Source organism: Xenorhabdus stockiae, from assembly GCF_002632825.1.
Taxonomy (GTDB): Bacteria; Pseudomonadota; Gammaproteobacteria; order Enterobacterales; family Enterobacteriaceae; genus Xenorhabdus; species Xenorhabdus stockiae.
On the sequence record NZ_NJAJ01000001.1, the window covers coordinates 1 to 115,343 of the forward strand.

Annotated in this window: 84 protein-coding genes, 2 tRNA genes and 3 pseudogenes (1 of these 89 running past the window's edge); 29 read left to right on the top strand and 60 right to left on the bottom strand. The window is 42.8% G+C overall.

Annotation, left to right across the window (positions count from 1 at the left end):
• Positions 1–190 (top strand): tail fiber assembly protein (locus Xsto_RS00005; RefSeq protein ID WP_211284273.1); only part of this gene is annotated, 190 nt, incomplete at its 5' end.
• Between the two features lie 249 nt (positions 191–439).
• Here Xsto_RS00005 and Xsto_RS00010 read toward each other — a convergent pair.
• The 3 genes and pseudogenes from Xsto_RS00010 to atoD all read right to left on the bottom strand — a co-directional run.
• Positions 440–1,300, bottom strand: a pseudogene (locus tag Xsto_RS00010) (TIGR00366 family protein); the annotation flags it as partial.
• Positions 1,297–1,962: a 3-oxoacid CoA-transferase subunit B gene (locus Xsto_RS00015; RefSeq protein WP_099123698.1), complete on the bottom strand. Its 666-nt coding sequence runs from the start codon at positions 1,960–1,962 to the stop codon at positions 1,297–1,299. The pseudogene Xsto_RS00010 and the gene Xsto_RS00015, both read right to left, overlap by 4 nt.
• Positions 1,963–1,976: 14 nt before the next feature.
• Positions 1,977–2,627: an acetate CoA-transferase subunit alpha gene (gene atoD / locus Xsto_RS00020; RefSeq protein ID WP_099108341.1), complete on the bottom strand. Its 651-nt coding sequence runs from the start codon at positions 2,625–2,627 to the stop codon at positions 1,977–1,979.
• 1,254 nt (positions 2,628–3,881) lie between these two features.
• Here atoD and Xsto_RS00025 point away from each other — a divergent pair.
• The gene (locus Xsto_RS00025; RefSeq protein ID WP_099123699.1) at positions 3,882–4,475 is read left to right on the top strand and encodes a lytic polysaccharide monooxygenase; all 594 of its coding nucleotides are present in this window, start codon (positions 3,882–3,884) and stop codon (positions 4,473–4,475) included.
• 16 nt (positions 4,476–4,491) lie between these two features.
• Here the strand turns inward: Xsto_RS00025 and Xsto_RS00030 are convergent, their stop codons facing one another.
• The 7 genes from Xsto_RS00030 to ubiG all read right to left on the bottom strand — a co-directional run bounded on the left by Xsto_RS00030 (position 4,492) and on the right by ubiG (position 12,726).
• Complete coding sequence (locus Xsto_RS00030) at positions 4,492–4,950, bottom strand: lysozyme (protein ID WP_099123700.1); 459 nt, start codon at positions 4,948–4,950, stop codon at positions 4,492–4,494.
• A gap of 668 nt (positions 4,951–5,618) precedes the next feature.
• Positions 5,619–6,074, bottom strand: coding sequence for a hypothetical protein (locus Xsto_RS00035; RefSeq protein WP_141554477.1), 456 nt, complete (start codon positions 6,072–6,074; stop codon positions 5,619–5,621).
• 710 nt (positions 6,075–6,784) lie between these two features.
• Positions 6,785–7,555, bottom strand: a complete 771-nt coding sequence (locus Xsto_RS00040) for an N-acetylmuramoyl-L-alanine amidase (RefSeq protein ID WP_099108345.1) — start codon at positions 7,553–7,555, stop codon at positions 6,785–6,787.
• A gap of 375 nt (positions 7,556–7,930) precedes the next feature.
• Entirely contained in the window at positions 7,931–8,197 is a 267-nt protein-coding gene (gene yfaE, locus Xsto_RS00045; protein WP_099108346.1) for a class I ribonucleotide reductase maintenance protein YfaE, read from the bottom strand.
• 1 nt (position 8,198) lies between these two features.
• A complete protein-coding gene (gene nrdB / locus Xsto_RS00050; protein WP_099108347.1) occupies positions 8,199–9,329 on the bottom strand; it encodes a class Ia ribonucleoside-diphosphate reductase subunit beta in 1,131 nt (376 codons plus the stop codon).
• A gap of 12 nt (positions 9,330–9,341) precedes the next feature.
• Positions 9,342–11,633 (bottom strand): class 1a ribonucleoside-diphosphate reductase subunit alpha, encoded by a 2,292-nt coding sequence (nrdA, locus tag Xsto_RS00055; RefSeq protein WP_099123702.1) that lies wholly within the window; start codon positions 11,631–11,633, stop codon positions 9,342–9,344.
• A 358-nt stretch (positions 11,634–11,991) separates the two neighbouring features.
• On the bottom strand, positions 11,992–12,726 hold the full coding sequence (gene ubiG / locus Xsto_RS00060) for a bifunctional 2-polyprenyl-6-hydroxyphenol methylase/3-demethylubiquinol 3-O-methyltransferase UbiG (protein WP_099123703.1): 735 nt from the start codon (positions 12,724–12,726) through the stop codon (positions 11,992–11,994).
• 209 nt (positions 12,727–12,935) lie between these two features.
• Here ubiG and gyrA point away from each other — a divergent pair, with 209 nt between their 5' ends.
• Positions 12,936–15,578, top strand: coding sequence for a DNA topoisomerase (ATP-hydrolyzing) subunit A (gyrA, locus tag Xsto_RS00065; RefSeq protein ID WP_099108350.1), 2,643 nt, complete (start codon positions 12,936–12,938; stop codon positions 15,576–15,578).
• A gap of 164 nt (positions 15,579–15,742) precedes the next feature.
• Complete coding sequence (gene rcsC, locus Xsto_RS00070; protein ID WP_099123704.1) at positions 15,743–18,595, top strand: two-component system sensor histidine kinase RcsC; 2,853 nt, start codon at positions 15,743–15,745, stop codon at positions 18,593–18,595.
• A gap of 36 nt (positions 18,596–18,631) precedes the next feature.
• Here the strand turns inward: rcsC and rcsB are convergent, their stop codons facing one another.
• Together rcsB and rcsD are read right to left on the bottom strand one after the other, a co-directional pair.
• Complete coding sequence (rcsB, locus tag Xsto_RS00075) at positions 18,632–19,282, bottom strand: response regulator transcription factor RcsB (RefSeq protein WP_099108352.1); 651 nt, start codon at positions 19,280–19,282, stop codon at positions 18,632–18,634.
• An 8-nt stretch (positions 19,283–19,290) separates the two neighbouring features.
• Positions 19,291–21,990, bottom strand: a complete 2,700-nt coding sequence (rcsD, locus tag Xsto_RS00080; protein WP_099123705.1) for a phosphotransferase RcsD — start codon at positions 21,988–21,990, stop codon at positions 19,291–19,293.
• Between the two features lie 212 nt (positions 21,991–22,202).
• On the opposite strand from rcsD, the gene Xsto_RS00085 reads away from it, so the two are divergent.
• Together Xsto_RS00085 and Xsto_RS00090 are read left to right on the top strand one after the other, a co-directional pair.
• Positions 22,203–22,290 (top strand) — tRNA-Ser (locus Xsto_RS00085).
• 6 nt (positions 22,291–22,296) lie between these two features.
• Positions 22,297–22,372: transfer RNA gene (locus Xsto_RS00090), tRNA-Thr, on the top strand.
• 15 nt (positions 22,373–22,387) lie between these two features.
• Here Xsto_RS00090 and Xsto_RS00095 read toward each other — a convergent pair.
• A pseudogene (locus tag Xsto_RS00095) lies at positions 22,388–22,648 on the bottom strand (tyrosine-type recombinase/integrase); the annotation flags it as partial.
• 22 nt (positions 22,649–22,670) lie between these two features.
• On the bottom strand, positions 22,671–23,822 hold the full coding sequence (locus Xsto_RS00100) for a type I restriction endonuclease (RefSeq protein ID WP_099123706.1): 1,152 nt from the start codon (positions 23,820–23,822) through the stop codon (positions 22,671–22,673).
• 1,380 nt (positions 23,823–25,202) lie between these two features.
• Here Xsto_RS00100 and Xsto_RS00110 point away from each other — a divergent pair.
• The 4 genes from Xsto_RS00110 to tyrP all read left to right on the top strand — a co-directional run bounded on the left by Xsto_RS00110 (position 25,203) and on the right by tyrP (position 30,810).
• On the top strand, positions 25,203–25,553 hold the full coding sequence (locus Xsto_RS00110) for a DUF6404 family protein (RefSeq protein ID WP_099123707.1): 351 nt from the start codon (positions 25,203–25,205) through the stop codon (positions 25,551–25,553).
• Between the two features lie 422 nt (positions 25,554–25,975).
• On the top strand, positions 25,976–26,299 hold the full coding sequence (locus Xsto_RS00115; protein ID WP_099123708.1) for a hypothetical protein: 324 nt from the start codon (positions 25,976–25,978) through the stop codon (positions 26,297–26,299).
• 1,636 nt (positions 26,300–27,935) lie between these two features.
• Positions 27,936–29,174, top strand: coding sequence for an MFS transporter (locus Xsto_RS00120; RefSeq protein ID WP_099123709.1), 1,239 nt, complete (start codon positions 27,936–27,938; stop codon positions 29,172–29,174).
• 430 nt (positions 29,175–29,604) lie between these two features.
• Positions 29,605–30,810, top strand: coding sequence for a tyrosine transporter TyrP (gene tyrP / locus Xsto_RS00125; protein ID WP_099123710.1), 1,206 nt, complete (start codon positions 29,605–29,607; stop codon positions 30,808–30,810).
• Positions 30,811–30,876: 66 nt separating this feature from the next.
• Here the strand turns inward: tyrP and Xsto_RS00130 are convergent, their stop codons facing one another.
• From Xsto_RS00130 to menF, 7 genes are all read right to left on the bottom strand, one after another.
• A complete protein-coding gene (locus Xsto_RS00130) occupies positions 30,877–31,419 on the bottom strand; it encodes a YfaZ family outer membrane protein (protein WP_099108356.1) in 543 nt (180 codons plus the stop codon).
• Between the two features lie 108 nt (positions 31,420–31,527).
• Positions 31,528–32,946, bottom strand: a complete 1,419-nt coding sequence (gene menE / locus Xsto_RS00135; RefSeq protein ID WP_099123711.1) for an o-succinylbenzoate--CoA ligase — start codon at positions 32,944–32,946, stop codon at positions 31,528–31,530.
• Positions 32,937–33,932, bottom strand: coding sequence for an o-succinylbenzoate synthase (menC, locus tag Xsto_RS00140; RefSeq protein ID WP_099123712.1), 996 nt, complete (start codon positions 33,930–33,932; stop codon positions 32,937–32,939). Before menC ends, menE begins: the two co-directional genes overlap by 10 nt.
• Positions 33,932–34,789: a 1,4-dihydroxy-2-naphthoyl-CoA synthase gene (gene menB, locus Xsto_RS00145; RefSeq protein WP_099108358.1), complete on the bottom strand. Its 858-nt coding sequence runs from the start codon at positions 34,787–34,789 to the stop codon at positions 33,932–33,934. The genes menC and menB overlap by 1 nt, the downstream gene beginning before the upstream one ends.
• Before the next feature lie 12 nt (positions 34,790–34,801).
• A complete protein-coding gene (gene menH / locus Xsto_RS00150) occupies positions 34,802–35,590 on the bottom strand; it encodes a 2-succinyl-6-hydroxy-2,4-cyclohexadiene-1-carboxylate synthase (RefSeq protein WP_169926564.1) in 789 nt (262 codons plus the stop codon).
• The gene (gene menD / locus Xsto_RS00155) at positions 35,587–37,296 is read right to left on the bottom strand and encodes a 2-succinyl-5-enolpyruvyl-6-hydroxy-3-cyclohexene-1-carboxylic-acid synthase (protein ID WP_099123714.1); all 1,710 of its coding nucleotides are present in this window, start codon (positions 37,294–37,296) and stop codon (positions 35,587–35,589) included. Before menD ends, menH begins: the two co-directional genes overlap by 4 nt.
• A 156-nt stretch (positions 37,297–37,452) precedes the next feature.
• Complete coding sequence (menF, locus tag Xsto_RS00160; protein ID WP_244590304.1) at positions 37,453–38,763, bottom strand: isochorismate synthase MenF; 1,311 nt, start codon at positions 38,761–38,763, stop codon at positions 37,453–37,455.
• A 758-nt stretch (positions 38,764–39,521) separates the two neighbouring features.
• Between menF and pgaA the strand changes: the two genes are divergently transcribed.
• The 8 genes from pgaA (at position 39,522) to Xsto_RS00200 (ending at position 49,753) form a co-directional block, all read left to right on the top strand.
• Entirely contained in the window at positions 39,522–42,023 is a 2,502-nt protein-coding gene (pgaA, locus tag Xsto_RS00165) for a poly-beta-1,6 N-acetyl-D-glucosamine export porin PgaA (protein ID WP_211284274.1), read from the top strand.
• 10 nt (positions 42,024–42,033) lie between these two features.
• Complete coding sequence (gene pgaB / locus Xsto_RS00170; protein ID WP_099123716.1) at positions 42,034–44,070, top strand: poly-beta-1,6-N-acetyl-D-glucosamine N-deacetylase PgaB; 2,037 nt, start codon at positions 42,034–42,036, stop codon at positions 44,068–44,070.
• Positions 44,063–45,388 (top strand): poly-beta-1,6-N-acetyl-D-glucosamine synthase, encoded by a 1,326-nt coding sequence (pgaC, locus tag Xsto_RS00175; protein WP_099123717.1) that lies wholly within the window; start codon positions 44,063–44,065, stop codon positions 45,386–45,388. The genes pgaB and pgaC overlap by 8 nt, the downstream gene beginning before the upstream one ends.
• Complete coding sequence (gene pgaD, locus Xsto_RS00180; protein WP_099123718.1) at positions 45,388–45,810, top strand: poly-beta-1,6-N-acetyl-D-glucosamine biosynthesis protein PgaD; 423 nt, start codon at positions 45,388–45,390, stop codon at positions 45,808–45,810. Before pgaC ends, pgaD begins: the two co-directional genes overlap by 1 nt.
• Before the next feature lie 287 nt (positions 45,811–46,097).
• A complete protein-coding gene (yfiR, locus tag Xsto_RS00185; protein ID WP_099123719.1) occupies positions 46,098–46,679 on the top strand; it encodes a regulatory sequestration protein YfiR in 582 nt (193 codons plus the stop codon).
• Between the two features lie 4 nt (positions 46,680–46,683).
• Complete coding sequence (gene dgcN, locus Xsto_RS00190; protein WP_099123720.1) at positions 46,684–47,931, top strand: diguanylate cyclase DgcN/YfiN; 1,248 nt, start codon at positions 46,684–46,686, stop codon at positions 47,929–47,931.
• An 11-nt stretch (positions 47,932–47,942) separates the two neighbouring features.
• Complete coding sequence (yfiB, locus tag Xsto_RS00195; RefSeq protein ID WP_099123721.1) at positions 47,943–48,428, top strand: outer membrane lipoprotein YfiB; 486 nt, start codon at positions 47,943–47,945, stop codon at positions 48,426–48,428.
• 317 nt (positions 48,429–48,745) lie between these two features.
• Positions 48,746–49,753: an EAL domain-containing protein gene (locus Xsto_RS00200; RefSeq protein WP_244590305.1), complete on the top strand. Its 1,008-nt coding sequence runs from the start codon at positions 48,746–48,748 to the stop codon at positions 49,751–49,753.
• A gap of 56 nt (positions 49,754–49,809) precedes the next feature.
• On the opposite strand, the gene Xsto_RS00205 is transcribed toward Xsto_RS00200, so the two are convergent.
• The 6 genes and pseudogenes from Xsto_RS00205 to Xsto_RS00230 all read right to left on the bottom strand — a co-directional run bounded on the left by Xsto_RS00205 (position 49,810) and on the right by Xsto_RS00230 (position 54,803).
• Positions 49,810–50,262, bottom strand: a complete 453-nt coding sequence (locus Xsto_RS00205; protein WP_141554478.1) for a hypothetical protein — start codon at positions 50,260–50,262, stop codon at positions 49,810–49,812.
• Positions 50,263–50,312: 50 nt separating this feature from the next.
• Positions 50,313–50,477 (bottom strand): annotated as a pseudogene (locus Xsto_RS00210) (CPCC family cysteine-rich protein); the annotation flags it as partial.
• Positions 50,478–50,492: 15 nt separating this feature from the next.
• Complete coding sequence (locus tag Xsto_RS00215) at positions 50,493–51,749, bottom strand: PTS ascorbate transporter subunit IIC (protein ID WP_099123725.1); 1,257 nt, start codon at positions 51,747–51,749, stop codon at positions 50,493–50,495.
• 12 nt (positions 51,750–51,761) lie between these two features.
• Entirely contained in the window at positions 51,762–52,049 is a 288-nt protein-coding gene (locus tag Xsto_RS00220; protein ID WP_099108372.1) for a PTS sugar transporter subunit IIB, read from the bottom strand.
• A gap of 29 nt (positions 52,050–52,078) precedes the next feature.
• Complete coding sequence (locus tag Xsto_RS00225) at positions 52,079–52,522, bottom strand: PTS sugar transporter subunit IIA (protein ID WP_099108373.1); 444 nt, start codon at positions 52,520–52,522, stop codon at positions 52,079–52,081.
• A gap of 286 nt (positions 52,523–52,808) precedes the next feature.
• The gene (locus Xsto_RS00230; protein ID WP_099123726.1) at positions 52,809–54,803 is read right to left on the bottom strand and encodes a BCCT family transporter; all 1,995 of its coding nucleotides are present in this window, start codon (positions 54,801–54,803) and stop codon (positions 52,809–52,811) included.
• 355 nt (positions 54,804–55,158) lie between these two features.
• On the opposite strand from Xsto_RS00230, the gene Xsto_RS00235 reads away from it, so the two are divergent.
• Positions 55,159–55,929 carry an SDR family oxidoreductase gene (locus Xsto_RS00235; RefSeq protein WP_099123727.1) on the top strand — a complete coding sequence of 257 codons (771 nt, stop codon included), beginning with the start codon at positions 55,159–55,161 and terminating at the stop codon, positions 55,927–55,929.
• 51 nt (positions 55,930–55,980) lie between these two features.
• Here the strand turns inward: Xsto_RS00235 and Xsto_RS00240 are convergent, their stop codons facing one another.
• Positions 55,981–57,144 carry a PrpF domain-containing protein gene (locus Xsto_RS00240; protein ID WP_169926561.1) on the bottom strand — a complete coding sequence of 388 codons (1,164 nt, stop codon included), beginning with the start codon at positions 57,142–57,144 and terminating at the stop codon, positions 55,981–55,983.
• A 531-nt stretch (positions 57,145–57,675) separates the two neighbouring features.
• Between Xsto_RS00240 and Xsto_RS00245 the strand changes: the two genes are divergently transcribed.
• Both Xsto_RS00245 and Xsto_RS00250 read left to right on the top strand, forming a co-directional pair.
• A complete protein-coding gene (locus Xsto_RS00245) occupies positions 57,676–59,178 on the top strand; it encodes an 8-oxoguanine deaminase (protein WP_099123729.1) in 1,503 nt (500 codons plus the stop codon).
• A gap of 622 nt (positions 59,179–59,800) precedes the next feature.
• On the top strand, positions 59,801–60,622 hold the full coding sequence (locus tag Xsto_RS00250; protein WP_099123730.1) for a hypothetical protein: 822 nt from the start codon (positions 59,801–59,803) through the stop codon (positions 60,620–60,622).
• A gap of 179 nt (positions 60,623–60,801) precedes the next feature.
• Here the strand turns inward: Xsto_RS00250 and nuoN are convergent, their stop codons facing one another.
• From nuoN to hexA, 14 genes are all read right to left on the bottom strand, one after another.
• Positions 60,802–62,259, bottom strand: coding sequence for an NADH-quinone oxidoreductase subunit NuoN (nuoN, locus tag Xsto_RS00255; RefSeq protein WP_099123731.1), 1,458 nt, complete (start codon positions 62,257–62,259; stop codon positions 60,802–60,804).
• Between the two features lie 6 nt (positions 62,260–62,265).
• Positions 62,266–63,786, bottom strand: coding sequence for an NADH-quinone oxidoreductase subunit M (gene nuoM / locus Xsto_RS00260; protein WP_099123732.1), 1,521 nt, complete (start codon positions 63,784–63,786; stop codon positions 62,266–62,268).
• A 19-nt stretch (positions 63,787–63,805) separates the two neighbouring features.
• Positions 63,806–65,653: an NADH-quinone oxidoreductase subunit L gene (nuoL, locus tag Xsto_RS00265; RefSeq protein WP_099123733.1), complete on the bottom strand. Its 1,848-nt coding sequence runs from the start codon at positions 65,651–65,653 to the stop codon at positions 63,806–63,808.
• Positions 65,650–65,952: an NADH-quinone oxidoreductase subunit NuoK gene (nuoK, locus tag Xsto_RS00270; protein WP_086956183.1), complete on the bottom strand. Its 303-nt coding sequence runs from the start codon at positions 65,950–65,952 to the stop codon at positions 65,650–65,652. The genes nuoL and nuoK overlap by 4 nt, the downstream gene beginning before the upstream one ends.
• Positions 65,952–66,479, bottom strand: coding sequence for an NADH-quinone oxidoreductase subunit J (gene nuoJ, locus Xsto_RS00275; RefSeq protein WP_099121155.1), 528 nt, complete (start codon positions 66,477–66,479; stop codon positions 65,952–65,954). Before nuoJ ends, nuoK begins: the two co-directional genes overlap by 1 nt.
• Before the next feature lie 12 nt (positions 66,480–66,491).
• Positions 66,492–67,034 (bottom strand): NADH-quinone oxidoreductase subunit NuoI, encoded by a 543-nt coding sequence (nuoI, locus tag Xsto_RS00280; RefSeq protein ID WP_099108384.1) that lies wholly within the window; start codon positions 67,032–67,034, stop codon positions 66,492–66,494.
• A gap of 15 nt (positions 67,035–67,049) precedes the next feature.
• Entirely contained in the window at positions 67,050–68,027 is a 978-nt protein-coding gene (gene nuoH / locus Xsto_RS00285) for an NADH-quinone oxidoreductase subunit NuoH (RefSeq protein ID WP_099108385.1), read from the bottom strand.
• Complete coding sequence (gene nuoG, locus Xsto_RS00290; RefSeq protein ID WP_099108470.1) at positions 68,027–70,750, bottom strand: NADH-quinone oxidoreductase subunit NuoG; 2,724 nt, start codon at positions 70,748–70,750, stop codon at positions 68,027–68,029. Before nuoG ends, nuoH begins: the two co-directional genes overlap by 1 nt.
• Positions 70,751–70,805: 55 nt before the next feature.
• The gene (gene nuoF / locus Xsto_RS00295) at positions 70,806–72,170 is read right to left on the bottom strand and encodes an NADH-quinone oxidoreductase subunit NuoF (protein WP_099123734.1); all 1,365 of its coding nucleotides are present in this window, start codon (positions 72,168–72,170) and stop codon (positions 70,806–70,808) included.
• Positions 72,167–72,712: an NADH-quinone oxidoreductase subunit NuoE gene (gene nuoE, locus Xsto_RS00300; RefSeq protein ID WP_099108387.1), complete on the bottom strand. Its 546-nt coding sequence runs from the start codon at positions 72,710–72,712 to the stop codon at positions 72,167–72,169. The genes nuoF and nuoE overlap by 4 nt, the downstream gene beginning before the upstream one ends.
• Before the next feature lie 2 nt (positions 72,713–72,714).
• Complete coding sequence (gene nuoC / locus Xsto_RS00305; RefSeq protein ID WP_193756838.1) at positions 72,715–74,514, bottom strand: NADH-quinone oxidoreductase subunit C/D; 1,800 nt, start codon at positions 74,512–74,514, stop codon at positions 72,715–72,717.
• A gap of 113 nt (positions 74,515–74,627) precedes the next feature.
• Positions 74,628–75,302 (bottom strand): NuoB/complex I 20 kDa subunit family protein, encoded by a 675-nt coding sequence (locus Xsto_RS00310; RefSeq protein ID WP_099108389.1) that lies wholly within the window; start codon positions 75,300–75,302, stop codon positions 74,628–74,630.
• Between the two features lie 15 nt (positions 75,303–75,317).
• Positions 75,318–75,806 carry an NADH-quinone oxidoreductase subunit A gene (locus tag Xsto_RS00315; protein ID WP_241537845.1) on the bottom strand — a complete coding sequence of 163 codons (489 nt, stop codon included), beginning with the start codon at positions 75,804–75,806 and terminating at the stop codon, positions 75,318–75,320.
• Between the two features lie 709 nt (positions 75,807–76,515).
• Entirely contained in the window at positions 76,516–77,490 is a 975-nt protein-coding gene (hexA, locus tag Xsto_RS00320; RefSeq protein ID WP_099108390.1) for a transcriptional regulator HexA, read from the bottom strand.
• Between the two features lie 800 nt (positions 77,491–78,290).
• Here hexA and Xsto_RS00325 point away from each other — a divergent pair.
• A complete protein-coding gene (locus Xsto_RS00325; protein ID WP_099123735.1) occupies positions 78,291–79,508 on the top strand; it encodes a pyridoxal phosphate-dependent aminotransferase in 1,218 nt (405 codons plus the stop codon).
• Between the two features lie 284 nt (positions 79,509–79,792).
• Complete coding sequence (gene yfbR / locus Xsto_RS00330; protein WP_099123736.1) at positions 79,793–80,374, top strand: 5'-deoxynucleotidase; 582 nt, start codon at positions 79,793–79,795, stop codon at positions 80,372–80,374.
• A 98-nt stretch (positions 80,375–80,472) separates the two neighbouring features.
• On the opposite strand, the gene Xsto_RS00335 is transcribed toward yfbR, so the two are convergent.
• The 4 genes from Xsto_RS00335 to yfbV form a co-directional block, all read right to left on the bottom strand.
• Positions 80,473–82,302 (bottom strand): SLC13 family permease, encoded by a 1,830-nt coding sequence (locus Xsto_RS00335; RefSeq protein ID WP_099123786.1) that lies wholly within the window; start codon positions 82,300–82,302, stop codon positions 80,473–80,475.
• A gap of 112 nt (positions 82,303–82,414) precedes the next feature.
• Complete coding sequence (locus Xsto_RS00340) at positions 82,415–83,089, bottom strand: sugar phosphatase (protein ID WP_280176236.1); 675 nt, start codon at positions 83,087–83,089, stop codon at positions 82,415–82,417.
• Between the two features lie 306 nt (positions 83,090–83,395).
• Positions 83,396–83,836: a hypothetical protein gene (locus Xsto_RS00345; RefSeq protein ID WP_099123738.1), complete on the bottom strand. Its 441-nt coding sequence runs from the start codon at positions 83,834–83,836 to the stop codon at positions 83,396–83,398.
• 695 nt (positions 83,837–84,531) lie between these two features.
• Positions 84,532–84,987, bottom strand: coding sequence for a terminus macrodomain insulation protein YfbV (gene yfbV, locus Xsto_RS00350; RefSeq protein ID WP_099121147.1), 456 nt, complete (start codon positions 84,985–84,987; stop codon positions 84,532–84,534).
• 264 nt (positions 84,988–85,251) lie between these two features.
• Between yfbV and ackA the strand changes: the two genes are divergently transcribed.
• The 3 genes from ackA (at position 85,252) to Xsto_RS00365 (ending at position 96,505) form a co-directional block, all read left to right on the top strand.
• Positions 85,252–86,454: an acetate kinase gene (gene ackA, locus Xsto_RS00355; RefSeq protein ID WP_099108396.1), complete on the top strand. Its 1,203-nt coding sequence runs from the start codon at positions 85,252–85,254 to the stop codon at positions 86,452–86,454.
• 76 nt (positions 86,455–86,530) lie between these two features.
• Entirely contained in the window at positions 86,531–88,675 is a 2,145-nt protein-coding gene (gene pta, locus Xsto_RS00360; protein ID WP_099108397.1) for a phosphate acetyltransferase, read from the top strand.
• Positions 88,676–89,083: 408 nt separating this feature from the next.
• Positions 89,084–96,505: an amino acid adenylation domain-containing protein gene (locus tag Xsto_RS00365; RefSeq protein WP_099123739.1), complete on the top strand. Its 7,422-nt coding sequence runs from the start codon at positions 89,084–89,086 to the stop codon at positions 96,503–96,505.
• A gap of 181 nt (positions 96,506–96,686) precedes the next feature.
• Here Xsto_RS00365 and Xsto_RS00370 read toward each other — a convergent pair whose 3' ends face one another.
• Positions 96,687–97,313, bottom strand: coding sequence for a beta/gamma crystallin domain-containing protein (locus Xsto_RS00370; RefSeq protein WP_099123740.1), 627 nt, complete (start codon positions 97,311–97,313; stop codon positions 96,687–96,689).
• Positions 97,314–97,711: 398 nt separating this feature from the next.
• Positions 97,712–99,115 carry an MFS transporter gene (locus Xsto_RS00375; RefSeq protein WP_099123741.1) on the bottom strand — a complete coding sequence of 468 codons (1,404 nt, stop codon included), beginning with the start codon at positions 99,113–99,115 and terminating at the stop codon, positions 97,712–97,714.
• A gap of 162 nt (positions 99,116–99,277) precedes the next feature.
• Here Xsto_RS00375 and Xsto_RS00380 point away from each other — a divergent pair, with 162 nt between their 5' ends.
• Positions 99,278–99,943, top strand: a complete 666-nt coding sequence (locus Xsto_RS00380; RefSeq protein ID WP_099123742.1) for an ArsR/SmtB family transcription factor — start codon at positions 99,278–99,280, stop codon at positions 99,941–99,943.
• A gap of 134 nt (positions 99,944–100,077) precedes the next feature.
• On the opposite strand, the gene Xsto_RS00385 is transcribed toward Xsto_RS00380, so the two are convergent.
• From Xsto_RS00385 to Xsto_RS00410, 6 genes are all read right to left on the bottom strand, one after another.
• Complete coding sequence (locus Xsto_RS00385) at positions 100,078–101,502, bottom strand: amino acid permease (protein WP_099123743.1); 1,425 nt, start codon at positions 101,500–101,502, stop codon at positions 100,078–100,080.
• Positions 101,503–101,545: 43 nt separating this feature from the next.
• A complete protein-coding gene (astE, locus tag Xsto_RS00390) occupies positions 101,546–102,520 on the bottom strand; it encodes a succinylglutamate desuccinylase (RefSeq protein WP_099123744.1) in 975 nt (324 codons plus the stop codon).
• A 12-nt stretch (positions 102,521–102,532) separates the two neighbouring features.
• Positions 102,533–103,876 carry an N-succinylarginine dihydrolase gene (gene astB, locus Xsto_RS00395; RefSeq protein WP_099123745.1) on the bottom strand — a complete coding sequence of 448 codons (1,344 nt, stop codon included), beginning with the start codon at positions 103,874–103,876 and terminating at the stop codon, positions 102,533–102,535.
• Positions 103,877–103,960: 84 nt separating this feature from the next.
• The gene (astD, locus tag Xsto_RS00400; RefSeq protein ID WP_099123746.1) at positions 103,961–105,439 is read right to left on the bottom strand and encodes a succinylglutamate-semialdehyde dehydrogenase; all 1,479 of its coding nucleotides are present in this window, start codon (positions 105,437–105,439) and stop codon (positions 103,961–103,963) included.
• On the bottom strand, positions 105,436–106,482 hold the full coding sequence (astA, locus tag Xsto_RS00405) for an arginine N-succinyltransferase (protein WP_099123747.1): 1,047 nt from the start codon (positions 106,480–106,482) through the stop codon (positions 105,436–105,438). Before astA ends, astD begins: the two co-directional genes overlap by 4 nt.
• A gap of 22 nt (positions 106,483–106,504) precedes the next feature.
• A complete protein-coding gene (locus Xsto_RS00410) occupies positions 106,505–107,716 on the bottom strand; it encodes an aspartate aminotransferase family protein (protein ID WP_099123748.1) in 1,212 nt (403 codons plus the stop codon).
• Positions 107,717–108,237: 521 nt separating this feature from the next.
• On the opposite strand from Xsto_RS00410, the gene Xsto_RS21305 reads away from it, so the two are divergent.
• The gene (locus Xsto_RS21305; RefSeq protein ID WP_169926562.1) at positions 108,238–108,375 is read left to right on the top strand and encodes a hypothetical protein; all 138 of its coding nucleotides are present in this window, start codon (positions 108,238–108,240) and stop codon (positions 108,373–108,375) included.
• Positions 108,376–108,395: 20 nt separating this feature from the next.
• On the opposite strand, the gene Xsto_RS00415 is transcribed toward Xsto_RS21305, so the two are convergent.
• On the bottom strand, positions 108,396–108,983 hold the full coding sequence (locus tag Xsto_RS00415; RefSeq protein WP_099123749.1) for a GNAT family N-acetyltransferase: 588 nt from the start codon (positions 108,981–108,983) through the stop codon (positions 108,396–108,398).
• Between the two features lie 595 nt (positions 108,984–109,578).
• On the opposite strand from Xsto_RS00415, the gene Xsto_RS00420 reads away from it, so the two are divergent.
• Positions 109,579–110,214 carry a hypothetical protein gene (locus Xsto_RS00420; protein WP_099123750.1) on the top strand — a complete coding sequence of 212 codons (636 nt, stop codon included), beginning with the start codon at positions 109,579–109,581 and terminating at the stop codon, positions 110,212–110,214.
• Positions 110,215–110,225: 11 nt separating this feature from the next.
• Here the strand turns inward: Xsto_RS00420 and Xsto_RS00425 are convergent, their stop codons facing one another.
• From Xsto_RS00425 to Xsto_RS00445, 5 genes are all read right to left on the bottom strand, one after another.
• Positions 110,226–111,080: a DMT family transporter gene (locus Xsto_RS00425; RefSeq protein WP_099123787.1), complete on the bottom strand. Its 855-nt coding sequence runs from the start codon at positions 111,078–111,080 to the stop codon at positions 110,226–110,228.
• Between the two features lie 82 nt (positions 111,081–111,162).
• Positions 111,163–112,353: a hypothetical protein gene (locus Xsto_RS00430; RefSeq protein WP_099123751.1), complete on the bottom strand. Its 1,191-nt coding sequence runs from the start codon at positions 112,351–112,353 to the stop codon at positions 111,163–111,165.
• Positions 112,354–112,500: 147 nt separating this feature from the next.
• On the bottom strand, positions 112,501–113,598 hold the full coding sequence (locus Xsto_RS00435) for an ABC transporter permease (RefSeq protein WP_099123752.1): 1,098 nt from the start codon (positions 113,596–113,598) through the stop codon (positions 112,501–112,503).
• A complete protein-coding gene (locus Xsto_RS00440) occupies positions 113,591–114,538 on the bottom strand; it encodes an ABC transporter ATP-binding protein (RefSeq protein WP_099123753.1) in 948 nt (315 codons plus the stop codon). Before Xsto_RS00440 ends, Xsto_RS00435 begins: the two co-directional genes overlap by 8 nt.
• Before the next feature lie 10 nt (positions 114,539–114,548).
• Positions 114,549–115,343: the 3' portion of a condensation domain-containing protein gene (locus Xsto_RS00445; protein ID WP_099123754.1), read on the bottom strand. 777 nt of this gene lie beyond the right edge of the window; the window shows 795 of its 1,572 coding nt (coding positions 778–1,572); its start codon lies beyond the right edge, outside the window; its stop codon occupies positions 114,549–114,551.

The window sequence follows — 115,343 nt, forward strand, 5'->3', positions numbered from 1 at the left end:
GTCTCGAAAACGGCAACTGCTAACGGAAGCCAAAGAAAAAATCGATATCTGGCAGGACGCCGTTGAGCTTGATATGGCAACGAAAGAAGAGAAAGCCGCCCTGCTCAAATGGAAAAAATACCGTGTCCTGCTCAACCGGGTGGATTGTTCCACTGCCCCCGATATCGTCTGGCCTGAACAGCCGGAGTGAGTCTGTCGCTTGAATGTCCGTGTCCAGATGCCGGTGGATTCGGTGCGGAATGTGAAGCAGAAGATGGTAGAGGTTAGGCTGAACGGATGGAACCAAGAATTTAATTGGTTCCGCCATTTTTGATATAATTAGATATGACGCGCAAATAGCCTATCCGGTATTTTACCAAAACAGGACAAGATACCGGACAATAATTTATTTATTTATTTATTTTTGTATTAATTTCAAATATATAAATTAAATAATTGCTTTATGTAGTAATAAACCGGTCAGCAGGAAAATCATGTTGACTGTGTTGATGGTAATATTAAAACCATTGCTGAAAAAATATATGCCGAGGTAGGTAAATCCCAGTATTCCGATGAGCCCTGCGATAATACGGCTTTCTTCCATACGTTCAGATAACGGGGCATTTTCTGGCAATTTTTTCTGATAATCAGGCTCTTCTTCCAGCAATGCTGGATCGATTATCACAATATCCTCTTTCTTTGGCATCATCATACGGGTGACAAACGGCATCACAACGATAAGGCTGAGAGTGATAAAGATATTGTAACGGGTAAATAGGGTCTGGCTAATGGGTATCAGGCCTGCAATATGTTCAACCGGATTACCGGGAGTTGCAGCCAACAGTGGCATTGAGCCGGAAAAACCACCTCCCCATGTCAGAAAACCGATGTAAGCACAAGCTATCAGTAACGGGTAATCTGAGCCGGGTATCCTACGTGCTACTTCACGGGCAAACATCGCGCCAACAACCAGACCAAATCCCCAATTAATCACACAGGCAATGGAGCCAAAAAAAGTCACCAACATCACTCCCTGAGCAGGATTTTTTGCCAGTGAAGCAGTCAGCCTCAGAAGGCGCTTAACCGGATCGGAACTTGCCAGTGCATGTCCCGTGACTATAATCAGCGCCATCTGCATTCCGAAGGCAAGTAAGTTCCAGAAACCATCCCCCCACATTTTTGCCAGATCCACAGAAGTGCTAGGCGTCAACGATAGCGCAATAATAAAGGTAAGTATGGTGAGTAACATGGCAAAGATGAGAGGGTCAGGCAGGTAACGGCTAACAATCCGTGTCATTATACGAGAAATGCGACCTATCATAGGCCATCTCCGATCACACCAGAAAACATCGGCTTTACATTAGGAGAGATGATAAATTCAGCCTCAGTTTTCACTTTGATAGTGTCAATGTCTATACCCGGTGCATACTCAGACAATATCATCTGATTATTTTCGAAACGGAATACTGCAAGTTCCGTGATCAATGTATCCACCGCATTTACTGCTGTCAGTGGCATAGTACACTCACGCAAAATTTTGGCTGAACCCTCTTTTGCACAATGTTCCATTGCAATAATCACCTTACGGGCTCCGGTGACCAAATCCATTGCACCACCCATACCTGTTATCCTTTTTCCCGGTATCAACCAATTAGCTAGGTTTGCATTCTGGTCAACCTGCAAGCCCCCCAGTACACTGACGTCAATATGACCACCTCGGATCAGCGCAAAAGAAAAAGCACTGTCAAACATAGAGGCTCCCGGCAATACACCACAAGGTTGCCCTCCTGCGTTCACCAAATCTTTATCAGCCTGTGTAACAGGCCCCAAACCAAGAAAACCGTTTTCAGACTGTAGGGTAATATGCACTCCCTCTGGCAAATAGTTCGCCACCTGAGTCGGAAGACCAATACCAAGATTAACAATATCTCCATCGTTCAATTCAAGGGCTACACGGCGAGCGATAAATTCTTTAACGTCCATAGTTAATTCCCTTTTTATTTAACAATGAGATAATCAATAATGGCTCCCGGCGTGACAATATGATCCGGATCGAGAGAACCGACAGGAACAATTTCATCCGGTTCAACAAATGTGGTATCTGCGGCCAGTGCAATAAGCGGGTTAAAATTACGGGCGCTGAGATGATAAGTCAGATTGCCGAAAGTATCGGCTTTATGAGCCTGAATCAGAGCCAGATCAGCATATAATGGCAGCTCCAGAAGATATTCACGGCCATTGATCATTTTCTTTTCTTTCCCTTCTTCCACCATGGTTCCCACACCTGTTGGAGTTAGAAAACCACCCAATCCCGCACCAGCACAACGGATCCGTTCAGCCAGTGTTCCTTGTGGTATCAGCTGCACTTCCATTTCACCGGAAATCATGCGGCGGCCTGTTTCCGGATTAGTTCCGATATGAGAAGCAATGACTTTTTTTACCCGCCCATTGACAATCAAAGGCCCCAGACCAATATTAACGAGCGCGGTATCATTGGTAATAAGGGTCAAATCTTTTACCCCTGAATCAAATAACGCTGTAACTAAATGTGGTGGAGTGCCAACTGCCATAAATCCGCCAACCATAACGGTCATTCCATCACAAAAGAATTCCTTTGCCTGCTCAATCGTTATTTGTTTATTTTTCATGTTACTTTCCTTATTAATAAAATCCTCTTCAACAATGAAATAATAAAGTGGATAAAAAAATATTAAATTTTAATTTTTCCACCCATAATAGAATAATTAAGACAACAAATTTTATTGAATCTATATAAATTGATAGAAATTAGCTTATTATGTGGTAATAAAATTTAAACACTGAGAAATTTATGACATGAAAATCCCAAACGAAAAAATAATTCTAAAAACAAATAATTGGATTGTTAATCATAGGATTGATTCATCCCTTCCTGGCTATGTGATACTACAATCCAGACATAACCATATGAATCTTTGTGATTTATCAAACAAATCCATACAGGAAATGGGAATTCTTATGGGATATATTGAAAAAACCTTAAAAAAATTTATTTTTCTAAAACACTTCTATATATACATAATGGATTTCAAGATGCATCGCGGCGGCAAGAGAGTGAATCCCCGGGAGCATAGATAACTATGTGACCGGGGTGAGCCAGCGCAGCCAACAAAGAAGCAACTTGAAAGACGAAGTGTATAGGAAGATATGGTCATACACCCAATACACCATTTCACTTTCATTTTATACCTGTATCAAAATGGATATTGAATTTATTCTGGAGTGATGAACGTTATCGGATATTAGGTAATTTTGGGAAATCATCAGAGTCACACCTTACTGATGGAGCTGAACTCACTTTTTTATTTGGCGTGAATTTTGCGAGAAAGAAATTTCACCGCCAGTGCAAGGAGTGTCTGTTGATGGAATTATTTCAGCACTAAAAATAGAACTGAAAAACGCAATAACCGTTTCATGAGAAAGAATCACCCAGAAAATTCAATTGATAATCAAAGCATTAACCACCCAAAGATCAATGTTATCATGATAGGATATGACACGTATTGTATTCAAATATATAAAAAAAGAGAGCTATTTATTATCTGTTTATTGTATGCTAGCTTCATGTAACATATATTACTATCAAAGTATGTTTTCACACACCCTCATTTGCTTCTTATTATTCCTTCACCCTCCTTGTTTTCTGGGAGGGTTCTTTGTTATATATACCCAAATTCTTTTAGAAATTCTCTCCTTCTATTACACCTGTAATATAAATTAAGTATTTATAACTTAATGATTTTGTTATAAACACTCATATGTATTACTGTATAAATCACATATATTTTATAATAGTGATTTAATATAACACATTAATAAATTTACTATTTTTACAGTCAAGCACGGAAAATAGGACTTTTATCATGAATATTAAAAAGCCATTATTGTTAGTAGGACTGACAGCTTTATTCTCTACTCCTCTATTTGCTAATGCTGAGTCTCAGAATCGCCATGGCTATATAGAAAACCCTCCAAGCAGAGCACTTCTATGTAAAAAAGGAATCAATAAAAATTGTGGCCCTGTCATGTATGAACCCCAATCTGTTGAAGGCCCGAAAGGATTTCCTGAAGCAGGGCCACCTGATGGCCAGATAGCCAGTGCGGGTGTTGGACAATTCAAACAGCTCAATGAACAAAGCGCAGATCGTTGGCATCACGTTCCGGTTAATAAAGGACAAAATACATTTAAATGGCATTTAACTGCCCGACACAGCACGACATCATGGCAGTTTTTTATAACTAAACCTGACTGGGATCCGAATAAACCTCTTGCTCGCGCGCAATTCGATCTTACGCCTTTCTGCTCACAGGAAGATCATGGAAAACGGCCACCACAGGAAGTGAATATTGACTGTGAGGTTCCTGAGCGCTCAGGCTACCACGTGATCCTTGGTGTCTGGACAATCGCTGATACGTCCAATGCTTTCTATCAGGTCATTGATGCTGATATAAAATAGTTATCTGGGGCATTAATTATGTGCTGGTGAAAGAGCCAGCACATGATAAAAACATTTTTTGTTCGGATTTTCGACGGGCCAGTAACGCGGGTAATTCGTGCCCGTTGGCCTGATCCCATTTCAGAAATTCCTGCGCAGCACCTTGATAATTACCCTCATTCAATTTCTTCAGTAACGTTGAACGAAGAAAATTACCAATGCCCACATTAAAAATGAACGAACATAACGCATCGAATTGTCCCTGTGTTAAAGCTACCTTAACGAATCGTTGTAATACGGCATAAATAGGGGTTAAATCTTCAAGCAAAAATGCTTCTGCTTGTTGGCAGGTAATCACCTGACCGGGAACAACTCCTTTCGTATGTCCATAACCTATTGTCCAAGGCTCAGCGCCTGTCGCAGGGTCTGGATAAGCTTTTAGTCTCAGACCCTCATAACTTTTTATTGCATTGATGCCATTTTCACTGATTTCCATAAGCGCCCTCCAATAGTTGAATTCACTATCAGGTTAAAACTTATTCTTCTGGATAAAGTATAGACAGATTAAAAAGTTATACGCATATGTCACAGTACAAATGGTGATAAATCAACAGGTTATATTTACACAACCAACCAATTAAAACTTTAATTTCAATTGGTTATATGAAGTTACAAAAATATTTTAAATTTTAAAAAAATAATTTAATAAATACCTTGACTCTTTTCTGTTTGTGCATAAAATGCCACTCAGAATTTAGATTTTCGTGAAGTAAATCACAATTTATAAACTCTGAAAGGAAACCATCATGAAATCTGTAAAATCTTTCTTCTCCAATGTACATTGTGTTGTTATTCGTCTGTCAACAAAACGTTTCATGTAAAAAACTATGCCAATGCTGAAAAAATAAGCCAGTTAAAATAAAAAACTGGCTTTTTATTATTCAATTTTCAAAATAGTCTGACTGATTCTCTAAAATGTATTAATCGCAATGTGATCTATCACATTAGATTAAAAGGCATGATTCAGATGAATGGCTATGAGGAGTGGCAGCATGAAGAATTACTCAGTAGTTCGTAACGTTTTATAATAAAAATCCATTAACAACATAGGCTAATTTAACTCAATAACCTGATTGATTTAGGTGAAATTTTATTTCGTATTACTCATCGTTTTTTGACACAGTACTCTAAAGAGAGAATATAAGCCCCCTTTAGGCTAGGAATATTTATTTTAGAAATAAAAAACTCATTTTTACCCGGTCTAAAATACCCCAATCCATAACCTTGTCCACCATATATTAAAGTGTTTTCACCTATCTCTAAGAGATCTTTTTTATTTAAGATGCCAAATTTAGTGATCAGAGTTAATTTAGGGCTGACAAATTCTTGAGGTTTTATTTCATGAATAATAAAACTCGCATTTTTATAAGAAACTGTAGCTGTATCCTGATTTGCAGAAAAAAAATACATCCCGCCACTCCTGAGAGTAGCATCATTCAATTCCTTATTTATTTTGCACAAATATTCGCCATCATAAGGTGATTTTGCCTCAGCGGTATTATATATGGTTGTAACTACCCCTACCGTCATGACAATCACAACTAACCGTACTCCCATCATAGGCTCCTGACAATCTTCGTAACGGTATATACTCGTCGTCTTTTAAGTTGCCTCGTTTTCTGGCCGCACCCTACCTCTGATGACTATCGTTAATTATAAACGCATAGTTATTTGTCTATGCTCCAGAAAATTTATTCTATTGCTACCACAACACAGTTTAAGATATTTTCAGTATAAAACACTTTATATAATCCATGGATTAAAAAAATCCATAAAGAAAACATTAAGATTAGATTAGCATTTACCAAAGAGCAAGGATGAAACAAAAAAGCATAACAATATATGCGATTAAAACAATAAATTTCACCTAAAATAGATATTACCTATAATTTATATTAATAATGGCATAGAGTTTCAAAAAGGCACGATATTAATAATTTTCCATTATTATCAATAGGTTAATTTATATAGCAAAGATATAAATGGAGTTATATTCAGTGAAACTTAGAATTGTATCCTAACAGTAAAGAAAAAATCTGCTCAGCCAATGGCTAATTTTCAGTGAGATTTTGATACATCTTTGGTCACCATATTTTTATAAATAAGATGACCGATGAGTGGATGCAGCCAAAAAGAAACAGCTTAAAAGATAAAGAGTGTAATTCGTTCTTATCATTTGCCGGGACTGTATTTAATACAAACAAACTCTAAGATAAGACATTAATGAAAATTTCATAAAATCATATTACGAATAATTGTTCTATTATTTTCTAGGCTTTGTGAAAATATTTTTCAACTAATGCATATATAATTGCGACAGTTTCTATATCAGAAATTCCATCATAATTTGACTGGCGAAAGTGCATTTGAAATGCTTTAATTAAATTTTTAAAACCGTCATTATCATTCAAGTTAGGGACATCATAACCATACTGACTAAATTTTTTCAAAATATCGGCTCTATCAGGAAGAGATTGATTAAACTCTTTAATATATTTTTGTTTTACCTCTTCGTCATACCACGCTCCTATTCCTGCATCATATAATTCTTTCCAAGGAAACGCAGGGCCTGGATCACTTTTCCTACCCACAGCAATATCAGAATGCCCGATAACATGAGTCGGGGTAATATCCGGGTATCGCTGTAGTATATTAACGACTAACTCCTTAATCGCATTAATCTGATCTGGATGATAAGGTGGAAAAGTTATAACACCACAATTATCGCTGGCTTCATTAATAATCTCTATGCCAATAGATGTATCATTCAGGTTATTTCTTCCTGACCAACTACTCATACCTGCGTGCCAGGCTCTTTCAGGCTCATCAACCAGATTAAATATACGAAGACAGTCAAATCCAGCTGCTTTATATGTTGGATCATCAGGGTTAGGCACTAAATAATGCGCACTGACTCCTTCCCCCGTCAATGCCTCGACTGATTTTTCGAAATTTAATGCAGTGTAATGCATCACTAAAAAACGGGGACGTCGATTAAAACTTTTGATTGAACGGTATGAGTTATAATCAATTTTATACATAGATATGCTCCTTACCTTTTACTTATCTTATCGATTAAATTGTTTTAAATGAATCACTCCGCCAAAAACAGCAGAGAATTAAATCCTAATAGATTAAAATTACATAAAATATCTATAATCACTGAATTAACTAAATTTATTTTTCTGGCACTGCCAATATTCAGTAAAGATTGGATAGTATTTATAAAGATAAGGGAATTAATAACAAGAAGCAATGGAGAAGAAAGGTCAACAACGAGAAAAAGTAAGCATATCAATTCATATCTCTAATATACTTACTATTAATAATGGCTTTAATATTGGACAGCAGTGAAAATTTACAATTTCTCTGCCTTATTTACTATCTACCGGATAGAAAATTTCCGTCAATATCAATCAAGGCTCAATTTCAATATCAGAAAGAGGATAACAGCTACAAGGTAAAATCTCGCCCTCATTAACGAATGCTAATGGCTTACAAGGATACCCTACCTTCCCTTTTAGCAATCGAACACGACAAGAACCACAGTATCCTTCACGACATTGATATTCAATCTGTACTTTGCCTTGTTCTAAAGCTTCCAACAGATTACTGTGAAGACGGGAAGAGTAATAGACAGATAATCCCTGCCTCAAAGGCAGGGTAACTTTGTAATCAGCCATATCAGAGTTCGAAACCGCTGAGATCCTCAGTATTGACTTCCGAATCAATCTGACCAACCAAATAAGAGCTGACTTCGACTTCCTGTGGAGCCACCTGAACATTGTCAGAAACCAACCACGAATTGATCCAAGGAATCGGGTTTGAGCGGATTTCAAATGGCAGCTTCAGACCTACAGCCTGCATGCGAATATTAGTAATATATTCAACATACTGACTCAGAATATCTTTATTCAGGCCAATCATCGAACCATCTTTAAACAGATACTCTGCCCATTCTTTTTCCTGTTCAGCTGCCTGTACAAACAGGTCATAACACTGCTGTTCACACTCTTGTGCAATTTCTGCCATTTCAGGATCATCCTGACCAGAGCGCAGCAGGTTCAGCATGTGTTGAGTGCCTGTTAAATGCAGGGCTTCATCACGAGCGATCAATTTGATGATTTTTGCATTGCCTTCCATCAATTCACGTTCAGCAAATGCAAATGAACAAGCAAAGCTGACATAGAAACGAATCGCTTCCAGCGCATTGACACTCATCAAGCATAAATAAAGCTGTTTTTTCAGTGCGCGTAAACTCACTGTGATTTCCTGACCCGCAACATTATACGTACCCTCACCCAACTGGTGATAGTAATTGGTCATTTCAATCAGATCGTCGTAATACTTCGAAATATCTTGCGCTCGTTTCAGGATCTGCTCATTTGTAACAATATCGTCAAATATAACAGCAGGATCATTCACGATATTACGGATAATATGTGTGTAAGAACGCGAATGAATTGTTTCTGAAAACGACCATGTTTCAACCCACGTTTCTAATTCTGGGATTGAAATCAGCGGCAGGAACGCTACGTTCGGGCTACGGCCCTGAATAGAATCCAGCAACGTCTGATATTTCAGATTACTAATAAAAATATGTTTTTCATGATCCGGCAGCGCGTTGTAATCGATGCGATCACGGGAAACATCAACTTCCTCAGGACGCCAGAAAAACGAGAGCTGTTTTTCAATCAGCTTTTCAAAAATAGGGTACTTCTGTTGATCATAACGCGCTACATTCACAGGTTGGCCGAAAAACATCGGCTCCTGTAACTGATCATTTTTTACTTGCGAAAAAGTAGTATAGGACATAGTTTCCTCAGATTAAATCTTACACGCGCCGCCTTCACAATCGGAATCAGCAGATTCGACAACTTCTTCCAAATCATCCTGAGCATCTTCCGCACCGTCTCGGGTGTTGTGGTAATACAGTGTCTTTACGCCATATTTGTAAGCGAGCAGTAAATCTTTCAGCAATTGGTTCATCGGAACTTTGCCGTTAGGGAAACGCGCTGGGTCATAGTTAGTGTTGGCAGAAATCGACTGATCGATAAATTTCTGCATGATCCCTACCAATTGCAGATAACCGTCAATGCTTGGCATTTGCCACAGCAATTCATAAGACCTTTTCAAACGATCATATTCCGGTACAACCTGGCGCAGAATGCCATCTTTTGATGCCTTAATGCTGACGTAACCTCTTGGTGGTTCAATACCATTCGTTGCATTGGAAATCTGTGAAGAAGTTTCCGATGGCATCAGCGCTGATAAGGTTGAGTTACGCAGACCATATTGCAGGATATCGCTACGCAGAGCTTCCCAATCCATATGCAATTGTTCACTGGTCAATGTATCCAGCGATTTTTTATAGGTATCAATCGGCAGAATGCCCTGTGAATAAGTTGTTTCACCAAACCACGGACATGCTCCCTGCTCTTTAGCCAGCTTATTGGAGGCCTTCAACAAATAGTACTGAATGGCTTCAAATGTTTTATGAGTCAAACTGTTCGCACTGCCATCAGAATAACGAACACCGTTTTTCGCCAGATAATAGGCAAAGTTAATGACACCAATACCCAGTGTACGACGCCCCATTGAACCCTGTTTAGCAGCAACAATCGGATAATCCTGATAATCCAATAAGGAATCCAGTGCGCGAACAGCCAAATCTGCCAGCTCTTCTAGCTCACTCAGATTCTCAATAGCTCCAAGGTTGAACGCAGACAGCGTACATAATGCGATCTCGCCATTTTCATCGTTAATGTTATCCAACGGTTTGGTCGGCAGAGCAATTTCCAGACACAGATTCGACTGACGAACAGGCGCAATAGCCGGATCAAACGGACTGTGTGTATTACAGTGGTCAACGTTCTGAATATAAATACGGCCGGTTGAAGCACGTTCCTGCATCATCAAAGAGAACAGTTCTACTGCTTTGATACGCTCTTTACGGATATTGCTGTCATTTTCATATTGCGTATACAGGCGTTCAAATTCATCCTGATCAGCAAAGAAAGCATCATATAACCCCGGTACATCGGACGGGCTGAACAGAGTAATGTCTTGCCCTTTGATCAAGCGCTCATACATCAGCTTGTTGATCTGCACACCATAGTCCATATGGCGAACACGGTTTCCTTCAACACCACGGTTGTTTTTCAGCACCAGCAGGCTTTCTACTTCCAGATGCCACATTGGGTAGAACAATGTCGCCGCACCACCACGAACACCCCCCTGAGAGCAGGATTTCACTGCTGTCTGGAAGTGTTTGTAAAATGGAATACAACCAGTATGGAAAGCCTCACCACCGCGGATCGGGCTGCCCAATGCACGGATACGGCCTGCATTCACCCCAATACCTGCACGCTGGGATACATATTTCACAATCGCACTGGATGTTGCATTGATAGAATCAAGGCTGTCACCACATTCAATCAGAACACAGGAGCTGAACTGACGGGTTGGAGTACGAACTCCCGCCATAATCGGCGTTGGTAATGAAATTTTAAAAGTAGAAACCGCATCGTAAAAACGACGGATATAATCCAGACGTGTTTCCTTCGGATAGGTGGAAAACAAGCATGCAGCTACCAGTACATACAAGAACTGGGCACTTTCATAAATTTCACCGGTAACACGGTTCTGTACCAGATATTTGCCTTCGAGCTGTTTAACAGCTGCGTAGGAAAAATCCATATCACGCAGATGGCTAATAAAACTGTCCATTTGCTCGAATTCTTCTTTGGAGTAGTCTTCCAGCAAATGTTTGTCATACTTACCTAAATCGACCATACGTACAACGTGGTCATATAACGCTGGCGGCTCAAATTGACCATAAGCCTTTTTGCGCAGGTTAAAAATGGCTAAACGCGCTGCCAGATACTGGTAATCCGGAGCATCACCTGAGATCAGGTCCGCAGCAGCCTTAATCATGGTTTCATGGATATCGGATGTTTTAATACCGTCATAAAATTGAATCTGGGAACGCAACTCTACTTGTGATACTGAGACATTTTTCAGCCCTTCGGCAGCCCAGGCAACAACCCGGTGAATTTTATCAAGATCAATTTGTTCTTTATGCCCATCACGCTTGGTTACTAGCAGACTCTGGTTCATGAGGAAATACACCTTCTTTTTCGTATCTCACCTTGAATTGTTTTTCCTGTCCGTTGACAGCACGATGCCCCCAAGAAGACTGAAAGTCAGTTGGGAACTAGTAGCAGTGAAACGTCCAGAAACACAATATATAGGGGGTAAATAAAACTGTAATAACAAGATAATGTTAATTTCGCATTTTATCAAGTGTACAAAATCGGGAAGTTTTGTGGATAACTTGAGGATTAATTTTGTCAAAAAGCCGATAACCTGCGTAGTTACTTGATGTTACTTTCGCAAACCTATCGGCAGAAACTCAAAAATAAAAACTTAAAAAAAGTATCTATTTGTTGTTTTATTAATCCTTTAATCGATCTTGTTAAGCGGATTGGGTATGAAGCATGTAATTCACATCCACATTGTGTCCAAGACGAAATTTATCTGTTAACGGATTGTAATGAAGACCAATAATATGTTGATCTTTCAGGGAAGTTTTATCCAGCCAGCCAATTAGCTCCGAAGGGCGGATAAATTTTTTCGCATCATGTGTTCCTTTTGGCACCATGTTCAAAATATATTCAGCGCCAATAACAGCGATTAGCCACGCTTTTCGATTACGGTTAATAGTGGAAAAAAATACATGGCCACCAGGTTTAACCAGTTTGGCACAAGCGCGAATAGCCGACCCCGGATCGGGGACGTGTTCCAGCATTTCCATACAGGTAACGACATCATAGGCGTGCGGATGCTGTTCGGCATGACTTTCCACGGTTTCCTGCACATAAGTCACCGACATACCGGATTCCAAGGCGTGCAGCCGGGCAACCTGCAATGGCTCAAAACCCATGTCCAGACCGGTCACATCTGCCCCTTCACGAGCCATACTCTCTGACAGTATTCCGCCACCACATCCGACATCCAGTACTTTTTTACCAAAAAGTCCTTCGGCTCGTTGCAAGATATAATTCAAGCGTAATGGATTAATACGGTGCAATGGCTTAAATTCGCCGTCAAGGTCCCACCATCGGGAAGCAACTGCTTCAAATTTTTCGATTTCCTGTTGATCCACGTTGGTATGTGATTGAGTGTGTGAATCGGGGGTTTTAGCGTTCATCAGCAATATCGCTCCTAGGAACTGCTTCACAGAAAACTGGTTCACAGAAAACTGATTCACAGAAAATGTAACAGTATTATGGGGATGTGTGATAAGAAACTATTATACACACCTTAATCTTGAAATACCCGCATCTGATTTTTATAAAACTGTCAATTTGTGGTATAATTCTAAGCCTTTGAATTCGGAGTATGAGGGACAGTGGCTCCATGAGCGACATTGCCAGAGAAATCACCCCGGTCAATATCGAAGAAGAGCTGAAAAGCTCATATCTGGATTATGCGATGTCCGTTATTGTTGGACGCGCACTGCCAGATGTTCGAGACGGACTGAAGCCCGTACATCGCCGTGTACTTTTTGCGATGAATGTACTGGGAAATGATTGGAATAAACCCTATAAAAAATCTGCCCGCGTTGTTGGGGATGTGATCGGTAAATACCATCCACACGGCGACACCGCTGTTTACGACACGATCGTTCGTCTGGCACAGCCATTCTCCATGCGTTATATGCTGGTTGACGGTCAGGGGAACTTTGGGTCAGTTGACGGCGACTCTGCGGCTGCGATGCGTTATACCGAAGTACGCATGTCAAAAATAGCCCATGAATTGCTGGCAGACCTGGAAAAAGAGACCGTCGATTTTGTGCCTAACTATGATGGCACTGAGCAAATTCCCGATGTAATGCCAACCCGTATCCCCAATCTACTGGTGAATGGTTCATCAGGGATTGCGGTCGGCATGGCAACTAACATACCGCCTCATAACCTGTCTGAGGTGATCGATGGCTGTCTGGCTTATATTGATGATGAAAATATCAGTATTGAAGGCCTGATGGAATATATTCCGGGGCCTGATTTCCCGACAGCAGCCATTATTAATGGTCGTCGTGGTATTCAGGAAGCCTACCGCACTGGTCGCGGTAAAGTTTATATCCGTGCCCGCGCAGAAGTTGAAACTGACGAGAAAAATGGCCGCGAAACCATTATCGTCAATGAAATCCCTTATCAGGTAAACAAAGCTCGCCTGATTGAGAAAATCGCTGAACTGGTGAAAGATAAGCGTATCGAAGGGATTAGTGCGTTACGTGACGAATCCGATAAAGATGGTATGCGCATCGTTATCGAAGTAAAACGTGATGCGGTCGGTGAAGTTGTTCTGAATAATCTGTACTCTCTCACCCAGTTGCAGGTTTCATTCGGTATCAACATGGTTGCTCTGCATCAGGGTCAACCTAAGCTGCTTAACCTGAAAGAAATTCTTTCTGCATTTGTCAGCCACCGCCGGGAAGTTGTCACCCGCAGAACGATTTTTGAACTACGCAAAGCCCGTGATCGTGCTCATATCCTTGAAGCACTGGCTATTGCGCTGGCAAATATCGATCCGGTTATCGAATTAATCCGCCGTGCTCCTACTCCTGCTGAAGCGAAAGCCAACCTCATTTCTCAGGCATGGGAATTAGGTAATGTTGCAGCAATGCTGGCTCAGGCCGGTGACGATGCCGCTCGTCCTGAGTGGCTGGAGCCAGAATTTGGTATTCGTGACGGCAAGTACTATCTGACCGAACAACAGGCTCAGGCTATTTTGGATCTGCGTTTGCAGAAACTGACCGGTCTGGAGCACGAAAAGCTGCTTGATGAATACCGCGAGCTGCTGAAAGTTATCGCTGAACTGATGTTCATTCTGGAAAGCCCTGAGCGTCTGCTGGAAGTCATCCGGGAAGAGTTACTTGCCATCAAAGAGCAGTATAACGATAAACGTCGTACTGAACTGACTGAAAACTCAGCAGATATCAACATTGAAGACCTGATCAATCAGGAAGATGTTGTGGTCACACTTTCCCATCAGGGATATGTAAAGTACCAGCCTCTGTCTGATTATGAAGCCCAGCGCCGTGGTGGTAAGGGTAAATCCGCAGCACGTATCAAAGAAGAAGATTTCATTGAGCGTCTTCTGGTAGCCAATACTCACGATACAATTCTTTGCTTCTCTAACAAAGGCAAAATGTACTGGCTCAAAGTCTATCAGTTGCCAGAAGCAAGTCGCGGAGCCCGTGGCCGCCCAATCGTCAACCTGTTGCCATTAGGTCAGGATGAACGCATTACCGCTATTCTGCCGGTACGTGAATATGAAGAAGGTCTGAATATCTTCATGGCAACTGCAAGCGGCGTTGTTAAGAAGACTAAACTCAGCGAATTCAGCCGTCCGCGTAGCGCCGGTATTATCGCCGTTAATCTGAATGAAGGCGATGAACTGATCGGTGTTGACCTGACTGATGGCAGTAATGAAGTCATGCTATTCTCTGCACAGGGTAAAGTTGTCCGCTTCCTTGAAGAAGAGGAAGAAACGCTGGAAGATGGTACGGTTCGCGTGAAAGGCGTCCGTGCAATGGGACGTACTGCAACCGGAGTCCGGGGTATTAAACTGGCTGAAGGAGATAAAGTCGTTTCCCTGATTATTCCTCGCGGAGAAGGACAGATCCTGACGGTGACAGAAAACGGTTATGGAAAACGAACCGCAGAGAAAGAGTACCCAACCAAATCCCGTGCAACTCAGGGCGTTATCTCGATCAAGGTCAGTGAACGTAACGGTAATGTGATTGGGGCAATTCAGGTTGAACCAACCGATCAAATCATGATGATTACTGATGCCGGAACATTAGTACGCACCAGAGTGTCTGAAGTCAGCACCGTCGGCCGTAATACTCAAGGAGTTACCTTGATCCGCACGGCAGAAGATGAAAAAGTGGTTGGCTTGCAGCGTGTAGCTGAACCTGATGATGACGAAGACGAAGACGGTAATATAGTCACGCCTTCTGATGAAGAAGGTAATGGAGCAGAAAATCAGGAGTAACAACCTCTTTTTCTGAACCACTGATACATTAAAAAAAGCAGGTATAAAAAATACCTGCTTTTTTATGTGATTTTTTTTAGTACCAAATGCTACTTTGTATTCCCTGCTACACTAGTATATGCTGTTAACAGTTATTATTGACCACATTTTTATCAGGCGACCTCTTGAGATATCTATCTTCATTTCATACATCACTAAAGATATCCCGCTACCTTTTTCGGGTACTTGGTTTTATGTTATGGGCATTAGGCGCTTTATTAACCACTTTCTATCTGGCTAATATTTTTAATAAGGGTAAATCAGATATTCGTCAGGACTATAATACTGTCTACGATATAATGTTCTCCTATATTCGGAATACGACTGCTACTCTGCATGATCTCCAATATATGACGGAAAAATATTTATCCCATAAAAATGAAAAAAAACTGACTATTAACCTGCCACATAATAACTCCCATTTTTTGTATACACCGCTGAGTATCCATTCTAATTGTGACTTTCTGAGTAATGAACAAGACCACTACTTAAAATCATTAAATGAGTTGTTCTTCTTCTGGAAAGATAATATTGTTATGCCACAGGGTATTAATCAGGTTTTTTTAGTCGATATTCAAAGTATGTGCATGATGAATTCTCCAATTCGCGGGACAATAACCGATCCTGACATACTAAAAAAAATGGTTTATGAAAACTACCGACGTCTGATATTTGACCAAGAGAAAGGAAAAAATCAAAATATCTATTGGGCAGCGCCAAATACAAGTTCCGATAGTGGTAGTTTTTATATCCTTTCCCCTATTTATAGCAATGGAAAAATGATTGCAATGATAGGCGTCGAACAATCTATCAGGCTGGATACTTTTATCCCCGATCATGACAGGAATATTACTCTTACACTACTAAATCATTATAACAAGCCTGAGTTATATTATCCTGCAAAGAATAGTAATAAATCCAACACGATTGGCTACAATACGCAGGTGCCTTATTTTGGTTATAGTGAAAGCTTTTCTCATTTATTATTAAAACGGCGTTTAGCACCCTCATCATTCAGTGTGGTATATTCAGAACCCTTAATGAATATTTTTAATGCATTCAAGCATAAAATCATTAACAGTATTATTCTTAATATCACCTCTGCGATTCTGATTATCTTTTTTGTTTGGTTATTTGAGAGAAAAATGTTCTCTCCTGCTGAAAATAATGCTCTTCGCCTTGAAGAAAATGAGCAGTTTAACCATAAGATTGTCGCCTCAGCTCCTGTCGGCATCAGTATCTTACGGATTAGTGATGGTGCTAATATATTAAGTAATGAACTTGCACACAACTATACTAGAATGCTGACGTTTGAGGATCAAAAACGCATTATCGATATCATTTGCGATAAAAGCAGCAGCTACATTGATGTTGTCACCAGCAATAATAATCATCTGCAAATTAGTTTTGTACATTCACGCTATCGCAATGAAGAAGTCGCAATCTGTGTTCTGATTGATATCAGTACCCGGGCAAAAATGGAGAAATCATTACAGGAAATGGCCTCAGCCGCAGAGCAGGCCAACCAGGCAAAATCAATGTTTCTGGCAACAGTGAGTCATGAATTAAGGACGCCATTATATGGCATTATCGGAAACCTTGAATTACTACAGTCCTATCCATTGTCACCGGAAGCTGCTCGGTTATTATCGACAATGAATAATTCATCATCACTGCTGTTAAAGATTATTAGTGATATTCTTGATTTCTCCAAAATAGAATCTAATCAATTGAAAATTGATGCCAAAGAATTCAGCTGTAAAGAAATTATATCTCATGTAATTTCAAATTATCTACCCCTTATTGTGAAAAAAAATCTGGGATTCTATTGCTATATTGAACCGGATGTACCTGACTATATTAATAACGATCCGGTGAGGCTTCAGCAAATCATTTCCAACTTGTTAAATAATGCGATTAAATTTACAGAAACGGGCTGCATTGTTATATCCATCGCGATAAGACACGGCTATATGTATATCAGTATCAAAGATACAGGGCTAGGAATAGAAAATAAATTGCAGGCTCAGTTATTTGAACCATTTTTTCAAACCAGTACCAATAAAGAGAATGCATCACAAGGTACCGGATTGGGTTTAGCTATTTGTGAAAAATTAATCAACCTGATGGATGGTGATATTGAATTTGTATCCCAACAATATGTTGGCAGTATTTTCTCTATCCGGCTTCCGTTATATGGTGCAAAATATGATAAGGAAAAATACCAAACTAACATCTATTCTCCAAAGCATGCTCAACAAAAAATCGTCTTAGCTATTCACAATGATTGTTTAGAAAAATATCTGTACAACTTGCTTACAAAGGCACATTTTCAAATTGCTTTATATGATGAGAATAAAGACACTGACTCTGAATTGTTAATCAGTGATCTTCCTATTGAGCCCAATAATTCTGCCCATTATCATATTGAAATATCAGAGCAGCATATCGGGGCACCCAAAAACACCCATAATAATTACTGGTTGCATAACACTTACCAGATTAGCGATTTTGCTACTTTTATTGATAATCTGCTATCAAACAATAATTATATGGCCATACCTTCTGCTTCAACAATAACAACGCCAGTCAAAGTTGATGACAGATTGAATACAATTAGAATTTTAATTGTTGATGACCATCCTATCAATCGGCATTTACTTGTTGAACAATTAAGCTCATTAGGCCTCAAAACAGCCATGGCTCATGACGGACTTGATGCTATTGAATATCTGAGAAATAACGAGACTGATATTATTCTGACCGATGTTAACATGCCTAATATGGATGGTTATGAATTCACAAAATATTTAAGAAATAAAGGATATACTAAACCCATCATTGGGATTACAGCGAATGCAATGGCAGAGGAAAGGCAACGTTGTGCTGATGTCGGTATGGATTATTGTTTACTAAAACCAGTATCACTGACGAAATTAAAAGAAACATTAGTGGCACATATAAGATCGGCAACATAAATCACCGATCCTACACTGAAAGAAATAACAAATAGGCTATTTAACCATATCATTGTCAATAGTGACTGAAGATAAGTAATTAAGTAACGCAATATCGTTATCCACTCCCAGTTTTATCATTGCAGATTTTTTCTGACTACTAATAGTTTTTATACTACGATTAAGCTTCTTTGCAATATCTGTCACGAGTAGCCCCTCAGCAAATAAACGCAGCACTTCACTCTCTTTTGGAGATAAACGCTTATCTCCGTAACCATTAGCATTCACCTTTTCCAACAATTTAGAAACACTTTCAGGTGTAAATTGTTTACCTTTTTGTAGCGCAGAAAGTGCTTTAGGCAAATCGGTTGGTGCTCCCTGCTTTAAAACAATCCCCTCAATATCAAGTTCAAGTACTGCACTTAAAATAGCCGGATTATTGTTCATCGTCAGAACGACGATAGCCAGTGTCGGATAATGGCGCTTAATATATTTTATCAGGGTGATGCCATCGCCATATTTGTCACCGGGCATTGACAAATCCGTTATGAGAACATCTGCTTCTATATGTGGCAAACTATTAATCAGTGTAGTTGAATTTTCAAACTCACCGACAATATTAATCCACTCAATTTGTTCAAGTGACTTGCGGATGCCAAATAAAACAATAGGATGGTCATCTGCAATAATGACATTAAGGTTATTCATATTATTGGTTACCTTGGCTGCAACAGCTTTGTGACAAAGGAATCAATACGGCTGATGCTACTTTTGATTTCTACTTCATTATTGTCTGCTATGTGTTGTTCCAACGCCTCACATAATGTTTTTAGCAATTTAAAGTCTAACATAGCAAACGCACCTTTAAGGCGGTGTACCGTTTGCGAAAGTGATATTAAGTCATAGCGTTCCATATCAGTATACAGCTTAGTAACATCCATCGGTACCGTCTCTATAAATAATTTCCTATAATTACTGTCTACCAACTGCGTGTGATAACTTTTGAGGGTATTACAAATATTACTATCTACATTTTGAACAAAATCTGATTCTGGTTTCAGATCAGAGGCGATCTCGTCAGGCTCGATTAAGCTGAAATTTTCTTCAATCAGCAGCGATATCGCATTGATAACATCACCAACAAAATTGTAATTACACTGAATCAAACCCGCTTGCATTTGCTTAAACCCTACTAAATTACCTACTAATAATATAGTTGGCTTTTTTGTTTTGTTCTGTTTATCAGTAAGAATAATATCGTATTCTTCCGTAACACTTTCTGTGCTTTTTTCAAAATATGTTGCTCCATAATTATCAAGGTGATTATGGATTATTTTTTTAATTTCAGGATTACTGATATCTACTAGGGCAATAACCCCTTCCAATAGTTGCGGGATCTCTATATCTTCATCTTGTTGAGACAACGGCAAACTAACAACATAATGCGTTCCCAGCCCCAGTTTACTGTTAATTTGAAGATTTCCTCCCATCTTTTTACATAACTGATTGCACAAATAAAAGGCTAACCCAGAATTTGTATAATATTTATCTTCTGCTAATTTATGTAAGAAAGGATAATTTAAACTATTCAGATCTTTCTCGCTAAGACCTGAACCACTATCGATTAACTCAATCTGTATGTGACTGTTATATTTACCGGAAGTACTGACATTAAGTGATATTTTCCCATAACTAGTTGTTGTAATAGCATAATTTAATAATAATGAAACTATTTTGCTTATTGCTTGCCCATCACCATTGAATATGGATTCATGAGGAATGTTAAAATGATAATAAGCCTTCAGACTCTTAGCATTGAGTGTTGGAAGAAATATTTTTAATATATTTTCCAGTTGCGAGGATAAAGAGAATATCTCATTAGTAGGCTTCCAGTCATCTGACTCTAATCCATTGAGTAATGATATATTTTCAACCCAGTCAGTAATATATTCTGATTTTAACAGCAGCCTATCCAATGAATATTGGATGTCTTCATCTTGCGACTTTTCTTTCAACTGAATAACAAGATCGTTCAACTCCTGAATAGGTTTTTTTATTTCATTATTAATATTTAGCAACATGGAACGTCTGGCGTACACACTTTTCTCATATTCTCGTTGAGCAAGCTGTAACCGCTTATTGATCATTACCTCCTGATCACGCCCCTGAAATAAGAAAAGGTATGTTTCAGGCAATAAATTACTGCTATACATTTTTACTTCATAAACAGCATCCTCAATCGAGGTCTGAATAACACCATGATGCTGTTCTGCCATTATCTTAACCTTATCCAAATCAAGATAAGGCAGCAGTTTTTCGGCAATTTTATTGCTACTAATCAGTTGGTTAGATGAAAAATCATAAATCAGCAACCCAATGGGTATATTGGAAACAATATCATTTTCCAAAGAGTTTTTGATTTTCAGTTCCTGATCCATTGAAGCATTAGGTGTGATATATCGCCGGCGGATATAAAATAAACCACTGAATGAGAGTAATAAGAAAAGCAATATGGAAAGTAACAGCCAAATATTTCTGAGCAATAAATCCACAACAAGTGCTTTCAGTGGAACCTGATATATCAATTTATACGGGACAATATTCAGTGGCTGAGAAAACTCTAACCAAAAACCGTTTAAAGAAACATCAACTTTACTTGTTTTGTCAATATCGTATTCATTGTTTGAGTTCAGCCGAAAATTTGCCGCTGGCATATCAACCGGTAAGAGGTTATTAATTGGTAGATCAAAGGCAATAACGGTGGTTAATTGCCCAGGTGAGTTGAATGCGGCTTTATAGGTATAGAAATAAATATTCTCTCCGCGCAATGAATGAATAGATGAGATACTTTCCCTTTCATCCAGCGCTATTGACTGAGCCAGCATTTCAGAACGCTTAAAATCAGAGCTCAGGGTCAGATAACTTTCCTTAAATCTGATTTCCGGCTTTAAAATAGGATGAGTTGTCACCAGTAGTAAATTGTTATCCTTACCATTGAGATAATACATAGACTCATATTCGTTGCGCGAGCCCCAGAGAATTTCGAGATAATGGGATAGTTTCTGAGCCAATTGAACACTTGAATCATTGTAACTACCAAAAATAATCGCATCGATATTTTTGCTATTGTTTTCCAGCCAATAAATATTAGGACCTACTTCCAATGTAGGTACAATCCCCAAAGAAGATAATGACTGGGAATTAGACTGTTCAAAGATACGCCCTGCATGGTAGCGATAATCTGTAATCTGCAATCGCATTTTAGCTGTCACACTGCTGACTGCATATTTTTTCTCCATCAACCAACTATCAAAATAGTTATACCCAAATAAAAATAGAGACGTAAAAAGCAGAATAATAAACAGTGCATAAAAACGGGGGATAGCAGATGGCTTAATAGGTGCTTGTTTATACATTCTTTGAATGGCTACCTTTCATGTGAAGATATCTATGGTTAACTTTAATTCAATTTGCAATAAAATAAGTCATTGAGTTGTGTTAATACTAGCAGGTTAGTGGATAAAAAGGCCACCGGCGTTCGAAGATTGAGCAAACAGTAAAAAAATAACAATTTTTTCCTTTCGGGGGCTAGACACATTCCAGAGATATAGGCATAATCTCGCGCCATGGAAGGATGGCCGAGCGGTCGAAGGCAGCGGTCTTGAAAACCGCCGATGGGAAACCATCCTAGAGTTCGAATCTCTATCCTTCCGCCAAATTTCGCCGGCTTAGCTCAGTTGGTAGAGCAACTGACTTGTAATCAGTAGGTCACCAGTTCGATTCCGGTAGCCGGCACCAAATAAAATCAACGTGTTATGACGTTGACCCGAATGCCCTGATAGTCTCTTGTGTCATATTTGTGTCATGACTGATTATCAGGGCATCGATCTTTTTAGCGTGCTCTGTCAAATGATTGGGCGCTAGATGTGCATACCGCCTCACCATCTCAATTGATTCCCACCCCCCCATTTCCTGCAATGCGCTCAAAGGTACTCCAGCCTGAACAAGCCAGCTTGCCCATGTGTGACGCAGGTCGTGGAATCGGAAATTTTCAATACCCGCTCGACGCAAGCCACCAATGTGGTGGCCATTATGATTATTGAGTTTTTTTCCTAAAATTATCGTCATTTTTGACGAATTCAAAAGCATCAAGGATGATGCCTGTTATCCTTAAAATATCTTCAGGCATTTCTATAAATATTCGTGAGTTACTGGCTGAGAGTCCAGCCCTGTTGATTTCGTTAAGCAATATGTCAGTTAATTCAATAGGGATCTGGATATAAGGCTTATTCTTCTTATCGAAATATCTTATTATCCATCTATTTGATTTACCTTGATAAAGGATACTGAAATAGGATTCCGTATCCTTATATTGCAAATCAACAGACTCACCAACAATTGATTTTGCTTTCTCAAATAGCGTTAACTCTTTTTTCGTAGTCACAATATTTGGATTATCTGGATCTACTATTTCATCTGGTTCTTTCAGTGTTTCCTGAGGCTCTACCTCATCTTGAACTCCATCAATTGGAGTATGTTTATTTGAAAGACCGGAAACCACCATCGCACTAACAGATTTCTCAACTGCCTGCTTTACTAATGGTGTAATAGATTCAATAAATCTCTGATTTAGCTGGCGCTCTACGTTAGATCTGCTTGCAACATATCTCACGAATTCACCATCTATATCCCTCAGACTAGCACTAATCGTTTTCGTAAATGCGGATAAATAAACGCTCTCTTCTGCAAGAGTCCTTAGCGCTTCTGGTTTGAATTTATCGTGCCTAAAACGAAAAAGCTGACTTGCATCGGCATCGCTCACTTCATCCATTTTGATGCGCAAAAATGGATTAGGATCCATTACGTTTTTTTGTTTTAAATCAGTGAAAAAACGCCATTCTAAGCCATTTGTAATTGCTGAAATGGTTACTTCTGGAGTGGAGTTAAAGTATCTAGATAACTGCGGACAATGGTTATCCAGTTTTTCGCTGTATCCTTTTGCCTCGATAAACATCACAGGAACACCCTGACAAAACAAGGCATAATCAACTCGCTCATTTGCCTTAACTCCCGGGAAGTCAGCTCCGTACTCCGCTTTAACTTTTTGCGGATCATACGGACTAAAACCAAGAATATCTAAAAAAGGCAATATCAATGCTTGCTTAGTTGTTTCTTCGGTGGTGCAGTGTTGTCCAACGTTTTTAACGTGGTCAACATGATGTTTTATTTTTATCTTAAAATTATCCATTCCATAACCTCAGTAAGTTAAAACTTCAGAAATCTAAAACGGAATACCAGAACATTTTACCAATAATGTTCACTTAGTTTTCATCAGCAACCTCATCTTCGTACTCATCGCAGTTATAACTTCTTATAAGTATTTTTCCGCCTGATCGCCTATAAAAACACTTAAGTCGTTTCAGGCCATCTTGTTAAATTATATACACTTTACTATCAATAACTATCTTGTTGGAGGTATCAATTCCTATTACTGTTACGTCCAGAATAACTGCTTCCATGCTGTCACCCTTTACCGGAAAACAAATAATTGTGGAGCCATCTAATAGCGTTTACTATCCCACGGCGCAATGTTTGACCACTCTCCTTCGGACGATACTTGACTTATATCTTTTTTGCGAGTCTCGCTTGCTTGATTCTTTCATGTCTCAAATATACAAGCGAGTCTTTTATTTTCATAGTAAATAAGACGTTACTTTTTAAAGTAGTTATTGTGTTTTTTTATAACTATTAACGAAAAAGGAGACTCCATATGAGTGCATTGGAAGTAATGATCAAGAAAGCTGGAGGTGTTCCAGCATTAACTCGAATATTGAACATCAGGGATCAGGCTATTCGGCAGTGGATAAAAAGGATTATATCCCACCTGCAAGATACGCACAGATTCACGAGCAAGTCGGGGCCAACTCATGACAAGCAAGTCAAAACTATGTGCCCAAACCGGAATTGAAAACAACAAAGTGAAGGCATTGCTGCATAGTTTAAATCTAAGGGCATGATCCCATCTAAGTAAAAAATCAACAAATTTAGCATAATTACCGTACTGAACTATGCCGAATATCAAGGTAAAATTGTCCAATTCAAATCCAGATATAGTAAAGGATGAGGAGGCAAGGTGCCCAACGGTTGTCCAAGACATGCCCATAAATAACAATATATACAGTGTAACTACGCCTAAAAATGTAGTTAGTAAATTTTCTGACGAAAAACACCAAGCTCAGCCAGACAAGAAATCTTCACAGTAATTATTGAAAATGCAAGCTATAATACAAAAGGAATGCTAACTAACGGTGCTACTGTTTTTTGGTAGATTGCGGTGAAAAGGAAATAAAAAATAGATGCTTAAAATTCTGGGGCGTTGAAATCTTCTTCACAAAAATATCTATTTTTCTCTTAATAAAAATGCAGCTGTAAAATTCAAAAGTGCTGTTCTTAATATTAGCTTACTTGCCAGTGCAGCAACTGATAATCTAGAAGACAAGATAAAAGCAATTAACAAAATGATCGTTGGCAAAACAGCCAAAAAAATTATTTTGATGGATGAGAAGAAGTAGGCACTATGGGCTTTGTGTCTTTATAAAATCCTTAGAATAATTCAAGGTGGAAAGGTATGACTTTTGAACAACGAAAAGAGCGTGCTATTACCATCATGGAAAATAAAAAAATGTGGAGTAGCAATTATGCTCCCCCTTTGCTACGTATATTATGGAGAATGGGCTTCAAGATACCACCACTCCCTTTTGCCTCATTTTGGCAAACTGCAATACCGTTGGGGATATGGTTCGGACCTACGTGGGGACTTCTCATGTGGTTTTTTGCTTGGCAAAATGAGGGTATGCAACCCGTTATTGCAATTATCTCAAGTGCCTTTGCCGGTATTATTTTTGGCGTATCTATGGCTGCATATCATCGATGGCGAAAAAAAGTTAACAACCTTCCTGATTGGGATAGCCTAGAGTGAACTTCAGTCAGACACAAAAAAACGACTCAGCGTCGCTTAACAATGCCAAAAAATCGGTAGTGAAAACAATACTGAGGGGGCTTTTTTATTTCCTGTTTTTCTGTAATATTATTGCACCTCAAATTTATTATCTGATAACATCTCGGAGAAAAAATGAAAAATAAAAAGCTAATAATCATTGGTGCAATTGTTGTATTTGTGATTATGTTTTTTAAACTTCTGTCAGAGAATTTAGCTTCAATGTGATGATATAGCCCTGTAATGGGCTATTGTTTTTATGAATCAATAAATACCATTTTTTGACAGAATCTAAGGGATAAGATGAAAAAGTTAATTATGACATTAGCCGGCTTACTTTAACAGGATGTGATGCTGAATACAGTAAATATAACGGAATATACAACTGTAAAATAGGTCGACTAATGAATTATGTAGCATTAGACAAGGGGAGTGAGTATTCCTTTCCGCTACCGGCATTAAAAACCAGAATGACTTTTGAAAATGGAGTTATGACTATTCATGGAATGAATTCAGGTGGTTATATTGGACATGAAATGGCTATGACCGCACCACCAGTAACGCCAGATGGCAGAAAGCTAATGTCAGAACGGATGTTTAAATATGATGATGGTGCATTTAGTGAAGACTTTTCCCCTCATTACGGTATAGTAACAATTACGATTGGTAACCCGCCCAATGATGGTGTAATGCAACAGTTAACTAACTGCAAAAAAGAGCAAGAATAATTTTGTTACAAGATATAAGTTAAGAAAGGTACTGTGGGAGATTTTTATAGCTGGTGGAATATGATCTTCTCGTGTGTTAGCTTCTATTCGATTGAGTATCACTCTTTAATCAATTGAAATGTATTGAAAAAACACGAACTACCCTAGAGTAAATGCGCTCATTATATTTTTACATTTAAATTATAATACAAATTAATAATTCGATTGTTTAAGCGGAAACGCTAATCTTCATTTATCCCAAAATCTAAAATTCCACAATTAACCGATGCAATTATTTTGCATTAGTCGTTTTTACATGTTTTTTACAATTAAACTAAATAAAAAATCCAGTAGTGAAATACTGGATTTTGGCACTCGATTAAAAGGAGAAAACAAATATGTTGAATATAAATTTAACAAATCAAACAATCTTCTTGTCTATCAGGTGATAGATGAAAAGATTGTGATCTATATACCTTTTCATAATAGTGAGAGTATCAGCATGCGGTGTTCCTTACCCCGCGTGTCACGTGGGGTAAGGATTACTCCTATCATTTTGAAAAGCTATTTAGATGATAACAGTCGTTAAACAGAAATATTTGAAAACCTACAAAATAGCTTGTGAACGTATTGCACAATAAGCAGTCAACTCATCACAACCCGCTTTCTCGGGTTTTTCATTTCTAAGGCCCCGAGTGCAACTTTTCTTTATTCAGAGCGATATCGAACTCTCCCCCATTTCTAATCCTTCAGTTATCTCATAAAAACCTATACTACGATAAACCAAGAACAGGATTAGATATGCGATGAAATCCAGATACCTCACCAGTTAGGCGGGTCATTCCCCTGTCCTCTCATAACTTACCGATTCTGCATTTTAACATATTCCTACAAGCTAAATTTTAGCTACGTAACTCCCACATAACCATCAAACTATCTGACCAAATAAAAAACCTAATGTTAGGGGCAAGTGTTAAAAATTTAATTTTCTAACGTGGATAATATCTGATCATTCATGTGGTTGATCTAATCATCTTTTTGTTGATGTTTTATTAATTTAAATATTATTGCTATGAGGATTACAATAATATTCATTATTTATCCGGCAATGAATTTATCTAAAAAATAGATTTTAAAAATATGCATAAAAATATTTTCTTATACGAAAAAGCTGATACTTCACACAGTCAAAAAAAAATAAAATTAATATTAAAAAAAACAACAGATTAAATAATGGTGGATTAACAAAATCACTAATAATCAAGTCGCCAACTATACTCTTAGAGTAAATCCAAATAAAACAACCTGACTAATTAATAAACTACCAATTATTAACTTCCCTTCTGAAAAGGGATATTATTGAACGAAATCAAAATCATAACAATTAATACCGAATATTATTAATAAATAGCCTTATTTAGCAATTAAATTATGATGAAATAAAAGAAAAGATAATGACTAATAGATACACAATGGATTTCAAAATGCGTCTCGGCGATAAGGGGGCTCACCCCCGGTGAGCAGAGATAACTCTATGATCGGGATGAGTGAGAGCAGCCAACAAATAAAGAAGCAATTCTCAGTTTGATTGAGAAACAGATGGCAACTGAATCCTTCTGTCATCTGTATTAAATGAGTAAATTTGAGGAGTACGAAAATGAAAGAAAAACCGGATCTGATCTGGTATCTGGTGTTGGTTGCGCTACTTGATTTTATCGGTTTGGGAATGGTGGTGGCGATATTTCCACACATAATGATTTCTGATGCCGCTTCACTTTTCCCGGAAGGATGGGATCATCAGAAAAAGGTAGTTATGTTGGGGATTTTCCTTGCAATCTATCCTTTGGGCCAGTTTTTTGGTGCTTCCATACTAGGCAAAATGTCGGATATTTATGGCCGCAGAAAAATGATGTTAATTACTGTAGCGGGTACTGCTATAGCTTTTGCTGCCAGTGGCTACGCAGTCGTTGAAACATCAGCAGGACTACTACTGATTAGCCGTTTGCTAGCCGGAATGATGGCGGGTAACGTGGCAATTGCGCAGGCAAGCATGGCGGATATCAGCAAACCGGGAAATAAAACTAAAAATCTCTCTATGATCCAGACTGCTCTGGGTCTGGCTTGGGTGATAGGGCCGCCAATCGGAGGCTGGCTAACTAATGTATCTCTGTGGCAGTTCAACGGGTATATGACACCCTTTGTGATTATGGCTGTTATCTTTGCTCTGCTATTTATCTACACTTTGGTTACATATCCCGATACTCTGGAAAAACATACACAGGAAAAAATAAATGCATTTTCCGGTCTGGTTCAAATTGCAAAAGCCTACAGCCACACTAATCTGAGAATGGCATTTACTATCTGGACAGTTTTTGTTGCTGGCTGGTGGCTGTTTGAATCTTTCCTGCCCGCTTATCTTCTGGATATTTACAGTTTCAGTTCGTTCCAGATTGGATCTTTTCTCGCCATAATGGGAGCGACCTATGCATTATTCCAATATCTGGTGGTAAGGCGTGTTGCCAAAGTCACTAAACCTGAAAATATGGTACGATATTCCCTTGTGGTGTCATCACTTGCCGTCATAGCCATTTCAATGGTCAGTAATGTTATTTACCTGCATATATTCATTACTCTTTTCGTCACCTCGATGGGTTTTGCATTGACTGGTTTGATAAGCTGTATCTCAAATCTTGCGCCGGAGAATGAACAGGGAGAAATCATGGGTTCTATCAGTTCCATTCAGGCGCTGGCAACGCTGATAGTCATGTTGGCAGGGGGATTTCTCGATACCACTAATATTCGGGTAACAGTGGTAGGTGGCGGGTTATTATTGCTAATGAGTTGGTTACTTTTTGTGATGCGTCTGGGCGTTATTAACCGAAAAATAATTCGCTAAGTAAGAATAGTAATCAGCCAGTCATCCGTTCAATTCACAGAACTGGCACTGTATAAGAAAAAACCGTTATCTCAGGATATCGGGTTTTTTCTTTTCTACTTTCAGGCATACTACCATACGTTATTCTCGGTTCAGATGGCGATACCAAAGCGCTAATAAAGCTAAACCGGCTAATCGAATAACAGCCATAATCTGTAATATAAAGGCTATTACTAGAATTCTTTTTCTTTTCGACGAGCTTCCACAGGTACAGCACTTCAAAATTAGATTCATTTATTCAATTTGCTTTTTTAATCTACTTCTCAGTTTTAGCACACAGTGTAATTATTTCTTTACGATCTATGTATCGCGAATTTGACAGCCATACACCAATCCTTTACTCTGCCACTCTTATTACTATTTTATCAATATATTCAGAGACGAGGATCGCGTGAAGAATCGCACTACTGGCAGTATTTTTATCGTCGCCGGAACGACGATTGGGGCAGGAATGCTCGCCATGCCTCTGGCTGCGGCAGGTGTAGGTTTTAGTACAACACTGGCCATGTTAGTTGGCCTATGGGCTTTGATGAGTTATACCGCACTCCTGCTGGTAGAAGTTTATCAATATAATAAAGCCAATACCGGGTTGGGAACTATCGCAAAACGCTACTTGGGCGTCGGTGGGCAGGTGTTAACAGGGTTCAGCATGCTATTTCTGATGTATGCTCTGACAACCGCCTATATCAGTGGTGCTGGTGAGTTGCTGGCTGCCAGTTTATCGGCTTGGTTAGAGAAAGACATTTCTGTTTCTATCGGGATCATTATATTTACACTGGTCGCCGGAAGTGTCGTCTGCATTAGTACCCGATCTGTTGATTTAATTAATCGCCTGCTATTTACTGCTAAAGTCATTTTTCTGGTGCTCGTTCTTGGCGTGATGATGCCTCATGTTGACAAGATCAACCTAATATCTATGCCAATAGAAAAAGGGCTTGTTCTGTCAGCCATTCCGGTAATTTTTACTTCATTCGGGTTTCATGGCAGTGTGCCAAGCATCGTTGCCTATATGGGCGGGGATACAAATAAGCTGCGGAAGATATTTCTTATCGGTAGTGCTATTCCGCTGAGTGCTTATATCCTGTGGCAGTTAGTGACTCTTGGTGCTATTTCTTCCAATACCTTTGTCGGGATTCTGGCACAACAGTCAGGATTGAATGGATTATTGCAGGCCGTCCGAGAAGTTGTTGCGTCACCCAAAGTTGAACTTGCTGTTCATCTGTTTGCTGACCTCGCACTGGCGACATCGTTTCTGGGTGTTTCTCTGGGTCTGTTTGATTATCTTGCTGACCTGCTAAAACGCCGCAATCATGCCAAAGAGCGTCTGCAAACCGGCTTGATAACTTTTGTGCCCCCCATGCTTTGCGCTCTGTTCTACCCTAACTTTGTGATGGCGCTGACCTTCGCTGCCGTTGCGCTGTCAATTCTGGCTCTGTTACTCCCCTGCCTGCTGGTTTGGCGCTGTCGCAAAGAAAATCAGGGAGGATATCGTGTGAAAGGTGGTAACCCGGCACTCGTCCTTATTTTCCTGTGCGGTATTGCTGTTATTGCTATTCAGGTTGGCATTGTTACAGGCATGCTGCCCGAGGTTGGCTAATCCATTACGCCACGTGAGAAAGGCATATCCGCATCCTTATAGATGCGGATAATGTCAGTGGAGATATCAGAAATTCACGCCTGCGCCAATGTAAAAGCCATCTGACACTTTATTACTGCGATCCCCGCCTTTTCCTTTTAGATCAATTACGCGATAACCAGCTTCAACACTCAATGGTCTGAAGAGGAGATAACGGACGCCACCGTTAGCTTCTGTATAAGAGTCAATACCTGAAGTAAAACCTGATGGAGCACCATAAGCTTCACCATATAATGATAGTGATGGTGTTACCGCTACACTGAGACCAACACCAGCAGCTAATGCAGCGCCATCTTTTCCGACTTTTGGCGACAGATAGAGAGCCTTACCGCCAACACTGGCTGTCAGCGGCCCAACAGGCAGAGCAAAGGCCAGTCCCAGACTACCCAACTGACCATTATGATCACTGCGGGCCCAGTTTCCGTTCAGGGAGAACCCCGCATTTTTATCACCAATTCCCGCAGATGTACTGGTATAGTGCTTTCCTGCTTCAACATTTACAGAAATTGCATTTGCTGTACCAGTCATAAAGAGCAGACTAGCAGCACTGACAGCAATAAAACCTTTCATATCATTTCCTTCTTATCTAATTGGTAATTGCCACTACTTGTTGCAAGCCATTTTACTGGAATTTAGTAAATACCATAAACTATAAAATTAATAAACTATCTAGATTAATCAAGATATGCAGGTAACGTATTTTTGCAGTACCCACTGTTTAACCTGCTGTCGTGGAATTTTTATTCCATCATTCTTTAACTGCTCAGGCAGTAAATAACAGGCTACAGGCTGCTGAAATGAAGCAAGTTTATCCGAAAGCCAGCTAGAAAGTGTTGTTGTAAGTTTAGGTGAGTTTGTTTCGATTACCATGACAGGCCGATGCCCAAATTCAGGATCGGGTACAGGAACAACAAAACTTTGCTGAATTTCGGGATGCAGGTTAATGATTCGCTCGATATCTTCCGGCTGGATACCTTCTCCACCGCTGAAAAACTGATTGTCGAGACGCCCGAGAATACACAGTTCATTCCGCTCAAAGACGCCCCGATCACGGGTGGAAAACCAGCCATTTTCGTTAAGCAGAGGCTGTAATTTCCCATCAGACCAATATCCCATCGCAATGCTGTCTGCCCTGATCTGTATCTCATCATCCTGCAAACGGATCTCTTTGCCCGGCAATGGTGTTCCCACCCCCGGTGAACCATCTGCACGCTTTGCGCAGACTGTTGAAGCCATTTCAGTCAGGCCATAACCACACCAGCAGCGAATGCCTAGCGCTCCAGCCTGTTGAACAAGCTCCTGCGGTATCATTGCCCCGCCCAGTAACACATCTTTCAAAGTCTGTTTATATTCATGCGGCTGAGACAGCCAGCGCCATAATTGCGTTGGCACTAAGGAGGCATGAGTACAACCGGATAAAGCCCTGTCCAGAGAGCGCATGTCTTCTAATACCAGCACTGCACCTTTCAGCAACCAGCGCCAGAGTATTCCCTGACCTGAAACATGGTATAAGGGCAGTGATAATAACCAGCGATCATGTGAACCGAAATCTATACAGGAAAGAACGCCCTTTGCACTGGCAAAGTGAGCCTTCATAGAATGCACAACGGCTTTAGGCAGCCCGGAAGATCCTGAAGTCAGGATCATACTGGCCGGGCGATGCTCATCCCATGGAATTAAGTCCCTTGTAACATATTTTCCTGACGTAACTGTAAACTTAGTTTGCCAGTTAAGTTCCGTTGCCTGAATAACCGATGAAGGGGAACCGGTAAAATCAGCCACAAATGCCATATTCAGCCGGGGAAGTAACTCCACCAGCAATGATTCGGGGAGTTGAAGATTCAGTGGCAGTACTCTTGCCCCACATTGTAGGGCCGCAAAGTAACAGAGCAAAAAATCGGTACTATTTTTCCCCCTCAGGATCACTCCACTGCCTTCTGATACCCCCTGTTGCCGGAAACAATCTGCAATAGTATTAATTTTTGTCGCTAGCTGCTGCCATGTCAGGGGTTTTCCATACAACAAGGCAGCTTGTTTTTCCGGAGCACAAACCGCCCAATGATGCCAAGGCCATTGGTTAAACGACGCTAATGACATTCATGGCTCCATGCGATTTCCAGTTTATCTGATTCGAGGCAAGGAATGTCACTGTCTGGCCAGCAACGAATAAGTTGTGACCGGATCAAATTCAGAGTATCTAATCCCGGGAGTGTATTCGGCGTTAGCCAGTGTGCTAAACGGGCCAGTTGCGTCAGACCAAAACTGGTTTCAATACTTGAGCTTATAACAGCTTCCAATCCTGCCTGATGAGCTTCAGTAATTAATTGACGGCAACGGTCAATACTGCCAACCAAAGTTGGCTTGATGATAATAGCAGCAACACCGGCTTCAGCTTTTACCGTGAAACTGTCTTCCCGGACACTTTCATCCCATGCGATAGCAATACCGGTTTCGCGAGCAAAATCCAGTGACTCTTCACGGGTTTTGCAAGGTTCTTCGATGAAAGCAATACGCTGGCGATAATCCGGATTGACATACTTGGCAAATCCATCCGCTTTAGTGCGTGTCCAACTGCGGTTAGCATCCAGTCTTAGCCGGAGTTCAGGCACAGCTTCCAACAAAACATTAGCAACCATGCCATCCCGTACAGCCTCGTATAAACCTACTTTCACTTTCGCAATTTTCTGTCCGGCCATTTTCCCCAGATGCAGGATCACATCATCAGGATCGCCGGTACATAATGGTGCTTTGCGATAGTCAGCTTCTTCCGGCAATTCCCCCCGCAATTCAGCAAGCGCACAACTGATACCAAATGCAACAGAAGGTAATTCACTCTGTTCCGGTTCTTTCTCTGCGCCTTTTCCTGCCTGACACCAGCGCGTTAACCACGCTACTGCGGCTTGTTCTGTCTGCTCAAGTGTTTCACGGCTGAATTCCGGCAGCGGAGCAATTTCTCCCCAGCCGTGTTCCTCATTTTCCTGTATATGAACCAGAAAACCATCGCGGGTTTTCAGGCGCTGATAACGCAGGATAACACCTGCCTCCATCGGCAGGCTGTAATGATAAAGAGTTGCTTTACGCATCATGGGTTACGTTTGAATTTACTGAAATCAGGGTGACGTTTTTCATTGAATGCGTTACGCCCTTCCTGCCCTTCTTCAGTCATATAAAACAGCATGGTGGCGTTCCCGGCCAACTCCTGCAAACCCGCCTGTCCATCACAATCTGCATTCAGGGCAGCTTTCAGGCAACGCAGCGCCATCGGGCTGTTTTCCAGCATTTCACGGCACCAGCGTACAGTTTCTTTCTCCAGCTCAGCATAAGGAACGACAGTATTAACTAATCCCATATCAAGCGCTTCCTGAGCATTGTACTGGCGGCACAGGAACCAGATTTCGCGGGCTTTCTTCTGTCCGACTATCCGGGCCATATAAGATGCACCCCATCCACCATCAAAAGAGCCGACTTTAGGGCCGGTTTGTCCAAAAATCGCATTATCTGCGGCAATGGTCAGATCGCACATCAGATGCAGAACATGCCCGCCACCAATGGAATATCCGGCAACCATAGCAACAACTGGTTTTGGACAGGTACGAATCTGACGCTGGAAATCCAGTACATTCAGATGATGTGTTCCCATATCATCCTGATAACCACCATAATCGCCCCGGATCTTCTGATCGCCGCCAGCACAGAAGGCTTTTTCTCCCATTCCGGTCAGAATAATTGTGCCGATGCTATCGTCATAACGTGCATCTGCCAGAGCCTGAATCATCTCTTTAACTGTCAGAGGACGAAAGGCATTGCGCACTTGTGGGCGATTGATTGTGATTTTAGCGATACCATCAGTAGATTTATGATAAAGAATATCTTCAAATCCATTAGAACAGTCTTGCCAGTCAATCGGCGCATATAATTTTTCTTCGCATGGGTAGAGCATTATTAAACGTCCTTAGCCAAAAAGTGATAAAAAGTGGTTCACTGCGGCTGAAAAACCCGCAGGATTACTACTGTGGACATTATGTCCAGACTGAGAAATTATTTTTAATGGCAATGCAAACTGTTGCGCTATGCCCTTAAATTTCTGATCATGTTCACCGCATAAATAAATAAAAGGCACTGCCAGTTTTTGTAATTCCGGGAGCAGATACGGCTGGTGCCCAAGTGAGGTATTTTCCAGCAGATCTGCAATACTACTGCCCCTGTTCTGGCTACGGATCTGAATAAGCCTGAGACGTTGCGCCTCAGGTAAATCCGCAAATACAGGCTGTTGATACCAATCCGCTAAAACTGCCGCTATAGGTTCTGAACGGAAGCGCTGTGCCCAGTTTTTATCATGTAATAATCTGGCTTCACGTTCCTCTTGGGATAATAGCCCCGGGTTTCCACCTTCCACCAGAATCCCCCTTAACCCCTGCACAGCCTGAGCTTGAGTTGCGTGATACATAGCAATCCGGCCACCGAGTGAGTAACCAATTAACCAATAATCATGGATCTGATACGCAAGTAATGTTTTGCTCAGCAGAGCATTCATCTCTGCAAGACCATCTTTAGCAAAAACATTCACAAGCGGCATATCGGCAGAATGACCATGACCGGGCAAATCAATGACCAAAGAAGGATACTGGTTGCAGGCACTGATAATGGGCTGCCATTCATGGCCACATCCCAGCAGACCATGCAACCAAACCAGCCATGGGCCTTGTTTGTCCGTATTGAATGTCTGACAGGCCAGCTTCATAGTTCCGCCACTTGTTTCAGTAACGTTTGCAGGCACATCGCACCTTCATTACCTGTCACATTTAATTCCACAACCCTGGTAGCATTTTGCAGCCATGCCCGTTCAACAGCCTGTTTTAACTCAGGCCAACTTTGTGGAGCGCTATAATTCAGGCCAAACATAGCCGCAGCAGGATTAAAACTGATATTTTGCGGCATACAGTAAAACTGCTGGCGTGCTTCCTGTGGTGTAGGTAGTAATGAAAAAATCTGACCGCCGTTATTATTGACGATAATCAGTACCATCGGTGATGAAACTTCCCGCAATAAAGCCAGACTGTTCAGATCATAAAGTGCCGAAATATCACCGATAATCGCCAGCGTGGGCTTACCGGTTGCCCGTTGTACTCCGGCTGAAGTTGCAATTAACCCGTCAATGCCACTGGCTCCACGATTACTGTAAACCGGATAACCGACAGGAAGTTGCCCCAGCGCATCAATCAGGCGAACAATCAGACTATTGCCAACAAATAGTTGCCCCTCTTCCGGTAATAACTGATGCAACTGATGGGCAACCGCAGCCTCACTGAATTTACCCGACAGTTTTTCAGCCACGCATTCCGATGCCTTTTCTGACCATATTTTCAGTTCATTCGCCCAAAAAGCATTAGGGTGATCTATATGTGTAGGATGCTCTTGTAACCACGCCGCGATATCACAGGTAAATTTGCGTCCCTGATGATTGGCAGGATCAAGCCTTCCCGCAATAGAATCGATAATCCAATATTCCTCTGGCTGACATGCTGCCTGCCACTGCAATAGTCTCTTTCCGGTCAGGCTGGAACCAAACTGAATAACCAGCTCGCCTTGTGCCAGAATTTCTGGTGTACGAGGGTGATTCAACCACAAATCAGCACAAGGCAAAGGCTGGCCTGTCTGAGACAAGACATCACCAATTAATGGCCATCCCATGTCTTTTGCCCACTGTGCAACAAGCTGCCCCTCTTCAGCGCGCATTCTCCCTGCCAGAACAACCCCCCGTTTTTGTCGCCAACAATTCCAGTCAGTAACTTTGGTTGTCACGGTCATCATCGATTGCCGAAGCCACGGCTGATCCCCCTGCCACCAGTCTCCCAGAGTCTGTAACCATGACTGGTATTTATCATCATCACCATACAAAGGCTCTGCAAAAGGGCAGTTAATATGCAGCCCTCCCTGCCTGAGATTAGACATCGCATTATCAATAACAGAGACCAGCCAGCCGGCTGAAATATCCGTGGTTGGGCGCGGCAAAGTGAGTGTTTGTGACGGATGTGAGGCAAAAATACCGTGCTGACGTATAGCCTGATTCGCACCACAGTCAATCAGCTCCGGAGGTCTGTCTGCGGTGAGAAATACCAGCCGTTCTCCGGTTAAACCCGCTTCAATCAGCGAAGGATAGAGATTGGCAACTGCGGTTCCTGATGTCACGATGACAGCAACGGGCTCCCCGCTCGCTTTTGCCAGCCCCAGTGCCAGATGGCCTAACCCTCTCTCATCAAAGTGAGTGTGGCATATCAGCTTACTGTTCTGGGCAGCAGCTTTCTTTACAACGGAAAGTTTTACAACGGAAAGTGTCAGTGGAGTAGAACGGGAGCCGGGTGCAATACACACATGACGCAAACCGTGGCGGGTCAATGCTTCCAGTAAAAGTTCCGCCCAACGACGGTTCAGTGCGCTGTTTGACATAAGATGTTCGAAACTTATTTAAAAAGAAAACTCATTATTTAATAAAATGAATTATATAAGATATTCGCCGTTCTCATTCCCTTAAAAACACTTTCCTTGTGATAGTTCAAAGAAATATCATTTTATTGACAATACTCCATGCATCATTTCATGCAGCTATTCCATAGATAAATTACTGAGCAATGAGCGTAACCCTGCTGCCTTATTCTCAATTTCTATCCATTCTTGTTCAGGATCTGAGCCGGAAACAATCCCTGCCCCGGCATACAATGACAATAAAGCGCCATCTATGTACGCGCACCGCAGCGAAACGGCAAATTCACTCTGCTCAAGTCCCAAATACCCGGCAGATCCGGCATACCACCCCCGGCGAAAAGGTTCATTCTCAGCCAAAAACTGCCGGGCGGCTTCTCGTGGCAAACCGGCAACAGCAGCGGTTGGTTGTAAACGACTCAGGCAATCACTGTCCGAGACCTGATTTAAAAAACCATTAATATGTCTGCGCAGATGTTGTACTTTACGTAAACGAATAACATCAGGTGGAGCAACATCGATTGCTGTCACACCTCCCTGTAAACGCTGGCAAATATCATCCACCACAATCAAATTTTCATGCTGGTTCTTTTTATCCTTTAATAACCATTGCCCCAGCTCTTTTGCTTTTTGGTCATCATCAGAATTTATTGTTGTTCCCGCCAGAGCTTCAGTAAATAACTGTAGCTGGTGGCGGTAATAGAGCCGTTCAGGCGTAGAAGCGAGGAAGGCCTGTGTATCACTGAAAGCAAGCATGAAGTGATAACAGTGATGATTCACCTCACGGCTGGCCGCCATAAATTGGCCTGCTTGCAAAGGCATATCCAGCATGAGTTCTGTTTTGCGGGCCATTACCACTTTTTCCATTTTTTTGCGGGTAATGGCATCCAGAGCCTGCTCCATCAGTGTATTCCACTGCTCACTTTCAGGCCGATGCGTGGTATTTAAAATCGTTACTCGTGATGATTGAAATGGCTGGTGGGGTGCAATTTTTCGGAGAAACGCGTAAATATTATCGATGTCAGCCTGCCCATCAATATTCAGATATAAATAAGTGGCCTTATGACAGCGACGTATTTCTATTCTTGGCAAGAACAGATAACTTTCTTCATTATCTGTATTTTCTTCCTTTTCCCACGCGTTCAAGCCCCAAATACGCATTTGAGGAAATTGAGCATGTTGATTTAAGAAATTTTCTGCTTGAGTGGCATCCCTGAAGAGGCGGATTTGCCCACAGGCAACAACTTCTTCGTGTCCATCACGATGTTGCCAGTAAAATTGAGGGTAATGCGGCTGAGCAGCCAACCATTCCAGCCAGTCAGTATCATCGGTTACAGAAAGAGGAAAACTGAACGATTGAATACCCACTTCGCTAACATTTTTGGTTCTGAGAGTTTCGCATACATTAGCGATGATACTGGCAATCTGATCCACAACTTCCCTCACTAACAACATAATAAAAGGCAGGATTATACGAACCAGCCGGAATTATTAAAGCACTTATTGTTTGTATGGTTGCTACTAAGGTTAATTTCAGAAAAGGCATTCCATGTTAAATTCGCTATTCTTTACCGAGTTTCTGTGTTTTTTGATCAAAAAAATCGTACACAATATTATTCATTCAAATGGATAAAACCATCGATAATGCATCACTCCTCGAAGATAAAAGATGTTTTATTTTAAAAATAAACAACACAAAGCCTAAACACCACATTTAATTATAAAAATGGATATTTTTTATAAAATAACCGTCACAAAATAATATAGACCTCATTCGGAAAATTGATGAAGATAAAAGTGGGAAAAATACAATCACGACTTACTAAAAGCAGTAAAACGAATCATCAATAAAGAATATCAATACTGTTAATAAATATATTTTATCAGCTCTGAATTTAATGGATTTATTTAATTAAAAAATACCATAAGAAAAATCTTAAAATAATAAGGCATTGATTTTAATATTAATTAAATTATTACCAATAAATGTAACAATACGATATTACTTATTCTAAGTGTAATTATATTTTATTTATTGATTTTCATGAATTACCCATTGATATAAAGTCACGCAATACGTATTATTTCGCCTCTTCAAAAATGAAGAAACAAAAATTTTTTCTTAATCTAAATTCAACTTTACTTCGTCTGATTCTGCTGTTTTCTAAATAAGCAGTATAAAAGGGGATGTCGTGCTATATCTTTATTTTAAGCCGATAGGCTTTCATAGATATCGGTATAAACTATTATCGTTATTCGTATCACTAAGTTGTCTAATAACGTCAGAAGCCGCAAAAGCGGATTATGACGAGTTAATCCTGCAAGCCAGAAATGGCAATACCATCCCCATGCTTGAATATATTCGTCAAGAAGAAAAGCGGCGGAAACTTTCGTCTTCTCAGGTTGCTGACTGGTTACAAATTGCAGGCTGGGCCGGGCGAGATAATGAAGTGATTGGACTTTGGCAACGCTATTATTCTATGGAATTACCAGCCAGAGGTATTGCTGCCGCAGCGCGTTCTTATCGCAATCAGCGCCAATGGACACAATCCGTCCAATTATGGCATCTGGCTTCTGTCCTTGAAGAACAAAACCACGATCTAAAAGCAGGCCTGATTATGACGCTGGCAGATGCCAAGCGAGACAGTGAGGCTCGGCAGCTGGCAAAAAGGTTACTGGCACAACATCCCAATGCCGCTAATTACCGTTTAATGGCCTATGTTGATGAAGCAGCCGGTCGCACATGGGATGCCATGCAAATGCTCTCCACCGCCCATGAGCGTTTCCCTAATGATAAAAATACCACTCACGATTATCTGTTCAGTCTGAAAAACAACCGTATCAATGGCCCAGCATGGCTTTTAGAACAACAAAATTCCTCTAAATTACAGTTATCCCCGGGTCAACAACGCAGGCTGGAAGCCGATGCAGCGGCTGAATTAGTTCGTCTTGCCATAATCCCTAATCGCAGTGAAACAGAGCGGTTTGATATTGCTGACAAAGCACTTGTCCGTTATGAGCATATGCTAAATGAGTGGCGTGAACAGCCAGATGCCCAACAGGATTACCGACGTGCCCGAATTGATCGCCTTGGGGCATTACTCGCCCGTTTCCGGACACAGGAACTTATTGAAGAATATTTACGCCTGCAACAGCCTTCATCAACAGAAGAAAACACAGAAATACCGGATTATGCCCATAAATGGGCTGCGGCGGCCTATCTGAATCTTCGCCAGCCAGATAAAGCAAGGAACATTCTGCGCCCGCTGAGTTACCCGAACGGGAAATACCCTGATAAAGGAATTCCGACTTCCCATATCACACTGGAAGATGACAGCGTTCTTTTTTATTCCGATGTGGAAAGTGAGCACCTAAATGAAGCCCAAAAACTCGCTGCCAATATCAAACAACGTAATGTTTATATGGTGAATGTTTACGGCTCTCCAATCCGGGTTCCTAATGACGGCTGGCTGCAAGGGCAACAATTTCTGGCGGAATCAGCGCAACTTAATGAAGATTTACCTGAGGCAGAAAAACGTTTTACGCATTTAGCCCGTACAGCTCCCTCCAACCAAAAATTGCGTCTCGATTTGGCGGCAATCTGGCTGGATCGAGGCTGGCCTCGTCGGGCAGAAAGTGAGTTAAAACAGGCTGAAGGGCTTGATCACCGTAATTTATCACTGGAAATCCAGCAAGGTTATACCGCTTTAGCTCTACAAGAGTGGAAACAGGTTGATTTACTGGCAGATGATGTCACCTCCCGCACACCAGAGAATGTACTGGGTAAACGTTTTAACCGCCTGCGCAATGTTCATCATATGTCAGAGCTGCGTGTCAGGGTTAATCAGGGCATTGATTCAGACAGCCCCACCAGCGGTAAAAGCAGTTCAGACATTGATGCGGTTATTTATAGCCCGCCCATTAACGATAACTGGCGTCTGTTTGCCGGTGGTGCATATAACCGCGCTCAGTTCAGCGAAGGCCGTGGATTAAACCGTGATTTACGTGGTGGTTTAGAATGGCGGGCACGGGATATCTGGCTGGAGGGTGAAGTTTCTGGCCGGAATTATCGTCATGGCAATAAGGTCGGCCTGCGTTTTACCGGCTGGTACGATTTTAATGATGAATGGCGTCTGGGTGGATCAGCAGAACGGCTGGCACGGAACACTCCCTTGCGAGCATTAACCAATAATATTTACGCTAATGGCGGGCAAATCTATAGCCGCTGGAGATACAGCGAACGCAGCCAGTGGAGTGCCAGTTTTGCACCTTCCTTTTTTTCCGATGGTAATAACCGGTTTGCTTATACCATTAACGGAATGCAACGCATCTATACCGCTCCTTATCTGAAACTCGATGCAACTTTGGAAGTCGGTACAACACATAACAGCAAGCAAGATACCCCTTATTTCAATCCCAAAAATGATTTTACCCTGCTTCCGGCGCTGGAAGCGGATCACATCATTTATCGGCATTATCAGACCGTCTGGAGCCAGCAACTCACGGCAGGTATCGGCGAGTACTGGCAGAAAGATTATGGCGGAGGGCTGATAACTACGGTCAGTTATGGGCAACGTATTAAGTGGAATGATGTTGTGGATGCAGGCGTACGGCTCACGCTGGATAAACGCCCTTATGACGGTAGACGTGAAAAAAACCTGCAAGCTGCTTTTGATTTAACGTATCGGTTCTAAAGGATTTTCTATGACTTTTAACGTAATTCGCTATTGGTTAATGATTTCAGCTTTGCTGGTTAGCCTGCTTATTTCTCAACTCAGTGTCATGGCCCACGCCGGAAAGCCTGATTTCGTTCCACCGGCGGAACGCCCTTTATCGATGAACGAACGCCCCTGGCCCCATAACAGTTTTGTCGTGCTGGCTTATCATGATGTTGAAGATGATGGTGCTGACCAACGTTTTATGTCCGTCCGTACCAGTGCGCTGAATGATCAATTTGCCTGGCTGCACGCCAATGGTTATCAACCAATTACCGTTGATCAGATCCTCGTGGCTAATCAGGGAGGAACACCACTACCACCTAAAGCCGTACTACTCACTTTTGATGACGGTTACAGCAGTTTCTATCACCGCGTATTTCCTTTACTGAAAGCCTATAACTGGCCTGCTATTCTGGCTCCCGTCGGTATTTGGGTTGATGCTCCCGCAGGAAAGCCGGTAAATTTTGGTGGACTGAAAGTACCGCGGGAACGTTTTACCACCTGGGCACAGGTTGCCGAAATGTCCCGCTCCGGTCTGGTGGAAATTGGTTCACATACTTATCAGCATCATTACGGTGCTCTTGGTAATCCACAGGGGAATACCGAACCTGCCGCTGCCACCCGAATCTATGATCCCAAAACAGGCAAATATGAAACTGAAAAGGCATTCCGTCAGCGTATGGAGCGGGATGTCAGGACAATCACGCAGCGGATCATCTCTGCTACAGGTAAAAAGCCGCGTGTCTGGGTCTGGCCTTACGGAATTGACAGTGGTGTCACGCTGGATATAGCAAAGCAGCACGGCTATAAACTGGCTTTGACTCTCGATACCGGTCTGGCTAATGCCAAAAATCTGGATAATGTTCCGCGGATCTTGCTGACAAATAACCCAACACTGAAAGAGTTCGCGGAACAGGTTATTCAGGTTCAGAATAAATTCCCGCTGCGTATCGCCCATATTGATCTGGATTATGTTTATGATCCTGACCCTGTTCAGCAGGCAAGTAATCTCGACAAACTGGTGCAGCGTGTTGCCGACCTCGGTATTAACACGGTTTTCCTACAGGCTTTTGCAGATCCTACCGGCGATGGCACTGTACGTGAACTTTACTTCCCTAATCGCTGGTTACCAATGCGGGCCGATTTATTTAACCGGGTTTCCTGGCAGATACACAGCCGGTTAAATATTGATGTTTACGCATGGATGCCGGTTCTGGCATTTGAATTAGAGCCTTCCCTGCCCCGCGTATTGAGCTATGACAAAAATAGCGGTGAGTTATCCGTAAACAAAGCACAATACCGTCGGTTATCGCCTTATAACCTAGAAAACCGCCGCAGAATTAAAGAGATTTATCAGGATTTAGCTGCTCATTCCATTTTTCAGGGTGTGCTGTATCACGATGATGCCATCATGTCAGATTTTGAGGATGCCGGCCTGGATGCAATCAGGGTTTATCAGCGGGAGGGTTTTCCGGCCTCCATTGCCGAAATTCGTCAGGACCCAGAACAATTCGCCCGCTGGAGCCGCTTCAAAAGCCGATACCTGACCGATTTCACTCAGGAACTCACTGAAGCTATCAAATCTGTCCGGGGTTATCAGGTAAAAACTGCCCGTAATATTTTTGCGCTGCCGATTCTGGAACCGGACAGCGAAGAGTGGTTTGCCCAGAATTTGGATGATTTTCTTGCCCATTATGACTGGGTTGCCCCGATGGCAATGCCATTAATGGAAAATATCCCACTGTCAAAAAGTAATCAGTGGCTATCCCGTTTAGTGAAAGCTGTCGGTCAGCGCCCGGATGCTCTGAGTAAAACGGTATTTGAACTGCAAGCCGTAGACTGGCGCAAACCATCCAATAAAAGAATGATATCAGGCGAACAACTCGCTGAATGGATGCGCCAGTTACAGCTGAATGGTGCCCAAAATTTTGGTTACTACCCTGATGACTTTATTAATAATCAACCAGAAATGAACTCGATCCGTCCTGTTCTTTCCTCAGAATGGTATCCACTCAATGATTGATCGTATTCTTGCTTTTATTGTGCTCTGTATTGTTTTGAGTATTCCCATCGGTATTGCCGTCACCTTTACCGGTGAAGTTATGCTGAACTTTGTGTTTTTCTGGCCCCTGTTTATGTCTGCCATCTGGATTTCAGGTGGGGTTTATTTCTGGTTTTATCGTGAAAGACATTGGAAACAAAGTGATGAGCCGCCCCATCTGGACGGCGAGCCTCTGATATCCATTTTGATCCCCTGTTATAACGAAGGCCCGAATGTGCGTGAGACACTACAGGCAGCACTGAATCAGCGCTACTCCAATATTGAAGTGATCGCAATCAATGACGGTTCAACCGACAGCACCACCCATGAACTTAATGATATGGCGAAACAGCATAGCGCCCTGAGAGTGATACATCTGAAACAGAATCAGGGGAAAGCCACCGCGCTTCAGGCCGGAGCTGCTGCTGCCAACAGTGATTATCTGGTTTGTATTGATGGTGATGCTCTGTTAGATCGTGATGCTGCTGTATGGATGGTGAAACCGATGATTGACCATCCCCGTGTAGGTGCAGTGACCGGTAACCCTCGGATCCGTACCCGCTCTACTCTGGTTGGCCGAATTCAGGTAGGTGAATTTTCTTCTATCATTGGCCTTATCAAACGTACTCAGCGGATTTACGGTCAGGTGTTTACCGTTTCCGGTGTGGTTGCTGCTTTTAACCGCCGTGCTCTTGCCGATGTGGGTTATTGGAGCAACGACATGATTACAGAAGATATTGATGTCAGCTGGAAACTACAATTACGTCATTGGTCCGTCTTCTTTGAGCCTCGGGCTATCTGCTGGATCCTGATGCCGGAAACGCTTCGTGGATTATGGAAACAGAGATTACGCTGGGCGCAGGGTGGAGCAGAAGTCTTTCTCAAAAACCTGCGGAAACTCTGGGCATGGGAATATCGCCGTATGTGGGTTTTATTTGCCGAATTCTGCTGTTCGGTAATCTGGTCATTTACCTTTGCCCTTTCGATTATATTGTTTTTCCTCGGCATGTTTATCACATTACCTGAAACCATTCGGGTTTATACCCTCTTCCCGCCCGGCTATACCGGATTGGTATTAGCCGCAACCTGTCTGATTCAGTTTACTGTCAGCCTGTTAATTGAACGTCGCTATGAAAAACACGTCGCATCATCACTTTTCTGGGTGATCTGGTATCCGGTCGTATATTGGATGCTGAACTTGTTTACGACATTGGTCTCTTTTCCCAAAGTTATGCTTAAAGTCCACCGCAAACGTGCTCGTTGGGAAAGCCCTGATCGTGGAATAGAGAGAATAGAATAATGAAAGATCCTTTAATATTTACAGAACAGAAATTATTACCTCGTCTTATTGATGTCACACTGACTATTTTAGCTTGGTGTGGATTTGTCTATTTGTTTATTTCGGGGTTATTTAATTCGCCCCATCATGGCCCTAAGCCTGTTATGTATATATTCAGTTCGGAATTAAGCTCAATTGCCCTCTATATCATTGTCGCTATATTCAATGCATTTCTTCTGATCGGCTGGGCAAAGTATAATCAAATTCGTTTTCGTATTGAACGCCGTCGCCATCGACCTGCGTTAAACCATGATGAGATTGCAACAAGCTTTTCTTTAGAAGAAAACATAATAGACAGATTGAATCAAGGAAAAGTGTCTGATATTACTTATAATAATCATGGGCACATAATAGGAGTTGCTGAAAACCAAATTAATAAATAAAGGAAATAGTTTTTATAACTCATCCTTCTATTATTTAATATATTTTGCAACCTATCTCATATACGACCATTTACAACCGGTGATTAATGATTTTTGTACAGAATGCCATGATGAGATAGGTTCCATATCCAATATATTTAGAATGACAACCCTGTGATACGGATAGCCATATATTAATAAAAAAAGTAACTGAAATGAGTAAATACAGCCAACAAAGAGGCGACTTGAAAGACTAAGTGTATATTAATGACTGTTAATAATATGAAAGATAAAAACGGGATCCCGTTATGTGCTTAATTGAATGGATTCTCTGTGTTGTCAAACATTGTGCTTCCAAATTATTTTTACGGGTATTGACGGTTTTATGTATAACCATGGTGATATGTAATTCAATAGTAACAGCTATGCCTGAAACTAAAGAGCAAATAAAAACAAATGAAAATGTTGTGCGTGTCGTCTCTGGCATTATCAGTTATACATATTGGCCAGTCACACGTCCGACATTACACTTATGTCTGGTCACCCCTTCTAAATACATTCGTGCTTTAAAAAATATTAATATGTTTCCTGATGAAATAGAATTACGGATAGAAATTCTAAATTTCAATACAGAACAATTAGTCAATAAGTGTGATATTATTTACTACGGTCAGATTGATCCTATACTTCAACATCAAGTATTTAATCAGAAAAATAATAAACCACTTCTTACTATTGCTGAACAAAACCAACATTGTGAAATCGGTAGTGCATTCTGCCTCAATATAGATAGTACCCAAACAACGTTTAACCTTAATCTCGATATTTTGACTCGCAGTGGTATACGCGTAGATCCAAATGTCCTGCAATTGGCTCGTAAGGCGGAATAACTGTATGAAAAAGCGTTATTCATTAATGCCATCACGCCCGACATTACGTCAGACAGTTCACCGTATCCATCTGATCATTACTATTGTTACATTATCGGTTGTCGGTCTGTTTCTTTCTTTACTGGCACTCTTTGCCATGCAGAAATATGCTGAAAATAATCTGAAACAGATGTCATCGACAATAGCCCATACCGTACAGGCAGCGGTAGTATTTAATGATAAAACAGCTGCAAACGAAATATTGGAAATGATTGCTGCTCACGATAGTTTTACCGAAGCAAAGATTTTCGATGCAAAAAATCAGGTATTAGCCAGCTGGCATGCCAACCAGATAACACGCACAGGTAATTTTAAGAAACTGGTTGAATACTGGATATTCCCTGAACCCGTTACATTTCCTATTTATCACCACCAACAACAAGTGGGTTCAGTCTGGTTAATCGGCAATAGTGAACATATCACCAAATTTATCTATCAGGCCTTGCTGGTACTGTTTGCCTGCCTACTGATCAGCGCCATACTTTCACTCTACCTTTCCCTGCGTATGCATGACGGCGTTGTCAGAACACTACAAAACATTGCCAGTGTTGCCCATGATGTGCGCCAGCGGCGGGCATTTTCTCAGCGGGTTCCTTCCGCTCAAATTGCAGAACTGCATGAACTCAGTCAGGTTTTTAACCACCTGCTGGAAGAACTGGAAGAGTGGCAGCATCATTTACAAACGGAAAAAGCCGCTTTGACATGGCAGGCACAACACGACTCTCTCACGACATTACCCAACCGTGCAACTTTTGAGCGTGTTCTGTCCACAGTGATGAATGACAAATTCATGCGGGAGAGCGCTGCCATTTTATTTATTGACGGTAATCGGCTCAAATATGTCAATGATGTTTATGGGCATGCAGCAGGCGATCACGTCCTTATCACAATTGCCGATACTTTAAAAAAGAAAGTGCGGAAAACAGATACTGTCGCTCGCCTCGGTGGTGATGAATTTGCCATTTTATTGCCTTCAGCCAGTTTAGAAGATGCTGAGCGGATCGCTAAAAATATCATTCACGCGATGGATACCCCGATTCAGCTTCCCAGCGGCCAACAACTACGTATCACACTCAGCATTGGCATTGCTCTGTCAAATGGTGCTTTAACAGCAGAACAGTTGCTGTCTGAAGCGGATGCCGCCATGTATCACATTAAACAACGCGGCGGTGGCTGGCACTCCGCTGACACAACAAAAGTAAACTATTTATAGAGAAATTCATCATGATAAAAAAACGCGCTTTTATATTAATGATTTCATTGATTAGCCCTTTTCTTCTCAATGCCTGCCAACATACGGGCAAACTGACAACGGAACAAATCAAAGTCCTTAAACAACAAGGATTTCAGCAAACGGATGAAGGATGGCTATTTGGTCTGTCAGAAAAAGTCCTTTTTGGTAATAACCAATTTCACTTGCAACCTGCTGGGGAAGAAAAATTGAAAAAACTGGCTGCTATTTTATCCAAAACAGGCATTGAACATGCACGCCTTGATGGTCACACAGATAACTACGGTGAATTAAGCTATAACAACCAGCTTTCGCTAAGACGGGCTAACACGGTTGCAGATGCCCTGACACGGGGAGGAATGAACAGATCTAACTTAGAAACCCGTGGATTGGGGCCAAGCCAGCCTGTTGCGGATAATCGCAGTTCAAAAGGAAGGGCAGAGAACCGTCGAGTGGCGATTGTGATTACATCACAATAAACTTTCAATAGATTTTAAGATATAACTTAAAATACGAGGGGAATAAATAAAAGAAGGAATAATGTGGCAAAAGATTGACATTAATCAATAAAATAATTTAATTATTTCACCAAGGATGGAAACAATAATCGGTTTATTTTAGTTACTGCCGCCGATTACGTAATTTGTTGTTCAATTCTTGCTATATAAATATATATATAGTTCCTGTATTCAATATCTTCCTGTAAGATAGCCAGCGTTATTTTTCAAGCAAACAGTCATTTTTTTATCAGCAGCAAGCTCACAAAATTTTACAAATCTAGACAGTAAGACTACTGTTGGATGATGGGCTTTATCAAAAAGGAGAAATGATGGGGCTGAATTTTAAATCATACCGAACGTTGTATCGGGCATTTGTGGTACTATTCATCGCCATCACTCTGAGTGCTGGTAATCTATTATGGAAAGTATTTTCTGATTATCGGAATAATATCAGGCCTGATATAGAATTAGAGTGGGTTTTGCTAACATTGACAATACTCATACTTTTATACGCCATCGTTTTATATAAACACACCAAAACTGTTATTATTCCAGACTATCAATTTAAAAAAGCCATTAAAAACAAACAATTTATTCCTTATGTTCAGCCCATTATCTGTAGTAAAAATAACGCCCTTATCGGATGTGAAATCCTTGTTCGCTGGCAACACCCAAAACAAGGGTTAATAGAGCCTAAAAATTTTATCTCACAAATTGAGAAATCGGACCTCATTATTCCCTTAACACATAACTTAATTACTCAAGTTCGTGATTTTTTTGCCTCTTTGGCCTATCAGCTACCACCAAATTTTCACTTTAATTTTAATATCAATGCAAAACATTATAAAGATAGTGGTTTAGTTGAGGATTGCCGCGACTTTCTACAGGCATTTCCTGAAGATGCAATCCATCTGATATTAGAAATTACCGAGAGAGAATTACTCGAACTGGATGCACATACACTCGAACTATTTAATAAATTAGATAAATTAGGTGTATTAATCGCTTTAGATGATTTTGGTACAGGCCATTCTAATCATGCTTATTTACAAAAATTGAACATTAATGTAGTAAAAATAGGCCATAATTTCATTAGTAAAATGAACAATGATATGTTTTCAAAGCATATTGTTGAAAATATTATTGACCTCGCTTTACGGCTTAATTTAGAAATTGTCGCGGAAGGTGTTGAAGATCAAAAACAGGCAAATCAGCTGAAAAACTATTCGGTCAATTACCTACAAGGTTATTACTTTGATCGCCCTATATCACCGGAAGAATTTGTTAATAAATGGTTAAAATAAATCATATGACTACACTGAAAACCGTGAACTTGAAACTCATAGCAAATAGATTTTTATCATCCTTTTACTGAAATTACTTTCTTTTCATTCTCACTAATCAAAATGGGCAATTGATGTAAAAAAATATAACCGTCATGTTGAAACTCAATGAGTGTTTTTCTAGCCGGAGAAATAAAAAAAGCATCTCCATTAAAGAAACATTCTGAGTTTTTATTTAAATAATCACTTACAAATAACTCAACATATCTGACATCCATAAAATAAACCTCATCTTTTATATAAGAGTTATCATTAATTATAAAGATATCATCTGAAAGATATCTTTTAAAATTCATGGCCGCTAATATTTTGGTATCGGATTGATTTTCCCAATTCTCTATTTTACCCAGAAATTTAAATCTACCCTCCAGTGAAAAACTGATATAAATTAATAAGATAAGCTCACCACCAATGATAGGCTGTAACATTCTATCCGCTTTATCCATCGTGTATTTTTTATAGATTTCCATTTTATTATTCTTTATTCCGTCAAATTTACTATAAATCACAATACATAAAATCACTCTACTCTTCTACCTTGTTTAAAGGCATTTTTGGCTTCATTTAAACTCATAGAATTAGCACCTCCGGCAAGGTCAGGATGTTTATGTTGCACCGGATCATCTTCCCAATAGCAAATATCACAAATGGTATATTCATCAGGAAGAGCTGAAATCTCACTTTCACAGCATGGGCAAAATCAACGAACAATCAGCCCCAGTAAAATTCCTACAGCACTAAAATCAGCATCGCTAAATGTGGTATTGGCGATACCGATATCGCCAAGTACAGGCAGCAGGAATACCGGCAAGAATGTAATTAATAGGCCTTGAGCAAAAGCACCGAGGATTGCTCCCCTTCTTCCTCCCGTTGCATTACCGAAAACACCCGCAGTTGCGCCAACAAAGAAATGAGGAACTACGCCGGGAATAATCACCGTCATATTCAGCCAATAAAGTAAAAACATGCCGATAACACCAGCAATAAAGCTGCTCAGGAAACCAATCAGTACTGCATTGGGGGCATAAGGGAAAACTACCGGGCAATCCAGTGCGGGTTTAGAATTCGGGACTAATTTGTCGGAGATACCCTTAAATGCAGGCACAATTTCGGCAATAACCATCCTGACCCCCTGTAGAATGATATAAACCCCTGCGGCAAATGTGATCGATTGCATCAGAGAATACATGATGCTGTTTTTTCCACCACTGATCTGTCGCACAAATTCCTGATCAGCAAACAGGCAAGTGAGAAGAAAAATAATTGCCATCGTTAGAGAGATGGAAACAGATGTATCACGCAGAAATAACAGGCTCTTTGGTACGTTCATTTCTTCTGTGGAATGCTCTCTATTCCCCAGTTTACTGCCAATAAACCCAGCCAGAACATAAGAGAGTGTCGAAAAATGCCCAATGGCTACATCGTCAGAACCGGTCACTTTTTTCATATAAGAATGAGCAATTGCCGGAAAAAAGACCATTGAAACACCAACAACAATTGATCCCGTCGCAACAAGCGCCGCACCATGAATCCCGGCAACAGAAAGAATAACAGCCACCATCATCGACATAAATAATGTGTGATGCCCGGTCAGGAATATGAATTTCCACGGCGTAAAACGGGCAATCAGAATATTAATCACCATTGCGAAAAACATAATCATCGCCATCTCTTTGCCAAAACTTTTCTGCGCGATTGATACGATAGCTTCGTTATTCGGCACAACCCCCTGAATGCCAAAAGTATGTTGAAAAATAACGGAGAATCCACTCAATGAAGAGACGATAACTCCGGCACCAGCGCCCAGGATAACAAACCCAAGCAAGGTTTTTACTGTACCTTTAATACACTCGGTCACAGGTTTTTTCTGCAATACCAAACCAATCAAGGAAATCAATCCGACTAAAACAGCAGGCTCTGCCAATACGTCATTCATCAGAAAGCGGAAAAAATCCATATGCGTCTCCGGTTACAATCTACCAAGATCTTGCAATGCCGCAGACAAGCGTAATTTCATTGCAGATTTATCGAGCATATTTTCTAATACAACAACTTTTCCATGTACCTGCTGCTCAGCTAGTTGTTCTGCAATATCTTTTGTCGCAACAAAAATATCGCTCTTTATTCCTTTTGCTGAACCTAAATCGGTATGTCCGACACTGGCTTCAACACCTAATTCCTGCAAAATACTTTTAATACTCATTTCCATTATTAGGCTGGTGCCCAAACCATGACCGCAAACGACGGTTATATTCATCTTATTTTCCTGTTAACTAAAAGTAGTGGCTAATACCCCTGAATAATGGAAAAAATTTCATCCTGATTTCGGGTCTGCATTAATCGATTAATTTTTTCCTGATCATCAAATAACCCAGCCAGTTCAGCAATGACTTCTATATGGCTGTAATTACTTGTTGTAGCAAATACAAACAATAATTTAACCGGATCATTTTCTGCTGACCCAAATCTGACACCCTGTTTTATTAATGTCAGACTCAGGGCAAGCCGATTAACGCCCTGTTCTGGTCTGGCATGTGGTATTGCTATACCTGAACCCACAACATAATAAGGACCAAATTTTTCATGGGACTCATAAATCGCTTCGACATAACTGGGTTGAATCGCACCATTATTAATCAGTGGCTGACAGGCGATTTCAATGGCCTCGTGCCAATCTCTGACATCAGGAAACCATTGGATGACATCGCGGGTTAATAAGGTTCTCAGCATTGAATTTCCCCGTATACTCTTCGTCTTTCAAATTGTCTCTTTGTGGCGGCATTTTGAAATCCATCCAGTATATTTCGTTAACAGACGGTTATTTCCATAAAGGGCATCGATGAATAAAAGAATAGCCAGTGCAAATCAAATCTACTGACGGAAAGAAATAAAAATCACAATAATACGGAGTAAATCACATTATGAGGAAACGATGAGAAGATACGTAAAAAAATCCCCGAATCTAAAATTCGGGGATTAGCAGGTTATATTAACGCATACAAATAGCCACTATTGGCTAACGGACTAAATGCAAAAAGTGAATGTGTTTTTCGTATTGATCCAAAATATCGTGGATGATCTGCTCCTGCGTCCATCCCATCAGGTCGTAATCCTGACCGCCCTCTTTGAGGTAAACCTCCGCACGATAATATTTTTGCTCTTCAATTTTTTCTTCATCTTCCAAACCTGCAAGAGCAAATGCTGGCTGAATATAACCCCGTAAGCGTACTTCATAAACGAAGCTAATATTTTCACCAAAGTCTACTTCCAGATGAATGCGATCTTCAGCTTCATCATTAATCAAAACTGCTTTATTTTGCTTTTCCAGCTCTCCGGCAACCATGCTCATAGCCTGCTGGATAACTTCGCTCATAAAACGTTTTACCTGCGATCGCTTAGGATAATAGACAATATTTCTTAACCTACGCTGCCACGGTATCGGATTACGGCTGGCCGTAGGCGCTATCGTCGTCATCTGCTGGCTATCTTTCTTATAGGCATCAATCCGTAATGCTTTAAGCAAGCCATATATCGAAATTAATAACACAATTGAAAAAGGAAGCGCGCTGGCAATGGTTACCGTTTGCAGAGCCGATAATCCTCCTGCAACCAGTAGGGCGATAGCCACAACGCCCATTAATCCCGCCCAGAAAATTCTTTGCCAGACAGGTGTATGATGAGCACCACCGGATGCCAGTGTATCAACTACCATTGCCCCGGAATCTGCTGAAGTAACAAAAAACATCACCACCATTACCATTGCAATAAATGACAAAACCGTCGGCAGAGGGAAATATTCCAGGAAATTAAACAGGGCCAGAGAAACATCTGTCTGTACGACAGTAGCTAATTCTTTGGCTCCCTTATTGGCGATCAGGTCGATAGCACTATTACCGAATGCCGTCATCCACATCAAGGTAAAACCACTGGGTACAAACAGAACACCAGTTACAAATTCCCTGATTGTCCGCCCCCGGGAGACTCTGGCGATAAACATGCCAACAAACGGAGACCAGGATAACCACCATCCCCAATACAGTAATGTCCATCCCCCCAGCCAGTTACTGGACTTAGGTTCATAGGCATACAAGTTAAATGTTTTACTGACAATTTCAGAAAAGTATCCGCCGGTGTTTTCCACAAAGGATTTCAGCAACAGCACGGTTGGCCCTAAAGCGACGACCAACACAAGCAAGAGTACAGCCAGACCTAAATTCACTTCGGATAAAATCCGGATGCCTTTATCCAGACCGGAAACAACAGAAATAGTCGCCAGAGCTGTAATCGCAATGATCAGTATAACTTGTACCGTTTCATTAATAGGCAGGCCAAATAGATGGTTAAGGCCTGCATTCACCTGAAGAACGCCGTAGCCCAGAGATGTCGCAACACCAAATACCGTCCCGATAACGGCAAAAATATCTACCGTGTGACCAATCGGCCCATAAATTTTATCGCCAATAATCGGATACAGCGCTGAACGCAGGGTTAAAGGCAATCCATGACGATAACTAAAAAATGCCAGAATTAAAGCCACAATGGCATAGATCGCCCAGGCATGTAGCCCCCAGTGGAAGAAAGTTAATTGCATAGCCTGTTTAGCTGCGGCAATACTTTCAGGAGTACCCACCGGTGGTGACAGGTAGTGCATCACCGGCTCAGCAACACCAAAGAACATCAGCCCGATACCCATCCCCGCAGAAAACAACATGGCAAACCAGGAAAAATAACTGAAATCGGGTTCAGCATGATCGGGGCCAAGCTTGATATTGCCGTATCTGGATAACCCCAGATAGGTCACTGAAAGTAAAATCAACGCAACGGCAAGGATATAAAACCAACTAGCATTAACAAACAAGTCTTGCTGCAAAGATTTAAACCACCTATCGGCAAGCTCTGGTTTCAAACCAGCAAATGCGACCAATGCAATGATCAAAAATGCCGAGAAGAAAAAGACTGGTGGGTTAATGTAAGTTTTCGTTTCTACCTGTCCAGTATTATCTTGACTCATACTCATCCTTCAAAAATTAGTGTCCGACACTATCTCCTATATCATTCAAAAAAATTTTGTCGAAATTTTAATAAAATTAAATAACCCCATCAGGAGTTACCCACCACGCAAACATTTTGTGTTCATAATTTACTCAATTTTTACGTTCATGATCACCTTAACATAAAAATCAGACCAACTGTACTTATAGAGAGTTATACAAAAAATGGCATTAACAAATTAATAACATCAATAGCTAATAAGTTGAAAACAAAAAACATTAACCTCATTTTTCGTGTAATTCATTAATAGTATTTAACTAATAGTGCAACGATTTCTCATTCAGGTTAATAACTAACATAAGGAAGTTAACATCATGTTAAACGCGTTAAACAGACCAAATGGGTTAAAAGGCAAGCGAGTTGTGGTTACAGGTGGGGGGCGTGATTTTGGGCAGGCTATTTCTGTCTGGCTGGCACGGGAAGGTGCCCATGTTGACCTCTGTGCTCGCCAATTAAAAAGTGCTGAAGCGACCTGTGAAATTATTCAGAATGAAAGAGGAGTCGCAAGAAGCTATCAGTGCGATATCAGTGATGCACAATCAGTACGCGATTTTTCCGATCAGTTACTACAGGACAGTAAGCCCATTGATATTCTGATATTAAGTGCTGCGCAATGGCTGGAGGGTAATCTGAGTGAGAATAATAGTGATGAAGATATTATCAGCACGATAAATTCTGGAGCGACTGGTTCCATGTTATTAACCAAAATGCTATTACCAAGCCTGCGACAGTCTCAGGGAGCTGATATTATTGCGATGGTATCGGTCTGTGGTATCCCGAACTTCACCCGCTCTGTCGCCCATCCGGCTTTTTTTGCAGCCAAACATGCTATGAGTGGTTTCTGCAACACGATTTCACACCAGTTAAGTAAAGATAATATTCGCGTGACAGGGATATACCCTCCCGACTTTGAACTTAATGGGTTTGATGAAGTTCTGGATGATCACACAACAATGGGTAAACAAATGTTGAATGGCCGTTCGGTATGGGAATCCATACGGTTTGTTCTGACCCAGCCCCGCAGTTGCCATGTCAGTGCAATTTATTTTCAGGGGCCGACTTTTGAAGATATGAAACAGTTATAGTCGCTCAGAATAATTTATTATTCATATTATCCTACGGTTGATGAATTATCATCAACCGTAACACATACTTCTCATTACTCTTTCTAATTCATTACTCGGATTGTAAATAAAAAACTCACCTTCCATTAAAATTTGGGCATTTCTTTGAGCACCTGCATACGCTATATTTTCACCATCAAGAATAATACTGAATTCAGATATCCCCGACAGATGTTCAATACGTACCGTAGCATTATCATCACTACCGTTGCGGGAATAATGGATATCACTGGCAATAGTTCCAGAAAAACAACTGGCAGCAGTCAAACAACAACCACCCGAAACAGCAACCGATGAATGAACATTTTTGGGAGTAAGATATCTGATGCTGATATCACCTCCATTTACAGGAGGAGCAATAATCGCTATTTTGGGCTGAGTTATAGATTTTTTTAAATCATCCTCATTCATTAATTTCCCATCATGCTTAATAATTCCCATTTTTTTCCCCATTCCTGATCTTATTGCCAAAATTTTTTCTTGTAATAATGTATTATTTTCAATTTCCTTGACACTTTCATAACCAGTGATCCCTAAATCTTTTGCATTAATAATGATCATGGGTACAACAACATCGATACAAGTAAGAGGAATATCATTAAATATATCAATTAAATTTCCTGTAGGAAAAATCGATGATGTTTTTGAACAGGCTGGAGACTCAAATAAAACATGAACTTCCGGAAAATCCCCAATAACACCGGGGATAGATGTTAATTGATATTCAGGAGACACATTAGCCATTGAACATAAAATATTTTTACGCGTATTAGTGTTATAAATATTTAGCCTGCCATCAGGCATTAGCAATTTCTCTTCAGGTAAACCTCTTATCACCAATGGTATTGATGAAGTCATATTTCCACAATTAACTTCCCATGATACCGTATTGCTATCTTTTTCAAGCTGGGCAAACGTACTAATAACTTTTTTAGATTTATCATCTATATCAATGATAAATGCTTTGTTGCTGGTAATCACTCTTCGGCCTAATCCATGTGATTGGGTATTGTCTTTAACGGTACCTAGCAAAGGAACACCCATTATGTGCCTAAGAATCTCTTCCTTTAATTCTCTTTTTTCTGGTAAATATTTTTGTAATACAACTACACCTGTAGACGTCCCGCCCCTGACATAATAGAGTGGAATTTTAATTGGAAAAGATGATTTTTTCATAAAGCTATCACTATCAATAAATTGAAACCATGGCCTGAAAATCATAAAAACGTGGGATTGCAATAAAATGACATGACATCATTTTCAATTTAATTAATTAATTAAACCTTGAATGACGAAAGAAAAAATAGCAAAGCCATCAATAAATTGAAAATCATATTGCATTAACAATAAACAAAACCTCAATGAAACAACATGCAATAAATATAAATGCATATAACACCAGATAACAATTTAATATTTAGTGAGTTAAGCACATGGCTAAAAAACACATCTTATAAAAAAACCACCATTGATGAAATTAACGACATTCACAGTAAATATTTCAATAAAATCAAAACCATTTAAAAACATCGAATTTATTGTTGTATGATTATTGAAAAACATGATATACAGCTCAATGTATCTTGAATGATAGAATATAGGAATAACAAACTCCCCAACCAAAGTTTGATTTCTAAAATAAGAAGAATATGCATCTCACTATTAAACAATAAGATTTATTGTCTCTTATTAAAATTAGGAGTAGCCATGAAGGATAAAGAACCTGACCATCTACGTCGCCTATTAGTAAAAGCCCCGCTGCTGGTTCCCTTATTCACAACACTTCCCGCCTCTGCAAAAGAAAGACTGGTGTCATATTTCATCGGAGATAAATCCCCCGGTGCGATACCAACAACCGGAAAAACGCTATTGCTGAAAAATGCTGACATGGTTGTGACCATGGATAAAGATAGGCGAGAAATTAAAAGAGGTTGCGTCTTTATTAAGGGTAATATCATTGTTGCTGTCGGAACGGAAAGCGAAGTACCGCAAACAGCCGATAGAGTTATCGATCTCAAAGGACATATTGTTATTCCGGGCCTGATTAATACTCACCATCATATGTACCAGAGCCTGACCCGCGTCGTGCCATCGGCACAAGACGGCGAACTGTTTACCTGGCTGACCGCACTGTATCCGATCTGGGAAAAACTGACTCCGGAGATGATGAAAGTGGCAACCAAAACGGCGATGGCTGAATTGATGCTTTCTGGCTGTACCACTTCCAGCGATCACCAGTATATCTACTCGAACGGCATCAAGCTTGATCACAGTATTGAAGCAGCACAAGAAATGGGAATGCGTTTCCACGCTTGCCGCGGCAGCATGAGTATGGGGAAAAAACAGGGCGGCCTGCCACCAGACTCCCTTGTTGAGAATGAGAAATTTATCCTGAAAGACACCCTGCGTGTGATTGAGCAGTTCCATGATGCTAAGCGCGGTGCGATGATCCGCATCGTGGTTGCACCTTGTGCTCCGTTCTCAGTAAGTGAAGTATTAATGCGTGAATCAGCAAAACTTGCCCGGGCGCACAGCGTTTCACTGCATACCCACTTGGCAGAAAACATCAGCGATATCGATTACAGCAAAAAAAAGTTCAACAAAACCCCGGCGCAATATGTGGAAGATCTTGAGTGGGTTGGCCATGATGTATGGCACGCACACTGCGTGAAGCTCGACGACTACGGCATAAAGCTGTTTGCCCGTACCGGCACCGGTGTAGCACACTGCCCATGTTCCAACATGCGTCTGGGTTCCGGTATCGCACCAGTACGGCATATGCTGGACGCAGGAATGCATGTGGGGCTGGGAGTCGATGGCTCCGCCTCTAACGACAGTTCAGATATGATGGCAGAAGTACGTCAGGCGCTGCTATTACAGCGCGTAGGTTTCGGCCCGGAAGCATTAACTGCCCGTGAAGCACTGGAAATCGCAACACTTGGGGGCGCAAAAAACCTCAACCGTGATGATATAGGTGCGCTGGCTCCGGGTATGATGGCAGATATTGCTGTGTTTAATCTTGAAGGCATTGGTCTTGCAGGCGCACAGCACGATCCGGTCTCAGCGCTGGTATTCTGTAACCCGGGTAAAGTGGCGTACAACATCATCAACGGCCGCATCGTAGTCGAAGACGGTAAAGTAACTACCGTGGATGTTCCTGTCATTATTGAACAGCATAATCGCCTTGCCTACCAACTGGTTGAGGGTTAAACCACAAAATTTTGTTGGCTCGTATTACAGTGAAGAAGAGAGTTTCCTGACGCTGTTTTTTTACTTGTTACTGCGGTTAGTGATAATTTATTAATCGTGATATATAATCTTTCATTACTCTCACCAATCTATTTCTAAGATTATAAATAAAAACTCTCTTTTTATTAAAGTCACATAATTTCGATTCTAATTTTAATATATACTCGATAAACTTCAACTTACAACTAGTAATATTAAGTAAACCTTTATATTTTCCAGCATCACGGAGAGATACAATACGCATCTTGAAGTTGAATTTTAATATTCACAATACCTAATAATATTAAATTAAATATTCCAGATAAGTGTTCGACACATACAATTGAATAAGCATTCACTCCATTATAAATACATACCCCAGTAACAATTTAATATAATTAGCATACCAAATAAAAAATAAATCTCATAATATATCAAGTCAATATAATTACACACCATGATAGTTCCTAAACTAACATATTATATGATAACAAATATAACTTAAATAAATTAGTTAATTACTAATGTTTAACAATTGTTTAAAGCACTATTCCCATACATTGCTATGTTTAATATATCTTATAAATAACAGAAGGGTAGTTATATGCCTTTTAAATCTCCTTTTAAAGATATATATCATGTAGGTGATTTGATATATGGGTTAAACGACATGCGAAACCACTATGTTGATAACGTAGAAGCCTTTAGGAGCGCTCGTGAACACCATGAAAAATTTGGAGCTCCCCCTATCTACATAGATTATTATCAGATCCAAAGAGAAATAGATGATGAAGGTCATGATAGTAATTACAGTGACAATCCGATATATCGTAATTACTTAAATTCTTTTTTTAATCACTTAAGTTCTAGTCATGTTCATAATAAGTATCATGATATCAATAAATATCGTGGTTTTCAGGAAAAGATGAAGTCAATCAATGACAGAACCTCATACCAACAACTTACGGATGATGAGAAAAGAAAATATAACGAACAAATTGATGAAATCATGAAAAGCGATATAGTAGAAAGAAATATGGTGGTTGGGAGAAAATGTAAAGTAGCACTATCATGGATATTTACAAGTAATAGTGTAGAAACTAAGGATAGTCATATCCACTTCATACTTGATGGCATTGAAATGCTGCACGTAATTACAAAAAAAACTAAACCTAATAGATACGGTCAGGAAGAAAAAAGTATAACCGGAAAAGAGTTAAGGTGGATTTTCAGGAATAGAGGAGATTCTAGAGTTGCTGCAAAAATCCAATTTTGGCTTGATGGTAAACCCGTTGCTCCACCTTGGGAATTCTCAAGAGACATTTGGAACTTATGGGGGCTATGGGGTTCAAGGAGTGATGAAGATGCAGCATGGAAAAACTATGCAGAACACGTACGACAAAAACGTCAAAATAATAGAAATTGAACGATATTCAACACCCTCCCTATTGTTTAATATACCCTGATATAATTTGAATTATTTCCAGCACACAATTAAATTCAATTGTGTGCTGAATTTATTTTGTGAATACAAGCAGCATAAATAAACTCAAAAGCCCCGGTCAGTCATAACCGGGGCTTTATATCATTGCTTGAGAGTAAACCCTACATCACGCTTTTCGCCTGCTGGACGATCTCAATCAGTGGCTGTGGCCAGACACCGAGGAGCAGGACCAGTAACGCAGTGAGTAACACGACAATACCACCAGAAGTTCGGGCCCAGTTTCTTGGGGTATCACGGTTCAGTGCTTTTGGTGCTGGCAGGTATAAACTCACCATCACACGCAGGTAGAAGTAAAGACCAATCGCACTGCCCAATACTACCGCGCCAGTCAACCACCACAGTCTGGCTTCAACACCTGTTGCGATAACATAGAATTTACCGATAAAACCAAATGTCAGCGGTATACCTGCCAATGACAACATCATAATAGTCATGACAGCGGATAAAATTGGCCTGTGCCAGAACAAACCACGGTAGGAGAACAGTGATTCCGCATCAGGGCCTCTGTACGGGCTGGACATCAGGCTGACCACGCCAAATGCGCCAATGCTGGCGAGCAGATAACCAGCCAGATAAACCCCGGCTGTTTCTTCTGCTAGTTTGTGATCTTTAATAGCGATCAAGACCACCAGCAAATATCCCAGATGTGCAATGGATGAATAACCGAGCAGACGTTTGATATTACTCTGCGTCAGTGCCAGCAGGTTACCAAACAGGATTGAGGCGATTGCAATCACCGTGAGTACAATGCGTAGGGTTTCACTGTCTGTTACAGGCGCCTGCACAAACAAGCGCATCACAACAGCAAAAATTGCCACTTTACTCGCCGTTGCCAGAAAGGTCGATACCGGTGCTGGCGCGCCCTGATACACATCCGGTGTCCAAAGCTGGAAGGGAACGAGGGAAAGTTTGAAACCCAGCCCGACAATCATCATCCCCAGCCCTGCCAGAACCAGCGGCTCATGGAGTTTACTGTCGCTCAGGCTTCTGCCCAGTGATGCGAAGGACAAATCGCCTGATTCAGCATACAGCAGAGCAATACCGAACAACAGGAACGAGGATGCCGCCGCAGACAGCAGCATATATTTGATACTCGCTTCCAGTGAGCGTTTCTGGCGGAATGCATAACCAATCAGACCAAACAGCGGCAGAGTGATTAACTCAATACCGATAAACAACGATGCCATGTGATTAGCCGCAGAGAGCAGAATACCGCCAACAGCTGCAATCAACACCAGCAGGTAAAACTCTTCTTTGTTATCGGGATAATTTTCCAGCCACGAATAGGCAAATGTCGTCGTCGCAAGGCTCGCAATCAGCACCAGTGCTGTATAGAACATGGCAAAGCGATCCACATGGAGCAACGGAGTGACATCCATCGGTTCCTGTTGCCCGACAAAATAGAGAGAAAGCAGTGCCAGATTCAGGCCAATTACCGTCAGGGTGACGTTGGTGAAATGATCGCGTCGCCATGCAATGGACAGCATCACAACCACCACCGTCAATCCGACGATTAATAGCGGCAACAGTGCGATCAATTGTTCAGAAGTTATTGTCATGGCAAATTACGGCCTTGTAGTTAAAAGTGAAGCTGAATACCAATTCTGGATGTTGCTCATTGCCGCTGCCGAAGTATCAAGAATCGGTTGTGGATAAAAACCAAGAATAACCAGCAGGGCACCCAGCAGCAGCAAAATGGAAATTTCTCGTGCATCCATCCGTGGCAATGGCTCATCAGATTTTGGCGTACCATAGTGAGCTTTCTGCATCAGGTACAGAGCATATACGGAGGCGAAAACCAGACCAAACACAGATACCGTAGCAATCAGGGTAAATTTACCGAAACTGCCGAACAGGATCATAATCTCACCCACAAAGTTACCGGTGCCCGGCATACCTAATGTTGCTACCGCAAAGAACAGAGATATGGCCGGCAACAGCTGAATTCGTCCCCATAGGCCACCCATCTGACGTAAATCACGGGTATGCAGGCGTTCATAGAGCTGACCACACAGAATAAACAGCCCGGCCGCTGACAAGCCGTGGGCAATCATCTGGATAACGGCACCCTGATAAGCCAGTTGGCTGCCGGTATAGATAGCTATCAAAACGAAGCCCATATGCGAAACACTGGTGTAAGCAATCAGACGTTTGATATCGGTCTGGCTGAAAGCCATCCATGCACCGTAGAAGATACCAATGACACCCAGCCACATCGCGATTGGTGCAAATTCCGCAGAAGCCTGAGGAAACAGAGGCAAACCAAAACGCAACAAGCCATATGCCGCTGTTTTCAACAAAATCCCCGCGAGGTCAACAGAACCTGCCGTTGGTGCCTGACTGTGAGCGTCCGGCAACCAACCATGCAAAGGTACAACAGGCATTTTCACAGCGAACGCGATGAAGAACCCCAGCATCAGCAGATACTGAACAGTATGTGACATCGGGGTATCCAGCAGTTTCTCATAGCTGAATGACCATTCGCCGGTTGCATCGTGGTAAATGAATGCCAGTGCCAGAATCGAAATCAGCATCACCAGACCGCTGGCCTGAGTATAAATGAAGAATTTCGTCGCTGCCGTAATACGGGTTTTGCCCTGTGATCCTCTGTGACCCCAAAGTGCAATCAGGAAGTACATCGGAACCAGCATCACTTCCCAGAAGAAGAAGAACAGGAACAGGTCAATGGCAAGGAATACGCCCATCACGCCACCGAGGATCCACAGCAGGTTCAGATGGAAGAAACCCTGATACGGCTGGTTTTCGTTCCACGAACAAAGAATTGCCATTAAACCCAGCAGCGCAGTCAGGACGACCATCAAGAGTGACAAACCATCCAAAGCCAAATGAATGGAGATGCCAAAGCGCGGTATCCACGGCATCAGAAATTCTGATTGCCACTGTGGAATGCCTTGTGGGTTGGTCAGCGTATAGCCTCCCTGCATCCAGAGGTACAGAGAAAGCAGCAGAGTCAGCCCCATCGCAAGAGACGCTATCCAACGCGGCACACGGGTGCCGAAGCGCTCTGCCTGCCAACACAGCAGGCCTCCGATGAAGGGCAGAAGAATTAGCCAAGGTAGTAGCATGGCGCAATGTGTCCCTTAATTAAACCAAAAGCAGCAGAGCTAAAACCAGCACTGCACCCAACCCTATAGAGGTAGCGTACCAACGAACCTGCCCGTTCTCACTCAAACCAAGTCCCTTATTGCCCCAGCGTGACAATATTGCAGGGATATTCATCAGTGAGTTCAGAGGATCATTCCGTAACAGTTGTGTAATACCTTTGAATGGTTTCACAAATACCCAGTCATACAGAGCATCAAAACCCCAGGCATGGAACCACCATGTTGAGAAGAAACGCCCCGGAGCACTGTTGGCAATTGCATTGACCAAACTACGTTTACCAAGGTACAACGCGGCAGCCAGCAAAATACCCAGCACAGCAACCACACCGGAAACAATCTCCAGCGTCATCTTGCCATCATGCCCTTGCGCACCATTACCCGGCAGAACCCCTGTCAGCGGTTGTTCAATCAAAGCACCAACAAATGTGGACAGTACCAGCAGCACTGACAACGGCAGCGTATGGGTAATGCCTTTAACTGAATGCGCTTTGGTATTTTCTTTCCCGTGGAACACAATGAAGATCATGCGGAAGGTATACAGAGAGGTCATCAATGCACCTATCAGACCTGCCAGCATCAGGTTCATATGACCATTTGCCAGCGCGCCCCACAGGATTTCGTCTTTACTGTAAAAGCCTGCTGTCAGCAACGGCAGGGCAGACAAGGCCGAACCACCAACCAGGAAGCAGAGATAAACAAACGGAATACGTTTGCTCAGGCCACCCATTTTGAAGATGTTCTGCTCATGATGACAGGCAAGAATGACCGAACCGGAAGCAAGGAACAGCAAAGCCTTGAAGAAGGCATGAGTCATCAGATGGAAAATCGCCGCATCCCATGCCTGTACGCCCAACGCCAGAAACATGTAACCAATCTGGCTCATGGTGGAATAAGCAAGTACACGCTTGATGTCCGTCTGTACCAGTGCCGCAAACCCCGCCAGCAACAGGGTCACAGCACCAATAATGCCCACCAGATGCAGAATATCTGGTGCCAGCAGGAACAAAGCATGGCTACGGGCAATCAGATAGACACCGGCTGTTACCATCGTTGCTGCATGGATCAAAGCAGAAACCGGCGTCGGGCCAGCCATCGCATCTGCCAGCCATGTCTGTAATGGCAACTGAGCAGATTTACCTACTGCACCACCCAGAATCATCAGGGTTGCCCATGTGATTGCTGTAGAACCGGCTTCAATATGCTGCGGTGCCAGTACCGCCAGTTCGCGGAAGCTCAGCGTACCCAGCTGGTCGTAGAGGATAAACATACCGATGGCAAGGAATACGTCACCCACACGGGTTACGATAAAGGCTTTCATTGCCGCAGCACCGTTGGCAGGCGTTTTGTAATAAAAGCCAATCAGAAGGTAACTACACAGCCCTACCCCTTCCCAACCGAGGTACATCAGCAGCATGTTATCTGCCAGAACCAGAACCACCATGCTGGCGATAAACAGGTTGGTATAAGCGAAGAAACGGGAATAGCCTTCTTCACCACGCATATACCATGAAGCATAAGTGTGGATCAGAAAACCGACACCGGTGACTACACTCAGCATGGTTAATGACAGACCATCCAATACCAGATTGACCGGAATACTGAAACTGTCTACGCTCATCCAGTTCCATAATGTCTGGCTATAGACAAACCCACCAGCTTCATTCTGAGTATGGAAATCCATCCCGACCCAAAGAGTCACCAATGCGGCCAGCCCGACAGAACCGATTCCAACTGTCGCTGACAGATTTTCAGACCAGCGGCCGCGGGAGAATGCCAGCAGCAAAAATCCCAGCAGTGGCAACAGAATTGTTAAATAGAGTAAGTTCATCCGCGCATCTCACTGACTATATCAATATTCAGGTTCTGGCGACGACGGTACAGCTGTAGTAACAGAGCCAGACCGATACTCGCCTCGGCAGCTGCCAGTGTAATGGCCAGAATGTACATCACTTGACCATCAGGCTGGAGCCAATAGCTACCGGCAACAATAAATGCCAGCGCTGAAGCATTGATCATGATTTCCAGCCCGATCAGCATAAATAGCAGATTACGACGGATAATCAGGCAAGTGAAACCCAATGCAAACAGAATAGCCGCCAGAATCAGACCATGTTCCAAAGGTATCATTATTGGTCCTCCACACGATTGCTGAGTACTTCACCCTGACGACTTTCACGACCAACGTGGTAAGCCACCACCAGCCCTGCCAGTAATAACAGGGATGCCAGCTCTACTGCCAGTACGTAAGGACCGAACAGACTGATACCCACTTCTTTGGCACTGACCACTTCGCCACTGATTGCAGCTTCAGGCAGGCTGTGAATAGCAAAGATCAGGATAACCAGTAAAATGGACGAAAGAATTACAGGCCCAATCCAGGCTCTCGGCTTCAGCCATTGTCTTTCCTGATCAGCGACTGATTTACCAAGGTTCAGCATCATCACAACAAAGACGAACAACACCATGATCGCCCCGGCATAAACGATGATTTCCAGCGCACCGGCAAAATAAGCGCCCAGAGAAAAGAACACGACTGAAAGCGCCAGCAGGGAAATAATCAGGTACAGCAACGCATGTACGGGATTGGTGTGCGTTATTACCCTGAGTGTTGCCAGAATGGCAATCAACCCTGCGATATAAAATGCAAATTCCATGAATATCGCTCCTTATGGCAACAGGCTTTTAACGTCGATAGGTTTGGCTTCATTGTCGGCTTCGCCTTTGTCTTTGCCATCAATCGCCATACCTGACTTACGGTAAAAGTTATAGTCAGGGTATTTACCCGGCCCGGAAATCAGCAGGTCTTCTTTTTCATACACCAAATCCTGACGGTTGAATTCACCCAGTTCAAAATCCGGTGTCAACTGGATAGCCGTAGTCGGGCAGGCTTCTTCACACAGTCCGCAGAAAATGCAGCGTGAGAAGTTGACACGGAAAAACTCCGGATACCAGCGACCGTCTTTATGTTCGGCTTTTTGCAGGGAGATACACCCCACCGGACAGACAGCTGCACACAGGTTACAGGCAACACAACGCTCTTCACCGTCAGGGTCACGCGTCAGAACGATGCGCCCACGGTAACGGGGTGGCAAATAAACCGGTTCTTCCGGATACATTTTTGTTTCGCGTTTATGGAAGGCATGAAGCCCTATCATCCAAATACTGCGTACCTGGGTGGCGAAACCAACCAATAACTCTTTTAATGTCATGGTTTAATCACCCCTTTATTGAGCGTTGTACAAAATCACTGCGGCAGTCGCCAGCAGGTTGAGTAAAGTTAACGGCAAGCAAATTTTCCAGCCGAATGACATCACCTGGTCATAACGCGGACGCGGTAACGCAGCACGGATCAGAATGAACATCATCATGAAAAATGCTGTTTTCAGCGCAAACCAGACGAATGGAGGCAGGAAAGGCCCATGCCAGCCACCAAAGAAGAGTGTGACGATTAAAGCGGACACCGTCACAATACCGATATATTCACCCACAAAGAACATACCGAATTTCATGCCGGAATATTCAATATGATAACCATCTGCCAGCTCCTGCTCTGCTTCCGGCTGGTCAAAGGGGTGGCGGTGACATACTGCAACCGCCGCAATAGCGAACGTCAGGAAGCCAAAGAACTGCGGGATAATATTCCACAGGTGCTGCTGGGAGTTAACAATATCCACCATATTGAAGGAGCCAGCCTGTGCGACGACTCCCATCATGGATAGACCAATGAAAACTTCATAGCTCAGTGTCTGTGCTGATGCCCGCATTGCGCCTAACAGCGAGTATTTGTTGTTACTCGACCATCCGGCGAACAACACCGCATAAACAGCCAGACCCGCCATCATCATGAAAAACAGAATACCGATGTTCAGATCTGCCGCCATCCATGTCGGGCTGACAGGTACAATGGCAAAAGCCAGTAACAGAGAGCAGAAACCAACGATAGGAGCCAGAGTAAAGATCATCCGGTCTGAGAAGCGTGGTGCCCAGTCTTCTTTGAAGAACATTTTGATCATGTCAGCGACAAGCTGTAATGAGCCGCCCCACCCTACGCGGTTTGGCCCATAGCGATTCTGGAATAGACCAAGAAGACGGCGTTCGCCGAAACTCATGAATGCTCCGCAGACAACCACAACCAGCAGAATAACAATCGCTTTAAGAACAGAAATCAAAATTTCTGTCAATTCGGGAGTCAGCCAGTTCATTATGCAACCTCCCGTAAGTTATTGACTGCTCTGCCTGCCAGAACCGGCGGAATACCCGGCATTCCCAATGGCAGCCCAATCTGCCCCTGAGCAAGATTGCTGCTCAGGCGCACCGCTAAGCGCAATTGCTGCCCCGAACAATCAAATTCCATCATGGAACCTTCTTTCACATTAAGATGTTCAGCATCCTGACGGTTCATCATCACATACGGCTCAGGCATACGCTCCTGAATGACATCTGCCCGCTGGGATAACTCCTCACTACCAAACAGATGGAAATAAGGTGCGATGTACCATTCATTTTTCTGCGCACTAAAAGCAGCCGGAATGCTGTCAAAGTAGTTCAGACCGCCATCCACAGTCTCAATCAGGCGCACACCGGGATCGCCGAAACGCAGCTTACCGCCCACTTCTGCCTGGAATTTATTCCATGCCTGTGGTGAGTTCCAGCCCGGTGCCCACGCAAACGGGATTTGCTGACGATCCGCAAACGGGCTGTTATTCCCTTCCATTGAGAAGGCAAACGCCGTATCGATATCTTGCGGCTGGCGCTGTTCATGAACACTGACATTGGCAAGCATGGCTGTACGGCCACTGTAACGATGAGGTGAACGGGCCAGTTTTTGACCACGGATACGGAATGTGGCATCCGGTGCAGCATTGACGATGCCCTTGAATTGCGGCATTTCTTTGACACAAGCGTCAATCACATGGTCAAGCTGAGTCCAGTCCGTCTGACGCTGTGTATAGGTTGTATGCAGAGAGTGCATCCAGCGCCAGCTTTCCAGCATGACAACAGATTTGTCATAGAATGCAGGCTCATATACCTGGAAGTATCGCTGTGCACGGCCTTCCTGATTCACCAGCGTGCCATCGCTTTCTGCAAAACTGGAAGCAGAGAGGATTAGATTAGCTTTATCCATAATGGCGGTATGCTGATGATCAACAACAATCAGGTTTTTCAGGCTATCCAGTGCACTGTCAATCTTATCGGCAGGAGCGTGACGGTAGAGATCGTTTTCCATCACGATAGCCGTGTCTGAATCGCCTTTAGCAATACGCTGTAAAGCAACATCCAGCGACTGTGCCTCCATCATCGCCAGGCCAAGGCTGTTTGCATAGGCTGCTACATAGGAAAGGCCGACATTGGCTCCGCTGTCTTTCAATGCCCATGCGATATTAGCGGCAGCCTGAATCAGGGTATCACTGCCCGCATTGCTGCCACTGATAATCAGTGGTTTTTTCGCTCCACGCAGTGCCTGAGCAACGATTTCTACTTTCGCTTTCAGTTCATCCGGCAGGTCATTGACAGCAGGAGCAATACTATTCAGGGCATGTGCCACGGCAAAACCGAACCGGGCCTGATCATCAACGGGTGCACGATAATTCCATGCTGCGATATCATCCAGACGAGTATCATCAACGCTGGTCAGGAAGAGCGGATATTTGGCATGTTGACCGATATTCATCACTGCTGCAATTTGCCAGTCCGCTACTTTTTGAGCTGCCGCCATTTCACGGGCTTTGCCCTTAACCGCCTGACGTACCGACAGCGCCATGCGGGCACCTGTCTGTGTCAAATCTTCACCCAACACTAACACAGCGTCGTAATCTTCGATCTCCCGCAAAGATGGCGTATAAACCCCACCCTGTTGCAGAATTTCCAGCATCATGTCGAGACGGTGCTGCTCTTCTGCTGAAATGCCGCTATAGAAATTCTCCGCACCCACTAATTCGCGCAGTGCAAAGTTACTTTCAATACTGGCACGTGGCGAACCGATACCAATCGCGTTTTTCGCCTGACGCAGAATATCTGCCCCGCCCTGCATCACCTGCTCGGCATTCAGTGAAATCCACTGATCACCACGAAGCTGTTGTGGCTGACGAGGGCGATCACCGCGATTGACATAGCCATAACCAAAGCGGCCACGGTCACACATGAAATAGTGGTTAACCGTGCCGTTATAGCGGTTTTCAATGCGGCGTAATTCTCCGTAACGTTCTCCCGGGCTGGTGTTACAGCCGATACTGCACTGCTGGCAGATACTCGGTGCAAACTGCATATCCCATTTACGGTTATAACGTTCAGAGTGCGTTTTATCGGTAAATACCCCTGTCGGGCAAACTTCGACTAAGTTACCGGAAAATTCACTTTCCAGCGTGCCATCTTCAGGGCGGCCAAAGTAGATATTGTCATGTGCGCCATAAACACCCAAATCCGTGCCGTCCGCATAATCTTTGTAGTAGCGGACACAGCGGTAACAGGCGATACAGCGGTTCATTTCATGAGCAATAAATGGGCCCAGTTCCTGATTCTTGTGTGTGCGTTTGGTAAAACGGTATTTACGGAATGAATGCCCCGTCATCACCGTCATATCCTGTAAATGGCAGTTACCACCTTCTTCACAGACAGGACAGTCATGAGGGTGGTTAGTCATCAGCCATTCCACCACACTTGCGCGGAACTGTTTTGCTTCTTCATCATTAATGGAGATATACGTACCATCTGAGGCCGGCGTCATACAGGACATCACCAGACGACCACGTGTATCTTCCGCGTTCTGATATTGCTTAACCGCACACTGGCGGCAAGCACCAACGCTTCCCAGCGCTGGATGCCAGCAAAAATAAGGGATATCAAGCCCCAGCGAGAGGCAGGCTTGTAACAGGTTATCAGCCCCGTTTACATCATAATTTTTGCCGTCTACATGTATCGTAGCCATAGTCAGCATGCTTCCCAATGGCCTGCCGTGGCAGGCGTTAATCAAAAATTCTTCTCTACCAACGCTGCTTAAGCAGGTTTGGCTGGATGCCTGCAATCAGGCTGGTATTCCCGTAATCTCTGGTGACAATCCCCGCCTCAAATTCTTCGCGGAAGTACTTAATTGCACTTTGCAAAGGTTCTACGGCACCGGGAGCATGAGCACAGAAAGTTTTGCCGGGGCCGAGGAAGCGACAGAGCTGCTCCAGGGTTTCGATATCACCGGGCTGGCCTTTCCCTTCTTCAATGGCACGGAGGATTTTGACACTCCAGGGCAGACCATCACGGCATGGCGTACACCAGCCACAGGATTCACGGGCGAAAAATTCTTCAAGATTACGGGTCAGGGAAACCATATTGATCTCATGATCAACTGCCATTGCCAGCGCGGTGCCTAAACGACTTCCGGCTTTGGCGATGTGTTCGAAATCCATCGGCAGATCAAGATGTTCTTCGGTCAGAAAGTCGGTTCCTGCCCCCCCCGGCTGCCAGGCTTTAAATTTAAGCCCGTCACGCATACCACCAGCATAATCTTCGAGAATTTCGCGGGCAGTGGTGCCAAATGGCAGTTCCCATAAGCCCGGGTTTTTGACCCGGCCGGAGAACCCCATCAGTTTAGTGCCGGCATCTTTACTTTTGCCTTCACTTAAACCGATGTACCACTCTTTACCGTGTTCAAGAATAGCCGGAACATTACACAGGGTTTCTACGTTATTGACGCAGGTTGGTTTTCCCCAGACACCTGCTGTTGCCGGGAATGGTGGCTTGGAACGAGGGTTGGCACGGCGCCCTTCAAGGGAGTTAATCAGTGCGGTTTCTTCACCACAGATATAACGTCCCGCGCCGGTATGCACAAACAGCTCAAAATCAAAACCACTGCCCAAAATATTTTTGCCCAGTAACCCTGCTGTTTTCGCCTCTTCAATGGCTTTGCGCAGATGAACAGCAGCTTCAACATATTCACCACGCAGGAAGATATAACCGCGATATGCTTTCAGCGCGAAAGCACTTATCAGCATGCCTTCCACCAGCAAATGCGGTAATTGCTCCATCAGAAGACGGTCTTTATACGTTCCCGGCTCCATTTCATCGGCATTACACAACAGATAGCGAATGTTCATGCTTTCATCTTTCGGCATCAGGCTCCACTTCAACCCCGTGGAAAAGCCCGCGCCACCACGCCCTTTCAGGCCAGCATCTTTCACCAGTGTGGTTATTTCATCAGGAGCCATGCCCTTCAGTGCTCTTTCGGCTCCCTTGTAACCATTTTTGCTACGGTATTCATCCAGCCAGACAGGTTGTTGATCATCACGCAACCGCCATGTCAGGGGATGAGCTTCCGCTGTGCGGATAATTTCTTTCACTCCTGAATGCGTTGTCATTGATACTGCTCCAGCAATTTTTCAATTTCTTCGGGTTTCACATAACTATGAGTGTCATCGTCAATCATCATGGTCGGCCCCTTATCACAGTTACCCAGACAGCAGGTTGGCAATAATGTGAAACGGCCATCTGTCGTGGTTTGACCCGGACGGATGCTCAAATGTTTTTCAATTGCCGCCTGAACCCCCTGAAAGCCCGTAATGTGACAAACAACACTGTCACAGTAACGAATGATGTGGCGGCCTACCGGCTGACGGTAAATCTGGCTGTAGAATGTCGCCACGCCTTCCACATCACTGGCGGGAATACCTAATACTTCTGCAATGGCCGAAATTGCACCATCCGGCACCCAACCACGCTGCTTCTGTACAATTTTCAGTGCTTCGATTGACGCTGCACGCGGATCTTCGTAGTGGTGTTTTTCCTGCTCGATAGCATCACGTTCCCCGGCACTCAGTACAAACTCATCCGGTATCTGAGCGTCTGTCACGTTGACCACATCAAGGCGTGCCTGCTTGTTTGCGTTAAATTCACTTTGCATCGTTAGCGATCCACATCAGACATAACAAAATCGATACTACCCAGATAAACGATCAGGTCAGAAACCAGACTGCCGCGTATCACCGAAGGGATCTGTTGTAAATGTGCGAAACTCGGTGTGCGGATACGGGTACGGTAACTCATGGTGCTACCATCACTGGTCAGGTAGTAGCTGTTAATACCCTTAGTCGCCTCAATCATCTGGAATGATTCATTGGCTGGCATGACCGGCCCCCATGACACCTGCAAAAAGTGGTTAATCATGGTTTCGATATGTTGCAGGGTGCGCTCTCTTGGCGGCGGCGTGGTCAGTGGATGATCAGCCTTGAACGGGCCTTCCGGCATATGTTTCAGACACTGCTCAAGGATGCGCATACTCTGACGGATCTCTTCCACTTTCAGCATCACGCGGTCATAACAATCGCCGTTGTAACCAACCGGTACTTCAAAGTCGAAATTTTCATAACCGGAATAAGGGCGCCATTTGCGCACATCAAACTCAATACCGGTTGCACGCAGACCCGCGCCTGTCACGCCCCAGTCCAGTGCCTGCTTCGCATTGTAGGCAGCGACACCGACAGAACGCCCTTTCAGAACACTGTTTTTCAGTGCCGCCTTGACATAAGAATTCAAACGTTTCGGCAACCAGTTCAGTAAGTCACGCAGCAGTTTATCCCAGCCTCGCGGCAGGTCATGAGCAACACCACCGATACGGAACCAGGCCGGATGCATACGGAAGCCGGTAATGGCTTCAACAACATCGTAAACCTTCTGACGGTCGGTAAAGGCGAAGAACACGGGGGTCATCGCACCAACGTCCTGAATAAAGGTACTGATATAAAGCAGATGGCTGTTGATGCGGAACAGTTCAGACAGCATGACGCGGATAGCTTTCACACGCTCAGGCACCTCAATACCCGCCAGTTTTTCAACCGCAAGTACGTAAGGCATTTCGTTAACGCATCCCCCCAGATATTCAATCCGGTCGGTATAAGGGATGTAACTGTGCCATGACTGACGCTCACCCATTTTTTCCGCACCGCGGTGGTGGTAGCCGATGTCAGGAACACAATCAACGATCTCCTCACCATCAAGCTGAAGAATGATGCGGAATGCACCATGCGCTGACGGGTGATTTGGCCCGAGGTTAAGAAACATGAAGTCCTCATTTTCGGTTCCACGTTTCATGCCCCACTCTTCTGGTTTGAAAGTCAGGGCTTCCATTTCCAGATCTTCTTTCTGTTTGGTCAGCATGAAAGGATCGAATTCCGTGGCGCGAGCTGAATACTCTTTACGCAACGGATGACCTTCCCAAGTAGGTGGCATCAGGATACGACGTAAATTCGGATGACCATTAAATGTAATACCGAACATTTCCCACGTTTCACGTTCGTACCAATTGGCATTCGGGAAAATTGACGTGATAGTCGGGATATTCAGGTCTCTCTCATCAAGTGCGACTTTCAACATAATGTCACGGTTACGCTCGATGGAAAGCAGGTGATAAAACACCGAAAAATCTGCCGCCGGCAGACCTTCCCGGTGAGAACGCTGACGCTCATCAACGCCATGCAAATCAAACAGCATGACATAAGGTTTGGGCAACTTTCTCAGGAACGTGATTACTTCCGTTAACCGTTCCCGCTTAATCCAGACAACCGGCATACCAGTGCGGGTAGGCTGGACGGTAAACGCATCAGGGCCAAATTGGCGATTAAGCTCACTTACGACCGGATCATCAAGGTGATCTCTGGTTTCCCAAGCAGGCCGTACGCTTTCTTGCGCTATCTGATCTGTCATCATTCTTCACCACAACGCTTGATCAGGGTTTAATGTGATCGCAACATAATCTTGAGTTACGACATTGCTCTGGTTATTTTTATGGCTGAAAAGCCTTAAAATAGCGGCTAAAAGCCTTAAATCTCATCTGGGGTACGCAGGTTTTTCACTGCGATACGTTCACCACGCTTCCGTTCTCTTTCTGATTGCATATTTGCGCGGTAAACCCCCTGATCACCAACGACCCATGACAGCGGGCGGCGCTCTTTGCCAATAGACTCCTGCAATAACAGCAGTGCCTGCATATAGGCTTCAGGGCGCGGTGGACAACCGGGAATGTAGACATCGACGGGAATAAACTTATCAACTCCCTGCACGACAGAATAAATGTCGTACATCCCGCCTGAGTTTGCACAGGCTCCCATCGAAATAACCCACTTAGGCTCCAGCATCTGGTCATATAAGCGCTGGATCACAGGTGCCATCTTGACAAAGCATGTACCTGAGATAACCATGAAATCAGCCTGACGGGGAGATGCCCGCAGTACTTCAGCGCCGAAACGGGCAACGTCATGAACTGCGGTAAAAGAAGTCACCATTTCTACATAACAACAGGAAAGGCCAAAGTTATAAGGCCACAGGGAATTCTTTCTTCCCCAATTCACCATGTCATGCAGAGCATGTTCTAATTTACCCATATAGACACTACGGTGGACGTGCTGCTCCAGAGGATCGCTGACAAGCTCCTGCTTTTGCAGGGGGTAACGGTCATTCTCACCGTTCGGATCTATGCGGGTGAGCGTATAATCCATCTTTATGCCTCGCTATTACTGCATTTGACTGTTGTTGGTATTAACATTGGTGGTATTAGCATTAGTGGTACTGACATCAGCGGTATGAACATCAGCACTGGGATGACTGACCTGACGTCTTGAACGTGCGGGTGTCCAGTTCAGTGCTCCGATGCGAGCCAGATAAACCAAGCCTGCTAATAAGACCAAAATGAAAATACTTGCTTCGGCAAAGCCCAGCCAGCCACTCTCTTTGATAGAGACTGACCACGCGTATAAATAAAGGGCTTCAACATCGAAGATGACAAAAAACATGGCAACCAGATAAAATTTCGCCGACAGACGAAGACGGGCACTGCCGACAGAATCGATACCCGATTCATAAGGGACGTGTTTTGCTCTGGCTTTTGCTCTGCCCCCAAGAAAGTACGCTCCCAGTAACATGAACGCAGCCAACCCAAGAGCACCTATCAGGAAAATCGCAAATGCCCAGTTATGGGCCAAAACTCCAGTAGATGTTGACATACTCGTTGCTTACTCATCAAAAGTGGTGTCAAGGTATCTGCTCTTTTAACCGGCAGTGTTGCACCACATCGATTCATGGGAAGGGATAACAACCAAATCTGAAACAGTGCTAATCAATAGCTTGAAAGGCATGGATCATTTTGGTTTTTATTCCTCTCAACAATTTTGTCAGTTACGACAAATATGCTTACTAATTTATTTTACAAAGCACAAACTTTTGATTAACGAATTGTGCTGGTGTATCGCTAAAACGTGTCAGTAGGACAAAAAACTAACAACACACTATAACTAGTCTAACCGATAACTCGACTTTACTACACTATTATCTCAGGAAAAACCTGTCTTTCCACTGTGCAGGGGGGGATATTTTTATGATCAAGTGCACAGTTTCATTGAAAAACATTCAACAACAGAACAGTTTTCATTCAACCATTAATGGACTGTTTCTAAAAGGAACAATTTGAGTTTAATTACGCGACTATTTCTGAAAATAGATCTATTTTATCAGTTTAAAAAATGAAAGTTGTTAACAAAGAAACATTACATTAACTAAAATTAGAAAGGATAATAAAATTAATAAGGGATATTTCTGACAGTAAATATCAGCAATTAGAATGGAAACAGGAAAAGGTTATTAATATATATTTAGAAACAGGCTAATATTTCCACAAATAAAATGGAAATATTAGCCTATAAAACACACGTAATATTACTCGTTTATATTTTCTACTGAGGATTCTTCAATGGATTCAAGAGAGTCATCAGATTCATCAATATCATCTGTTTCATCTGATTCAATGGATGTCACGGTATAAGGTGTTTTCTTATTTTCTATAGCATCAAAAACTGTCAGAACTGATTCATTTTGTTCATTACTGTTTCGATACAAGAAGAACTGTATTTCTGGCAAACGCGGCAGCCCTTCACTCTCACCCAAAATTCTTAAGTCAGCATTCTGCATTTCCAAAGGACGGGCAGTAATACCAACCTCTGCATTGACAGCAGAGCGAACAGCGGATAAGGATGCAGCTTCATAGGCAATACGCCACGGAATACCACTCATATCAAGAGTATCAAGTGCGATTTGACGGAAAGTGTTCGTTTCGTCCATCACAACCAGGGGAACCGGCTCATTTACCTGCAACTGGAAGTCAGGCGCACAGTGCCACAATACTGGTGAAGAACGAAGTACAGTACTAGGATGATGATTAATTTTTGCTGTGGTTAATGCTAAATCAATTTCATGGTTATCCAGCATACTTTCAATAAATTGACTACGTTTAATACGCACATCAACAGCAATACGTGGATAGACAGAAGCAATACGGTTTAACAGGAAAGGAAGCAGAGTATCGACTGTATCGTCAGACGCTCCTATTCTGAGTTCACCGTCTGCATCATTATATGTCAATGATGCGGTAGCATCGTCATTAGCACGCAGGATTTGGCGTGCATAACCAAGAAGTTGAAGCCCATGCTCGGTAAGGAGCTTATTACGTCCATGGCGAGCAAATAATTCTCTCCCCACTAAATGTTCCAAACGTTGCATTTGCTGACTAACAGCCGATTGCGTTCTACAAACTGCTGCTGCTGCTGCTGCAAAAGTATTTAAGTCAGCAACGGCAACGAAAGTCCTTAGCAGATCGAGATCGAGGTTTATTATCTGACGATTTGCATTTATCATTGTTTATTCATCACTTTTTTTTGATTTTAATTACTAACTAACCTGGTGTTTTTACTTCAGCAGTATCAAATAAAATAATACCAATTCTGACACTACTCTACTCTATTAAAGAGGGCAAAGGTTTACTGCATTTTTTTACTACTTATATCATCATGGGTTTTATTTTCTCCTTTCTTAACAAAATTTATGCAATCACTGAATTAATGGCTAAGTAAAAACCTATTTACCTTACATAACCACCAATTTCCAGTACAAATAGTCTTTTTCTGACTTGCTTCAAAGAATAACATAACTTCAATTCGCAAAACTTAACCAAAGCAAACAATATTAGTATTTTTAATGAATTAATACTTTTATTGAAAAGTCATGAAAATGTTACGGGTAAAAATTCAAAAAGATTCTCGAAGTATCTAAGATAAAAACCTTAATTAATTTTATGTCGGCAAAGATAAATTATAAGAATACATTATACAAATTATCTTACTTTTATTGACAATTCAGCCCGCCTTTATGATTTAAACTAAAAATCAGCATCATTCCTTATCTTTTAACAGTTCGTCAACTAAAAACGCCTCATTATGCAGAGTTAAATTCCAAAAAATAAAAAACAACCAGAACTATAAACCAACCAAACTCATGTTTTTAGATAGCAGACTTATTCATTAGACTTTAAAACAACCGTTTTAACCAAAGATATCATGGGCTCTTCAAAAGATTGACTGAGAGGAGTACATTGAACATTAGATTTTTTGTAAGCCGGATAAAATCCACTTTTGCCAAGAAAAAGGTTAAGGCACCCTATGTTTTCCATTAATAAATCCAGCAAATTAGATAATGTCTGCTATGACATTCGAGGTAACGCCCTTAAAGAAGCTAAACGGCTTGAAGAGGAAGGGAATAAGGTACTGAAATTAAACATTGGTAATCCGGCTCCATTTGGTTTCGAAGCACCTGATGAAATTTTAGTTGATGTTATCCGCAATCTGCCAACTGCCCAGGGCTATTCTGATTCGAAAGGCCTGTACTCAGCGCGTAAAGCGATCATGCAACATTATCAGGCGCGGAATATGCTGGATATTACCGTTGAGGATATCTTTATCGGTAACGGTGTTTCTGAACTGATTGTTCAGTCTATGCAGGCCTTGCTCAATACCGGTGATGAAATGCTGGTTCCGGCTCCTGACTACCCGCTCTGGACTGCTGCCGTCTCTCTTTCCAGTGGTAAAACTGTCCATTATTTATGTGATGAGCAACAAGGCTGGTTCCCTGATTTAGATGATATCCGCCGTAAAATAACCCCCCGCACCCGTGGTATCGTCATCATTAACCCGAATAACCCGACTGGCGCGGTATATAGTAAAGAACTCCTGCTGGAAATCGTGGAAATTGCCCGCCAGCATAACCTGATTATTTTCGCGGACGAAATTTACGACAAGATCCTGTACGATGAAGCCCAGCACCATTCCATCGCTGCACTGGCACCGGATCTTTTTACTGTCACCTTTAATGGTCTGTCAAAAACCTACCGTGTTGCTGGTTTCCGTCAGGGATGGATGGTACTAAACGGCCCGAAAAAACAGGCAAAAGGTTATATCGAAGGACTGGAAATGCTGGCATCTATGCGTCTTTGCGCTAATGTGCCGATGCAGCACGCCATTCAAACCGCACTCGGTGGTTATCAAAGTATTAGTGAATTCATTCTTCCGGGTGGACGCCTCTACGAGCAGCGCAACCATGCCTGGGAATTAATCAACCAGATCCCCGGTGTTTCCTGTGTGAAGCCGATGGGCGCTCTCTATATGTTCCCTAAAATTGATACAAAACGTTTCAATATTTATGATGATCAGAAGATGGTTTTGGATCTCTTGTTACAGGAAAAAGTATTATTAGTTCAGGGAACAGCTTTTAACTGGCCGGAACCGGATCATTTCCGTATTGTCACATTGCCACATACCGCAGATCTGCAAATGGCCATTGAAAAATTTGCCCGCTTCCTTGGCAATTATCGGCAAAAATAACTTAAAAATAAATCAGTTATATATTTCACAGCCTTCAGGATGCAGCCAATATACCCTATGGGTTTCGAGTTGCATCACGGCGACGAGGGAATGACAAATTCGTCAGGAACGAATCTACCTCACCAAAGGCTAGCCTCTCAGTTATCTCCGGTCGCATAGTTACCTATGCGACCGAGATGAGTGAACGCAGCCAACAAAAAGAGACAACTTGAAGGCTGTGGGTTTACTTCCTCCTAACCAACGCCCACAATCATAATCACCCTGTTTCATTGTAAGAGAAGATTATGAGCCATTTTTTCGCCCAGTTATCCCGCCTTAAATTGATTAATCGCTGGCCTCTTATGCGTAATGTACGCACAGAAAATGTTTCAGAACATAGTTTACAGGTTGCTTTTGTTGCACATGCCTTGGCAATAATAAAAAACCGTAAATTTAATGGGAATATCAACGCAGAACGAATTGCAATATTAGCAATGTATCATGATGCCAGTGAAGTTATTACCGGGGATTTGCCAACCCCAATAAAATACTACAACCCTCAAATTGCTCATGAATATAAAAAAATAGAAAAAATCGCCCAACATAAATTATTAGATATGTTACCGATTGAATTACAAAATGATTTTCGTTTTATTTTAGATGATCAATATCATAATGAAGAAGAAACTCATATTATTAAACAAGCTGATGCAATATGCGCTTATTTAAAATGTCTGGAAGAATTATCCGCGGGTAATTCTGAATTTAATCAGGCCAAAATCAGGTTAGAAAAAACATTAGAAAAGCGCCACAGTCAGGAAATGGATTATTTCATCACCGTATTTGTTCCGAGTTTCAGCCTTTCTCTTGATGAAATTAGCCTATAAAAACAGCTAAGTCGGCAAAAATCGGGCAGCTTAATATTCTTATTAAGCTGCCCGATATCTATTCAGTCTATTTAAAGATACTTAACCAACAAAAATAATTAGAAAGGAAAAAGAACAGGCACAACAGCCACACTAATAGCTAAGACAACCAAAGTAAAAGGTACACCCAATTTCAGGAAGTCAGCAAAACGATATCCACCCGGCCCTAATATCAACGTATTAACCGGTGAAGAAACCGGCGTCATAAATGCCGCCGAAGCCGCGACTCCAATAATCATTGCAAAAGGAAGAGGAGATACTGCCATCTGTTTGGCTGCTGCAATCGCAATGGGTGCCATTAATACCGCAGTTGCTGTATTGGAAATAAACAGCCCAATAACGGCGCAAAGAATAAATAAACAAACCAGCATAGCGCGTGGGCCCATATTACCGGCAATATCCATTAATCCGCTGACAATCAAATCAATCCCGCCGGTTTTTTGTAGTGCCAGCGCAAATGGCATCATACCAACAATCAGGATAATGCTTGGCCAGTGAATGGCACGATAAGCACTCTCCATATCAATACAGCGAAATTGCCCCATCAGCAAACAAGCGATCAAAGCAGCAATAAAATTCGGAACTTCATTAGTCAGCATCATCGCCACCATTAACGCAAGACAAAACAAGGCATGAGGAGCCTGAGATGCGGCTGGTGCGGCACTTTCTACTTCAATAGGCAAATTCAGCATAATAAAGTCCGGTGCTTTAGTTCTCAGCTCACGTACCAGCTTCCAGTCACCGATTACCAGCAAAGTATCGCCCAGCAGCAAAGGTTCATCAAACAGCTTACCAGCCAGAGCCTTACCACTACGCCGAATACCTACCACATTTAATCCATAGCGGGTACGGAATTTCATACTACGCAGTGATTGCCCCAATAAATCCGATTCAGGGATCACGGAGATTTCTGCCATCCCGACTTCCCGGGATTGATCAGAAAAATATTCACCGCGTAATACCATGGGTTCTAACTGTTGCTCACTACAGAATTGGCGTAAATCTATATCACTGTCGGACATATCCACCAGTAATACATCCTGTTGACGCAGTTCTGTCTCGCCGGTTGGAGCAACCATAACCCGGCGGAATTTTCGCCAGCGCTCAATACCAATTACGTTAGCCCCATAACGTGCGCGTAACCCTAATTCATCCAGAGTATGGCCTATTAATGGTGAACTCTGCCGAACAGCAAGGCGCCGGGCGCGCCCTGATAATTTATAATCACGGATAAGATCACGAAATGACCGATGGTAGCGTTCATCAGGTCTTGGCGGTGTTTTACTTCCCAGCCAACGGCGGACGAGTAACATATAAATAATTCCCGCCAATAAAACTAAAATTCCGATAGGCGTAATGGAAAAGAAACCAAAACCTTGCAGCCCTTCACGCACCAGTTCGCTATTCACCACCATATTCGGTGGTGTTGCAACCAGCGTCATCATACCACTGATAAGGCCAGCGAACCCTAATGGCATCATTAATCGCCCGGATGAAGTCTGCATTCTGGCTGCCACACTTAAAACGACCGGAATAAAAATGGCTACAACGCCCGTGGAACTCATGAAAGCACCCAGTCCGGCAACGGATAACATCAGTAAAGCCAGCATTTTAGTTTCACTGTTACCCGCCACCCTAACCAACCAGTCTCCCATCTGATAGGCCACACCCGTCCTCACCAGTCCTTCACCAATGACAAACAGTGCTGCAATCAATAAAACGTTAGGATCGCTGAAACCGATAGTGGCTTCATTTAAGGAAAGCGTACCACTCAGGACAAAAGCAGTAATAACCAACAAAGCCACGACATCCATTCTGACTTTATTAGTTGTAAAAAGGACAATCGTGACTAATAACAGGGTCAATACCCACAACAGTTCAGTATTCAATACAGCCTCTATCAGAAAAGACGGCCTGCTGGCAGGCAGGCCGGGGATTATCAACAAGAACCTATACTGGGAGCATTAAACCTGTTTTGTATGAAGAATTCTTCGGCTCAGATCAACAATCTATCTGATTCATTTGATAAATCGTTACATAGCCGCCAGATTTAACAATTTCGATATCTTCCAGATTGGTAACAGTCATATGAATTTCATCACGACGGGGAATGCCCGGTTCATCATGAACAACCACAACCTGACAGCCCGCATCTAATCCGGCATGGATACCCGCTGCCGCATCTTCAAAAACCACACACTCTTCCGGTAACAGCCCTAATTTTTGCGCCCCCAGCAAATAAGGCTCAGGGTTTGGTTTACCGTTTTTAACCGATTCGGCTGTCACCCAATAGGCTGGCTCTGGTAACTCAGCTTCTTTATGGCGGGCAGAAGCAAGCGGGATCGTTCCTGATGTGACAATGGCCCAGGGGATCTCCAGCGCATTCAGTTTATCAATCAGGGCAATAGCACCGGGCAAGGCAGTAATACCTTCCATATCTTCTGTTTCGATTTTTTCAATCCACTTAAACGTACTGATAATCTCTTCTTCTGTGGCATCAGGCATAAAATGGCGTATTGATAATAATGCTGGTGTACCATGCACATAGTTCAGCACTTCATCGTGGTCAATACCCAGCTTATCTGCGAATTTAATCCATGCCCGTTCAACAGCAGGCAGTGAATCGATCAGCGTACCATCCAAATCAAATAAAAAACCTCTACATTTCAGCTCCAAACCCAACTCCTTTAAACTCAGTTATGTGTTAATAATTAGTGTAATCTCAACTAAGTTCAGATAGTACTGACGAAGGTAAAAAAATTAAAGCATCAATTCCATTTATCTTTTATCGCGTTCTGCAAATTTAAAACATAACCTGAAAAACCAAATAAAATCGCACATATGCAATATGATAATATCCCTCCTCCAATAAAATCTAAAAGTTGCCACTAAAAAACTCTTTAATAAAAAAAGAATTCTCAGTGACAACTTAATTAAATTTTATTTACCTCTAATTCAACAATATCATTGTAAAGAAAAAATCTAGCATATTGCATGTCTAGGGCAACATCCCCCTCCGCCAAAACCACCAATTTTCCACCCACTAGGACACGGAGGATCAAAACAATCATCACAATAAGGCGGAAGTGGAGGTGGATCATTTTTTATGATATTAAGAGCAATGTTAATCGAATCAGTATCAGGATAAAAACGAACGGTGTAATCTAAACAGTTTGATTCATCACATGTAGCACTAATATTAAAATTAGCGCACTCACTCTTTTTATGAAAAAAAACATACCAGCCAGTATCATTATAATAATGATCCAACTCAATAGAACAAGAGTCCCCATCATCAGACGATATATTCCACTCTATAGATTTATTCTTAGCTATACAATCACCTGAATTACTATCGCTAAAACTCTCATTATGTTTATCGCCAGCTTTCAAAATAATAGGTTGTTTATCTTCCCCAAACATACACTTAGGCTCTACGTTATCTATTATACTATAATGAAAAAATCATAGAATATAATTTCATCATAACAATTCCCTCATATTAATATAAAGCAAATATTTTATGAAATTAATTTTCCAGAATAACTTTCAATTCCACCATCAAAAACAAATTCAATAAGTACTTCCCCTGACAGTAACAAAACAACATTTCTTTATTTAAAAACTCAAACGAAAATAATTTAAAGAAATCAAATTGCCATTAAAAAACAAAATAAAAAGCACCCAATAAATTAAATTAAAACTCTTACAAAAGATAATTAATATATATTACAAAACATCACGATACATAATAAACCCTTTAACAAAATAGCAATAATTATAGATAAACTCGATAATAAATATTTATTCAGCGACATCAATATTTATCCCTTAAAAAAGATTAAATGTCCCTTAGCCTTTTATTGTAAGCTCTATTATCCTCTATAGATTTCGAATAGCCCTCCAAAAAAGACAACTTAAAAAACGGCAGGTGTAGGAAGTTAAATAATGAAAGAGCATAATAAATGCCAGCTTATCAATAAAAGCTCAGAGATATATCGGGATAAGATAGATTTTTCTGATCATGAAAAACCTATCTAAAAAACCGTATTAAATTTATTGGATGGGAAATTTATCAGTCAACCGATACAAAAACTGTCAGAATCCACACTGACAGTTTAAATATCATCAAGAAATGAGTTATCCAGTTGTTTGAACGCACGTTTCAGCAATTCAGCCAAGGATAAATACGTTGGCGTGTTTTCAACTGGCATCATTGCGATCCCTGCTTCGGCAAATTTTTCACGAATTTCGTAAAACCATTTCAGCAAGCTTTCCGGTAAAGGAGTCGCCGCACGTTTTCCCAGCCACCAAAGCCCTTGCAATGGCAGGCTACAGGCAAACAGAGCGGTTGCGATAGATGGGCCTAACTGCCCGCCCAGTGCGATTTGCCACGTCAGAGTAAAAATCGCCAACGGTGGCATAAAACGGATGCCAAAACGGGTCGCTTTAATGATGCGATTTTCAGGAAACACAGGAGCAAGCTGTTTTTCCAGTGGCCACGTCTTCAGATATTGTTGCCCCAGCTGGACTTTTTTGAACCAACCGTGGTTGGCAGGTGGCATCGTATTCATCATGACCTCAATCAATTAAAGGTATAGTTTTTAAAAAATACCTACAAAAGATAAAATCTTTTTTGTAGTATTAATAGCATTAAGTATATTTTGTCTTTAATGCTAGCAAACGGTATCCTACACAGACTTTTGTGTGGTTGCAGCAACAAAACAGAAAACCCGCCTGTTTTCGCAACACTTTGGTTCCGTTTGTTAATAAATTGCTTCTTTTTTTAACATTTTTCTTATTTAAGATTAGATCACAACAAGATAATAGGTAATTCCATGTCAAGTAAGCTGGTACTGGTTCTTAACTGCGGTAGCTCCTCTCTGAAATTCGCTATCATCGATCCTGCTAATGGTGAAGAATATCTTTCTGGTTTGGCTGAGTGCTTCGGTCTGCCTGAAGCTCGTATCAAATGGAAAATTGATGGCGCGAAAAATGAAGCTGCTTTAGGTGCCGGCGCAGCACACAGTGAAGCGCTGAACTTCATTGTTAATACTATTCTGTCTGAAAAGCCAGAACTTTCTGCACAAATTTCAGCCATCGGTCATCGTATCGTTCACGGCGGTGAAAAATTCACTTCTTCTGTCATCATCACTGATGAAGTTATCGAAGGCATCGAAGCTGCGATCCCATTCGCACCATTGCACAACCCTGCACACCTGATCGGTATCGCTGAAGCGAAAAAAGCATTCCCTCATCTGGTTGAGAAAAACATTGCCGTATTCGATACTGCTTTCCACCAGACTATGCCTGAAGAAGCTTACCTGTACGCTCTGCCATACAACCTGTATAAAGAGCACGGAATCCGTCGTTACGGCGCACACGGCACCAGCCACTTCTTCGTTTCCCGTGAAGCAGCAAAAATGCTGAACAAGCCAGCAGAAGAACTGAATACTATCATTTGCCATCTGGGCAACGGTGGTTCTGTTTCTGCGATTGTTAACGGTCAGTGTGTTGACACTTCAATGGGTCTGACTCCACTGGAAGGTCTGGTAATGGGTACTCGTAGTGGTGACATCGATCCAGCTATCGTATTCCATCTGCACGACGCTATGGGCATGAGCATTGACCAGATCAACACTCTGCTGACCAAAGAATCTGGCTTACTGGGCCTGACTGAAGTGACCAGCGACTGCCGTTACGTTGAAGATAACTACGAAACCAAAGCTGACGCTAAGCGTGCAATGGATGTTTACTGCCATCGTCTGGCTAAATACATTGGTGCTTACAGCGCACTGATGGAAGGCCGTCTGGATGCAATCGTATTTACTGGCGGTATCGGTGAGAACTCTGCACTGGTTCGTGAACTGACCCTGAAGAAAATTGCTCTGCTGGGCTTCGAGTACGATCACGATCGCAACCTTGCAGCACGTTTCGGTAAAGACGGTGTGATCACAACTGATAACAGCCGTCCTGCTCTGGTGATCCCAACCAATGAAGAATTGGTGATCGCTCAGGATTCAGCTCGCCTGACTGCATAAGTAATAGATTTCCGGTAGCCGCCAGCCATGCTGGCGGTTATTGCTTGAATGACCAGCAACCGTTAAAGAGGTTTCCGTGTCCCGTACAATTATGTTGATCCCTACTGGCACCAGCGTTGGTTTAACCAGTGTCAGCCTGGGTGTAATCCGCTCCATGGAGCAAAAAGGCGTTCGCCTGAGTGTCTTCAAACCTATCGCCCAGCCACGTAACAGCGGCTCCCAAGACAGAACCACAACGATCATCCGCTCCCACACCAGTATTCACGCTGCTGAACCACTGGCTATGGCTCATGTAGAATCCCTGCTGGCCACGAATAAAAAAGATGTGTTGATGGAAGAAATCGTGGCTAACTACCACGCTAATACCAAAGACGCTGAAGTGGTTTTGATCGAAGGTCTGGTTCCGACCCGCAAGCATCCGTTTGCCCAGTCTCTGAACTATGAAATTGCCAAAACACTGAATGCAGAAATCGTGTTCGTCACTGCACTGGGTACTCACACTCCAGAGCAATTAAAAGAGCAGATTGAACTGAGCCGTGCAGAATACGGTGGCAGCAAGAACAACAACATCATCGGTGTTATTGTCAATAAGCTGAATGCACCGGTTGATGACCAAGGCCGTACCCGTCCGGATCTGTCTGAAATCTTCGACGAAGCAACAAAAGCAACTGTTGCCAATGTCGATCCGGCAACCGTATTCAAAAACAGCCCGCTGCCAATTCTCGGCTGCATTCCATGGAGTTTTGATCTGATCGCAACCCGTGCGATTGACATGGCAAAACACCTGAAAGCTGAGATCGTTAACGAAGGCGCTATCCAGACCCGTCGTATCAAATCTGTGACTTTCTGTGCTCGCAGCATCCCTAACATGCTGGAGTACTTCCGTCCGGGTTCTCTGCTGGTGACTTCCGCAGACCGTCCTGATGTTCTGATCACGGCTTGTCTGGCAGCAATGAACGGCATTGAAGTTGGTGCAGTTCTGCTGACCGGCGGCTACAAAATTGATGATTCCATTCGTGAACTGTGTGAGCGTGCATTCAATACTGGCCTGCCAGTTTTCACTGTGAACACTAACACCTGGCAGACTTCCCTGAACCTGCAAAGCTTCAGTCTGGAAGTTCCTGCGGATGATCACGAGCGTATTGAGAAACTGCAAAACTATGTTGCGCAGCATATCAGCAACGAATGGATCGATTCTCTGGCAGCCACTTCTGAACGTCCGAACCGCCTGTCACCACCAGCATTCCGCTACCAGTTGACTGAACTGGCGCGTCAGGCTGGCAAACGTGTTGTTCTGCCAGAAGGTGATGAACCACGTACCGTTAAAGCTGCGGCTATCTGTGCTGAGCGTGGCATTGCAGAATGTGTTCTGCTGGGTGATCCAGAAGAAATCCGCCGTGTTGCAGCGGCTCAGGGTGTTGAACTGGGTGCGGGTATTGAAATCGTTAACCCGGCAACTGTACGTGAACGTTATGTTCCACGTCTGGTTGAACTGCGTAAAAATAAAGGCATGACTGAAGTTGTGGCTCGCGAGCAACTGGAAGACAACGTTGTTCTCGGCACCATGATGCTGGAACAAAACGAAGTTGATGGTCTGGTTTCCGGTGCAGTTCATACAACGGCAAACACTATTCGTCCGCCATTGCAGTTAATCAAAACCGCGCCAAACAGCTCTCTGGTTTCTTCCGTGTTCTTTATGCTGCTGCCAGAACAAGTACTGGTTTACGGTGACTGCGCAATCAACCCGGATCCAACCGCAGAGCAACTGTCTGAAATCGCCATTCAGTCCGCAGACTCAGCAAAAGCATTTGGTATCGATCCTCGCGTTGCCATGATCTCCTACTCCACCGGTAACTCTGGTGCGGGCAGTGATGTTGAGAAAGTTCGCGAAGCAACCCGTCTGGCGCAGGAAAAACGCCCTGATCTGATCATCGATGGTCCATTGCAGTACGATGCGGCTATCATGGCAGATGTAGCGAAATCCAAAGCACCAAACTCACCAGTTGCTGGTCAGGCTACCGTGTTTATCTTCCCGGATCTGAACACCGGTAACACGACTTATAAAGCGGTACAGCGCTCTGCGGATCTGGTTTCTATCGGACCAATGCTGCAAGGTATGCGTAAACCAGTTAACGACCTGTCCCGTGGCGCACTGGTTGATGACATCGTTTATACCGTTGCTCTGACTGCTATTCAGGCAACTCAGCAAGAAAACGCGTAATTTCCTGCCGCGTTATTCTTATCTGAACAATCCCGGCAAATTGCCGGGATTGTTTATAAAACCACAGCTACGTATCCCCTTTCAGTTCGCCATTATCCTGTTTCAGATAGTGATCATTGTCGATTAACCATTTCACAACGCACATTTCATACCCACAAACCCTGATCACATACGTTCTGGCGCTCACTTAATCACCATAAAAAAAATTTGCATAGATATAGTTTTGCTGATTTATTATTTCTGCCAGTCACAACGCTTTTGAGCACAAATCATCTCATCAGGGTCCGGATTTTTCTGACATCTTTGATTTGTCTGTAAAGGCAAAAGGAAATAACGCTAACCATATAAAAATAAAGTGAAAATTTTAGTTTCGAAAACTATTTTGAATTGCTATTAGGAGAAATAGGTATGCCATACAATCACAACCGTACCTCTGAAAGTTCCTTAGCCATTACAAGTTCCGATCTGATTTCCTATCCTCTCAGCTCACCACAGCAGGCTATCTGGTTCGATCAAGTCAGCCAACCAGATCAATCCAACTACAATGTTGGTATTTTTATCTGTATTGAAGGCGTTCTGGACGAGACCCAGTTTATTCACGCCTTTGAAACGGTTGTTGAGCAGTATGATGCCCTACGTTTACAGCTCACTAATACCCATACTCTTCCGGTTCAGACAGTGGCTGATCATTGCCCTGTATCCGTCCCCATCTATGATTTTTCATCGCATCCAGATGCAGAAACCAAAGCAAGGCAATATCTCGATACCCGATTTATGCAACCGTTTCACTTAAATGAAACGCTCTGGCATTCCGAATTATTCAAAGTGAGTCATACACGTCGATACTGGCAGTTTTGCTGTCACCACATAATCATTGATGGGATTGGAGCGTTCATACTACTTGAGGAGGTTATTGATCGTTATAACCGGCTAATGAAGGGAGAACCTCTGAACAAAGTTGCCCCTTCTTACCTTGATTTTATTACAGATGATCTGGCTTATCTGGCCTCACCAAACTACGCGGATGACCTGCAATTCTGGCTGGAACGCTATGAAAATCCGCCATCTCCTTTGCTACACCCGATGAAATCCAATCGCACGATGCAGTATGGAATGCAGCACAGTCAAACTGAACCTATTTTCTGGTTAATTGACCAGACACTTTTTAACCGTATCAAAAACATTGCCACCGAACAGAAATCGTCCTTCTTGTACATTATACATTCCGCTCTGGTGTGCTATTTTGCCCGGACAACGGATGTGAATGAAATCGTCATCGGGATGCCTATACACAACCGCAAAAATACCCGACAAAAACACACCATCGGGCTTTTTGCATCCGTGCTCCCGATAAAAGTGACCATTTCTCCGGAAGATACGTTCCGTGACATTATGAACAAAACAGCCGCGGAGGTGAAAAGTTGCTATAAACATCACCGTTTCCCGATTGCAGATCTTAACCGACACATTCATACTCAGCAGAAAACAGAAATAACTCAATTATTCGATATCACCCTGTCACTCGAACCGTTTGAAGCCAATCTACATCTGGAAGGAGAGGACACCCGCGTTACCTGTGTTAATACACAAAATAGAAATCCTTACCCCCTTTCCGTCAGAATCAAGCAATTTATAGATACTGCGGCTCCCGAAGATACTTTTCAGTCTGCCACCATTGAGTTCAAATACTCTGGTGAATATCTGACTGCCACGGAAGTGACGGCTCTCCGCTCCCGTCTTGCTGTCCTGCTTGATGCAGCCCTGACTTCACCGGATACGCCGATAATCAATTTGCCTATTTTGCCCGAAGAAGAGCGAAAAAAGGTGTTGGTGGACTTCAATGCCACACAGTCTGATTTCCCGCAAACCGCTCTTATCCAAACGCTCTTTGAACAACAGGTCATACTGGCACCGGAGGCGATTGCTGTCGTCGGCGAAACACAGACGTTCAGCTATAACGAACTGAATCAACGCGCCAATCAACTGGCACATGCTCTGATTGCCTTGGGGGTTCAACCTGATGATCGGGTCGCCGTGTGTATCGAGCGCAGTCCGGCCTTCATCGTCTGCCTGTTGGGTATCCTGAAAGCTGGGGGGGCTTATGTGCCCCTTGATCCGGCTTATCCGACCGAACGGTTGGCGGATATACTGGACGATGCCGTTCCGGTCGTGTTACTGACTCAGGCTGCGCAGCGCGACAAACTGCCTGATACCGTGCCTGTATACACACTGGACGCTTCCGGAACTTTAGAGGCGGCCCCGGAACTGCCAACCCATAACCCGAATGCTCAGGCATGGGGGCTGACCTCACGCCATCTGGCTTACGTGATTTACACGTCCGGTTCAACGGGACAACCAAAAGGCGTTATGGTTGAACACCGCAATGTGAATCATTTGGTGATCAACAGTAGTTATGCGGATATCGGAGCGGATGACTGCGTAGCACATTGCGCTAATATTGCGTTTGATGCCTCAACGTGGGAAATCTGGACGCCTCTGCTCAATGGCGGGCGTCTGTATGTGATTGCCCAATCCGTGCTGCTCAACCCCGAGCATTTCCGTGACACCTTGATCTGCGGGAAAGTCACAGCCCTGTGGTTAACGACCGGCTTGTTCAATGCTTATCGGGAAACGCTGATGCCGCTGTTCGGGCAACTGCGCTATCTGCTGGTCGGCGGGGATGTCCTCGATCCGGGCAAAATACAGCGGGTGCAATTGGCTGAGTGCCGGCCTGCTCATCTGATTAACGGCTACGGCCCGACAGAAACCACCACTTTTGCAACCACCTATGCGATAACATCGCCTGTTGATGTTGTATGTCCCATTCCGATTGGTTGCCCCATCGCCAACACTCAGATCTATATTCTTGATTCACATAGGCGACTGGTGCCGCTGGGGGTAACCGGTGAAATTTATATTGGCGGTGCCGGAGTGGCACGGGGTTATCTGAACCGCCCTGATCTGACCGCCGAGAATTTCCTGCCCAACCCATTCTCCACTGAACCGAATGACCGACTGTACAAAACCGGCGACCTCGGGCGCTGGCTGCCGGATGGCAATATTGACTACCTTGGCCGCAATGATTTTCAGGTGAAACTGCGGGGTTTCCGCATTGAACCGGGAGAAATCGAAGCCAGCTTGATGCGATGCGAGGGAGTACGTGAGGCTGTTGTTATGCTTCGTGACAATGCCAGTGACGATAATGAAAGCTCCCAGAAACAACTGGTGGCTTATCTGCTGGCGCAGGACGGCGCTGAGCTCATTCCGGCGGAACTGTATGCGCAACTATCCCAGCGCCTTGCCGATTATATGCTGCCCGGTGCGTTTATTATCTTACAGTCTTTCCCGCTGACCCCTAACGGCAAACTTGACCGTCGGGCGCTTCCCGGCCCTGACCCCGCCGCGATAATCACGCGTGATTATGTTGCGCCGGTGGGTGAGGTAGAAACTACACTGGCGGACATCTGGCAGGATTTATTGGGGCTGGAACGGGTCGGTCGTCACGATCATTTCTTTAGACTGGGCGGCCATTCGCTGATTGCCGTTAGCCTGATTGAACAACTGCGCAGCCAAGGGTATGCATTGGACGTATTCAGTATCTTTACTGCACCATTACTTATGGATATGGCGCAGGCAATACAGGTGCGACGAGGAGCGTCGGACAATCTTATTCCCCCCAATGGCATTCCTGACGATTGCACAGCAATAACACCCGATATGTTGCCACTGGTGACGCTATCACAAAACGAAATTGATACCATTGTTGCCACTGTCACCGGCGGTGCGGCTAATGTGCAGGATATTTACCCGCTTTCCCCATTACAGGCCGGTATCCTGTTCCATCACCAGATGCAGGAAAACGGCGATGCGTATGTGTTAAGCAGCTTGCTGGCCTTTGATTCCGGTGAACGGCGGGAGGCTTTCCTTCAGGCCCTGCAACAAGTGATAGACCGCCATGATATCCTGCGGACTGCTTTCTGCTGGCAGGAATTGACCCAACCCGTTCAGGTGGTCTGGCGACAGGCCACCCTGAAAATAAATACGTTTACTGCTCCGGATAACGAACAGGATGTTTCATCTCAGTTACGGGCACATACCGATCCACACCAGCGGTGCCTCAATCTGAATCAGGCACCGCTTTTCTCTGCCGATATTGCTTATAATTCCCATAAGAACGAGTGGCTGCTGTCCCTGTGCTTCCACCATCTGGTCTGCGATCATACTACGCTAGGATTGATTATTGCGGAAATCAGGGAATTACTGTCCGTTCGTGGCAAAGAGCATCATTCCCTAACATTACCTCCCGCCCAGCCTTACCGTAATTTTATCGCTCAGATCCGCACTGTGCCGATTGAAAAACATCGGGACTATTTCCACCAGCTGCTGGGAGATGTGGACGAACCAACTCTGCCCTTTAACTTACGCAATGTGTGGGGAAATCATGAAGGACTCAATAAGATAGAGGAAGCCAGGCTGACACTGGATGATCAATTAACGCATCAGCTACGTGACTGCACCCGTCAACAGGGTGTCAGTACTGCCGTTCTGTTCCATATCGCATGGGCACAGGTTCTTGCGCAATGCAGCGGACGGGAAGATGTTATTTTCGGTACCGTTTTATTAGGGCGTTCATTACAAGGTGCGGGGGTTTCTCAGGTTCTTGGTATGTTTATTAACACGCTGCCAGTGCGCATTATGTTGCAGGAACGCACTGTACAAAAAGTGGTACAGGAGACTCACCTGCAACTCAGCAAATTGCTGGAACATGAACAGACTCCGCTGACGATTGCTCAGTATTGCAGTGGTATTCAGGCACCCCACCCCCTTTTCAACAGTCTGCTTAACTTCCGTCATAGCCCACGTAGCAATCAACTAACCGAGTCGCCGGTATGGGAAGGTATTCAGATATTCAACAGTGAAGAACGTAGTAATTATCCGCTGTCATTGGATGTGGATGATTTCGAAGATGGTTTTGCGTTAACCGCACAATGCAATCACCAGATTAATCCGGCACGCATTAACGCTTATATGAATACTGCGTTGAAAACACTGGTGACAACATTGCAAAATATGCCGCAACAGAATATTCAATCCCTCAGTATTCTGCCACCGGCAGAACGCAGTCAGTTATTGGAAGAATTTAACAGTGCCAGAATTGACTGCCCACAGGATATGTTACTCCAACAGTTGTTTGAACAGCAGGCGACCCTCACACCGGATGTCATCGCACTGATTCACGCAGAGCCAATGAATCGAGAAGTTCAGCTCACCTACCGCGAACTGAACCAAAAAGCTAACCAGTTGGCTCATGCCCTGATTGATGCCGGTGTACGACCGGATGATCGTGTCGTGATTTGTGTCGAACGTGGTGTCGATATGGTGATTGGCTTGCTCGGTATTTTGAAAGCCGGCGCGGGTTATGTACCGCTGGATACGAATTACCCGACCGAGCTTCTGAATTATATTCTGTCAGACTGTACACCGACATTATTACTGACCCAACAACACCTAAAAACCCGTTTATCTGCCGATATGCCGATATGGGTGCTGGATGATAACAGTCATACCGAATGTATGGCGCAACAACCAACACATAATCCGGATTCGCAGCAACTGGGGCTGGCACCACACCATCTGGCTTATATTATCTATACTTCCGGCTCCACCGGTCAGCCAAAAGGCGTGATGATTGAACATCACAATGTGGTTAACTTCATACACGTTCAACGCCAGATCAATGAACTAACACCAACTGACCGCGTACTCCAGTTTACCTCCGTTGCATTCGACACCAGCGTATCAGATATCTTCGCCACACTCGCCACCGGCGCAACCTTAGTGATGTGCCCGTCAGTACTGCGTGTTCCGGATAATACTTTTGCCCGATTCCTGCAACAGCAGCAAATCACAGTCGCTGATTTACCAACGGCATTCTGGCATCTGTGGGTACAGGAAATGGTCGCCGGACGTTGTGGCTTCAGCCCGTCTCTGCGGCTGGTGATTGTGGGTGGTGAAAAAGCTGAACTACGCCACCTGATGATCTGGCAGACATTGCCGGAAACCCAGTCATGCCACTGGATTAACTCTTACGGCCCGACGGAAACGACTGTTATTGCCACCGTATTGAAAGTTGATCGTCATTCTGCTTATACCGGAGAAACCCTGCCGATTGGTTATCCCATTGCCAATACGCAAATTTATATTCTGGATAATCATGGTAAACCCGTCCCAATGGGTGTTATGGGAGAACTCTATATCGGTGGAAGCGGCGTTGCCCGTGGTTACCTGAATCGCCCTGAACTGACCGCAGAGCGTTTTTTGCCTGATCCGTTTTCAACAGAAACCAAAGCCCGACTGTATAAAACCGGCGATTTAGGGCGTTGGTTACCCGATGGCAACATTGAATATCTGGGACGCAATGATTTTCAGATTAAACTACGTGGTTTTCGCATCGAACCGGGGGAAATTGAGGCTAAACTGACTCGCTATCCCGGAGTACGAGAGGCTGTTGTGGTCGCCCGTGAAGACCAGCACGGCGATAAGCGCCTTGTAGCTTATTTGATTCCCGAACAGGGGATAGCTGAACCGGAGGCAAAACTGATACCTGCTGATCTCCGCCAGCAACTCTCCCAAGAGCTTGCCGATTATATGCTCCCCAGTGCGTTTGTTATCCTTGATGCCTTTCCGCTAACCGTCAACGGCAAACTAAATCTTCAGGCATTACCCGCACCGGATCAGACAGCCGTTATAACCCACAATTACGAAGCACCGATGGATGCTCTGGAAACTACACTGGCTGAAATCTGGCAGACATTACTGGGTTTAGATCGTGTTGGTCGCTATGACAATTTTTTCGAACTGGGTGGTCACTCACTCAATGCAACACAGTTACTAGCACGTATGCATCAACAAGGCATGGAAATTCCTCTGACCACATTGTTTACTTGCCCGACATTGTGTGAACTGGCAATCGCCGTGCGTAAACAGACGATTACCCCTGCGTTCTCCCGCAATATCAATCCAGTCCCGCTAAGCCCTGAGGGAAGTTTGCCACCACTGTTTTTTGTACACGAACTTACTGGCAACCCGCTGGTTTATTCATCTCTGGCTGCCCTGCTTCCTCCTGAATTACCCATTTATGCGCTACAGGCGCTTGGTATTCATACACTCGCCGAACCACCGATATCTATTAACGCTCTGGCGGCCTGTCATATACAGGCTATTCGGCACGTACAGACTCACGGCCCTTATCGTCTTGCCGGATGGTCTCTGGGAGGCGTAATCGCCTATGAAATAGCCATGCAATTAATGCATGATGGTGAGGAAGTCACATTTTTGGGCATGATTGATTCGGGAAACATCAGTCGATATTCCACCCAGCCTGATAAATTAATGAATACGACACAACAACGTATCAACAGGATTATCAAATATCTGCAAATATCCATACCGGAGATTAATGATCATACGCTGGAAGTGCTTTATCAGTTTAATGATGTTGAACAGATCGTTAATCATTGTATAGACTGCCAATGGTTACCTACCTATTACACACGTGAAAATCTCTTCCTGCATATTGGTACGATTGAGTTTCTGGATCAGCTGAGCACAGATTATATTCCACAGGCGTCAGAGTTACCGATCCATCTTTATAAAGCGGAAAACTTTATTATTGATGGAGATGAATGGCACGGCTGGCAGGGCGTTGTGGCAAACTCTTCCACACTCCATCCTATCGGTGGCACACACTATTCGATTATGCGACACCCCCTGGTTAACCAACTAGCCGACTCTGTCAGTAGAATTCTGGAGCCTCGGAAACCGCAATAAAAGTACTCAAGTCACATAACTAACGATGCAGTTATGTGACTTGGAAATCGACTTATTTATTATCAGGGATGTATACATTTCATCTTACAGGTTGCCTCTTTGTTGGCTACATGCCTTGAAATCCATTGTGTATATATTTCAAATACATCCCCTTTATTTTTACTAGTGAATTGCTTTTATTTTACTGATTAACAGGAAGTTTTTCCAAGATAAAATTAAACCTATAATTATCTTCTTTTTCAAATTTCATATAAAGAGGCTTGGTTTCATTATAAGTGATAATATCAATATCAGTTCCATTATATTTAAAATAAACCGCACCTTGAGTGACTGGAATATTATTCTGATCAAAAACAACAACAGAGGTAATATACATCTGACCATCTTTGGGAATTAGACCAACAACTTCATAATCTCCGCCTGAAAGACAATCTACAGGATCAGGAATTGTATAAGTCCTAATGTTAGCCCTAAACACTTGATTAATACCTGATTTGTTAATTAATTTTATAGCCAGTAAATCACGGTTTACCGGAGAGACTATAAATTTTGATAACCCTTCGATATCACTGATATCTGGCTGGCTTGTATCCCACTCACGGTAAATTTGCCCAGATTGGCTATCACTGCCATGTCTCCAGGCAAACACAATAGAATTTGTTCCTATTTCAACAGAAAGAAATTTATCATTTAATGGTGTACCAATCAAATTTACTTCTTTACTATTTTCTGGATATTCATACAAGCTTCCACTATAATTTTTTCCAGTATAAAAAATAACACCATTACTTAATATTTTTTTTGGCATTTTCATTTCCCTTAAGGTTCATTGTGAGATAAACCTAAAGGTTAAACAGATTGATTTTATATATCAAGCCAATGAAGCCTCTTATATTAAACTAGAAATATTAAAAAAACATCCATTCCATTTTTCACCGAGTGTGATTAACAAATAAATATACTAACAAGTAAAACACCTGTACCAATAATAGTTACTTTATTTTAAAAAAATTAAAACATAAAAATTAAATATGAAAAATAGATTACCTAAAAAAAGTTACAAACCAATATCCCAATTAAAATAATCCCTACCTCTTTTAATTTCAGTTTTATTGACGGAGTGTATTACTTATAAATTAGCCTGATAAAAATGCTGACAAAAAGGCACTAATCACCAACATAAGTGACCAGCGCCTGATTAATTTATCACCCAATACGTACACGACGCACAACAAATGCAGCTAGCACCGGAGCTATCGCAAAGACCGCAAACAGCCACACTGCGGCACTCTGAGCGCCGGCTAAACCACCCGGTTCAGAGAATCCGGCAATGTTTGCCACAATACCAGCAAGTGCGGAGCCGATTGCTGTCGCGTACAATTGCACGGTTGTGATCGAGGTCGATGCCAGATCTTCCTGACCGACAGGCGCGCTCATAAATACCTGTGTGAGCATATGCGGCCAGGCAGCGCCAATGCCAATACCAACCGCAGCAAGTGCAATACACATCAATATAATGCCGAAAGCCGGGCTGAACAGATATTGCGATGGCATGATGATTGCCAGCATGATAAGCGCAATTACAACAAGAATGGGGCCATGCCGAACCAACATCTGTGCAGTATGTGAGCTACGCCCGGAACTGAACAACGAACCAAGCGTCCAGCCCGCCGCCATCAATGCAGTCGCATAACCCGCTATTAGTGGGCGATAACCATGAATGACCTGCAAAAAATAAGGTACAAATATCTCAGTTGTCATACCGATAACAAGCAGGCTCATACAGGCATAAATGGCGCCAAGAGGAGCACGGATATCATAAGCACCTGTCGGCAACAGTTTAATTTTCGATTCACGATCAAAGCGGGCAATCAATACCACAATCGCAAGTCCCATAACGACACCAGTAATATTGATAAAAACCAGCTTCGACAGACTTGCCATCGAAATAATAAGCACTGATACACCAAGTAGCAGGATCTTGCCAATTGCAGCCCGCTCTGTCTGCACCGCAGATTTTTGATAAATCGCCAACTGAACAAGCACAATCACAGCAAGTACAGCAGCAACCGGCAAAAGAGCAATAAATGCGAGACGCCATGTATCCCCGTTCGCAAAAATCCCACCAATAGCCGGACCACAAAGTGTTGCAATGCCCCACATACCAGATACCATCGCCATCGCTCGGGGCCATAATCGTTCATCAAATACAATACGAATGAGTGCGTAACTGAGGGCAAACAAAATCCCGCCACCAAAACCCTGTATAAAACGCCCAACAAGCATCCACTGCATATCTGTTGCTGCTGCGCATATCAGCGTTCCTGCACAGAAAACGACAAGCGCCACAAGATAAGCAGCGCGAGGTCCGAAACGACTCAGCACGTTTTTAGACAATGGCGCACCAATAATTGATGCGACCATGAATAAAGTTGTATTCCATGCATAATACTCAAGCCCGCCAATATCCCGAACAACGGATGGCAGGATTGTTGTAGCAATATAAATATTGATTGCATGTAATGCGACGCCGCCTGCGAGTGCAATTGAAATCAGGCCGTTGCGGCCGGAAAGTAGTTCCCCCCAAGAAGGGGCAATATTAGAACTCATAAATTACCTCATCAGTTTTATACATGGAATTGTTCGTTTTGCGATCAGGTCATTAATCTATCATTCCAACAATTAATGGATCAATGGTTAAAATGAATTAATTATGTTATTTATATTGCACATCTCGATACTCGAACTTTTTGTTATCTGAAACGGTTGCTTATGAAAACAGTTGATCCTACTGCTCATGCTATTACTGAAATGGCTGATTTTGCTAAAACGCTCGGGCACTCACATCGACTAACCCTGCTTGAAGCCGTATTTAGGCGTGAAAGTTCAGTGGAATATTTAGCAGAAATATCCGGGCTATCCATTACCAATACTTCACAGCATTTACAGCAATTGCGACGTGCCGGATTCGTCCAGACCCGTCGTGAAGGCAAGCATGTTCTGTACAGAATTGGAGATGGACCGGTAGCAAACATACTTGTTGCTTTACGGGACTATCTCGCCTATCAGCAAACTGAGATCCAGCGTGTCGTTTCTGACAGCATTCGTTATCCGGAGCACTTCGAAGGTATTTCTATTGAAGAATTGCTCAGCAGACAAGAAGACGGGGTACTATTGCTGGATGTCCGCTCAGAAGAAGATTACGCCGCAGGGCATATTCCCGGCGCCATTAACATACCGACAGAAACCCTTGAACACCACCTTGATGAGTTACCACGTAATCAGGATATTCTCGCTTACTGTGGCGGACGATACTGCGTACTCTCTGTTCAGGCTGTTTCATTACTGCGGTCGGAAGGATTTAAAGCGCTGCGAGTCGGAGAAGGTTTTCCGGGATGGCGGGCAGCAGGTTTGCGAGTGGAAGCGTTAGAACGCTGACTTTACCTTATATTCCGGCCAGATGATTCGGTGGAAAAAGCCATCTGGCTGGCTATTAAACATAAGATAATGCCGAGCGCTATAAATAGCATTTAAACAGATCTTTTGGCTCAATGAATCCTCAACATTATCAATTAATCAACTGCATCTATAACCCTTCTTTGCTGCTGCCGCTTTTTCCGCATACGCCATAAAACCTCAAGGATAACAAACCAGATTGGTGTTCCATACAAGGCAATACGCGTATCGTAATCAAAGATCATGATAACCACGGTAAAAGCGAAAAATATCAGAGTGCACCATGTCATCGGAATGCCCATCGGCATTTTATAGATGGATTTATCATGTAAGTCGGGACGTTTTTTACGGTAAGCCAGATAAGCAAGCAATATCATACACCAGCTATAAACAACCATGATGGCGGCTACAGTGGAAACAATGGTAAATAACTTCATCACATCGGGAACGATAAACAAGAGAAGTACACCACTTGCCATGCAAACAACAGAAAATATCAGGCTGAAAACAGGAATTGCACTATTTACTGAAAGCCGCCCGAACCAACCATGAGCCAATTTTTCAGTGGACAGGCCATATAACATACGGGTACAGGCATATAATCCGCTGTTTGCTGAAGACATTGCCGATGTCAGTGCCACAAAATTAATCACTGCGGCGGCAGCCGGTAATCCTGCCAGTGCAAATAGCGTAACGAACGGGCTGACTTCCGGAGAAATGTGAGGCCATGAAGTCACGGCAATAATGCACATCATGGAAAACACATAAAAGATAATAACGCGAATGGGAATACTGTTGATGGATTTCGGTAAAATCTTCTCCGGCTCTTTCGTCTCAGCGGTAACAGTGCCCACTAGTTCAATACCAGTAAAAGAGAAAATCGCAATCTGAAAACCGGCCAGAAAACCAAATACACCATTGGGCAGAAAAACTTCCGGGTTAGTCAGATGGCGAACAGAAGCCGTGACACCATTTGGTGATGTCCAGCCAATAGCAACCATACCCACACCAACAATAATCAGTGCAACTATCGCCACAACCTTAATCATGGCAAACCAGAATTCCGTCTCACCGAACAACCGGACTGAAAAAAAGTTACATAAACACATTAATCCAAGAATAAACAGCGCGGTAAACCAGAGGGAAATATCAGGAAACCAATACTGAATATAGCCACCACAGACCACGACATCCGCAATACAACTCACTACCCAGCTCATCCAGTATGTCCAGCCCAGAAAATAACTGGCTTTTTCCCCAAGATAGTCAGCGACAAAATCAGCAAAGGTACGGTAATCCAAGTTGGAGAGTAACAACTCTCCCATCGCCCGCATCACCATAAAGGCAAAAAAGCCGATCAGCAGGTAAGTCAGAATGATAGAGGTACCTGATACAGCAATGGTTTTTCCTGTTCCCATGAATAGACCAGTCCCGATAGCGCCGCCAATGGCAATCAACTGGACATGACGTTTTCCTAATCCACGGTGAAGTTTCTGCGCACCTGCGGATTGCTCCGCAGGTGTTTTTACCGTATTCGTCATCATTAACCTCCAGGGTTTTCTTATATGAATAGATATGAATTGATCAGGTTAATTGCTCCAATAACAGGCCTGCCCTCAGACCAATGGCAACGTTAGCGTTAGGAAATAAAATAAAGTTTGCCGGAGAAGTAATTTTCCAGGATTGATTTTCCTGACTGGCAATTTCAAAACCATCCGGCAAGGCCGTGAAGTTTTTTGTATCTTGCGGAATATGAAGCCGGAAACTACTGTCCTGTTTGATAATCGAATCGACTGCCCGGTAACGTTTTATTTCCGGCTTTTGCCGCTTCACAGAAAATACGCCAGCAATCAACTTCTGTAATGCTGTTGTAATATTGCTGAATTTAGCCAGATCGTTCTGCCCGAACGAGTAGACTTTGCCAATTTCCATAGTGCAACTATCTACATTGAAATACTGGCTGGTAAATTGGCTGAATGTTCCGCCTTCACTTTTATGAAAAACCATCGCATCAATATCACTGCCTTCCAGCCATTGTAGGAGGTCAGGCGAATATTCACGCTGCTGGAAAGGCAGCAAGGCAAACTGTTCATGGCAGGAGCCACGAATTGCTGTATGCAGGTCAAGATGCCAGCGGCGTGTTGATGCCATAACCGCAGGCTCCTGAAAAAAACGCTGTATCACAGATTCCAGCTCAACTGCACGCTGTGTCTCATTTCCGGAAGGAAAATTCTGATACCGGCCACCAAACATGCGATTCAGATCGTTATGGATATAGCGCTTGCTTTCACGCATGGCAGGCAAATTGCCGAAAATGAGCAGCAGGTTATGCTGCAACGACAGACTCCCCTGCACCAGTTGTGTTAATAGCTGGAGCAGTATTTCAATCGGGGCCGTTTCATTACCATGAATTCCTGCGGAAATAATCAGCGTATCGCTTTTACTCTCTTGTGGGATCAGCTGTAATACACCATCTGCCAGCCATTTAGTGGTTAATGTCGACGGGAAACTCAGTGTACTTTCAAGTTTCTTTTCAAGTAATGGGGAAAGTAAATCCATCAATCCTCCTGATTAACGCTGAAATTCATAGATTGAACCAAGTCTGAGGATCTGGGTTAATTCATCCAGAGCGGAGCAGACTTCTGTCAGCAACTGAGGATCTGCCAGATCAGCGGTATATAAAGAATCTCGATAATGGCGCTCAACCCAGTCAGTTAAGCTCAGATACAGATCCGGTGTCATAATCACTGCCGGATTAACCGCTGCCAGTTCTTTTTCTTGCATCGCCACCCGAAGGCGCAAGCAGGCAGGCCCACCGCCATTACGCATACTTTCGCGCAAATCAAAGAAATGGAGTTGACTGATAGGGCTCTCACCCGTCGCAACCAGAGACTGTAGATAGGATGATACGTTGGTATTCTGGCGGCACTCTTCCGGTAAAATCAGCGCCATACTGCCATCTGACAGGCTTAATAACTGGCTGTTGAAAAGATAAGAACTGACTGCATCCTGCATGGATACCTTTGATGCAGGCACTTCAACAGGGATCAGGTTTTGCCCGAGGTTCGCCAGCTTTCCCTCAATTTCAGCCAAGACTGACTGCTGATTTAAAAATGCTTGCTCATGATAAAAGAATACATTCCTGTTGCTGACCGCAATGACATCGTTATGGAAAACGCCGCTATCAATGGCGATAGGGTTCTGTTGAGCAAAAACAGTTTGCCTTTCATCTAACTGATGTAAGCGTGCAATGGCTTCACTCGCTTCCAGTGTCTGGCGGGCGGGATAACGCTCTGGTACAGGCCCTGCCCGGAAAGCACTGCGGCCATATACAAATAGCTGCACACCCGCTTCGTCATATTCACCACAAAAACGGTTATGGTTTGCCGCGCCTTCATCTCCCCAGTCAGCATGTTGAGGTAATGGTGCATGGTGAACAAAGTAATTCGGATCTGAAAAAACCGCTTTTAACGCCCGGGATGTCGTCACACTTTCCAGTGAACGATGGAGTTTGTTATTTAAGTTTGCCACTGTGAAATGGACACGTTGGTCAGCACTATCAGCAGAAGGAGATACTGTTGCTGCATTAGCTGTCCACATGGAAGAGGCTGAGCTGAGGTTGGATAACAGCAATGGTGAATACTTTGCCGCTTTATTCAGCACCTGTGCATCATTTCCCGTAAACCCTAGCTGCCGTAAAGCAGATAAATCAGGCCGCTGTTGTGGAGGTAAAACCCCCTGCACTAATCCCATATCCGACAGTGCTTTCATCTTTGTTAACCCTTGTAAGGCCGCCTTACGAGGGTTGGATTTCTGCCCGCGATGATTTATCGAGGCTTCATTGCCCATTGATAACCCGGCATAATGGTGGGTCATTCCCACTAAACCATCAAAATTTGCTTCAATTCCCGACATAGTGACCTCTGTTCTCCCTGCTGTCCTTAGAAAACCAGCTGGTCTTTAGAAACCGGCTGGTCAGAAAAAAGCTAACTGAAAAAATTAAGAGCGGAAAAAATCAAGCCCGGGGACGAATGTGTCTGGCAGAGACAGTTTGTCCGTCACCAAAGATGCCATTGGCCATGCACAATAATCAGCAGCATAGTAAGCACTTGGGCGATGATTACCTGATGCTCCAATCCCACCAAAAGGTGCTTTACTGGAAGCGCCGGTCAGTGGTTTGTTCCAGTTCACAATCCCGGCTCTTGCTTCTTCCTGTAATCGAAGGAAAAGGCTCTCATCAGGTGAAATCAACCCTGTCGCCAGACCGAAACGGGTATCATTGGCGATGGAAATCGCTTCCTCAAAGGTGCCATAACGCTGCAAGGTCAGCAGAGGGCCGAAATACTCTTCATCAGGAACCTGACTAACGCCTGTCAGTTCAATAATGCCGGGAGTCATAAAGGTTGAATGAGGATCCGGTTGTGTGAGTGTCAGCAAAGCAGTGCCGCCCAGTGCCAACAACCCTGATTGAGCATTCAGCAGACTTTCTGCCGCTGCCAAAGAGATCACTCCGCCCATAAAAGGCTGAGGTTCAGCATCCCAACGGGACGGGACTATCTGACGAGCCGCTTCAGTCAGCCGTTGAATCAGGGCATTGCCCTTCTCACCCTGTTTTACCAACAACCGGCGGGCACAAGTACAGCGCTGCCCCGCGGAAATAAAAGCAGACTGGATAATGGTATACACTGCCGCATCAAGATCATCATAATCATCGACAATCAGGGCATTATTTCCCCCCATCTCCAGTGCCAGCATTTTTTCCGGCTGACCAGCCAACAGACGGTGGAAATGAAAACCGGTTGTTGCACTACCCGTGAACAGTACTCCGTCGATCTCCCGACAATCCAGTAACGCACCACCGGTTTCCCTGCCCCCCTGAATGAGGTTCAATACCCCCGCAGGTAATCCGGCTTTTATCCATAACTCCACGGTTTTTTCTGCTGTGATCGGCGTTAATTCACTTGGCTTAAAGATTAATGTGTTACCGGCAATCAAAGCAGGAACAATATGGCCGTTAGGTAAATGACCGGGGAAATTATAAGGCCCAAAAACGGCCATCACGCCGTGAGGACGATGTTGTAATATTGCTTTTCCATCCGGCAGGGCGGTTTCTGAATAACCTGTCCGTTGCTGCCATGCCTCAATGGAAATAGCAACTTTACCCATCATAGACTGAACTTCTGTCCGGGTTTCCCACAATGGTTTGCTGGTTTCTTCACTGATCACACGGGCAATTGTTTCTTTTTCCTGTGCCAGTAAATCAGCGAATGCCTGAACGATGGCAATACGTTTTTCAACTGCCAGCTTTGCCCAGTCTGAAAATGCCCTGCGTGCTGCCAGACCAGCCTCTTCCACTTGCTTAACAGAAGCACTGTGTGCCTGCCACAGGATTTGCTGATCAATGGGCGAATGTTTAACTACCTGTACACCCTGCCCGGTTACCCACTTACCATCAATGTAATTTGCCTGATCACTCATTGTGAAGTTTCCTCGGAAAAAAGAGCAGCACAGCGAACTAAATTCCCTTCCTCTACCTGAAGTGCTTCCATTTCTGCACCCGTCAGGTGCAGTTCATCACTATCAATAGCGTCAGAGATATTCAGCAGCAACGCTTTAAAATCCTGAAAATGTAGATTAGAAACAATGCATAGCCTGCCATCACTCTGTCTGGAGACATTTTCGCTTCTTTTCACAGACACCAGCCGGCTGGCTTTTACGGTTCGCACATCATCGATCTCAGCCTGCAAAATAGCGCCGGCATCGAAAATATCGACCATACCGTGGTAGGAAAAACCTTCTTTTTCCAGAATGGCGCGGGCCGGAACGGTATTCTCATGTACCTGCCCGATAGCCCGCTGAGCCTCTTCCGGCAACAAAGGCACATAAATCGGATGGAATGGCATGAGTTCAGCAATAAATGTTTTGGCGCCAATGCCTGTCAGATAATCAGCCTGAGCAAACGGGACATTAAAAAAGTGTTGCCCCAGTGCATTCCAGAATGGTGATTCACCCTGTTCATTAACGACTCCGCGCATTTCCGCAAAAATAGTTTTCGGAAAAAGATGGCGAAACGCTGAAACAAATAAAAAGCGGCTTCTGGAGAGGAAAATACCATTGCGCCCCCCATGATAAGCCGGGTCAAGGAACAAGGTGCACAACTCACTGTATCCGGTATGATCCTGCCCTACAATCAAGGTTTCAAACGAATTGTAAATTCCTAATTCACGGGATGAGCGCACCGATTTCTGAACACGGTAATTGTAGAAAGGCTCCTCCAGCCCAACTGCAACCTCCAGCGCACTCACCCCAACAACACGATGCTTTTCCGTGTCTTCCAGAGTAAACAAGAATCCCTGTTGTGAACGCTCGCGTCCATCGTGGAATGAATCAATGCTGCGTGAAATCCGGGCTGCCAAGTATTCCTGATTATTTGGCAACGATGTCAAACCCACTCCAGCGCGAGACGAGAGATCGAGGATATCCCCCAAATCTTTATGTTGAACGGATCTAAATAGCATCATGATATCACCTCAAAAACTGCGTTTATTCCTGAACAAATCGCTTGAGGGCATTTTCAAGCCGGGCAAAACCGTCGTTGATATCCTGTTGTTCAATATTTAATGCCGGAGCAAAACGCAGTACATTCGGCCCTGCAATCAGAGCGATTAACCCTTCTTCCGCAGCAAGATTGGTTAATGTTTTCGCTTTACCCTGATATTTGTCCGCCAGCTCTGCGCCCAGCAATAACCCCTTACCACGTATTTCACTAAACACTTGGTAACGCTGGTTCAAATCTGTCATATGCCGGATGAATTCCTGATGGCGCTCCTGCACACCTGCCAGAAATGCCTTCTGGTTCACTATGCTCAGCACTTTATGAGCAACTGCACTTGCCAGTGGGTTACCACCGAATGTCGTGCCATGTGAACCCGGCTGGAATACTTCTGCAACATGCTGTTTAACCAGCATCGCTCCGATTGGGAACCCACCGCCCAATCCTTTTGCACTGGTCAGTATATCCGGCTCAACTCCCGTTTCTTCATAGGCATACAGATACCCCGTGCGGCCAATTCCGGTCTGTATTTCGTCATAAATCAGCAATGCCTGATATTGATCACACAGTTCTCTCAAAGCCTTCAGAAAATCCGGCGTTGCAGGGATAACACCACCTTCGCCGATAATGGGTTCAACAATGACGGCACAAGTTTTGTCAGAAATATGTGCTTTAATGGCTTCAATATCGTTATAAGGGAGATGAGTGATTTGTTGTGGAAGAGGAGCAAAATCTTGTGAATATTTAGGTTGCCCACCCACTGTCACTGTAAATAATGTTCTTCCGTGAAAAGAGTTTTCAAATGAGATAATTTCGTTTTTATGGCTACCATGTTTATCTAAAGCATATTTTCTGGCAATTTTCAGCGCAGCCTCATTAGCTTCGGCGCCGGAATTACAGAAAAAAACCTTATCAGAAAAGGTATTCTCAACTAAATCTTTTGCCAGTTTTAAGACCGGTTCATTGGTGTAACCATTACCAATATGCCAAAGGTTTTCCATTTGACTGCTTAATGTTTCTTTTAATTCATTATTAGCATGACCTAATGCGTTAACAGCAATACCTCCAGCAAAATCAACGTATTCTTTTTCATTCTGATCCCATACTCTGGAGCCTTCAGCTCTGACAGGAATAAATGGAGCTGGTGCGAAACAAGGAACCATATACTGTTCAAACCAATTTCTCTGAATTTCTTTCGTCATTTGTTTTACCTCGAATAATTAACAAGAAAGGTGATAATAGGCGTGTATTTAAAGCGTCTTTAAAATTAATGGATATACTCATATTTTCCATTAATTATTTCTATTAATTTTTAGTTTTATTCATTCATTGGATCAATGCTTTTCTGAAACTTAAAATTAATCTTTCAACACCTTTCATTGTCAGACCTGATTAACAATTAATCGCATCATCTCTTTGATTTTTAACAAAGTCAACACAACAAAATCACAATGAATTTACTTTTTTGATGTTTTTCACAATTTATAAAAATGATTTTTTATTCAGTTTATGCATAAACATTGCATAAAAAATAAATAAAAGGAGGTATATAATTAGGCAGAGCGAAAAAAATCCGTGTTTTGCTCGGTAATTATTCATTTATTGAAGGTACATTTTACAATCAGGTATATTAAAAAATATTTGCAAATACGAATTTTTACAAAAAAATAAATATAGTTATTTAAAATCAATATATTATATTAATTAAATCTCAGATATTATCATGACTATTCAGATAAACTGGCCTGATGATAGTTCAACAACTTCCGGTTACATGAATGATCTTCCCGTTAATCAACTAAATAAAGGGAATGTACTTTTTCAGGGAACTGAAACAGAAAAAAGTGCAGAAGAATATTGATACTTCTGCACTGAGTCGAGTCATTGCCTGAGCATTGCGTACATCATGGGACCATTGAAAGGAAGCGGATATTCCGCTGTGACTTCAAACCCCAGCCGCTCATAAATTCTGACGTTTTTTTCATCCGAGGTTTCAAGAAACACAGGAAACCCTTCACGTTCAGCTCTCTCAAGCCCGGGTTCAATAACCGCACGACTCAGCCCTTTTCCCTGAAAGTCAGGATCTACGGCGACTACCCCCAAAAACCAGCACGGAAAATCCGGACGTTCTTTCGCCATAACGGCTTCAGATGCCTGCATTATGTTAGCTCTTTCTCCCGCGATCTTTTCAAATTCAACGGACAGCGGAACAAAAACAGACGCTGCATCTTCAATACCGGGAGCCGTCCATATAGACACAGCCGTTCCATCATCAGTAGCCCACACATGCCCTACTGCCATACCGACTTTTCGAAGAAAAGCCTCCAGATAACGCTGTACTCTCTGCTGGTGACTATCCTCAGCCAGAAAATGCCGCATCAAAGGATACCCATCAAAAGCACGTGTCAATGTTTGTATGCAACGCGTTATTTGTATTTCTGATATTTCTTTAGACTCACAGACACTCATGTTTTCGCACCTTTATCTTATTAATACCCAATTAATTCTCGGATATATTCAGTTCAGAACGGCAAAATACATCTTTTAACAGCGATAAAATTACTCAACAAACCATCATGCATCAATTAGATATATTTATCCAATTAACGCAATAATAATTCAAGTGAATTGAAAGCATCTCTCAATCAGGATAAAAATCCAAAAACAAAACAATTAACTTATAAAAATACAAAATGAAAATAACAAGCAGCAACAGTGAAGTTTTTTTATCTGATAATGATGTTAATTACACGAAAAAAAATCACATTGCATTCAGAATATTCTTAACAACTGAAGAGATAGAAAAGGAAATCATCATATACCATATTACTGGCTTTAAATATCATTAAGCATAATTTATTGGAAATAATATTAAGAATATACACAAACAAAAAACAGATCAGTTTAACAATAGTTTAGACAGTCCAAGTAAAATATCTAACTCTATTTATTTCTTGCGAGATAAACTTTTCCGACTATATATTAATATTCAGTATATTCATTTATCTTCTTTTAGTTTTCCTTTGGTATGTAGCCAGAGCACCCTTAAATATCAGGTAAAAAAATGCAGCAAACAAACTTATCTATCTGGCGTTATTTAATATCACGGGATGTGATGCTCAACATGATTATACCGATTATTCTGTATCATGTTGCTTTCTCTGTAGGCGGTGTTAGTACTGCCTTACTGCTGACAACAATATATTCAGTTATTCTCAAAATTATCAGTAAAACACAGAGTCTTTGGGTAGTGATCGCTCTGTTGTTGGTATCAGGGTTAAGTCATTATCTTTATATACACGGATATACCCTGTTTGATAAAAAACTGGAGGAAGTTTTCGGTTCAATTAGCAGTGCTGCATCACTGGTTGCAGTCTTCTGTTTTTATTCACTAATAGGAAAACCGGCTGCGAAAACAATGGCTGAGCAAGCCATGCCGGGATTAAAAACTATCTCAGTTTATGGCAAGCCCATCTATGACAGAGTATGGCACGAGGTTTCTATCGCCTGGATTTTGGTCTACCTGTCAAAAGCGATCGGAATTTATCTTCTTGCAAATCGGGCCGGATTTCCCATTGATACAATGATCACTTTTTGCGGAACACCACTGACCATACTAATGATCCTATTCAGTTTCTATTGGCCCCGATATCGCTGGCGCTCATATCGTAAGAAACAGGAACGCAATAAATCAGAGTAACAATATTCCTATTACTTTTTTTCACGAAAAACAAAAGCCAAACCGGTGATTATCGCCACCATTCCAATCATACTTAACGTGGAAAGTGCATTACCTAAAAATAAATAATCCATTAATGCGGTAACACACGGCACAAGATAAAACAGGCTAGTGACATTAACTAAATTGCCTGCATTAATAAGCCGATAAAGTAATAACTGTGCAGCTACAGAAATAACTAACCCAAGCCATAAAACAGAGACAATAAAACCCGTGGTGAATTCAATATGAAAAGGCTTAAAAGGAACAAACAATAAGCATGCTATTAAACTTACACCATATTGCAAAGGCAGAACTTCTGAAGGCGACTGCTGAATTCGCTTCTGAAAAATAGCGCCTAAACTCATACAACCTAATGCTGACAAAGCAAAAAACGTACCCAGAAAAGAAAAATTAGTCATTACCAGCCCTTGGAAAACAACTAATATCAATCCCATTAAAGATAAGAACAAACCCAGTAAACGGCGAACGGAAAAATGTTTTTCTATTACCAACAGAGTAATAATAGGCTGAATCCCCATGACTGTTGCTAAAATTCCGGGGGTAATGCCATGCTCTAACGCAAGAAAATAAAAAATAGAATAGCCGGCAATCATCAATAAGCCAGTACCAGCAACTTTTCCGATACTTCCTGACGCCGGTAAATAATGTTTTCTGAACACACAGAGTAACAAAAGGCATAGAAAAGCTATGACAAAACGTACCGTCAAAATGGCAAAAGAAGAGCTATAATCCAACCCCCAACGAGAAAAAATTGCGCCACTGCTCCACAATAAGACAAAAAGAGAAGTTGAACCGTAGGTTCTCCAAATATTTTTGGAGTTCATATCAAACACACCTATTATCCTGTCTAAAGGACTAATAAGTAGCATTTAATTAAGCATTTGTCATCAATCTTCAGATATTCATTCAGTTGCGTATATTCCTATCTCTCTCACTCTGTAACCTTTTGGCTAAAAACGTTTTTTCAATATAGTCGACAATAATATCACTCGCATTATATTCAAAGATATCCTGGGAAAAATGAGCATTAACTTTATCTTTCGAGAGAAACTGGTCAATCATCTCCAGAGCACGCTTTCTTTCTATAGGACGATTAATAAATAAATCGATGCATTTATCAGTTAATGCTAGCCCGTCTCTCTCTGATAAGTAGGCGGGGATTTCAGGGTATCCATATTCCGGCTGCCACAGAAAACCATACTCAGGGGGATAATAATGTTGAAGATATATTTCTAACTGTAATTGTTGACTATAATTTTGTGGGGGCAAGAAAAAAACATCTTTATTAAGCGCAACACATTCATAAAATGTGGTAAGCCCTGCATTCGATAATACTTTACGGGCCCGCCGTAATTTTTTCAGAAAATCATGTCTTGAAAAACAATCGACATGGATATGAGGGTGTGTTTCAGCGAGTATATTTTTCAGATTTCCGATTGTTCTTCCTCCACCTGCAATCGTAATATTTTTTTCATTTTTCAGATTGGGGATAGATAGCAATTCCTGAAGAAAATGGTAGTAAAAATCTGTTGTCTCGCTGTAAACCGTGTCAATACCACCAAGGGTAATTAATACACCTTCTAATGGATGATCATCCATTAAACATTGTTGCAAAGAATCAGAAAGAATGGGGGGTATAACTTGATAATCACCAAGTTTATCGCTGAATTTGGCAATATTTCGTTCTATTCCATGAAAGTCCTGAATGAACGTTTTTTCAGTTTGGCGCAGATCAGCGTGAAGATTACTCCACATCCAGAATAGCGTATCGATATAGACAATGGGTGTACCCAGTTGCGAAACAAAATTGATCGAGCCGGGATTGGTATTGTTAATGTAAAGACTGGCTCCTGAAATCAGCTCTGAATAACGTAAAAGCTCAGTAACAGAAGTCGTATCACACTCATAAATAATATCAAATAAATTCGATTTTTCACCTAATTGAGAAGAGGTAAGTGTACCTAATAAAATTAACTTAGCATCCGATATCAATTTATTTCTATGCTTTAATTGTTCCACAATATTTAATGTAGTCGATATCGGACCAAAACAGAATGGTTCTGCGTCAAAAATAATATACGGAATATTTTTTAACATATTATAATCTCATAAATTAATATTTAAATTTCCTATATCAGATTTCTTTCCATATAACTTTCCATATAAAAAAACAAAAAACCAACCAGAGTGGAATATTTCCATTATCTATTTTTTCAAGTGGCTGCCAAAGCAGCCACTGACAGATTAATACCAGCGGAAAATTCGCATTCCTAATATAAAAGTCATGATACCAATGACAACCAGTGCAATAGAGGCAGGTACAACCTGTAATAAGTCCCCGCCTTCAATAAATACTTTACGCATATTATCAGCCAGAATGGTTAACGGCAGATATTCAACAATGTTGACCATCCACTGTGGAAAGTGTTTATAGCTGAAAAAGATCCCCGATAACAAAACCTGTATCAGAATCGAAACCTCCAGTAAGCCGTTCGCAGTCTGAGCCTTGCGTGCCCGGGATGCCACCAGCACTGCCACACCAGAAAAACAGATATTCCCGGCAAAAAGTAAAAGCAGGAAGGCGTAAAACGAACCCTGTATTTCTATATCAAAATAGATCTTAGCAAACTGATAAATAATCAGTATTTCAACGAAGTTGATGATAAGACAGGCCAGAATATGTGCCATCAGAAAGGTGGTCTTACGCATTGGTGTGATACACATCTGACGAGTAACCCGCGCGAGACGTTTTTCTGCCAGTGCCCAGCCGACGGCAATTAAACAGGTTTCCATTATTGCCATCGCCAGTAACCCCGGTATCAGAAAATCCAGATAACGCAACCCCGGTGTTTCCAGAATGAAAAGATTTTTATCTGTTTGCTTTCCCTCTTGCTGATTGAGCAAATAGTAAGTCAGCAGAGCATCACCATCCTGTGGATCAAGGTAGTGAATCTGTTTTCCCTGCGTATTCTGTTCAATGAACATCTGAATATCACCCCGTTTCAACCCGAGGATCACCGCTTCACGGTCAGGGTAATATTTAATATGATATTTAACCTTTACCAGATTATTCCGTTTGATTTCATCCTGATTGATAATGCCGGAGATGGTGTGTTCATGCGCTGTAAACTGCTCTCCCCATTGTTTGATCTTCTGTTGTTCCGCCACTTCTGTTGGCAGAACAATGCCGATATATCTTTCGGGAATATCCTGTGATGAGAACGAAAGCCCTAATAGCCAGACCAGCAAAAGCGGAAAACCAAATGACCAGAACAGAATTTCCGGCTCACGGATATATTGCCTGAATTGTGTTTTCATCAGGTTGATCAGCGCACTATTCATGGAAGCGTCTCCCTGCCAGTGTCATGAACAAATCATCCAGTGTTTTCTTTCTGATCACCAGTTCATTGATATCGGTATCGGCTTTTTTGGCACATTCAAAAAGCTCAGTCACAAAGCTGGCTGAATCGTCAATTATCATACGGATCCTGTTTTTTGATTCATCGTATTCATAACTTGATACCCGATTATGCCGGCTCAGTGCTTGCAAACGTTCAGGGAACCGGGTCGTCAGCTCAATCAGATCGCCGTTACAGTATTTTTTCAGTAATTCATCCATGCCACCCTGTGCAATAATTTCTCCTTTATTCATGATACAAATCCGATCACATAAATACTCAGCTTCTTCCATATAATGCGTTGTCAGCAGCATAGTGGATTTTTTTTCCCGGTTGAGTTTGCGCAGAATGTCCCATGTATCATGCCGGAAACGCGGATCAAGCCCTGTTGTCGGCTCATCCAGTATCAGAATTTCCGGCTCATTCATAATGGCAACACCCAGAGCCAGCCGCTGGCGCTGGCCTCCTGATAACCCTTCCACATAAGTCCGGTGCTTCTCCGTTAATTCAACCAGTTCCATCACTTCCTGCACCCGATGACGTGAACAGCCATAGAAACTACCGAACAGAGTAAGCACTTCTTTCACTCTGAGTTTGTTGATAAATAACGTTTCCTGCAAGACTCCGCTGAGACGCCGACGCAGATAAGGTGCATCATGCTGCCATGTTTTTCCCAATACCCTGACAGAGCCTGAATCTGCTTTTTTTAGTCCTTCCAGTATTTCAACCAGTGTCGTTTTTCCCGCACCATTCGGGCCGAGCAGACCAATGAACTCACCACGATAAACGTCCAGAGAAATGCCTTTCAGCGCCTGATAATCTTTGTACTGTTTCCTGACCTGCTTAAACTCAATCACTTTCTCTTCTTGTTTCTGAATAGCCATTCTCTGTATCTCATTCAGTGATAAGTTGGGAGAGAGAAGATAGTTTTTCCTTCAGCAATCCGGTAAAACAGGCCATCCCTGCCTGATTAAAGCAGCAGCAGTTAATTTGCATGATTGGTTTGCTATCTTCAGAAAGTGTGACGTAAATATTGATAGAGTCATTTTCCCATTGGGTAGAAATGGCCTGACCGGGCAACGCCTGATGTTCCCGATGTTCACTTTTCCAGTAGCTGCTCAGGCGTAACCCATCCAGCCTGCTACCCGACGTCTCAGATTTGAATACATCCTGTAATATATTAATGTTTATCGTTGGTTGTGAAATTTCTACGCTGCGTCTGGCTCGGCGAATGATAGATTGCGGTGGTCTGGGTTCCATAAACAAAAAATCAGCCAGAAAATGCGGGTAGAGCCGGGCACGCCGGAATACCTTGCTGTAAAGCCAGCTACCTGCACGGATTGCCAGAGAATAAATACCGGGGCTGCTATGCCAGCGCTGTTCAGCCAGTACACCTACCGGCAAACTCCACGGGCATTCCATGTGGTCATAGGCCGATAAAATCTTTTCCCTGACCTGTTCCAATAAAGCAATTGTCGTCGCCTCATTTTTTCCTTCTCTATCCTTTAGGCTGTCCAGATTGACAGGCACCGGCATAACACGCAGCATGGGTGCCATCAATGTTTCACTTCCGGGCTGTTCCCTGCCTTCCAGCACTGAATTCAGCGAGAAACGGGACTGCCCTGTCATGGTGTAAATCACCTCTGCAACCAATGTCAGAAAAACCATCTGCAATGTTGCTTTTTGCTG

Bases quoted from the DNA above. Each gene is read 5' to 3' on its own strand.
- Xsto_RS00245 (WP_099123729.1), top strand. From the start codon at position 57,676: ATGAAGGATAAAGAACCTGACCATCTACGTCGCCTATTAGTAAAAGCC.
- pgaC (WP_099123717.1), top strand. From the start codon at position 44,063: ATGATTGATCGTATTCTTGCTTTTATTGTGCTCTGTATTGTTTTGAGT.
- Xsto_RS00325 (WP_099123735.1), top strand. From the start codon at position 78,291: ATGTTTTCCATTAATAAATCCAGCAAATTAGATAATGTCTGCTATGAC.
- Xsto_RS00345 (WP_099123738.1), bottom strand. From the start codon at position 83,836: ATGTTTGGGGAAGATAAACAACCTATTATTTTGAAAGCTGGCGATAAA.
- yfbV (WP_099121147.1), bottom strand. From the start codon at position 84,987: ATGAATACGATGCCACCTGCCAACCACGGTTGGTTCAAAAAAGTCCAG.
- Xsto_RS00435 (WP_099123752.1), bottom strand. From the start codon at position 113,598: ATGAATAGTGCGCTGATCAACCTGATGAAAACACAATTCAGGCAATAT.
- nuoJ (WP_099121155.1), bottom strand. From the start codon at position 66,479: ATGGAATTTGCATTTTATATCGCAGGGTTGATTGCCATTCTGGCAACA.
- Xsto_RS00025 (WP_099123699.1), top strand. From the start codon at position 3,882: ATGAATATTAAAAAGCCATTATTGTTAGTAGGACTGACAGCTTTATTC.
- hexA (WP_099108390.1), bottom strand. From the start codon at position 77,490: ATGATAAATGCAAATCGTCAGATAATAAACCTCGATCTCGATCTGCTA.
- Xsto_RS00430 (WP_099123751.1), bottom strand. From the start codon at position 112,353: ATGTTAAAAAATATTCCGTATATTATTTTTGACGCAGAACCATTCTGT.
- Xsto_RS00240 (WP_169926561.1), bottom strand. From the start codon at position 57,144: ATGAAAAAATCATCTTTTCCAATTAAAATTCCACTCTATTATGTCAGG.
- atoD (WP_099108341.1), bottom strand. From the start codon at position 2,627: ATGAAAAATAAACAAATAACGATTGAGCAGGCAAAGGAATTCTTTTGT.
- Xsto_RS00370 (WP_099123740.1), bottom strand. From the start codon at position 97,313: ATGCCAAAAAAAATATTAAGTAATGGTGTTATTTTTTATACTGGAAAA.
- Xsto_RS00110 (WP_099123707.1), top strand. From the start codon at position 25,203: ATGACTTTTGAACAACGAAAAGAGCGTGCTATTACCATCATGGAAAAT.
- nuoL (WP_099123733.1), bottom strand. From the start codon at position 65,653: ATGAACTTACTCTATTTAACAATTCTGTTGCCACTGCTGGGATTTTTG.
- menH (WP_169926564.1), bottom strand. From the start codon at position 35,590: ATGAAGCTGGCCTGTCAGACATTCAATACGGACAAACAAGGCCCATGG.
- yfbR (WP_099123736.1), top strand. From the start codon at position 79,793: ATGAGCCATTTTTTCGCCCAGTTATCCCGCCTTAAATTGATTAATCGC.
- Xsto_RS00365 (WP_099123739.1), top strand. From the start codon at position 89,084: ATGCCATACAATCACAACCGTACCTCTGAAAGTTCCTTAGCCATTACA.
- Xsto_RS00030 (WP_099123700.1), bottom strand. From the start codon at position 4,950: ATGGAAATCAGTGAAAATGGCATCAATGCAATAAAAAGTTATGAGGGT.
- nuoG (WP_099108470.1), bottom strand. From the start codon at position 70,750: ATGGCTACGATACATGTAGACGGCAAAAATTATGATGTAAACGGGGCT.
- yfaE (WP_099108346.1), bottom strand. From the start codon at position 8,197: ATGGCTGATTACAAAGTTACCCTGCCTTTGAGGCAGGGATTATCTGTC.
- Xsto_RS00410 (WP_099123748.1), bottom strand. From the start codon at position 107,716: ATGACGAAAGAAATTCAGAGAAATTGGTTTGAACAGTATATGGTTCCT.
- gyrA (WP_099108350.1), top strand. From the start codon at position 12,936: ATGAGCGACATTGCCAGAGAAATCACCCCGGTCAATATCGAAGAAGAG.
- Xsto_RS00205 (WP_141554478.1), bottom strand. From the start codon at position 50,262: ATGGAAATCTATAAAAAATACACGATGGATAAAGCGGATAGAATGTTA.
- nuoN (WP_099123731.1), bottom strand. From the start codon at position 62,259: ATGACAATAACTTCTGAACAATTGATCGCACTGTTGCCGCTATTAATC.
- menC (WP_099123712.1), bottom strand. From the start codon at position 33,932: ATGCGTAAAGCAACTCTTTATCATTACAGCCTGCCGATGGAGGCAGGT.
- nuoM (WP_099123732.1), bottom strand. From the start codon at position 63,786: ATGCTACTACCTTGGCTAATTCTTCTGCCCTTCATCGGAGGCCTGCTG.
- ackA (WP_099108396.1), top strand. From the start codon at position 85,252: ATGTCAAGTAAGCTGGTACTGGTTCTTAACTGCGGTAGCTCCTCTCTG.
- Xsto_RS00230 (WP_099123726.1), bottom strand. From the start codon at position 54,803: ATGAGTCAAGATAATACTGGACAGGTAGAAACGAAAACTTACATTAAC.
- Xsto_RS00235 (WP_099123727.1), top strand. From the start codon at position 55,159: ATGTTAAACGCGTTAAACAGACCAAATGGGTTAAAAGGCAAGCGAGTT.
- nuoK (WP_086956183.1), bottom strand. From the start codon at position 65,952: ATGATACCTTTGGAACATGGTCTGATTCTGGCGGCTATTCTGTTTGCA.
- Xsto_RS00115 (WP_099123708.1), top strand. From the start codon at position 25,976: ATGAATTATGTAGCATTAGACAAGGGGAGTGAGTATTCCTTTCCGCTA.
- pgaB (WP_099123716.1), top strand. From the start codon at position 42,034: ATGACTTTTAACGTAATTCGCTATTGGTTAATGATTTCAGCTTTGCTG.
- nuoC (WP_193756838.1), bottom strand. From the start codon at position 74,514: ATGATGACAGATCAGATAGCGCAAGAAAGCGTACGGCCTGCTTGGGAA.
- Xsto_RS00420 (WP_099123750.1), top strand. From the start codon at position 109,579: ATGCAGCAAACAAACTTATCTATCTGGCGTTATTTAATATCACGGGAT.
- dgcN (WP_099123720.1), top strand. From the start codon at position 46,684: ATGAAAAAGCGTTATTCATTAATGCCATCACGCCCGACATTACGTCAG.
- rcsD (WP_099123705.1), bottom strand. From the start codon at position 21,990: ATGTATAAACAAGCACCTATTAAGCCATCTGCTATCCCCCGTTTTTAT.
- Xsto_RS00120 (WP_099123709.1), top strand. From the start codon at position 27,936: ATGAAAGAAAAACCGGATCTGATCTGGTATCTGGTGTTGGTTGCGCTA.
- astA (WP_099123747.1), bottom strand. From the start codon at position 106,482: ATGATGCTATTTAGATCCGTTCAACATAAAGATTTGGGGGATATCCTC.
- Xsto_RS00425 (WP_099123787.1), bottom strand. From the start codon at position 111,080: ATGAACTCCAAAAATATTTGGAGAACCTACGGTTCAACTTCTCTTTTT.
- Xsto_RS00015 (WP_099123698.1), bottom strand. From the start codon at position 1,962: ATGGACGTTAAAGAATTTATCGCTCGCCGTGTAGCCCTTGAATTGAAC.
- yfiB (WP_099123721.1), top strand. From the start codon at position 47,943: ATGATAAAAAAACGCGCTTTTATATTAATGATTTCATTGATTAGCCCT.
- Xsto_RS00375 (WP_099123741.1), bottom strand. From the start codon at position 99,115: ATGAGTTCTAATATTGCCCCTTCTTGGGGGGAACTACTTTCCGGCCGC.
- Xsto_RS00225 (WP_099108373.1), bottom strand. From the start codon at position 52,522: ATGCTGAGAACCTTATTAACCCGCGATGTCATCCAATGGTTTCCTGAT.
- astB (WP_099123745.1), bottom strand. From the start codon at position 103,876: ATGTCGGGAATTGAAGCAAATTTTGATGGTTTAGTGGGAATGACCCAC.
- Xsto_RS00250 (WP_099123730.1), top strand. From the start codon at position 59,801: ATGCCTTTTAAATCTCCTTTTAAAGATATATATCATGTAGGTGATTTG.
- Xsto_RS00035 (WP_141554477.1), bottom strand. From the start codon at position 6,074: ATGATGGGAGTACGGTTAGTTGTGATTGTCATGACGGTAGGGGTAGTT.
- nuoE (WP_099108387.1), bottom strand. From the start codon at position 72,712: ATGCAAAGTGAATTTAACGCAAACAAGCAGGCACGCCTTGATGTGGTC.
- nrdA (WP_099123702.1), bottom strand. From the start codon at position 11,633: ATGAACCAGAGTCTGCTAGTAACCAAGCGTGATGGGCATAAAGAACAA.
- Xsto_RS00440 (WP_099123753.1), bottom strand. From the start codon at position 114,538: ATGGCTATTCAGAAACAAGAAGAGAAAGTGATTGAGTTTAAGCAGGTC.
- menD (WP_099123714.1), bottom strand. From the start codon at position 37,296: ATGTCAAACAGCGCACTGAACCGTCGTTGGGCGGAACTTTTACTGGAA.
- Xsto_RS00040 (WP_099108345.1), bottom strand. From the start codon at position 7,555: ATGTATAAAATTGATTATAACTCATACCGTTCAATCAAAAGTTTTAAT.
- nuoF (WP_099123734.1), bottom strand. From the start codon at position 72,170: ATGACAACGCATTCAGGAGTGAAAGAAATTATCCGCACAGCGGAAGCT.
- Xsto_RS00380 (WP_099123742.1), top strand. From the start codon at position 99,278: ATGAAAACAGTTGATCCTACTGCTCATGCTATTACTGAAATGGCTGAT.
- Xsto_RS00315 (WP_241537845.1), bottom strand. From the start codon at position 75,806: ATGTCAACATCTACTGGAGTTTTGGCCCATAACTGGGCATTTGCGATT.
- nuoI (WP_099108384.1), bottom strand. From the start codon at position 67,034: ATGACATTAAAAGAGTTATTGGTTGGTTTCGCCACCCAGGTACGCAGT.
- Xsto_RS00415 (WP_099123749.1), bottom strand. From the start codon at position 108,983: ATGAGTGTCTGTGAGTCTAAAGAAATATCAGAAATACAAATAACGCGT.
- ubiG (WP_099123703.1), bottom strand. From the start codon at position 12,726: ATGAACGCTAAAACCCCCGATTCACACACTCAATCACATACCAACGTG.
- nuoH (WP_099108385.1), bottom strand. From the start codon at position 68,027: ATGAACTGGCTGACTCCCGAATTGACAGAAATTTTGATTTCTGTTCTT.
- Xsto_RS00310 (WP_099108389.1), bottom strand. From the start codon at position 75,302: ATGGATTATACGCTCACCCGCATAGATCCGAACGGTGAGAATGACCGT.
- astD (WP_099123746.1), bottom strand. From the start codon at position 105,439: ATGAGTGATCAGGCAAATTACATTGATGGTAAGTGGGTAACCGGGCAG.
- pgaD (WP_099123718.1), top strand. From the start codon at position 45,388: ATGAAAGATCCTTTAATATTTACAGAACAGAAATTATTACCTCGTCTT.
- Xsto_RS00220 (WP_099108372.1), bottom strand. From the start codon at position 52,049: ATGAATATAACCGTCGTTTGCGGTCATGGTTTGGGCACCAGCCTAATA.
- rcsB (WP_099108352.1), bottom strand. From the start codon at position 19,282: ATGAATAACCTTAATGTCATTATTGCAGATGACCATCCTATTGTTTTA.
- Xsto_RS00130 (WP_099108356.1), bottom strand. From the start codon at position 31,419: ATGAAAGGTTTTATTGCTGTCAGTGCTGCTAGTCTGCTCTTTATGACT.
- nrdB (WP_099108347.1), bottom strand. From the start codon at position 9,329: ATGTCCTATACTACTTTTTCGCAAGTAAAAAATGATCAGTTACAGGAG.
- menE (WP_099123711.1), bottom strand. From the start codon at position 32,946: ATGTCATTAGCGTCGTTTAACCAATGGCCTTGGCATCATTGGGCGGTT.
- Xsto_RS00100 (WP_099123706.1), bottom strand. From the start codon at position 23,822: ATGGATAATTTTAAGATAAAAATAAAACATCATGTTGACCACGTTAAA.
- yfiR (WP_099123719.1), top strand. From the start codon at position 46,098: ATGTGCTTAATTGAATGGATTCTCTGTGTTGTCAAACATTGTGCTTCC.
- menB (WP_099108358.1), bottom strand. From the start codon at position 34,789: ATGCTCTACCCATGCGAAGAAAAATTATATGCGCCGATTGACTGGCAA.
- astE (WP_099123744.1), bottom strand. From the start codon at position 102,520: ATGGATTTACTTTCCCCATTACTTGAAAAGAAACTTGAAAGTACACTG.
- Xsto_RS00215 (WP_099123725.1), bottom strand. From the start codon at position 51,749: ATGGATTTTTTCCGCTTTCTGATGAATGACGTATTGGCAGAGCCTGCT.
- Xsto_RS21305 (WP_169926562.1), top strand. From the start codon at position 108,238: ATGACTATTCAGATAAACTGGCCTGATGATAGTTCAACAACTTCCGGT.
- Xsto_RS00385 (WP_099123743.1), bottom strand. From the start codon at position 101,502: ATGACGAATACGGTAAAAACACCTGCGGAGCAATCCGCAGGTGCGCAG.